Origin of the sequence: Thermus amyloliquefaciens, assembly GCF_000744885.1 — a bacterium.
Classification (GTDB): domain Bacteria; phylum Deinococcota; class Deinococci; order Deinococcales; family Thermaceae; genus Thermus; species Thermus amyloliquefaciens.
The window spans coordinates 1,912,449-2,019,083 of sequence record NZ_JQMV01000003.1 but is presented as its reverse complement, the minus strand read 5'-3'; the positions used below and the strand labels follow the sequence as shown (position 1 = coordinate 2,019,083).

At 67.6% G+C, this 106,635-nt stretch carries 113 protein-coding genes, 5 tRNA genes, 1 other RNA gene and 3 pseudogenes (2 of these 122 running past the window's edge); 64 read left to right on the top strand and 58 right to left on the bottom strand.

What is annotated here, in order from left to right; translation table 11 throughout:
* The 4 genes in view from BS74_RS10895 to BS74_RS10880 are tightly spaced (at most 4 nt apart) and all read right to left on the bottom strand, a layout consistent with a single transcriptional unit that may run on beyond the window.
* Positions 1–402 carry the 5' portion of a molybdenum cofactor biosynthesis protein gene (locus BS74_RS10895; protein WP_038058654.1) on the bottom strand. 270 nt of this gene lie to the left of the window's left edge, so 402 of the gene's 672 nt are visible here — the first part of the coding sequence; it begins with the start codon at positions 400–402; its stop codon lies beyond the left edge, outside the window.
* On the bottom strand, positions 392–1,297 hold the full coding sequence (locus BS74_RS10890) for an HrcA family transcriptional regulator (protein WP_038058651.1): 906 nt from the start codon (positions 1,295–1,297) through the stop codon (positions 392–394). The genes BS74_RS10895 and BS74_RS10890 overlap by 11 nt, the downstream gene beginning before the upstream one ends.
* Before the next feature lie 4 nt (positions 1,298–1,301).
* The gene (locus BS74_RS10885; RefSeq protein WP_038058649.1) at positions 1,302–1,652 is read right to left on the bottom strand and encodes a P-II family nitrogen regulator; all 351 of its coding nucleotides are present in this window, start codon (positions 1,650–1,652) and stop codon (positions 1,302–1,304) included.
* Positions 1,649–2,893: an ammonium transporter gene (locus BS74_RS10880; RefSeq protein WP_245606124.1), complete on the bottom strand. Its 1,245-nt coding sequence runs from the start codon at positions 2,891–2,893 to the stop codon at positions 1,649–1,651. The genes BS74_RS10885 and BS74_RS10880 overlap by 4 nt, the downstream gene beginning before the upstream one ends.
* 96 nt (positions 2,894–2,989) lie before the next feature.
* On the opposite strand from BS74_RS10880, the gene BS74_RS10875 reads away from it, so the two are divergent.
* Positions 2,990–4,528: an ATP-binding protein gene (locus BS74_RS10875; RefSeq protein ID WP_038058647.1), complete on the top strand. Its 1,539-nt coding sequence runs from the start codon at positions 2,990–2,992 to the stop codon at positions 4,526–4,528.
* A gap of 3 nt (positions 4,529–4,531) precedes the next feature.
* Positions 4,532–4,978: a tRNA (cytidine(34)-2'-O)-methyltransferase gene (locus BS74_RS10870; RefSeq protein WP_038058645.1), complete on the top strand. Its 447-nt coding sequence runs from the start codon at positions 4,532–4,534 to the stop codon at positions 4,976–4,978.
* Here the strand turns inward: BS74_RS10870 and BS74_RS10865 are convergent.
* Positions 4,968–5,597: a metallophosphoesterase gene (locus BS74_RS10865; protein ID WP_425427257.1), complete on the bottom strand. Its 630-nt coding sequence runs from the start codon at positions 5,595–5,597 to the stop codon at positions 4,968–4,970. The two genes, BS74_RS10870 and BS74_RS10865, sit on opposite strands and share 11 nt — an antisense overlap.
* Before the next feature lie 28 nt (positions 5,598–5,625).
* On the opposite strand from BS74_RS10865, the gene BS74_RS10860 reads away from it, so the two are divergent.
* Positions 5,626–6,507 carry a histone deacetylase family protein gene (locus BS74_RS10860; RefSeq protein ID WP_038059204.1) on the top strand — a complete coding sequence of 294 codons (882 nt, stop codon included), beginning with the start codon at positions 5,626–5,628 and terminating at the stop codon, positions 6,505–6,507.
* Here the strand turns inward: BS74_RS10860 and BS74_RS10855 are convergent.
* Together BS74_RS10855 and BS74_RS10850 are read right to left on the bottom strand one after the other, a co-directional pair.
* Positions 6,477–7,331 carry a GNAT family N-acetyltransferase gene (locus BS74_RS10855; RefSeq protein ID WP_038058641.1) on the bottom strand — a complete coding sequence of 285 codons (855 nt, stop codon included), beginning with the start codon at positions 7,329–7,331 and terminating at the stop codon, positions 6,477–6,479. The genes BS74_RS10860 and BS74_RS10855 overlap by 31 nt on opposite strands.
* Before the next feature lie 34 nt (positions 7,332–7,365).
* Positions 7,366–8,004: a histidine phosphatase family protein gene (locus BS74_RS10850; RefSeq protein ID WP_038058638.1), complete on the bottom strand. Its 639-nt coding sequence runs from the start codon at positions 8,002–8,004 to the stop codon at positions 7,366–7,368.
* Positions 8,005–8,022: 18 nt separating this feature from the next.
* On the opposite strand from BS74_RS10850, the gene BS74_RS10845 reads away from it, so the two are divergent.
* The 4 genes from BS74_RS10845 to aspC all read left to right on the top strand — a co-directional run bounded on the left by BS74_RS10845 (position 8,023) and on the right by aspC (position 11,008).
* The gene (locus tag BS74_RS10845) at positions 8,023–8,943 is read left to right on the top strand and encodes a diacylglycerol/lipid kinase family protein (RefSeq protein ID WP_038058636.1); all 921 of its coding nucleotides are present in this window, start codon (positions 8,023–8,025) and stop codon (positions 8,941–8,943) included.
* A 57-nt stretch (positions 8,944–9,000) separates the two neighbouring features.
* Positions 9,001–9,219 (top strand): type II toxin-antitoxin system Phd/YefM family antitoxin, encoded by a 219-nt coding sequence (locus BS74_RS10840; RefSeq protein WP_081914592.1) that lies wholly within the window; start codon positions 9,001–9,003, stop codon positions 9,217–9,219.
* Complete coding sequence (locus BS74_RS10835) at positions 9,216–9,623, top strand: type II toxin-antitoxin system VapC family toxin (RefSeq protein WP_038058632.1); 408 nt, start codon at positions 9,216–9,218, stop codon at positions 9,621–9,623. The genes BS74_RS10840 and BS74_RS10835 overlap by 4 nt, the downstream gene beginning before the upstream one ends.
* Before the next feature lie 224 nt (positions 9,624–9,847).
* On the top strand, positions 9,848–11,008 hold the full coding sequence (gene aspC / locus BS74_RS10830) for an aspartate/prephenate aminotransferase (RefSeq protein ID WP_038058629.1): 1,161 nt from the start codon (positions 9,848–9,850) through the stop codon (positions 11,006–11,008).
* A 43-nt stretch (positions 11,009–11,051) separates the two neighbouring features.
* Here the strand turns inward: aspC and lspA are convergent, their stop codons facing one another.
* Positions 11,052–11,501, bottom strand: a complete 450-nt coding sequence (gene lspA / locus BS74_RS10825) for a signal peptidase II (protein ID WP_038058627.1) — start codon at positions 11,499–11,501, stop codon at positions 11,052–11,054.
* A 73-nt stretch (positions 11,502–11,574) separates the two neighbouring features.
* Between lspA and rpmB the strand changes: the two genes are divergently transcribed.
* The 3 genes from rpmB to BS74_RS10810 are packed head-to-tail and all read left to right on the top strand — an operon-like array spanning position 11,575 to position 13,721.
* Positions 11,575–11,871 carry a 50S ribosomal protein L28 gene (gene rpmB, locus BS74_RS10820; protein WP_019551259.1) on the top strand — a complete coding sequence of 99 codons (297 nt, stop codon included), beginning with the start codon at positions 11,575–11,577 and terminating at the stop codon, positions 11,869–11,871.
* Between the two features lie 58 nt (positions 11,872–11,929).
* Positions 11,930–12,625, top strand: a complete 696-nt coding sequence (locus BS74_RS10815; RefSeq protein ID WP_038058625.1) for a M23 family metallopeptidase — start codon at positions 11,930–11,932, stop codon at positions 12,623–12,625.
* 4 nt (positions 12,626–12,629) lie between these two features.
* A complete protein-coding gene (locus BS74_RS10810; RefSeq protein ID WP_038058622.1) occupies positions 12,630–13,721 on the top strand; it encodes an AI-2E family transporter in 1,092 nt (363 codons plus the stop codon).
* Between the two features lie 45 nt (positions 13,722–13,766).
* On the opposite strand, the gene BS74_RS10805 is transcribed toward BS74_RS10810, so the two are convergent.
* The 3 genes from BS74_RS10805 to ispG form a co-directional block, all read right to left on the bottom strand.
* Positions 13,767–15,002, bottom strand: coding sequence for a uracil-xanthine permease family protein (locus BS74_RS10805; protein ID WP_038058621.1), 1,236 nt, complete (start codon positions 15,000–15,002; stop codon positions 13,767–13,769).
* Between the two features lie 93 nt (positions 15,003–15,095).
* Entirely contained in the window at positions 15,096–16,253 is a 1,158-nt protein-coding gene (tgt, locus tag BS74_RS10800; RefSeq protein ID WP_038058620.1) for a tRNA guanosine(34) transglycosylase Tgt, read from the bottom strand.
* A complete protein-coding gene (ispG, locus tag BS74_RS10795; protein ID WP_038058619.1) occupies positions 16,250–17,461 on the bottom strand; it encodes a flavodoxin-dependent (E)-4-hydroxy-3-methylbut-2-enyl-diphosphate synthase in 1,212 nt (403 codons plus the stop codon). The genes tgt and ispG overlap by 4 nt, the downstream gene beginning before the upstream one ends.
* A gap of 324 nt (positions 17,462–17,785) precedes the next feature.
* Between ispG and BS74_RS10790 the strand changes: the two genes are divergently transcribed.
* The 6 genes from BS74_RS10790 (at position 17,786) to BS74_RS12735 (ending at position 24,144) form a co-directional block, all read left to right on the top strand.
* On the top strand, positions 17,786–20,746 hold the full coding sequence (locus tag BS74_RS10790; protein WP_038058618.1) for a carboxypeptidase regulatory-like domain-containing protein: 2,961 nt from the start codon (positions 17,786–17,788) through the stop codon (positions 20,744–20,746).
* Positions 20,747–20,836: 90 nt separating this feature from the next.
* Complete coding sequence (locus tag BS74_RS10785; RefSeq protein ID WP_038058617.1) at positions 20,837–21,178, top strand: MotA/TolQ/ExbB proton channel family protein; 342 nt, start codon at positions 20,837–20,839, stop codon at positions 21,176–21,178.
* A gap of 118 nt (positions 21,179–21,296) precedes the next feature.
* The gene (locus BS74_RS10780; RefSeq protein ID WP_245606123.1) at positions 21,297–21,557 is read left to right on the top strand and encodes an ExbD/TolR family protein; all 261 of its coding nucleotides are present in this window, start codon (positions 21,297–21,299) and stop codon (positions 21,555–21,557) included.
* A gap of 924 nt (positions 21,558–22,481) precedes the next feature.
* Positions 22,482–22,685, top strand: a complete 204-nt coding sequence (locus tag BS74_RS10775; RefSeq protein WP_185747730.1) for a hypothetical protein — start codon at positions 22,482–22,484, stop codon at positions 22,683–22,685.
* Between the two features lie 3 nt (positions 22,686–22,688).
* The gene (locus tag BS74_RS10770; RefSeq protein WP_245606149.1) at positions 22,689–23,312 is read left to right on the top strand and encodes a hypothetical protein; all 624 of its coding nucleotides are present in this window, start codon (positions 22,689–22,691) and stop codon (positions 23,310–23,312) included.
* A 274-nt stretch (positions 23,313–23,586) separates the two neighbouring features.
* Positions 23,587–24,144 (top strand): hypothetical protein, encoded by a 558-nt coding sequence (locus BS74_RS12735; protein ID WP_245606122.1) that lies wholly within the window; start codon positions 23,587–23,589, stop codon positions 24,142–24,144.
* Positions 24,145–24,454: 310 nt separating this feature from the next.
* Here the strand turns inward: BS74_RS12735 and BS74_RS10760 are convergent, their stop codons facing one another.
* Both BS74_RS10760 and BS74_RS10755 read right to left on the bottom strand, forming a co-directional pair.
* Entirely contained in the window at positions 24,455–25,783 is a 1,329-nt protein-coding gene (locus tag BS74_RS10760; protein WP_245606121.1) for an S-layer homology domain-containing protein, read from the bottom strand.
* A 31-nt stretch (positions 25,784–25,814) separates the two neighbouring features.
* Entirely contained in the window at positions 25,815–26,594 is a 780-nt protein-coding gene (locus BS74_RS10755; protein ID WP_038058609.1) for an enoyl-ACP reductase FabI, read from the bottom strand.
* Positions 26,595–26,702: 108 nt separating this feature from the next.
* Between BS74_RS10755 and BS74_RS10750 the strand changes: the two genes are divergently transcribed.
* Together BS74_RS10750 and BS74_RS10745 are read left to right on the top strand one after the other, a co-directional pair.
* Entirely contained in the window at positions 26,703–27,794 is a 1,092-nt protein-coding gene (locus BS74_RS10750; RefSeq protein WP_038058608.1) for an IS4 family transposase, read from the top strand.
* 20 nt (positions 27,795–27,814) lie between these two features.
* Entirely contained in the window at positions 27,815–28,324 is a 510-nt protein-coding gene (locus tag BS74_RS10745; protein ID WP_008632585.1) for a DinB family protein, read from the top strand.
* Here the strand turns inward: BS74_RS10745 and BS74_RS10740 are convergent.
* Positions 28,303–28,557 carry a glutaredoxin family protein gene (locus BS74_RS10740; RefSeq protein WP_038058607.1) on the bottom strand — a complete coding sequence of 85 codons (255 nt, stop codon included), beginning with the start codon at positions 28,555–28,557 and terminating at the stop codon, positions 28,303–28,305. The genes BS74_RS10745 and BS74_RS10740 overlap by 22 nt on opposite strands.
* A gap of 44 nt (positions 28,558–28,601) precedes the next feature.
* Between BS74_RS10740 and BS74_RS10735 the strand changes: the two genes are divergently transcribed.
* Genes BS74_RS10735 through fmt form a run of 9 tightly spaced genes read left to right on the top strand, consistent with a single transcriptional unit; the run spans position 28,602 to position 34,692 of the window.
* Positions 28,602–28,877 carry an AbrB/MazE/SpoVT family DNA-binding domain-containing protein gene (locus BS74_RS10735; protein ID WP_038058606.1) on the top strand — a complete coding sequence of 92 codons (276 nt, stop codon included), beginning with the start codon at positions 28,602–28,604 and terminating at the stop codon, positions 28,875–28,877.
* A complete protein-coding gene (locus tag BS74_RS10730) occupies positions 28,874–29,272 on the top strand; it encodes a type II toxin-antitoxin system VapC family toxin (RefSeq protein ID WP_038058605.1) in 399 nt (132 codons plus the stop codon). Before BS74_RS10735 ends, BS74_RS10730 begins: the two co-directional genes overlap by 4 nt.
* A gap of 19 nt (positions 29,273–29,291) precedes the next feature.
* On the top strand, positions 29,292–30,263 hold the full coding sequence (gene zapE, locus BS74_RS10725; protein ID WP_038059196.1) for a cell division protein ZapE: 972 nt from the start codon (positions 29,292–29,294) through the stop codon (positions 30,261–30,263).
* A gap of 9 nt (positions 30,264–30,272) precedes the next feature.
* On the top strand, positions 30,273–30,530 hold the full coding sequence (locus BS74_RS10720) for a hypothetical protein (protein WP_019550405.1): 258 nt from the start codon (positions 30,273–30,275) through the stop codon (positions 30,528–30,530).
* Complete coding sequence (locus BS74_RS10715) at positions 30,530–31,672, top strand: phosphopentomutase (RefSeq protein ID WP_038058603.1); 1,143 nt, start codon at positions 30,530–30,532, stop codon at positions 31,670–31,672. The genes BS74_RS10720 and BS74_RS10715 overlap by 1 nt, the downstream gene beginning before the upstream one ends.
* Before the next feature lie 3 nt (positions 31,673–31,675).
* Complete coding sequence (gene cdaA / locus BS74_RS10710) at positions 31,676–32,389, top strand: diadenylate cyclase CdaA (RefSeq protein WP_038058601.1); 714 nt, start codon at positions 31,676–31,678, stop codon at positions 32,387–32,389.
* Complete coding sequence (locus tag BS74_RS10705; protein WP_038058599.1) at positions 32,382–33,200, top strand: CdaR family protein; 819 nt, start codon at positions 32,382–32,384, stop codon at positions 33,198–33,200. Before cdaA ends, BS74_RS10705 begins: the two co-directional genes overlap by 8 nt.
* A 5-nt stretch (positions 33,201–33,205) precedes the next feature.
* Positions 33,206–33,781, top strand: coding sequence for a peptide deformylase (gene def, locus BS74_RS10700; RefSeq protein ID WP_038058596.1), 576 nt, complete (start codon positions 33,206–33,208; stop codon positions 33,779–33,781).
* On the top strand, positions 33,778–34,692 hold the full coding sequence (fmt, locus tag BS74_RS10695) for a methionyl-tRNA formyltransferase (RefSeq protein ID WP_038058595.1): 915 nt from the start codon (positions 33,778–33,780) through the stop codon (positions 34,690–34,692). The genes def and fmt overlap by 4 nt, the downstream gene beginning before the upstream one ends.
* A 50-nt stretch (positions 34,693–34,742) precedes the next feature.
* On the opposite strand, the gene BS74_RS10690 is transcribed toward fmt, so the two are convergent.
* Together BS74_RS10690 and BS74_RS10685 are read right to left on the bottom strand one after the other, a co-directional pair.
* The gene (locus BS74_RS10690; RefSeq protein ID WP_038058593.1) at positions 34,743–36,461 is read right to left on the bottom strand and encodes a hypothetical protein; all 1,719 of its coding nucleotides are present in this window, start codon (positions 36,459–36,461) and stop codon (positions 34,743–34,745) included.
* Positions 36,458–37,069, bottom strand: coding sequence for a hypothetical protein (locus BS74_RS10685; RefSeq protein ID WP_038058583.1), 612 nt, complete (start codon positions 37,067–37,069; stop codon positions 36,458–36,460). Before BS74_RS10685 ends, BS74_RS10690 begins: the two co-directional genes overlap by 4 nt.
* Positions 37,070–37,148: 79 nt before the next feature.
* Here BS74_RS10685 and BS74_RS10680 point away from each other — a divergent pair.
* The 6 genes from BS74_RS10680 to BS74_RS10655 all read left to right on the top strand — a co-directional run bounded on the left by BS74_RS10680 (position 37,149) and on the right by BS74_RS10655 (position 41,316).
* Positions 37,149–37,222: transfer RNA gene (locus BS74_RS10680), tRNA-Gln, on the top strand.
* Positions 37,223–37,228: 6 nt separating this feature from the next.
* Positions 37,229–37,303, top strand: a tRNA-Glu gene (locus BS74_RS10675).
* 21 nt (positions 37,304–37,324) lie between these two features.
* A tRNA-Glu gene (locus tag BS74_RS10670) sits at positions 37,325–37,400 on the top strand.
* A gap of 125 nt (positions 37,401–37,525) precedes the next feature.
* A complete protein-coding gene (gene trxB / locus BS74_RS10665; RefSeq protein WP_038058582.1) occupies positions 37,526–38,500 on the top strand; it encodes a thioredoxin-disulfide reductase in 975 nt (324 codons plus the stop codon).
* 7 nt (positions 38,501–38,507) lie between these two features.
* Positions 38,508–39,731 carry a DUF4127 family protein gene (locus tag BS74_RS10660; protein WP_038058580.1) on the top strand — a complete coding sequence of 408 codons (1,224 nt, stop codon included), beginning with the start codon at positions 38,508–38,510 and terminating at the stop codon, positions 39,729–39,731.
* A gap of 7 nt (positions 39,732–39,738) precedes the next feature.
* Positions 39,739–41,316, top strand: coding sequence for an HD domain-containing phosphohydrolase (locus tag BS74_RS10655; protein WP_038058578.1), 1,578 nt, complete (start codon positions 39,739–39,741; stop codon positions 41,314–41,316).
* A 19-nt stretch (positions 41,317–41,335) separates the two neighbouring features.
* Here BS74_RS10655 and glmS read toward each other — a convergent pair whose 3' ends face one another.
* On the bottom strand, positions 41,336–43,150 hold the full coding sequence (glmS, locus tag BS74_RS10650) for a glutamine--fructose-6-phosphate transaminase (isomerizing) (protein WP_038058574.1): 1,815 nt from the start codon (positions 43,148–43,150) through the stop codon (positions 41,336–41,338).
* A gap of 479 nt (positions 43,151–43,629) precedes the next feature.
* On the opposite strand from glmS, the gene BS74_RS10645 reads away from it, so the two are divergent.
* Together BS74_RS10645 and uvrB are read left to right on the top strand one after the other, a co-directional pair.
* Complete coding sequence (locus BS74_RS10645; RefSeq protein WP_038058572.1) at positions 43,630–46,326, top strand: S-layer homology domain-containing protein; 2,697 nt, start codon at positions 43,630–43,632, stop codon at positions 46,324–46,326.
* Positions 46,327–46,426: 100 nt separating this feature from the next.
* Positions 46,427–48,424 carry an excinuclease ABC subunit UvrB gene (uvrB, locus tag BS74_RS10640; RefSeq protein ID WP_038058569.1) on the top strand — a complete coding sequence of 666 codons (1,998 nt, stop codon included), beginning with the start codon at positions 46,427–46,429 and terminating at the stop codon, positions 48,422–48,424.
* On the opposite strand, the gene BS74_RS12730 is transcribed toward uvrB, so the two are convergent.
* Both BS74_RS12730 and BS74_RS13060 read right to left on the bottom strand, forming a co-directional pair.
* Complete coding sequence (locus tag BS74_RS12730) at positions 48,421–48,789, bottom strand: hypothetical protein (RefSeq protein WP_245606120.1); 369 nt, start codon at positions 48,787–48,789, stop codon at positions 48,421–48,423. The genes uvrB and BS74_RS12730 overlap by 4 nt on opposite strands.
* Positions 48,790–48,812: 23 nt before the next feature.
* Positions 48,813–49,547 carry an E3 binding domain-containing protein gene (locus tag BS74_RS13060; RefSeq protein WP_281173177.1) on the bottom strand — a complete coding sequence of 245 codons (735 nt, stop codon included), beginning with the start codon at positions 49,545–49,547 and terminating at the stop codon, positions 48,813–48,815.
* A gap of 20 nt (positions 49,548–49,567) precedes the next feature.
* Here BS74_RS13060 and BS74_RS10630 point away from each other — a divergent pair, with 20 nt between their 5' ends.
* Complete coding sequence (locus tag BS74_RS10630; protein ID WP_038058566.1) at positions 49,568–50,659, top strand: aminopeptidase; 1,092 nt, start codon at positions 49,568–49,570, stop codon at positions 50,657–50,659.
* Here BS74_RS10630 and BS74_RS10625 read toward each other — a convergent pair.
* Together BS74_RS10625 and BS74_RS10620 are read right to left on the bottom strand one after the other, a co-directional pair.
* A complete protein-coding gene (locus BS74_RS10625) occupies positions 50,656–51,426 on the bottom strand; it encodes an ABC transporter permease (RefSeq protein WP_038058563.1) in 771 nt (256 codons plus the stop codon). The two genes, BS74_RS10630 and BS74_RS10625, sit on opposite strands and share 4 nt — an antisense overlap.
* Complete coding sequence (locus tag BS74_RS10620; protein ID WP_038058560.1) at positions 51,419–52,297, bottom strand: ABC transporter ATP-binding protein; 879 nt, start codon at positions 52,295–52,297, stop codon at positions 51,419–51,421. The genes BS74_RS10625 and BS74_RS10620 overlap by 8 nt, the downstream gene beginning before the upstream one ends.
* Before the next feature lie 19 nt (positions 52,298–52,316).
* Here BS74_RS10620 and ffs point away from each other — a divergent pair.
* Positions 52,317–52,417: signal recognition particle sRNA small type (gene ffs, locus BS74_RS11760), an RNA gene on the top strand.
* Positions 52,418–52,500: 83 nt separating this feature from the next.
* Here ffs and BS74_RS10615 read toward each other — a convergent pair.
* Positions 52,501–53,703 (bottom strand): CaiB/BaiF CoA transferase family protein, encoded by a 1,203-nt coding sequence (locus BS74_RS10615; RefSeq protein WP_038058557.1) that lies wholly within the window; start codon positions 53,701–53,703, stop codon positions 52,501–52,503.
* A gap of 30 nt (positions 53,704–53,733) precedes the next feature.
* Between BS74_RS10615 and BS74_RS10610 the strand changes: the two genes are divergently transcribed.
* Entirely contained in the window at positions 53,734–54,519 is a 786-nt protein-coding gene (locus tag BS74_RS10610) for a carbohydrate ABC transporter permease (protein ID WP_038059194.1), read from the top strand.
* On the opposite strand, the gene BS74_RS10605 is transcribed toward BS74_RS10610, so the two are convergent.
* On the bottom strand, positions 54,509–55,765 hold the full coding sequence (locus tag BS74_RS10605; RefSeq protein ID WP_038058554.1) for a replication-associated recombination protein A: 1,257 nt from the start codon (positions 55,763–55,765) through the stop codon (positions 54,509–54,511). The genes BS74_RS10610 and BS74_RS10605 overlap by 11 nt on opposite strands.
* Before the next feature lie 133 nt (positions 55,766–55,898).
* Here BS74_RS10605 and BS74_RS10600 point away from each other — a divergent pair, with 133 nt between their 5' ends.
* Positions 55,899–56,582, top strand: coding sequence for a nucleotidyl cyclase domain-containing protein (locus BS74_RS10600; RefSeq protein WP_038058552.1), 684 nt, complete (start codon positions 55,899–55,901; stop codon positions 56,580–56,582).
* A 268-nt stretch (positions 56,583–56,850) separates the two neighbouring features.
* Here the strand turns inward: BS74_RS10600 and typA are convergent, their stop codons facing one another.
* Positions 56,851–58,614, bottom strand: a complete 1,764-nt coding sequence (gene typA / locus BS74_RS10595; protein WP_038058550.1) for a translational GTPase TypA — start codon at positions 58,612–58,614, stop codon at positions 56,851–56,853.
* A gap of 52 nt (positions 58,615–58,666) precedes the next feature.
* On the opposite strand from typA, the gene BS74_RS10590 reads away from it, so the two are divergent.
* The 5 genes and pseudogenes from BS74_RS10590 to BS74_RS11985 all read left to right on the top strand — a co-directional run bounded on the left by BS74_RS10590 (position 58,667) and on the right by BS74_RS11985 (position 61,557).
* The gene (locus BS74_RS10590; protein WP_038058548.1) at positions 58,667–59,533 is read left to right on the top strand and encodes a DUF1028 domain-containing protein; all 867 of its coding nucleotides are present in this window, start codon (positions 58,667–58,669) and stop codon (positions 59,531–59,533) included.
* On the top strand, positions 59,524–59,904 hold the full coding sequence (locus tag BS74_RS10585; protein ID WP_038058546.1) for an NUDIX hydrolase: 381 nt from the start codon (positions 59,524–59,526) through the stop codon (positions 59,902–59,904). The genes BS74_RS10590 and BS74_RS10585 overlap by 10 nt, the downstream gene beginning before the upstream one ends.
* Positions 59,885–60,576 (top strand): annotated as a pseudogene (locus tag BS74_RS13055) (gamma carbonic anhydrase family protein). The gene BS74_RS10585 and the pseudogene BS74_RS13055 overlap by 20 nt, the downstream one beginning before the upstream one ends.
* Before the next feature lie 38 nt (positions 60,577–60,614).
* Positions 60,615–61,223 carry a GTP cyclohydrolase I FolE gene (gene folE, locus BS74_RS10575; protein WP_038058544.1) on the top strand — a complete coding sequence of 203 codons (609 nt, stop codon included), beginning with the start codon at positions 60,615–60,617 and terminating at the stop codon, positions 61,221–61,223.
* Positions 61,224–61,251: 28 nt separating this feature from the next.
* Complete coding sequence (locus BS74_RS11985; RefSeq protein ID WP_185747729.1) at positions 61,252–61,557, top strand: hypothetical protein; 306 nt, start codon at positions 61,252–61,254, stop codon at positions 61,555–61,557.
* Here BS74_RS11985 and BS74_RS10565 read toward each other — a convergent pair.
* From BS74_RS10565 to rlmB, 5 genes are read right to left on the bottom strand one after another with little or no spacing between them, the layout of a single operon-like run.
* Positions 61,546–61,767 (bottom strand): DUF2905 domain-containing protein, encoded by a 222-nt coding sequence (locus BS74_RS10565; protein ID WP_038058540.1) that lies wholly within the window; start codon positions 61,765–61,767, stop codon positions 61,546–61,548. The genes BS74_RS11985 and BS74_RS10565 overlap by 12 nt on opposite strands.
* Positions 61,754–62,662: a glucokinase gene (locus BS74_RS10560; protein WP_038058538.1), complete on the bottom strand. Its 909-nt coding sequence runs from the start codon at positions 62,660–62,662 to the stop codon at positions 61,754–61,756. Before BS74_RS10560 ends, BS74_RS10565 begins: the two co-directional genes overlap by 14 nt.
* Positions 62,659–62,895, bottom strand: a complete 237-nt coding sequence (locus BS74_RS10555) for a putative signal transducing protein (RefSeq protein ID WP_038058536.1) — start codon at positions 62,893–62,895, stop codon at positions 62,659–62,661. The genes BS74_RS10560 and BS74_RS10555 overlap by 4 nt, the downstream gene beginning before the upstream one ends.
* A complete protein-coding gene (locus BS74_RS10550) occupies positions 62,880–63,950 on the bottom strand; it encodes a M20 family metallopeptidase (protein ID WP_038058534.1) in 1,071 nt (356 codons plus the stop codon). The genes BS74_RS10555 and BS74_RS10550 overlap by 16 nt, the downstream gene beginning before the upstream one ends.
* A gap of 4 nt (positions 63,951–63,954) precedes the next feature.
* Positions 63,955–64,671, bottom strand: coding sequence for a 23S rRNA (guanosine(2251)-2'-O)-methyltransferase RlmB (gene rlmB, locus BS74_RS10545; RefSeq protein WP_038058532.1), 717 nt, complete (start codon positions 64,669–64,671; stop codon positions 63,955–63,957).
* Between the two features lie 47 nt (positions 64,672–64,718).
* Between rlmB and BS74_RS10540 the strand changes: the two genes are divergently transcribed.
* The 5 genes from BS74_RS10540 to BS74_RS10520 all read left to right on the top strand — a co-directional run bounded on the left by BS74_RS10540 (position 64,719) and on the right by BS74_RS10520 (position 67,456).
* Positions 64,719–65,153 (top strand): universal stress protein, encoded by a 435-nt coding sequence (locus BS74_RS10540; RefSeq protein WP_038058530.1) that lies wholly within the window; start codon positions 64,719–64,721, stop codon positions 65,151–65,153.
* Between the two features lie 9 nt (positions 65,154–65,162).
* The gene (locus tag BS74_RS10535; RefSeq protein ID WP_038058528.1) at positions 65,163–65,678 is read left to right on the top strand and encodes an LOG family protein; all 516 of its coding nucleotides are present in this window, start codon (positions 65,163–65,165) and stop codon (positions 65,676–65,678) included.
* Entirely contained in the window at positions 65,675–66,067 is a 393-nt protein-coding gene (locus BS74_RS10530; RefSeq protein WP_038058525.1) for a hypothetical protein, read from the top strand. The genes BS74_RS10535 and BS74_RS10530 overlap by 4 nt, the downstream gene beginning before the upstream one ends.
* Positions 66,064–66,813, top strand: a complete 750-nt coding sequence (locus BS74_RS10525; protein WP_038058522.1) for an HAD family hydrolase — start codon at positions 66,064–66,066, stop codon at positions 66,811–66,813. The genes BS74_RS10530 and BS74_RS10525 overlap by 4 nt, the downstream gene beginning before the upstream one ends.
* Before the next feature lie 253 nt (positions 66,814–67,066).
* Positions 67,067–67,456, top strand: a complete 390-nt coding sequence (locus BS74_RS10520; protein WP_038058519.1) for a hypothetical protein — start codon at positions 67,067–67,069, stop codon at positions 67,454–67,456.
* Here the strand turns inward: BS74_RS10520 and BS74_RS10515 are convergent.
* The 3 genes from BS74_RS10515 to amrS are packed head-to-tail and all read right to left on the bottom strand — an operon-like array spanning position 67,453 to position 69,867.
* Complete coding sequence (locus BS74_RS10515; protein ID WP_038058516.1) at positions 67,453–68,010, bottom strand: Uma2 family endonuclease; 558 nt, start codon at positions 68,008–68,010, stop codon at positions 67,453–67,455. The genes BS74_RS10520 and BS74_RS10515 overlap by 4 nt on opposite strands.
* 4 nt (positions 68,011–68,014) lie before the next feature.
* Positions 68,015–68,827, bottom strand: a complete 813-nt coding sequence (gene amrB / locus BS74_RS10510; RefSeq protein WP_038058512.1) for an AmmeMemoRadiSam system protein B — start codon at positions 68,825–68,827, stop codon at positions 68,015–68,017.
* The gene (gene amrS / locus BS74_RS10505) at positions 68,815–69,867 is read right to left on the bottom strand and encodes an AmmeMemoRadiSam system radical SAM enzyme (protein WP_038058509.1); all 1,053 of its coding nucleotides are present in this window, start codon (positions 69,865–69,867) and stop codon (positions 68,815–68,817) included. The genes amrB and amrS overlap by 13 nt, the downstream gene beginning before the upstream one ends.
* 59 nt (positions 69,868–69,926) lie before the next feature.
* Between amrS and BS74_RS10500 the strand changes: the two genes are divergently transcribed.
* From BS74_RS10500 to BS74_RS10485, 4 genes are all read left to right on the top strand, one after another.
* A complete protein-coding gene (locus BS74_RS10500) occupies positions 69,927–71,324 on the top strand; it encodes an SWIM zinc finger family protein (RefSeq protein ID WP_038058506.1) in 1,398 nt (465 codons plus the stop codon).
* A gap of 485 nt (positions 71,325–71,809) precedes the next feature.
* Positions 71,810–71,900 (top strand) — tRNA-Ser (locus tag BS74_RS10495).
* Between the two features lie 8 nt (positions 71,901–71,908).
* A tRNA-Ser gene (locus BS74_RS10490) sits at positions 71,909–72,001 on the top strand.
* A gap of 36 nt (positions 72,002–72,037) precedes the next feature.
* Positions 72,038–72,754, top strand: a complete 717-nt coding sequence (locus BS74_RS10485; RefSeq protein WP_051946856.1) for a DNA/RNA nuclease SfsA — start codon at positions 72,038–72,040, stop codon at positions 72,752–72,754.
* Here the strand turns inward: BS74_RS10485 and BS74_RS10480 are convergent.
* Positions 72,707–73,453, bottom strand: a complete 747-nt coding sequence (locus BS74_RS10480) for a ZIP family metal transporter (RefSeq protein ID WP_038058503.1) — start codon at positions 73,451–73,453, stop codon at positions 72,707–72,709. The genes BS74_RS10485 and BS74_RS10480 overlap by 48 nt on opposite strands.
* Before the next feature lie 10 nt (positions 73,454–73,463).
* Positions 73,464–74,171 (bottom strand): alpha/beta hydrolase, encoded by a 708-nt coding sequence (locus BS74_RS10475; RefSeq protein ID WP_038058501.1) that lies wholly within the window; start codon positions 74,169–74,171, stop codon positions 73,464–73,466.
* Between the two features lie 94 nt (positions 74,172–74,265).
* Here BS74_RS10475 and BS74_RS10470 point away from each other — a divergent pair, with 94 nt between their 5' ends.
* Both BS74_RS10470 and BS74_RS10465 read left to right on the top strand, forming a co-directional pair.
* Positions 74,266–75,090 carry a DUF4388 domain-containing protein gene (locus tag BS74_RS10470; RefSeq protein ID WP_051946853.1) on the top strand — a complete coding sequence of 275 codons (825 nt, stop codon included), beginning with the start codon at positions 74,266–74,268 and terminating at the stop codon, positions 75,088–75,090.
* Between the two features lie 2 nt (positions 75,091–75,092).
* On the top strand, positions 75,093–76,448 hold the full coding sequence (locus BS74_RS10465; RefSeq protein ID WP_038058500.1) for an alanine/glycine:cation symporter family protein: 1,356 nt from the start codon (positions 75,093–75,095) through the stop codon (positions 76,446–76,448).
* A 146-nt stretch (positions 76,449–76,594) separates the two neighbouring features.
* Here BS74_RS10465 and BS74_RS10460 read toward each other — a convergent pair whose 3' ends face one another.
* Genes BS74_RS10460 through BS74_RS10440 form a run of 5 tightly spaced genes read right to left on the bottom strand, consistent with a single transcriptional unit; the run spans position 76,595 to position 79,158 of the window.
* A complete protein-coding gene (locus tag BS74_RS10460; RefSeq protein ID WP_038058498.1) occupies positions 76,595–76,993 on the bottom strand; it encodes a hypothetical protein in 399 nt (132 codons plus the stop codon).
* A gap of 2 nt (positions 76,994–76,995) precedes the next feature.
* The gene (locus BS74_RS10455; protein ID WP_038058491.1) at positions 76,996–77,280 is read right to left on the bottom strand and encodes a hypothetical protein; all 285 of its coding nucleotides are present in this window, start codon (positions 77,278–77,280) and stop codon (positions 76,996–76,998) included.
* A gap of 9 nt (positions 77,281–77,289) precedes the next feature.
* Positions 77,290–77,568, bottom strand: a complete 279-nt coding sequence (locus BS74_RS10450; protein ID WP_038058490.1) for a hypothetical protein — start codon at positions 77,566–77,568, stop codon at positions 77,290–77,292.
* A gap of 1 nt (position 77,569) precedes the next feature.
* Positions 77,570–78,046, bottom strand: a complete 477-nt coding sequence (locus BS74_RS10445; protein ID WP_038058489.1) for a YbaK/EbsC family protein — start codon at positions 78,044–78,046, stop codon at positions 77,570–77,572.
* Positions 78,043–79,158, bottom strand: coding sequence for a M20 family metallopeptidase (locus BS74_RS10440; RefSeq protein ID WP_038058488.1), 1,116 nt, complete (start codon positions 79,156–79,158; stop codon positions 78,043–78,045). Before BS74_RS10440 ends, BS74_RS10445 begins: the two co-directional genes overlap by 4 nt.
* Before the next feature lie 199 nt (positions 79,159–79,357).
* Between BS74_RS10440 and BS74_RS10435 the strand changes: the two genes are divergently transcribed.
* Complete coding sequence (locus BS74_RS10435) at positions 79,358–80,977, top strand: 30S ribosomal protein S1 (RefSeq protein WP_038058487.1); 1,620 nt, start codon at positions 79,358–79,360, stop codon at positions 80,975–80,977.
* 78 nt (positions 80,978–81,055) lie between these two features.
* Here BS74_RS10435 and BS74_RS10430 read toward each other — a convergent pair whose 3' ends face one another.
* From BS74_RS10430 to BS74_RS10385, 10 genes and pseudogenes are all read right to left on the bottom strand, one after another.
* Positions 81,056–82,318, bottom strand: a complete 1,263-nt coding sequence (locus tag BS74_RS10430) for a cytochrome b (protein ID WP_038058486.1) — start codon at positions 82,316–82,318, stop codon at positions 81,056–81,058.
* A 9-nt stretch (positions 82,319–82,327) separates the two neighbouring features.
* The gene (locus BS74_RS10425; RefSeq protein ID WP_038058484.1) at positions 82,328–82,957 is read right to left on the bottom strand and encodes a QcrA and Rieske domain-containing protein; all 630 of its coding nucleotides are present in this window, start codon (positions 82,955–82,957) and stop codon (positions 82,328–82,330) included.
* Positions 82,958–82,967: 10 nt separating this feature from the next.
* Positions 82,968–83,450 carry a hypothetical protein gene (locus BS74_RS10420; protein WP_038058483.1) on the bottom strand — a complete coding sequence of 161 codons (483 nt, stop codon included), beginning with the start codon at positions 83,448–83,450 and terminating at the stop codon, positions 82,968–82,970.
* A 9-nt stretch (positions 83,451–83,459) separates the two neighbouring features.
* Complete coding sequence (locus BS74_RS10415) at positions 83,460–84,182, bottom strand: c-type cytochrome (RefSeq protein ID WP_038058481.1); 723 nt, start codon at positions 84,180–84,182, stop codon at positions 83,460–83,462.
* Positions 84,183–84,277: 95 nt separating this feature from the next.
* Positions 84,278–85,045, bottom strand: coding sequence for a sugar phosphate isomerase/epimerase family protein (locus tag BS74_RS10410; protein WP_038058480.1), 768 nt, complete (start codon positions 85,043–85,045; stop codon positions 84,278–84,280).
* A 113-nt stretch (positions 85,046–85,158) separates the two neighbouring features.
* A complete protein-coding gene (locus tag BS74_RS10405) occupies positions 85,159–86,355 on the bottom strand; it encodes an ABC transporter substrate-binding protein (protein WP_038058478.1) in 1,197 nt (398 codons plus the stop codon).
* Positions 86,356–86,398: 43 nt separating this feature from the next.
* Positions 86,399–87,588: pseudogene (locus BS74_RS10400) on the bottom strand (ABC transporter substrate-binding protein).
* A 10-nt stretch (positions 87,589–87,598) separates the two neighbouring features.
* Positions 87,599–88,381 carry a PaaX family transcriptional regulator gene (locus tag BS74_RS10395; protein WP_038058477.1) on the bottom strand — a complete coding sequence of 261 codons (783 nt, stop codon included), beginning with the start codon at positions 88,379–88,381 and terminating at the stop codon, positions 87,599–87,601.
* Positions 88,381–90,353: pseudogene (gene thrS / locus BS74_RS10390) on the bottom strand (threonine--tRNA ligase). Before thrS ends, BS74_RS10395 begins: the two are co-directional and overlap by 1 nt.
* A gap of 54 nt (positions 90,354–90,407) precedes the next feature.
* Complete coding sequence (locus tag BS74_RS10385) at positions 90,408–91,631, bottom strand: MFS transporter (protein WP_038058473.1); 1,224 nt, start codon at positions 91,629–91,631, stop codon at positions 90,408–90,410.
* Here BS74_RS10385 and BS74_RS10380 point away from each other — a divergent pair.
* On the top strand, positions 91,588–92,556 hold the full coding sequence (locus BS74_RS10380; RefSeq protein ID WP_185747728.1) for a tetratricopeptide repeat protein: 969 nt from the start codon (positions 91,588–91,590) through the stop codon (positions 92,554–92,556). The genes BS74_RS10385 and BS74_RS10380 overlap by 44 nt on opposite strands.
* An 87-nt stretch (positions 92,557–92,643) precedes the next feature.
* Positions 92,644–93,066: a hypothetical protein gene (locus BS74_RS10375; RefSeq protein ID WP_038058472.1), complete on the top strand. Its 423-nt coding sequence runs from the start codon at positions 92,644–92,646 to the stop codon at positions 93,064–93,066.
* A 170-nt stretch (positions 93,067–93,236) separates the two neighbouring features.
* On the opposite strand, the gene BS74_RS10370 is transcribed toward BS74_RS10375, so the two are convergent.
* Together BS74_RS10370 and BS74_RS10365 are read right to left on the bottom strand one after the other, a co-directional pair.
* On the bottom strand, positions 93,237–93,437 hold the full coding sequence (locus BS74_RS10370; RefSeq protein ID WP_038058471.1) for a hypothetical protein: 201 nt from the start codon (positions 93,435–93,437) through the stop codon (positions 93,237–93,239).
* A 13-nt stretch (positions 93,438–93,450) separates the two neighbouring features.
* Positions 93,451–94,119 (bottom strand): hypothetical protein, encoded by a 669-nt coding sequence (locus BS74_RS10365; RefSeq protein WP_038059184.1) that lies wholly within the window; start codon positions 94,117–94,119, stop codon positions 93,451–93,453.
* 23 nt (positions 94,120–94,142) lie between these two features.
* Between BS74_RS10365 and BS74_RS10360 the strand changes: the two genes are divergently transcribed.
* Genes BS74_RS10360 through BS74_RS10345 form a run of 4 tightly spaced genes read left to right on the top strand, consistent with a single transcriptional unit; the run spans position 94,143 to position 96,698 of the window.
* Positions 94,143–94,865 carry a metallophosphoesterase family protein gene (locus tag BS74_RS10360; protein ID WP_038058470.1) on the top strand — a complete coding sequence of 241 codons (723 nt, stop codon included), beginning with the start codon at positions 94,143–94,145 and terminating at the stop codon, positions 94,863–94,865.
* Positions 94,832–95,641 (top strand): DNA polymerase III subunit delta', encoded by an 810-nt coding sequence (locus tag BS74_RS10355; protein WP_038058469.1) that lies wholly within the window; start codon positions 94,832–94,834, stop codon positions 95,639–95,641. Before BS74_RS10360 ends, BS74_RS10355 begins: the two co-directional genes overlap by 34 nt.
* Positions 95,638–96,429 (top strand): PSP1 domain-containing protein, encoded by a 792-nt coding sequence (locus BS74_RS10350; protein ID WP_038058468.1) that lies wholly within the window; start codon positions 95,638–95,640, stop codon positions 96,427–96,429. Before BS74_RS10355 ends, BS74_RS10350 begins: the two co-directional genes overlap by 4 nt.
* A complete protein-coding gene (locus BS74_RS10345; RefSeq protein WP_038058467.1) occupies positions 96,426–96,698 on the top strand; it encodes a hypothetical protein in 273 nt (90 codons plus the stop codon). The genes BS74_RS10350 and BS74_RS10345 overlap by 4 nt, the downstream gene beginning before the upstream one ends.
* A gap of 2 nt (positions 96,699–96,700) precedes the next feature.
* Here BS74_RS10345 and BS74_RS10340 read toward each other — a convergent pair whose 3' ends face one another.
* Together BS74_RS10340 and BS74_RS10335 are read right to left on the bottom strand one after the other, a co-directional pair.
* A complete protein-coding gene (locus BS74_RS10340; RefSeq protein WP_038058466.1) occupies positions 96,701–97,624 on the bottom strand; it encodes an ABC transporter permease in 924 nt (307 codons plus the stop codon).
* 4 nt (positions 97,625–97,628) lie between these two features.
* Positions 97,629–99,446: an ABC transporter permease gene (locus BS74_RS10335; RefSeq protein ID WP_038058465.1), complete on the bottom strand. Its 1,818-nt coding sequence runs from the start codon at positions 99,444–99,446 to the stop codon at positions 97,629–97,631.
* Between the two features lie 60 nt (positions 99,447–99,506).
* On the opposite strand from BS74_RS10335, the gene ubiE reads away from it, so the two are divergent.
* Complete coding sequence (gene ubiE, locus BS74_RS10330) at positions 99,507–100,214, top strand: bifunctional demethylmenaquinone methyltransferase/2-methoxy-6-polyprenyl-1,4-benzoquinol methylase UbiE (RefSeq protein ID WP_038058464.1); 708 nt, start codon at positions 99,507–99,509, stop codon at positions 100,212–100,214.
* A gap of 14 nt (positions 100,215–100,228) precedes the next feature.
* On the opposite strand, the gene BS74_RS10325 is transcribed toward ubiE, so the two are convergent.
* Together BS74_RS10325 and BS74_RS10320 are read right to left on the bottom strand one after the other, a co-directional pair.
* Entirely contained in the window at positions 100,229–100,678 is a 450-nt protein-coding gene (locus tag BS74_RS10325; RefSeq protein ID WP_038058463.1) for an arsenate reductase ArsC, read from the bottom strand.
* Positions 100,679–100,748: 70 nt separating this feature from the next.
* Positions 100,749–102,434: a M3 family oligoendopeptidase gene (locus BS74_RS10320; RefSeq protein ID WP_038058462.1), complete on the bottom strand. Its 1,686-nt coding sequence runs from the start codon at positions 102,432–102,434 to the stop codon at positions 100,749–100,751.
* A 47-nt stretch (positions 102,435–102,481) separates the two neighbouring features.
* On the opposite strand from BS74_RS10320, the gene BS74_RS10315 reads away from it, so the two are divergent.
* Positions 102,482–102,883, top strand: a complete 402-nt coding sequence (locus BS74_RS10315; protein WP_038058461.1) for an acyl-CoA thioesterase — start codon at positions 102,482–102,484, stop codon at positions 102,881–102,883.
* A 61-nt stretch (positions 102,884–102,944) separates the two neighbouring features.
* Here the strand turns inward: BS74_RS10315 and BS74_RS10310 are convergent, their stop codons facing one another.
* The 3 genes from BS74_RS10310 to BS74_RS10300 form a co-directional block, all read right to left on the bottom strand.
* Positions 102,945–105,185, bottom strand: coding sequence for an endonuclease MutS2 (locus BS74_RS10310; protein WP_038058460.1), 2,241 nt, complete (start codon positions 105,183–105,185; stop codon positions 102,945–102,947).
* A 25-nt stretch (positions 105,186–105,210) separates the two neighbouring features.
* Complete coding sequence (locus BS74_RS10305) at positions 105,211–105,429, bottom strand: hypothetical protein (protein WP_051946896.1); 219 nt, start codon at positions 105,427–105,429, stop codon at positions 105,211–105,213.
* Between the two features lie 98 nt (positions 105,430–105,527).
* Positions 105,528–106,635 carry the 3' portion of a glycoside hydrolase family 13 protein gene (locus tag BS74_RS10300; RefSeq protein WP_038058459.1) on the bottom strand. It continues 602 nt past the right edge of the window, so only the last 1,108 of its 1,710 coding nucleotides appear in the window; its start codon lies beyond the right edge, outside the window — the gene reads right to left on this strand; its stop codon occupies positions 105,528–105,530.

Below are 106,635 nucleotides of genomic sequence, written 5' to 3'. Positions count from 1 at the left end.
CATGCCTGGGTAGGCCTCGTACTCCAAGAAGGCCACCTCCTCCCCCCGGTTGGGGCTCCGGGTGGTGCCCAAGAAGCTCACCACCGCCCCGTACTCGGGGGCGGTGGCCCAGTCCACCAGGGCCTTCAGGTCCAGGGGTTCATGGGTGAGGCCGTAGGCGTCCTGACCCCCCGAGACCGGGGGCAGAAAGGCCACCTCGTCCCCTTCCTTTAGGGGGGTGTCGCTTTGGGCCAGGGCCTGGTTCACCGCCGCCATGCCACCCTCCAGCCTGAGGCCGGGAAAGCGCCTTTCCAGAGCCTCCTTGGCGTGGAGCACCTGGGCGTTTTCGGGGAGCTCCAGGAAGAGGCGGTCTGTGCCCGCCTGCTCCCGGTAAAGGGCGAAGAGCCGCACCTCAACCCGCATGCTGCTCAGTATAGACCTGGCTGAGGCTCAAGGCCACGGAGAGGGCCTCGGGGTAGCGCATGCGCACGGGGCCCAGGAGGACCAGCTCCCCCAGCCACTCCCCCCGGGCAAAGCCCGACTGCACCTGGGCCAGGCCCTCCACCTCCCCCACCCGGACATCCACCCGGCCAGGGGGCGTGAAGACCGCCTCGTCCCCTCCGGCCTCGTATAGGGCCACCAGGCGCTCCAGAAAGCCAGGATCCCTGGCCTCCGGTTCCTTCAAGGCCTCGGCCAGGCCCTCCCGGTAGACGAGGGAAAGGCCTGCGGAGAGGGCCCGGGCAAGGTGGGCAAAAAGCTCCTCGAGGCCCCTAGGAGCCGGGGGTAAGGCGACAAAGGGCCCGGAGAGGGCTTCCTCCGCCTGTTTCAGCCGCTCGGCCGGGAGGGTGAGGGGAAGCCTGGCCTCCTTCACCCTCCCGCCCTCCAGGACAAAAACCGCCAGGATGCCCCCCGACAGGGGGGAGAGGTGGACCTGGAGCACCTTGGGGGCGTTTTTGGGCCTCAGGCGCAGGAGGGCGGGGTACCCGGAAAGCCCCACCGCCATCTTCACCAAGAAGGCCTCAGGCTCCCTGGCCCCCTCCAGGGCCCGCTGAAGCCGCTCTTGGGTGGCCTCGGGCAGGGGCTTTGGGGGGAGGAGGGAAAGGGAGTACTGGCGGAAGGCCTGCCGGGTGGGTACCCGGCCCGCGGAGGCGTGGGGCTTTTGCAGGTAGCCCATCTCCTCGAGGGCGATGAGCTCGTAGCGGCAGAGGGCGGGGGAAAGCCCCAACCCCTCGGCGAGCCTCGCCGAGGGCACGGGGGCTTGGGTTTTGATGTACTCCTCCACCAGGAGGCGGAGGATGGCCCGTTGCCTCGCCGTCACACCCCTATTGTACCGGGGTCACGGCGGCCTCGTCCTCCTCCCCGGTGCGGATGCGGTAGACCTTCTCCACCGGCAGGACGAAGACCTTCCCATCCCCCACCTCCCCGGTGCGGGCGGCTTTGAGGATGGCCTCCACCGTGGGCCTTACGAAGGGCTCGGATACCCCGATCTCCAGGCGGATCTTCTCGTGCAGGGCCATCTTCACCGTGGTGCCCCGGTAGGTTTCCACCCTTTCCGTCTCCCCCCCGTGTCCCTGGACCCTGCTGATGGACAGCCCCCGCACCTCCGCCTTGAAGAGGGCTTCCAGCACATCCCGGAGCTTCTCCGGCCGGATGATGGCCACGATGAGCTTCATGCCTCACCTCCTGCGGGCTTAAGTCCTGGGGGGGTGGCCTCGGGGAGCACCAGGATGGCCCCTTCCCCTTCCACGTAGGCCTCCTCCCCGTGCTGGGTGACGTCCAGGCCCAGCCCCTCCTCCTTGGGGCTGGCCCGCAAGGGGGTGAGGAGGCCCGTGAGCTTGAGGAGGAGGAAGGTGGCCAGGGCGGTGTAGGCGATGGCCACCGCCACCGCCAGGGCTTGCACCCCCAGCTGGGCGGGGTTGCCGAAGAGGAACCCATCCGCCATCCCGTTCCAGGCCTTTTCCGCCAGGAGGCCGGTGAGGAGGGCCCCGGTGATGCCGGCGAGGCCGTGGGCGCCGAAGACGTCCAGGGAGTCGTCCAGGCGGCTTCTTGGCCGCCAGAGGAGGAAGAAGTAGCTGGGGAAGGCGCTTACCGCACCCAGCACGAGGGCGGAAAGAGGGGAGACGAAGCCCGCCGCCGGGGTGATGGCCACCAGGCCCACCACCATGGCCGTGGCCAGACCCACGGCCGTGACCTTGCCGGTGCGCAGGAGGTCCAAAAGGGCCCAGACCACCAAGGTGGCGGCGGGGGCCAGCATGGTGTTGGCGAAAGCCAAGGCGGCCAGCTCCCCCGAGGCCAAGGCGCTACCCCCGTTGAACCCGAACCAGCCGAACCAGAGGAGGGCGGCGCCTAGAAGGGTAAAGGGGACGTTGTGGGGCAGGAGGGCCTGCCGTCCATAGTCCTTTCGGGCCCCCAGCACCAGGGCTCCCACCAGGGCCGCCACCCCGGCGTTGATGTGCACCACCGTGCCCCCGGCGAAGTCCAAGGCCCCCATGGCCCCCAAGAAGCCCCCGCCCCAGACCCAGTGGGCCAGGGGGGCGTACACCAGGAGTCCCCAAAGGGTGAGGAAGAGGAGCAGGGCGGGAAAGCGCATCCTCTCCACCAGGGCTCCGGTGAGGAGGGCGGCGGTGGTGATGGCGAAGGTGCCCTGGAAGGCCATGAAGAGGAGGTGGGGGATCTCCCCTTTGGCCTCGAGGCCCTCCCCCTTCAGCAGGGCGTGCCCCAGGCCCCCCAGCCAAGGGCCGCCCTCGGCGAAGGCCAGGCTGTAGCCGAGAAGCGCCCAGCCCACCCCCACGAAGCCCAGGGCGGCGAAGCTCATCATCGTGGTGTTCAAGGCGTTTTTGCTCCGCACCAGCCCCCCGTAGAAGAAGGCCAAGGCCGGGGTCATGAGGAGCACCAAGGCCGTGGCGACCAGCATCCAGGCCGTGGCCGCCCCGTCCACCCCCTCTGCCAAGGCCGGTCCTGGGAAGCCGCTTGCCGCCAGGAATAGGGTCTTCCCCTTAAACTGTGGCCCGTGACGTGGGAAGAACTCTTGGAGCGGCTTTCCGCGGGGCAGGATGAGCGCACCCTCTTCCTGCCCCAGGACCTCTCCCCGGAGGAGCTGGCCCGCTACGCCGCGGGCCTGGCCAACCACAAGGGGGGCACCCTCTTCCTGGGGGTGAGCCCGGAGGGAAGGGTGCTGGGGGCCTCGGAGATCCACCCCCTGCAGATCACCCACGCCCTTTTCCAGCTCACCCAGGGCCTCCTCCTGCCCTACGTGGAGGTGGTGGAGGGGCCCGAGGGGAAGGTGCTGGCCCTCCACCTGCCCCAAAGCCCCTCGGCCATCGCCGTGGGGGCGGGGCGGGTGCCTTTTTGGGACGGCAAGCGGCTCACCGAGCTCAAGCTGGGCCAGGCCCTTCCCGACCCCGACTTCACCGCCCAGGTGTTGCCGGCGGCCAGCCTTTCCGACCTGGACCCGGTGGAGGTGCTCCGCCTAAGGCGCATCCTGGAGGAGCGGGGGAGCAACCTGGCGGCCCTGCCCGATTTGGAGCTCCTCTTCGCCCTAGGCCTTTTGGAGCGGGTGGAGGGGGAGGAGAAGCCCACGGTGGCCGGCCTCCTCCTGGCGGGCACCCCTTTGGCCCTAAGGCGGCTTCTCCCCCAGGCGGAGGTGAGCTACTACTTCCACGAGGGGGAGGAGGGGTACACCTTTCGGGAGGACATCCTCCGCCCCATACCTGCCCTCTTGGAGCGGCTTCGCGACCTCATCCAGGCCAGGAACCGGGTGCGCTACCTCACGGTGGGGCTTTTCCGCCTCGAGGTCTGGGACTTTGACGGGGAGGTTTACCGGGAGGCCCTCCTCAACGCCCTGGTCCACCGGGACTGGCAAAGCCCGGACGCCATCCAGGTGCACCACCGCCGGGACCGCCTGGAGATCTCAAACCCCGGGGGCTTCCCCCCGGGCATCACCCCGGAGAACGTTCTCCGCCACCCTCCCAAGAGGCGCAACCCCCGCCTGGCCGAGGCCCTTTACCGCCTGGGTTACGTGGAGCGGGCGGGGAGCGGGGTGGACAAGATGTACCGCCTCCTCCTCAAGTACGGCAAGGAGCCCCCGGAGTACCGCCTCTTTCCCGAAGCCCTCACCCTGGTCCTCTACAACCCCGAGCTGGACGAGGCCTTCGTGCGGGAGATCGCCGAGGCCCAGGAGCGGTTGGGCGGCTTCAGCCTGGACCACCTGATCGTTGTGGGCCACCTGCGCCGGGTAGGGCAGGCCGGCTTGGAGGAGATGACCCGGGCCCTCCAGCTTCCCCCGGAGGCGGCCCGTAGGGTCCTCACCCGGATGGAGCGCATGGGCCTTTTGCGCCGGGAGGGGGGCCTTTACCACCTCTCCCGGAAAGACCCCTTGGCGGAGCGGCTTCTGGCCCTTCTGGAGACCCCTCGAGCCCGCCGGGAGCTGGAAGGCCCCCTGGGCCTTTCCCCCAAGGCGGCCCTGGGCCTTCTGAACCGCCTCATCCGGGAGGGCCGGGTGGAGCGGGTGGGCCGAGGGGCGGCCACCCGCTACCGCAGGAGGGGGTAGGCGGTGGTGCACCTGGTCCTTTACCAACCGGAGATCCCCCAGAACACCGGGAACATCGCCCGCACCGCCGCCGCCTTGGGCTTTCCCCTGCACCTCATCCGCCCCTTGGGCTTCCGCTTGGGGGACAAGCGGCTTCTCCGGGCGGGTCTGGACTACTGGCCCCACGTGGACCTCAGGGTCCACGACAGCTGGGAGGCTTTTCTGGAGGCCATGCCCCCCGGGGCCCGGGTCCTGGCCTTCAGCGCCCGGGCCGAGGGGGGGCTTTACGGGGTGCGGTTCCAAGAGGGGGACTACCTCCTCTTCGGCCCCGAGACCCGGGGGCTTCCCCCGGAGATCCTGGCCCGCTTTCCCGGGGTCCGGATCCCCATGCCGGGGCCGGTGCGCTCCCTGAACCTGGCGGTGGCCGTGGGGGTGGCGGCCTACGAGGCCTACCGCCAACTCAAAGGCTGAGGAGGGCGTAGCCCTGGACGTGGACCACCTCCACCCCCAGGGGGGTGCGGTGGCGGCGGAAGGAGGGGGCCCCGAGGAGGGGGACGTGGCCGTGCACGTGGAGCCGGGGGCGGAGGAGGCGGTGGAGGAGGAGGAAGGCGGGGCTTCCCCGGTGGGGGAAGCCCTCCCCGGCCGTGGGGCCCGGGGGCGGGGCGTGGGTGAGGAGGACGTCCACCCCATGCCCCCAGAGGAGCCTGCGGGGCAGGAGGAAGAGGGGCTTCAGGGCTAGGGCCAGCAGCTCCCCCTCGGAGAGCTGCCCCTCCCCCTCCCGGTAGCGGGGCACCCCGCCCACCCCGTAGAGGAGGAGGCCCCGGTGGGCGAAGAGCCGGCCGTGGAGGTTCACCGCCCCCCCCGGCCGCCGCCTCTCCTGCCCCTCCCCCACCCACTCCTCCCCGTGGTTGCCGGGCACATAGAGAACAGGCACCGCCACCTTGCTGGCCACGTACTCCAGGTACTCCCCCGGTAGGTCCCCCGCCCCCAGGACCAGGTCGAAGGGGCCCAGGTTTTCCGGGAAGCGGGGGGAGTGGACGTGGGGGTGGGTCTGGTCGGCGAGGACAAGGAGACGCAAGCTCCACTCTATTCTGCTCCAAGGGAGGATGATGGGAGGCGTGCGGGCCTACTCCACCGCCCACCTGAGGGTGGACCTCCCCGAGGGCCACCCCTTCCCCCTCTACAAGTACCAGGGGGTGGCGGAGGCCCTAAAGGGACTCCTTCCCATCCTGCCCGCCCCCGAGGTGCCGGAGGAGGCCCTCCGCCTGGCCCACCACCAGGAATACCTGGAAAGGCTTTTCACCCAGGGGCTTTCCCGGGAGGAGTCCTTGCGCCTGGGCCTCCCCTTCAGCCCAAGCCTCCTGAGGCGGGCCCTCCACGCCGCCGGGGGCACCCTGGCCGCGGCCCTGGACGCCCTGGAGGGGGGGCTTGGCCTCAACCTCTCCGGGGGCACCCACCACGCCTTCCCCGACCGGGCCGAGGGGTATAGCCTTTTCAACGACGTGGCCGTGGCCGTGGCCTGGCTGAGGCGGGAGGGTTTTGCCGGCCGGATCCTCGTAGTGGACCTGGACGCCCACCAGGGGAACGGCACGGCGGTGTTCTTTCAGCACGATCCCACGGTCTTCACCCTTTCCCTTCATGGGGAGCGGAACTACCCCTTGAGGAAGGAGCGGAGCGACCTGGACGTGGGGCTTCCCGACGGGGTGGGGGACGAGGCCTATCTTTGGGCCCTGGACGTGGCCTTGGAGGAGGCCCAGGCCTTCCGCCCGGGTCTGGTTTTCTACAACGCCGGGGTGGACGTGCTAAAGGGGGACCGGTTTGGCCGCTTGGCTTTGAGCCCGGAAGGGGTGAGGAGGCGGGATGAACGGGTGTTCCGCATGGTGAAGGCCTTGGGGGTGCCCTTGGTGGTGGTGATGGGCGGGGGGTACAACCGCGACCCCCGGCTCACGGTGGAGGCCCACGCCGAGACCTACCGCCTGGCCTTGAGCTCCTTGGCGTAGGTGGCCACCGCCTCCTCGAGGCTGAAGCCCAGGTTGCGGTAAAGCTCCAGGGCCCCGGTCTCGTGGTCGTGGGCCCGGACCCTGAGGAGGGTGGCGCCCTTCTTCTTGGCCAGCCTCGCCGCTTCCGCCAGGAGGGCCCGCCCGATGCCCTGGCCCCGGGCCTGGGGCACCACGCCGATATAGGCCACGCTGGCCTCCCCTTCCTCCAGCTCCACCTCGGCCAGGCCCACGGGTTCGTCCCCCCGGTAGGCCACCAGGAGGTGGACATGGGGGTCCTGGAAGTGTTCCCAAAGCTCCTCGTCCGTCCACTTGAGGCGCAGGGCCCAGCCCTCCTCGCTCTCCCGGTACAGTTCCCGGTAGACCCCGGGGCCGGGAAAACCCCGTCGGATGACCACGCCCTCAGGGGGCGGGTAGTCCAGGCCCTCCGGGTCCTTAACGAAGAAGTAGGTGAGGTGCAGGAGGCCGTAGTCGGCCTGCTCCAGGGCTTCCCGCACCGCGCGGTTCTCCTCCCGGGGAAAGGCGTAAAGCCGTTCCACGCGAAGCTCCCGGGCCCGTTCCTCCGCGGCCTGGAGAAGGGGGGGAAGGTCCTCCTCCCGGTAGGCCAGGGGCCCCTCGAGGGCCGCGCCATCCCAGAAGGCGTACAGCCCCACGTACCCCGCCACTTCCCCGTCCCTAAGGAGGACCAGGCCGTCCTCCAGCTCCTCCGCCAGCTCCGAAAGGTCCCGGGCCTCCGGGGCCAGGACCCCCCGCTTGGGGCTTTCGTCCATCCAGCGAAGGAGCTTCAAAAGCCCCGGAAGGTCCTGGCGGGCCACGGGCCGGATCATGCCCTCAGTTTACTCCCCTCGCCCTTCTCCCTGCCTAGGGACACCCCTCCAGGTTGAGGGCCTTCACCACCCCCTCCTCCCCGTAGAACTCCACCACGGAGAGCTTCCCGTAGTCCTGCTCCAGCCTTAGCCCCTCCTCCGGGGGGAGGGGGAGGGCTAGGGAAAGGGCCGCCCGGTTTACCGTGCAGTTCCCCACCAGGAGGAGGGCCTGGCCCCGGTGCCGGGCCAGCAGGCCCAGCACCGCCCGCCTACCCCGCTCCCAGGCTTCCCGCAGGCTCTCCCCCCCGGGGGGTGCGAAGCCCGCCTCGTCCTGAAGCCAGGCCTTCACCTCCTGGGGGAAGCGCGCCCTTACCTCCGCAAAGCTGAGCCCTTCCCATTCCCCCCAGCCCCGTTCCCTGAGCTCGGGGAGGAGGGTGAAGGGCACCCCTAGGGCCTCCGCCAGAAGCCCCGCCGCCTCGGCCTCGGCCAGGCTATCCGCGGCGTAGACCCAGGCCACGGGGTAGCCCCGGGCTAGCCCGGCCAGGGCGCGGAGGGCCTGCCTGCCCTTTGGCGAAAGCGGAAGGCCTGGATGGCTGTAAAGCGCGTGTTCCGGGTTTTCCACCGGCCCCGCCCGGGTGAGGAGGAGGGCGGTCTTGGGGTGGGGGCCTTGCAGGAAGTGGGTGAGGAGACCCATGGTCCATAGAATACGGGGGTGGAAAGGTGGGTCATCGTAAACCCGGCGGCGGGACGGGGCAAGGTGGGGAGGCTTTCCGGGTCCATCCTCAAGGCGGCGCGGGAGCGGGGGGCCCGGGCCTTCCTCACCGAGGGGCCGGGCCACGCCACGGAGCTTGCCCGAAGCGCCCCCCCGGGGGCGCGGGTGGTGGCCGTGGGGGGGGACGGGACGGTGCACGAGGTGCTAAGGGGCCTGGCGGGCACGGAGAAGGTGCTGGGGGTGGTGCCCATCGGCAGCGGCAACGACTTCGCCCGCATGCTGGGCCTGAAGGGGCTCCCTTGGGGCGAGGCCCTTGAACGGGCCCTCTTTGCCCAAGAGGAGGCCATTGACCTCTGCTGGGTAAACGGCGAGCCCTTTGGGGCCTCTCTGGGCATCGGCTTTGACGCCTTGGTGGCCAAGAAGGCCCTCACCGCCCCCTCCTTCCTCCGGGGCATGCCCCGCTACCTTTACGCCCTCTTCGGGGTGCTTAGGGAGCTCCGCCTACCCGAGGGGCGGGTGGTGGTGGGCGGGGAGGAGGTGCACCGAGGACCCCTGCTCCTGGTGGCGGTAATGAACGGGCCCGCCTATGGGGGTGGCATCCCCATTGCCCCCATGGCCGATCCCCGGGATGGCCAGTTCTCCGTGATCCTGGCCCGCGCCTTCACCCGGCCCGGGGTGGTCTTCATCCTGCCCCGGCTCCTTTTGGGCAAGCACCTTTCCCACCCCCAGGTGGTGGCCTTTGCCGGGCGGGAGGTGGTGGTGGAGTTTCCTCATCCCGTCCCTGCCCATGCCGACGGGGAGCTTCTGCCGGAAGCCCGGCTCTACCGGGCCTGGGTAGAGCCCTTGGGCCTTAGGGTGGTGGGGGGAAGGGCGGGGGAAAAGGGGGAAAGACCCCTCCTAAGCCCGGTGGGGGCGGGATGAAACCGGTCGCCTCCAGGGCTTGCGGGGAGGTTGGTGACCAGGTATTATGACCTGGTCATGAGGGTGTCCAAGAGTTATTTTAAGGCCCATGCCCTCGAGCTCCTCCGCCAGGTGGAGGCCACAGGGGAGCCCTTGATCCTCACGGACCGGGGCCGGCCTGTCTTGGTGGTCCAGCCCTACCGGGAGGAGGATGACCTGGACAGGCTTAAGGGGACCCTCGTGCTCTACCAAGACCCCTTGGAACCCACGGGGGAAGGGTGGGAGGCCCTGGCGTGAAGGCCCCACCCCTTCTTCTGGACACCCATGCCTGGGTATGGTTTCTAACCGGCTCGGATATGCTCCCTTCACCCCTTAGGGCTCACCTAGAGGAGGCCCGCCGGGAAAAGCGCCTTTTCATTTCCGCCATCACCCCTTGGGAGGTGGCGGTTTTGGCACGCAAGGGGCGCATCGTCTTTTCCATGGACCCCATGGACTGGCTGGATGCGGCCCTAAGGATTCCGGGCATCCAGGTGGTTCCCTTGGATGCCTGGGTGGCGATAAAAGCCGCCTACTTGGACCTTCCCCACCCTGACCCTGCCGACCGGTTCATCCTGGCCACCGCCTTGAAGCTGGCCGCGGTCCTGATTACCCGGGATGGGAGGTTGCGGTCCTATGGGGGTGTGCGCACCCTTTGGGATTAAACCTTTCCCCTTTGCAAGAAGGAGCCCTCCTCCTGCTGGGCTTGGCTAAGCCACGGGGCCCCAGAAAGGCTTTGGGCATCGCCCTTCTTCCCTTTCCATTGCGGCAACCTTCCTGGGCTTTGCCCCTGGCCCGGGAGGGCGCCGGCGTCTTCCCTACCCGCCTTTAGGCCCCAACAGGACCTCTGGCTTTCCCCATCTCCCCTGCTAGCCCGTATACTTATGCCATGCGTGGCCTTTCACAAAAGGTTAAGGCCATGAAGCCCTCGGCCACGGTGGCGGTGAACGCCCGGGCCCTGGAGCTGAGGCGCCAGGGCGTGGACCTGGTGGCCCTCACCGCTGGGGAGCCGGACTTTGACACCCCCGAGCATGTTAAGGAGGCGGCCCGGCGCGCCCTGGCCCAGGGGAAGACCAAGTATGCGCCCCCCGCGGGCATCCCCGAGCTCCGCGAGGCCTTGGCGGAGAAGTTCCGCAGGGAAAACGGCCTCTTTGTCACCCCCGAGCAGACCATCGTCACCGTGGGGGGGAAGCAGGCCCTATTTAACCTCTTCCAAGCCATCCTGGACCCCGGGGATGAGGTGATCGTCCTTGCCCCTTACTGGGTGAGCTACCCGGAGATGGTGCGCTTTGCGGGGGGGGTGCCGGTGGAGGTGGCCACCCTTCCCGAGGAGGGGTTCGTGCCCGACCCCGAGCGGGTGAGGAAGGCCATCACCGGGCGGACCAAGGCCCTGGTGGTGAACTCCCCCAACAACCCCACGGGGGCGGTCTACCCCCGGGAGGTCCTCGAGGCCCTGGCCCGCCTTGCCCAAGAGCACGATTTCTATCTGGTCTCCGACGAGATTTACGAGCACCTCATCTACGAGGGGGAACACTTCTCCCCCGGGCAGCTGGCCCCCGAGCACACCCTCACCGTGAACGGGGCGGCCAAGGCCTTCGCCATGACCGGCTGGCGCATCGGCTACGCCTGCGGCCCCAAGGAGGTGATCCGGGCCATGGCGGACGTCTCCAGCCAGTCCACCACCAGCCCCGACACCATCGCCCAGTGGGCCACCCTCGAGGCCCTCACCAACCAGGAGGCCTCCCGGGCCTTCATAGCCATGGCCCGGGAAGCCTACCGCAAGCGGCGGGACCTGCTCCTTCAGGGCCTTGCGGAGTTGGGCCTAAGGGCGGTGCGCCCCAGCGGGGCCTTCTACGTCCTTCTGGACACCTCCCCCTTCGCCGAGGACGAGGTGAAGGCGGCGGAGAGGCTTCTTGAAGCTGGGGTGGCGGTGGTTCCGGGCACCGACTTCGCCGCCTATGGGCACGTGCGCCTCTCCTACGCCACGGGCGAGGAAAACCTGAAAAAGGCCCTGGAACGCTTTGCCCGCGCTTTGAACCCCACCCCTTAGCCGGTGATGCCCCGGTTTCCGGGGCCCCCTGGCGACGGGGTGCTTAAAAGCGCCGGCGTTTCCTGGGGGCCAGGAGGAGCAGGGCTGCCCCCGCCGTCACGCACACATCCGCCAGGTTGAAGACGGGGAAGGTGGCGATGAGGGGGATGGAGGTTCCCAGGTCCAGGTAGTCCACCACCCATCCCCTTCCCAGGCGGTCTATCCCGTTGCCCAGGGCCCCTGCGGCGATAAGGGAAAGGGCCAGGGTCTGCCATAAGGGGTAGCGCCGTTGCGCCAGGAGGTAGAGGAGGAGGGTCCCCACCCCAAGGCTCAGCCAACCCAGGAGGAAGGCCTTCCCCGCAAAAAGGCCGAAGCCTGCCCCGGTGTTCTTGACCAGGGTGAGGTAGAGGAGGTCCCCCAAAAGGGGCTGGGGTACGGGAGAGAGGTTTTCCAGGGCCCAAAGCTTAAGGATCTGGTCAAAGGAAAGCAGGAGGGGCACCAGGATCACGGGCATCCCCTAGAGTCTACCCAATGCCCCCCTTTGTGCTATACTCCATAGGGTTTGCCTTCGGGCACGGGAGGGCGCTATGTCCAAGGTGTGCGAGATCAGCGGAAAGAGGCCCATCGTGGCCAATAGCATCCAAAGGCGGGGTAAGGCCAAGCGGGAAGGGGGCGTGGGTAAGAAGACCACCGGCATCTCCAAGCGCCGCCAGTACCCCAACCTCCAGAAGATCCGCGTCCAGGTGGCGGGCCAGGAGATCACCTTCCGGGTGGCCACGAGCCACATTCCCAAGGTGTACGAGCTTCTGGACCGGGCCAAGGGGCTTAAGCTGGAAGGCCTTTCCGCCAAGGAGATCAAGGAACGGCTTCTCAAGCTCCTTTAGCCCTGCTGGCCCCCTTGGGCAAGACCCCCTAGGGGGGTCTTTTTTGTAGCATAGGCCCATGGACTGGAAGCCGGGGCACTACCTCCTCCTGGCCCTGGCCCTGTACGCCCTGGTGGTCACCCTGGGGTTTTCCCAAAGGGGAAGGCAGCTTTCCAGCCTGCGGCAGGAGGTGCGGGTGCTGGGGCAGAAGGCGGCCTGGGCTCCCGAGGGGTACCTCCTTCCCCTGCCCGGGGCTTGTCTGCCCGCCCGTCCGGAAAACCTCCCGGGGGCTCCCCGCCCCTACCGCAAGGGGGTAAGCGCGGGCTTCGTGTTCATCGGAGGGGATGCCTGCGTCCCCGTGGTGCGGGGGATGGGGGTGGTGGCCGCTTTCGGGGGGGAGGTGGTGAAGGTGGAGGCGGGGTACAAGGAACCCTCCCCCGAGGAGTACCAGGGCCTCCTCGAGGCGGTGCGGGAAGGGGCCTCCCCAGAGCAGATGGACCTCCTGCGGGGGCTTGAGGTCTGGATCCGCCACCCCGACGGCCGCACCAGCGTCTACGCCCACCTCGAGGCTCCCTACCGGGGCCTGAAGGTGGGGCAGAGGGTGTTCCGGGGGGACCCCATCGGCCACGTGGGGAACACCGGGCTTATGGGCGGGGCTCCCCGCCTTCTCTTTGAGATCTGGGAAGGGGAGCCCGACCGGGGGAAATACCTCTTCCAGGGCCTAAAGGGGGAGGCGCTTCTTAGAGAGGCCAAGGCCTTCTTCGGCTTAGAATAGCCCCATGCGCGAGGCCTTTGCCCGGGTATGGGAGAACCCTTATGTGCGGGTTCTCGTTTACCTTTTCCTCCTCTTTCTGCTCTCGCGCCTTCTCCTTCGGGCCTGGCCCGCCCTTTCCATCCTGCTCACCGCCTTTGCCATCGCCTACCTCGCCCATCCCGTGGTGCGCCTCTTTGAGGCCAGAAGGCTTCCCCGGCTCCTGGGGGTGGTCTTGGTCTACCTGGGCCTGGGCCTCTTCCTTGGCCTCGCCTCCTTCCTCGCCGCCCAAACCGTGCTGGAGCTCTCTCGCCTAGCCCAGGAGCTTCCCCGGCTCCTGGAGCCCTTCCTTGCCTGGCTCCTGGACCTGCCCAATCGGGAATGGACCGTTCCCGAAACCCTAAGGCCCGTGCTGGCCGAGGCCAGCCGTGGCCTCCAGAGCCTTTTGCAAGGGTTCTTGGAAACCCTGGTTCGCTGGCTCCAGGGGCTTCTCTCCCAAGGGGGTAGCCTCCTGGGCTTCTTCGCCTCATTGCTGGGCGGCATTTTCCAGTTCCTTACCGCCCTTACCCTTTCCGTCTACTTCCTCTACGATCTGCCGCGCCTGGCTCAGGCGGCCCTTTTGGTCTTCCCCGAGCCCTACCAACCCCTGGTGGCCGACCTGGCCCGCAAGCTGGACCGGAGCGTGGGGGGGTATGTGCGGGGGCAGCTTTTGGTGGCCCTGTTGGTGGGCCTCATGGTGGGGGTGGGGCTTTGGCTGGTGGGGGTTCCCTTGGCGGCCAGCCTGGGCTTTCTGGCGGGGGTCTTTAACCTCATCCCCTTCGTGGGGGTGATCGTCTCCGGGGTGCCCGCCCTCCTCCTGGCGGCCACCGGGGGCTGGGCCAAGATGCTCCTGGCCCTTTTGGTCCTCTGGTTGGCCAACCAGCTTGAGGGGAACCTCCTGGGCCCCCTCATCGTGGGCCGGGCCACGCGCCTCCACCCGGTCACGGCCATCGCCGCCATCCTCCTGGGGGCCACCCTCTTCGGCCTGTGGGGGGCTCTCCTGGGGGTGCCCGCCGCCGCCTTCTTGAAGGTCCTGCTGGAGGACTACTACAAGGCAAGCCGCTTCTACCGGGAAGGCTAAGCGGGGTTTCTGCTTCCGCCCCGGCCATGGGCCGGAACATGGGCTTTAGGGCAGGCGCTCTTCTTCGGTGGCCAGCTCCTCGGGCTCCAGCTGCCTGGGCAAAAGCAAGTTCAGCACCACCCCCACCAGGGCCGCCAGGGCCATGCCGCTCACCTTGAGGGGCACGGCGGCCCCCGCCACCTGGACCTTGCCCAGCTCCGCCACCGCGCCGCCCAGGCCCAGGACCAGGATGGCGGACACCACGATGAGGTTGCGGCTGTGGGTAAAGTCAATCTCCGCCTCGGCCAGGGTGCGGATGCCGATGGAGGCGATCATGCCGAAGAGGAGCATGGAGATGCCCCCCAAGACCCCTTGGGGCAGGGTCTGGAGGAGGGCGGCGAGCTTGGGGGAGAAGGAGAGGAGGATGGCGAAGACCGCGGCGATGCGTAGCACCAAGGGGTCGTAGACCTTGGTGACCGCCAGCACCCCGGTGTTCTCCGAGTAGGTGGTGTTGGCGGGCCCCCCCAAAAGCCCCGCCAGGCTGGTGGCCAGACCGTCTCCCAGGAGGGTGCGGTGCAGGCCGGGCCTGGCAAAAAAGTCCTTGCCCACCACCCGGCCGTTGGTCAGGATGTCCCCGATGTGCTCCATCACGGTGACGAAGGCCACCGGGGCGATGAGGAGCACCGCCCCCCATTCCCAGGTGGCCAGGGTGAAGGAGGGAAGGCCGAACCAGGGGGCTTCCTTCAAAGGCGCTAGGTCCACCCGGCCCAAGGCCAGGGCCAGCAGGTAGCCCGCCCCCACCCCCAGGAGCACGGGAACCATCTGGAAAAGCCCTCGGAGGAAAACCGCGCTCACCACGGCGCTCAGGAAGGTGAAGACCGCAAGCAGCCAGTCCTTGCTGGCCATCTGCACCGCCACCGGGGCCAGGGTGAGGCCGATGACCACGATCACCGGCCCCGTGACCACCGGGGGGAAGACCTGGCGCACCCTCTCCGAGCCGATGAGGAGGACCACAAGGGCGAAGAGGGCGTACACCAGCCCTGCTGCCGCGATCCCGCCGCCCACCGCCGCCAGGGAGAAGCCCGCCTCCTTGGCGGCCAGGATGGGGGCGATGAAGGCAAAGCTGGAGCCCAGGAAGACCGGGACCATCCGCCCCGTGACCAGGTGGAAGACCAGGGTGCCAAGCCCGGCGGTGAAGAGGGCCACCGCCGGGTTGAGCCCGGTGAGGAGGGGCACCAGCACCGTAGCCCCGAACATGGCCACCGTGTGCTGAAGGCCCAGGATAAGGTGCCTTGGCTTCATACCAGGTTCATTCTAAAGGCTTTTCCGGGCCCGCAACCCCCCGCGTGGAGGTCCATGGGCTCCCGGTCCCCGATCCGGTTCCTTCCTGTGGCTTCACTTGTGTCCCCCAGCGGCTAGGGCCTCCCGGAACCAGGCGGGCACCTCCTTGCCGAAGCGCCTTTCCGCAAAGGCCCAGGCGAAGGCCCCGTAGTCCCCCTGCCGGATGGCCTCCCGGGCTCCCTCGGTGAGACGGTGGAGGTAGCGTAGGTTGTGCAGGGAAAGGAGGATGCCGCCAAGCATCTCCCCGGCGCGCACCAGATGGGCCAGGTAGGCGCGGCTGTAGGTCTGGCAGGTGTAGCAGTCGCAGCCCTCCTCCAAGGGCCTTGGGTCTTCCAGGAAGCGGGCGTTTTTCAGGTTGATCCGCCCTTCGGGCACCAAGGCGCTTCCAAACCGGCCCGTGCGGGTGGGGTAGACGCTGTCAAAGAGGTCCACCCCCAGGCCCATGGCCGCCACCAGGTCCTCGGGATGCCCTACCCCCATGAGGTACCGGGGCTTGTCCTCGGGGAGGATCTCGGTGGAGAGGGCCACCATGGGGAACATCTCCTCCTTGCTCTCCCCCACGGCCAGGCCCCCTATGGCGTAGCCGGGAAGTCCGAAGCGCAGGGTTTCCCGGGTGGAGAGGGCCCGGAGCCCGGGGTCCGTCCCCCCTTGGGCGATGCCGAAAAGGGCCTGGTCGGGCCGGGTCTTGGCCTCCAGGCTCCGCTCCAGCCAGCGCAGGGTGCGCTCCAAGGAGGCCTTCAGGTATTCCGGGGAGGAGGGGTAGGGGGGGCACTCGTCAAAGGCCATGATGATGTCCGCTCCCAGGGCCTCTTGGACGGCGATGCTCCCCTCCGGGGTAAGCCGGACCAGGCTCCCGTCCAGGTGGCTTTGGAAAAGGACCCCCTCCTCGTCGATGCGCCTGAGGTGCCCGAGGCTCATCACCTGGAAGCCCCCGGAGTCCGTGAGCCAGGGGCCCTTCCAGCCGGCGAAGCCGTGGAGCCCCCCTAAGGCCCGCACCCGCTCGGGCCCGGGCCGCAGGAGAAGGTGGTAGGTGTTGGCCAAGAGCACCTGGCTGCCGATGGCCTTTAGGTCCTTGGGCAAAAGCCCCTTGACCGAGCCCTGGGTGCCCACGGGCATGAAAAGGGGGGTTTCCACGGGACCGTGGGGTGTGCTGAGCAGGCCCACCCGGGCCCGGCCGCTTCGGGCTTGGATGGCGAAGCGAAAGGGATTCATTCCCTTTGGGAAAAGCGTTTCGCCACGTAGTCTTCCAAAAGGGCCAGGAAGTCTTGGGCCAGGTTTTCCCCCTTGAGGATGGTGAGGAGCTTCCCGTCCGCATAGACCGGGGCTTTGGGTTCCTCCCCGGCCCCCGGCAGGGAGATGCCGATGTGGGCATGGCGGCTCTCCCCGGGGCCATTCACCACGCACCCCATCACCGCCACCTTAAGCTCCTCCACCCCGGGGTATTTCCCTCGCCACTCGGGGAGCTTGGCCTTGAGGTGGGCGTTGACGGTCTCCGCCAGCTCCTGGAAGAAGGTGCTGGTGGTGCGGCCACACCCCGGGCAGCTGGTCACCTCGGGGGCAAAGTTCCTTAGGCCTAGGGCCTGGAGGATCTCCTGGGCCACCTCCACCTCCTTGGTGCGGGGTTCATGGGGGGCAGGGGTCAGGGAGATGCGGATGGTGTCCCCGATGCCCTCCAAAAGCAGCGGGGCCAGGGCCGCCGTGCTGGCCACGATCCCCTTCACCCCCATTCCCGCCTCGGTGAGGCCCAGGTGGAGGGGGGCCCGGGTGCGCCGGGCCAGCTCCCGGTAGACCCAGACCAGGTCCGGGGCCTTGGACACCTTGGCGGAGAGGACGATCTTGTCCTCCCCTAGGCCCAGCTCCAAGGCGGCCTCATAGGCGCGCACTGCGCTTTCCACCAGGGCCTCCAAAAGGACCTCGTGGGCGCTTTTGGGCGCAGGCCGCCTGGCGTTTTGGTCCATGAGCTCGGTGAGGAGGGCGGGGTCCAGGCTTCCCCAGTTGGCCCCGATGCGCACCGGCTTGCCCAGGTCCAGGGCGATGGCCACCATCTCCCGGAAGTGTTCGTCCTTGTGGCGCCCCCGGCCCAGGGTGCCGGGGTTGATGCGGAACTTGTCCAGGGCCTCGGCCATCTTGGGGTGCTTCCTAAGGAGGAGGTGGCCGTTGAAGTGGAAGTCCCCCACCAGGGGCACCCCCACCCCCTCCACCAGGAGGCTTTCCTTGATCTTTGGCACGGCCTGGGCCGCCGCCTCGTCGTTCACCGTGAGGCGGACGATCTCGCTCCCCGCCCGGTGGAGGGCCAGGACCTGGGTCACGGTGGCCTCCACGTCCGCGGTGGGGGTGTTGGTCATGGACTGTATGGCGATGGGGTGGGCCCCGCCCACGGGCACCCGGCCCACCCAGACCGTGGGGGTAGGGCGTCTCATCTCCCCTATGGTAGCCGAAGGGGGTGGGGGAAGAAGGTTCCAGGCTTCAGTCCCTTTCGGCTGCCTTCCGCCAACCCTATCCCCATCACTGGGGTGGGGGGATGGAAGGGGAGCAGGGTTGAACGGGCAAACATCCCTTTGACAAAGCCTTAAGGGAGCAGGCTTTTGGCTTGACATGAGAAGGGGTTGTGCGTATGATTAGCTTCGGATGTCAGGCGATGGGATTCCTCCACAAAAAGCGGGGTATCCCCGCCTGACGCCGGACCCAAAGGGGAAACACAGGCAACCCTTTGGAAGCAGAAGAACCTTAGGAGGTGTAAGGCTATGAAGGGAAACAGGCTTAAGGCATTTGGTTTCTCCCTCTTGGGGGCACTGGCGCTCTTCCTCGCCAGCTGCGGGCAGCAGCCGCCGCCGTCCCCGCAGACGGGTAACCTTAGCGTTACCGTTTTGGACGCCTCCAACAACAATCCCATTCCGGGGGCTGTGGTGGGGGTGAGTGGTCCTCAGACCACCTCTGGTCTAACGGACAGCCAAGGCAAAGTGACCTTCTCCAACCTGCCCGTGGGAAGCTATACCGTGGTCGCCAGCAGCAGTGGCTACCAACAGGCTTCCTCCACGGCCAACGTTCAGGCGAACCAGACCGCTCAGGTTACCTTGAGGCTAACTCCCTCCAGTGGTGGTGGTGGCGGTGGCGGCGATTCGGATGGCACCTCCAAGGTAGCCAGGCTGGAGATTGTTTCTGTGGCTGATGCCTCCGGGTCTCTACCATCCCAGCGGGAGCGCAACACCAACAAGGTGGTTAACCTGTACGCAGCCCAGACGGAGGAGGCCATCCGGGTAACCGTCCGCGCTCTGGATGCTCAGGGCAGGCCCGTGCCGGGGGCTTTGGTTGAAGCGGGTGTGGACACGGGGGCTTTGCAAGGGGTGAACATCTTCTCCGGTTGTGGGTTCAGTGCGCAGAGCTCCCGTCCCGTGGGGGTTACCGGGGCTAACGGAGAGGTTTGCTTCACCCTCTTTGCCACCTCGCTTTTCGCCCAGCTCCTTGATCAGCTGGAGGTTCTCTACAACTTCCAGAACCCTGTAAAGTTGGTGGTTTCCTCCAACGGTCAGCTGGACGAGGCCAAGTTCTTCTTCTACAACGTCAGCCACCTCATCTACAGCGGTGAGGGCCAGGACATTCGGCGCAGCAGCGCCCGCGCAGGCTCCAACCTGGGTCAAATCGCGAATAACTACAGCTTCGACCGCCCGCGCCTGAACGACCACATCTTCAATAGCTTGCTGCGTAGGAAGCAGCCCGATTCGGCGCCCTTCACTCCACAGTCGAGGGGTATCGGTTACATGGTCTACACCATTAACGATGCCTCCATGGTGAGCTGGGTGCCCACGAACCTGCAACTGGGAGTGAACAGCTGCGAACAGATTACCAATAACGGTACAACCTGTGTGGATCTGGATGGCTCTGGTGTCACCCTGCGGCCCAAGTCCCCGCAAGAGGGCATTACCCCCGAGGATCTCCCCATCCAAGTGAACGTTACCGCCACCTGGGTGGCTCTCGCCTCCTATGGCGAGGAGGAGTACAGCTTCCCCTTGAAGTCCTACACCTTCACTAAGGTTTGGGGTGGCACGGGTGTCCAGATAACCAAGTCGGGTCCCCGGGTGATCGGCTGGTCTGGGGTTAACCTCAGTCCTACCGACGTTACCTTGCCCAAGTCCGGGGCTTCGGTGCCCGCGGGGGCGGTGTACGAGTACACCATCACCGTCAGGAACACCGGAAACGTTCCTGCGCAGAACGCTGTCATCACCGATAAGCTGCCCGCAGAGCTCGGCTTTGCCGCGGCCAGCGACGGGGCTACCTATGACCCCGTGCTGCACCAGGTTACCTGGCACTGGACCACGACGCCCGCTTTGCAAAGCATCCCGGTGGGCGGCAGCGTAACGGTGAAGGTTAAGCTCTATGCCCGCCACAAGCCGGGGTATGCTTGGAATGACAACAGGGGCGGTAACGATCGTCCAGATGGGCTGTCCGATTCGTACGACCGCAACGACCAAACGGGCGGATTTGGCAACCGGCCTCCCATCTATCCTGCCAACACGCTCTACCCAGATCCTTACCGGATCACCAACATCGTGGAGGTGGTGAGCGAGGCGCCCCAAGGTCCGGGTAACTTTGAGCGCCAGGATACCAGCCTGGACATTTGGGTGGTCCGTCCCTTCCTGAGCCTCAATAAGGTAGCGGTGAGCCCGGTCTATGCCGTGGGTGATACCGCGCGCTTCGTGGTTACGGCCCGCAACGTGGACCGCGCCCTGTCTGATCCGGACTACAACAACTTGAAGGCCCAGTTCCCCGAGGACTACCGGAACGCCCTCACTGCTTATGGGGTTCAGGTGCGCGACCTCTTCGGCCGTTTCCTCGACTTCGTGAACTCCTCGTCCAACTCGGGCCCTGGCCAGCTGGATGCCAACGCCAAGACCCTGACATTTAGGGTTGGGGATATGGCCCTCGGGAGCACTTGGCAGGCCATCTTGGACTTCCGCGTCTCCGGTGGTCTGAACCAGGGGGAGGGTAATCCTGAGTGGCTTACCAACTGTGCCCGCCTCTACGCCCTGAACCTGAACCAGTACCGGTACGGATGGGGCCCTGTGAAGAATGGCCAGCTCGAGCCTGTTGAGGGGCAGGATCCGCGGCCCGAACCCCCTTACCAGAGGGAGAGGGGCAACCCCGACGGCACTGGCAACTACCTCGAGGCCTGCGATCGGGTGCAGGATGCCAACCTGACCATCACCAACATGGGCGAGTTTGCTGGCCCGGAAACTCCGCCTTTGGAGGTTCTTGTCTGGGGTGATGGCGGGGTTTCTCCCTTCTTCCAAGTGGATACCATCGTGCAGCCGGTGCGGGTGGGCGATACCTTCTACTACATCTACCTGCTGACCAACCAGGGTAGCGTCCCCTTGAACGACATCGACTTCCTGGTGTACCGCACCAGCGGGTCCAGCGTGGAGTTGGACGCTCAGGGCGGCTTTGCTGTGTACCGCGGCACGGGAGCGGATTGGTACTCTCAGGATTCCAACTTCGTCTTGACGGCTTCCGCTCCCACCCAGGTCCGGATCCAAAGCACCGTGGCGTTCGCTCCGCTGCAACCTGGCGAAAGCCTGGTCATCGTGGTACGGGCCAAGGCCATCGCCCAGGGCCGGAGCACCTTTGAGGCCTACGCCCAAACCACGAATCCCCTCAACGTGGTAACTCTCTACGTGCAGGACACCACCAACGTGCAGAATCCGCAGTAAGGCGTAGGTGTGGGGTGGCCACCCTGTATGGGGTGGCCACCCCATGCTTTACGACACCGTATACCTCCGTATACTAGGTGCGTGGATTGGATGAATGTGCTGCGGGCAGGTGGTCCTATTCTGTGGGTGTTGGCGGCACTTTCTGTCTATGTGGGCTACCTCGTTCTCTATGCGTCGTTTCTTCTCCGGAAGGAGGGACGGGTGGAGGAGGGGCTTCTGTACCGCCTGGAAGGCCTGGCCCAGCTGGCCCCCTTGGTGGGGCTTTTGGGCACCACCTTGGGCATGATCCAGGCCTTCCTGGCCCTCGCCGGGGAGGCTAACCCAGAGGGCCTAGCCAAGGGCATCGCCGAGGCCCTGGTGAACACGGGCATGGGCCTCCTGGTGGCGGTGGTGGCCTACGGCGGCCGGGTCTTCCTGGGGGGCGGGCGGTGAGGCCCCTGAACCTCATCCCCCTCATTGACCTCTTCCTCCTCCTGGCCCTTTTCGGCCTCATGCTGGCTCGCTTCCCCGAGGCCCTCTCCGGGGGGCGGCCCAGGAGCGGGCCCTGAGGGTGGAGCTTCCCCGGGGGGAGGGGCTTCCCGGGGGCGGGGCGGTGGTGGTGGAGCTGGACCGGCAGGGGCGGCTGGCCCTAAACGGCAAGCCCGTGCGCGACCTCCCCGCCCTGGAGGAGGGCCTGAGGGCACTGGGGCTAGCGGGGCGGCCCGTGCGCCTGGAGGCGGACGCACAGGTGGCCCACGGGCGGGTGGTGGCGGTGATGGAGGCGGTACGCCGTGCAGGGGGCGAGCGGATCCAGGTGGCGGTCCGGCGCTAGGCGGAGGGCTTTTCTCCTCTCCCTTCTCCTCCATCTCTTGGGGGTTCTGGTCCTCCTCCTGCTTCCCCCCATTCCCCAAAGCCCCCCTGCCCTCTACACGGTGGACCTCCTCCCCCCCACGGAGGCGGTGGAGGGCCCTGTGCCCGTGCCCAAGCCCCCCATACCCCCCCCCAAGTCCCCAGCCCTTTCCCCACCCCAAAAGGTGGCCCAGCCCACTTCCCCCACCCGTGGGGCCTCTCCCGCGCCCGTAGCCCAAGGCCTGGGGGAAAGCCCCGGGGCTCGGGGAATGGCTCCCGAAAGGCAATCCGCCCCCCGCGGGGAAACGCCTACCCCTCCTGCCCAAGGGGAGGCTCTGGGTGGGCGTTCCTCCCCGACCTTCCCCCTGGGACCCTCTCGGCAGGGCCTTACTCCCCCTTCGCCACCAGGAACAGGGGGAGTGGGGGAAAGCCCCTTCCCCTCCGCCCTCCAGGGGGAGGAGAGGGTTTCCCAGGAGGCCCTTCTGCCCCTGGGGGAAAGGGCGCAAGGGGTATCGGAGGGGGTTCCTCCTCTCACCGAGCCGCCCCTAGCGAAGGAAGGGTTGGCCCCCAGTGCCCCGGCGGGACAGGGGGCTTCCTCCCCGCCAGGTGGGCCCGTTTTGGCCCCAGTTCCAGCCTCGGTGGGCAGCGGGGCCACCCCCGGAGATGGGGAGGCCCAGGCCCCGGTTCCAGGGGGCCGCCCCGGGGGAGGGGCTCGGGAGGGGGTGGGGCTGGAGGGGCTGGTCCCTAGCCGGGGCGGGGGTACAGGGGGCGAAGGAGGCAGGTGCGCGGTGGTGGTGGAGCTTAGGGGTCTACCCTATGCCCAAGGGCCCTCCCCGGCCATCCTGGACCCTGGGGGGCGGCAGGTTTGGCCCGACCCGGAGCGGGTCCGGGGGTGTCCTCGGAGGTGGTGGACCGGAGCGGCATCGCCCTCTTTTTCCGCCCCGGGGAGTTCCGGGAGGAAGGGTATGCCCGGATCTACCGGGTGAGGGCCCTCCAGACCCGCTCCCGGGGGGAGGGGAACCCCTTCCGGGAACTGGTGGTGGTGGGGGAGGAGGACGCCCGGAGGCTTTGGGAGGCCCCCCCCACCTGCCAGTTGGTTTTCATCCGTTAGGAGGTGCGCGTGGTGGGGAATGGTTTTCTGGCGCTCGGCCTTTTTGCCCTTGTAGCCTCGGTCCTTGCCTGGTCCCCGGCACCCACCCTGCAGGAGGCGGAGGCGGTGGTGGAAGGGGTGTACAGCCGCCTGCCCCGGATACCCGTGGCCTGGGAGGGTGGGCCCACCCTTAGGGTTTTCCGGGGAGAGGGGTGCCCCCTGCCTCCCAGGGGAAGCCGCCCGGTGGCGGTACGGGTGGGGGGGCAGCTGGAGGTGGTGGAGATCCTGGCCGAGAGGGCTAGGAACGAGTTCCGGCGGGTGCGGGCCCAAGATGTGCTCCCCGAGGCCAAGCGTTTTTTGCCGGATGGGCACCTTAGGGTGTACCTGACGGTGGAGGGCCTACCCCGTTTGGAGCTGCGGGAGGCCTACACCTTGGGGGCCCTGGTGGGGGGGGCTCCCCGGCGGGCCTACCGCCTCACCTACCTGGATGATTGGGAACGGAGGGAGGGGGGTTATGCGGGCACCCTGGTCTTTTACCTGGACCTACGGGGGGTGGACCCTAAGGGGGAGCTCACCTTGGTCTTGATGAACGAAAGCGAGGAGGACTGCGTCTATGCCTTCGGGGTACCCTTGGAGGCTTTTCGCTAGCCTGCTCCTCCTTCTGGGCGGCGTGTGGGCTCAGGAGGTTTTTTCCCCTCTTCCGGGAAGCTTCCTCCTGCCTCTGAACCACCCTCCCGGGCCTGAGGGATGCGGGGTGCGCTGGGGACTCGCCCTAGCCAACCACCTTAGCTATGCCTCTGGGCCCTGGGGGGAGTTGGGGTTTGATCTGGAAGAGCTGCGGCTTGAAATGGGGCTTGGCTACCGTCAAGGGCCTTTAGAGGCGAGCGTGGTCTGGTCTTTTTCCCTCTACCATGGAGGGTTTATGGATTACTTTTTGGATCCGCTTCACACAGTCTTGGGGCTTCCCAAAAACGAGGTCCAAGGACAGGTTCTCCTCTTTGCCCGAAGAGGAGAGGAGGAACGTCGCTGGGAGGGGGCTACCTGGGGTTTTCGGGACCCTTACCTGCGCCTGGACCTCTATTTGCAGCAGGGGCGGCTTTTCGGTGCGCTCGCCTTACCCGTGGGTGCCTCCCAGCGCTTTCTGGGCTCCGGGGGTTTTCGCGCCCTTTTAGGGGCGGGCTGGCGCTGGGCGGGGGGAGATGCTGGGGGGGTGGTCTGGCCCCTAGGGGAGCAGCCTGGCCTGGCGCCCTTCCCCTATGGCCCAGCGGCTTCGGCCCTCTTACGGCTGGAGGAGGTTTGGGTGCCGGGGCTGGGCCTAGAGGTCCAGGGTTTTTGGGGTCCCGTGCGGGAGGCAGGGCCCTTTACCCAAGGTTTTGCCCTTCGCTTCCGGTACGGGGGGTGGGCCTTCGCTGAGGACTTAACCCGTGGGCTACCGGATGTGGTCTTTTCCTGGGGGACGGTGAGCCCCTGTGGCTTTTAGCGCACTTGGCAAAAAGCCTGCGCCCTTCCAAGGGTGCAGGCTATGCCTCCCGCCCCAGTCACCTGAGCGAAGGGGTCCTTGAGCCTTTCCGGCCTTAGGGGTCGCGCCCCGCGGGGAGATGGTCAACGCGGCCCTGGATGGCCTGGTAGAGCTCGCGCCTTGCGAGTAGGAAAAAGGGGTGGACCCCGCCTCCCCACGCTGGAGGGATAGGTTCTTGAATAGCCTGGAGGCTTGCCCGCGCGGGCAGGCTGGAAGGCTTTTAGGACAGCGTAAATCAGAGAAAAGCCCTTCCTTTTAGGTCCACTTCCGCCTAAAAACGGGCCGCCAGGCCAAAGGCCAGGGTGGAGCGCTGGCCCGCTTGTCCGTCAAAGAGGTAGCGCTGGTGCCCTTCCAGGAAGAGGCTCAGCTGGGGAACCAGCCGCACCCCGGCTCCCAAGAGGAGCTGGCCGTAGGGGGTTCCCTCCAGGTAGAACCCGCCCCCGACCCCAAAGTAGCCGTCCAGGTCCCCGTGGGAGGTGCGGAAGGTGAGGTCCAGGCTGGCGAGGCCCTGGCTGGGCTCGGCAAAGGGGGCCTCGTAGGCCAGGCGGAGGCCCAAGGGGCCCAGGAGGGCATCGTGGCCCAGGAGGAGCCGGCCGTACCAGTCCCCGGTGACATCCCCGCGGTAAGCGGCGAAGCCCAGATAAAGGGGCAGGCGGACAGGGGTGAGGGTGCGCTTCAGGGAAGCCACCTCTTCCTCCAGGGCCTTAAGCCGATCCTCGGCCTGGGCTTGGCGGCCTTCCAGGGCCTTTAGGCGCTCTTCCAGGTTCTGCAGGCGGCCCTGTTGCCCCAAAAGCCCTTCCTCCAGGGACTTAAGGCGCCCTTCCAGGTTTTGCAGGCGGGTCTGGGCCTCCTCCGCCAGCTTTCGGGCCTCAGGAAGGTCCTTTAGGCCCTCTTCCAGCCTCTTCAAGGCCTTCTCCTGGGCGGCGCGGGCTTCCTCCAAGGCGGCCACGCGGTCCTCCAAGGCCTTTTGGGCTGCTTTCAGGGCCTCCTGCTCCCGCCTGAGGGCCTCGAGGTCTTTGGGCGTGGCCTGGGGACGGTTCTCCAGGGCCTTGAGCCTTTCCTCCAGATCCTTGAGGCCTTCCTGGGCCTTCCTCAGTTCCTCCTCCAGGGCCCGGGCTTCCAGAGCCCCCTTGGCCGCCTCGAGGCCCCTCTGCGCCTCCTCCAAGGCCTTTAGGCGCTCCTCCACCCGCTTCAAGGCCTCTTCCAGGGGGCGGGTGTCTGCCTGGGGTTGGCCCTCGAGGGCCTTCAGGCGTTCCTTTAGGGCCTCAGCCTCCTCCCTGAGGGCAGCCGTTTGCTGGCCTTGGTTGGCGAGCGCTTCCTGAAGGCGCTTCACCGCGGAGAGGAGCTTATCCACCTCCTCCGGGGAAAGCCGGTCCAAGCCATAGGCGGCCAGGAGGCGGTAGAGGGCCAAGGCGGCTTCCTGCCGGGTCAGGGGTTCCCGCCAGCGGAAGGTGCTGTCGGGGTAGCCGATAAAGACACCTTTAGCCACCAGAAGTTCCACCGCCTCCTGGGCCCAAGGGGATGCGGGGGGGTCCAGAGGTTCCTGGCCGAGGGCCAATCCCGCGAAGACCAATAGGCCGAGCAGAGGTTTGCGCATCATACCAAGAGTATAACCTGAGTTGGGGATCAACTTATTCCAGCTCCATCCCCATGATGTGGTACCCCGCGTCCACGTAGACCACCTCTCCCGTGATGCCGCTTGAGAGGGGGGAGAGGAGGAAGAGGCCCAGGTTGCCCACCTCCTCCTGGGTGATGTTCCGCCCGAGGGGGGCCACCTGGGCCACCCGGTCGTACATCTTGGTGAAGCCGGGGATGCTCCTGGCGGCCACGGTGCGCACGGGCCCCGCGGAGATGGCGTTCACCCGCACCCCCTTGGGGCCAAGCTCATAGGCCAGGTAGCGGACGCTTGCTTCCAGGGCCGCCTTGGCGATGGCCATCACGTTGTACCTGGGCACCACCTTCTCGCTGGCGTAGTAGGTGAGGGTCACAATGCTTCCACCCTCCCGGAGGAGGGGTTCCGCCCGCTGGGCGGCGGCCACCAGGGAGTAGGCGGAGACCTCGAGGGCAAGAAGCCAGTCCCCCCGCTTCGTGTCCAGGTAGCGCCCCTCCATGGCCTCCCTTGGGGCGAAGGCGATGGCGTGGACCAGGTAGTCCAGCTCCCCCCAGGCCTCCTTCACCCCGGCGAAAAGCCGGTCCAGCTCCTCGTCCTTCGTGACGTCCGCCTGGAAGGTGAGGGCCCCTAGGGGGGCGGCCAGCCGCTCCACGTCTTCCTTGAGCCTTTCCCCCTGGTAGCTGAAGGCCAGGCTGGCCCCCGCCCCGTGGAGCTTTTCCGCGATGGCGTAGCCCAGGCTCCGCTGGTTGGTAACCCCCATGACGAGGGCTTTTTTGCCGGAAAGGTCCAGGGTGAGCATGGGGGGATTATACCCGGTGGGCTCAGTACACGTCAAAACGTGGGACCACCCCTTTAGGATGGACCTGCGCCCACGTGGATGGGCAGGTACCCATAGGAGGTGGTCCCCATGGAACAGCTTACCCCACTCATCAACGCCTTGAAGCGATACTGGAAGGCCGACCTCAGGCGCCTCACCTTCCTGGCCGCCCTGGTGATGGCTCTGGTCACCGCCCGCACCACAAGCGGCCCCAGACTCGCTCTTTCCCTCGGCTCCATAGCCAGCCCTGACCCCCGCTCCGCCTACCGAAGGTTCCAGCGGTTCTTGGCCTGGCCGGGGCTGGACGGGGAGGGCTATGCCCGCTTCATCTTCGCCCTCCTCCGACCCCAAGGGCTCCTCCTGGTCATGGACCGGACCGAGTGGGAGCTGGGGAAGAGCAAGGTCAACCTCCTGATGCTGGCCTTCCTGTGCCAAGGCCTGGCCGTCCCCCTGTTCTGGAGCTTCCTTCCCCACGACGGCAACTCCTCCACCCCCGAACGCATCGCCCTGATGGAGAGGGCCTTGGCTTTCCTGAGGGCCCACTTCCCCCACCTCCGGGTGGAGGGGTTCCTGGCGGATCGGGAGTTCATAGGGGAGGCGTGGTTCCGGTACCTGGAGGAGAAGGGCATCCCCCGGTGCATCCGAATCAAGGCCAACACCCGGATGTGGCGGTTGGGCTCGGGCCCTCGGGCCTGGGAGCTCTTTGCCTCCCTGAAGGTGGGAGAGAGCCGGGTGCCCAGGCGGCGGTACTGGGTCTACGGGCGGCGCATGTGGGTGGTGGGGTTGCGCCTTGGGGTCCGGGAGTGGCTGATTGTGGCTACGGACCTGGACCCTCACCGGGTGCTGGAGGTGTACGGGCTCAGGTGGGGGATAGAGCGGCTCTTTGGGGCCCTGAAGGGGCGGGGATTTGACCTGGAGGCCACGCACGTGACGCGGGGGGAGAGGCTTTCGCGGCTTTTGGTCCCCTTGAGCCTGGCCTTCGTGTGGGCGTTTCGGACGGGGCTTGTGCTGCACCGGGTGCGTCCGGTGAGGCCCAAGAAGCACGGGAGGCTGGGACAGAGCCTCTTCCGGGCGGGGCTGGACCTGCTCACCCTTTGGGCGCTTGCCCTCTGGGGTGCAGGGGGAGGAAGGCGCGGAAGTCCCTTGGGGTTATGCCCTATGGAGGTCTTGACGTGTACATAGCCCGGTGGGTATAATGGGGTATGGTCCAGTTGGAAGCCTATGGGTCCTGGGAGGAGGCCCTGGCCCGCCTGGGGGAAAGCCGTAAGGCCCTCTTGGCCCTACTCCAGGGGGCGGACCCCACCTGGCTCACCACCCCCTTGCGGGAAGGGGCCTGGACCCCCCTGATGGTGGCCGAGCACATCGCCCTGGTGGAGGCCTCCACCGCCCGGGTGTTGAGGCGGCTCCGCCGCATGAGGGCGGGGGAGGCCCTGCCCCCGGTGCAGGCGGTGCCCGGGGAGTACAAGGACGGGAAGCCCCAGGCCCCCGAGGGGGTGCGCCCCCAGGGGGGGATGGGCCTGGAGGAGGTGCTGGCCCTCCTGGCCCGGGCGCGGGCCGCCCTCCTGGAGGAGGCGGCCCAGGCCGACCCCCACCACCCCGCCACCTTTCCCCACCCCTTTTTCGGCGAGCTCAACGCCCTGGGCTGGGTGAGGGCCGCGGCCTATCACGAGGCCCACCACCTTAAGGCCCTTCAGGAGGCCTTCTCCCGGTAGCGGGCGTACCAGGCGTTGAGGGTGGCGGGGGATACCCCCCGGATCACCTCAGTCTTGCCGTCCCACTCCAGGACCACGCCGGCGGTGGGGCTTCCCACCAGCTCGGCGATCCTCGCGGCCGCCTCCGGGTTCTGACGGGCGTTCACGAACTCAAAGGGCACTCCCTTTTGCGCCAGGAACATCTTCACGATCTCGCAAGGGCCACAGCCGGGGATGCCGTAAAGCCGCACCATACCCCTCCATGGTACCAGAAGGGCCCGCGTGGTACCCTGGGGATATGAGGCCAGTGCTGGAAAAAGCCCACTATGTGTTACAGGTGGGCTCTAAGGGAAGGGTGGTCCTGCCCGCGGAGGTGAGGGCGGCCCTGGGCCTCCAAGAGGGGGACCGCCTGGTGGTTCGCCTGCGGGAGGATGGGGTTCTGGAGCTCCTGAGTTTTCGCGAGGTGGCCCGGAGGGTCCGGGGCCTTTACAAGGACCTGGTTCCCCCGGGGGTAAGCTTGGTGGAGGAACTCATCCAGGAAAGGCGGGAGGAGGCCAGGAAGGAGGGGCAATGAAGGCGGTCCTGGATGCCTCGGCGCTTCTGGCCCTCCTTCTGGATGAGCCGGGTGCGGCCCGGGTAGAGGCGGTCCTGGCGGAAGGGGCGGCCATCAGCGCGGTAAACCTGGCGGAGGTGTTCTCCAAGCAGGCGGAGCGGGGCTATGCGCCCGAGGCGGTGCGGGAGGAGCTGGTGCGGGAGGGGCTCTTGGACCGGGTCCTCCAGGTCTTCCCCTTCACCGAGGAGGACGCCGTGGAAGCCGCCCGCCTCCGCCCCCTCACCCGCCCCTTGGGCCTTTCCCTGGGGGACCGGGCCTGCCTGGCCCTGGCCAGGCGCCTGAACCTGCCCGCCCTCACCGCCGACGCCACCTGGGAGGGGCTTGCCGTGGGGGTTAGGGTGGAGGTGGTGCGCTAGCCCCTCTACAATGGGCCCCATGCGCCTGGTGGACCGCCACCCCGAGGTGGACCTAGAGAAGCTCCTTGCGCGCTTTGTCCCCCCGCCCCGCTTCCAGGGGGCCACCTTTGCCACCTATCGGCCCGATCCCCGTTACCCTTCCCAGGCCCTGGCCAAGGAGCGCCTGCGACGTTGGGTGCACGACCGTCCCCGGGGCCTGTTCCGCCCCCGGCTTCCCGGGCCGCAAGGGGTTTACCTGGACGGGGGCTTTGGGGTGGGGAAGACCCACCTCCTGGTGGCCGCCTACCTTGAGGCCCCCGCGCCCAAGGCCTTCCTCACCTTTGAGGAGCTCACCTACGCCCTGGGCCTCATGGGGCTAAGGGAAGGGGCAAGGCGCTTTGCCTCCTTGCGCTACCTCTTCCTGGACGAGTTTGAGCTGGACGATCCCGGGAACGCCCAGATGATCACCCACTTCCTGGCCCTCACCATGGAGAAGGGCCTCCGGGTGGCCACCACCTCCAATACCCCGCCCGGGGCCCTGGGGGAAGGGCGCTTCAACGCCGAGCAGTTCAAGCACCAGATCCAGAGCCTGGCCCGGCGCTTTGCCGTGGAGCGCCTCGAGGGGGAGGACTTTCGCCACCGCGACCCCGGGCGCTACCCCGAGCCCCTTTCCGAGGAAGCCCTCCTGGCCCGCTACCGGGAAGACCCCAGGCCCAAGACCCTGGACGCCTTCCCCGAGCTCCTGGCCCACCTACGCGCCCTGCACCCCATCCGCTACCGCTACCTGCTGGAGGGGGTGGAGGCGGTCTACCTCTTGGGCCTGGCCCCCATCCCCGACCAGAACGACGCCCTCCGCTTCGTGCACTTCGTGGACCAGGTGTACAACCTGGGCCTGGACTTCCGGGCCTCCGGGGTGCCCCTTCGGGAGGTGTTTCCCGAGACCTACCGGCACGGGGCCTTCGCCAAGAAATACGGGCGGGCCCTTTCCCGGCTTGCGGAGCTTTTGGGGTAGCATGGGGGCATGGAGCTTGCAGAGAGGCTTTCGGAGCTGGCCCAGGCCCTCTCCCAGGCCAGTGCGGCGGTGGGGATCCTCGAGGCCATAGAGGAGGTGTTGGACGAGTACCAGGACGGGGAGCTCTCCCTGGAGGAGGCCATGGAGGAGATCCAGGGCCTGGTGGAGGAGTTCCAGGCGGTCCGGGCCCTTTCCGAGATGACCCCGGAGGAGCTCATGGCCCTGGCGGAGGAGGAAGAGGAGGAAGAAGGGGGCCTAAGGTCCTGATGAAGGTCACGGCCATCGTCCTGGACTCCGTGGGCTTGGGTTACCTCCCGGACGCCCCCCTTTTCGGGGACGAGGGGGCGGACACCCTGGACCACACCGTCTTGAAGACGGGGGTGGAGCTTCCCCACCTGGCGGCCTTGGGCCTCGGCCTCGTGCCCGGGGTGCACACCCTGCCCCGCCCCAAGCCCCAAGGGGCCTTTGGCCGCATGCGGGAGGTCAACCCCGGCAAGGACACCACCACCGGGCACTGGGAGTTCGTGGGGGTGTACCTGGAAAGGCCCTTCCGCACCTACCCCGAGGGCTTCCCCGAGGAGCTCCTTAGGGCGTGGGCGGAGGCCGTCGGGGTGGGGGGGTGGCTCCTGAACCGCCCTTACTCGGGCACCGAGGCCATACGGGACTACGGCGAAGCCCACCTGAAGACGGGCTTCCCCATCGTGTACACCTCCGCGGACAGCGTCTTCCAGGTGGCGGCCCACCTGGAGGTGGTGCCCTTGGAGGAGCTCTACCGGTGGTGCCAGGTGGCCCGGGAGATGCTTCGGGAAGAGCACCAGGTGGCCCGGGTCATCGCCCGGCCCTTCGCCGGGGAGCCGGGAAACTTCTACCGCCGGGAGGACCTCAGGAAGGACTTCGCCCTGGAGCCCCCTCGGAACGTTCTGGACCTCCTCAAGGAGGGGGGCCTCGAGGTGGTGGGGGTGGGGAAGATCCCGGACATCTACGCGCATCGGGGCTTCACCCGGGAGGTGAAGACCAAGGACAACGCCGACGGCCTGGAGAAGACCCTGGCCCTCATGCTTGAGCCCTTCTCGGGCCTGGTCTTCACCAACCTGGTGGACTTTGACGCCAAGTACGGGCACCGGCGGAACCCGGAAGGGTACGCCCGGGCCCTGAAGGAGGTGGACGATTTCCTCCCCCGGCTCCTTTCGGCCTTGGGCCCCGAGGACCACCTCTTTTTGGTCTCCGACCACGGCAACGACCCCACCTTCCTCGGCACCGACCACACCCGGGAGTACGGGATGCTCCTCTGGGTGGGGCCGGGGGTGGAGGGGGATTTGGGTACCCGGGAGAGCTTTGCCGATCTGGGGGCCACCTGGGCCAAGCTTTTCGGGCTTCCCTGGGACGGGCCCGGCAAGAGCCTCCTTTAGGCCATGCCCTTCACGTGGCGCGACCTCCTGGACATCCTCCTGGTGGCGGTCCTCTTTTACTCCCTCCACCGCCTCCTTTCCGGCACCCGGGCCCTGAACCTGGTGCGGGGGGTTCTGGTCTACCTGGCGGTCTGGTTCCTGGCCAGCCTCCTGGGGCTTTCCACCCTCGCCTGGCTCCTGGGGAACGCCGCCACCCTGGGGGCCTTCGCCCTCATCGTGGTCTTCCAGCCGGAGCTCAGGGGGCTTTTGGAGCGCATCGGCCGGGCCCAGGGGCCCAGGGCCCCTTCCCTGGCCCTGGAGGAGTTGCTTTTGGGCCTTTCCCGGCTTTCCGAACGGCGCTATGGGGCCATCCTGGCCCTGGAGAGGCGCACCCCCCTGGGGGAGTATGCGGCCACGGGGGAGATCCTCGAGGCCCGGCTCTCCGCCCGGTTGTTGCAGACGGTGTTTTACCCCGGGACCCCCCTGCACGACGGCGGGGCCATCCTGCGGGGGGATCGGCTCTTCGCCGCGGGGTGCGTCTTTCCCCTTTCCGAGGCCCGGATGGGCCTGGGCACCCGGCACCGGGCGGCCTTGGGGCTTTCCGAGGTCTCCGATGCCCTGGTGATCGTGGTGAGCGAGGAGACGGGGGCCATCCGGGTGGCGGAGGGGGGGAGGCTTTCGCCCCCCTTGGGCCTCGAGGCCCTGAGGGAAAAGCTCAAGGAGGTGCTCCGTGCGTGACTGGGGGAGCTTTCTCCTGGCCCTTTTGGCGGCCGTGGCCGTCTGGTACTCCCTAAGGGAGAGGGCTCCGGTGGTGGAGCGGGCGGTGAGCGTGCCCCTGCAGGTGGTGGGCCTGGGGGAGGAGCGCACGGCGGAGGGGGTGCCCAAGGAGGTCCTGTTGCGCCTAAGGGGCCCGGCCCCCCTGGTGGAGGGGGCCAGGCTCCCCGTTTCCGCCTACCTGGACCTCTCTGGGGCGGAGGGGGCCTTTGCCCGGGAGGTGCGGGTGGCCGCGCCCCAGGGGGTGGAGGTCCTGGAGATCCGCCCCGCCCGGGTGGAGGGCCGGGTGGAGGCCATCCTCACCCGCACCCTTCCGGTGGAGGTCCTTTCCCAAGGGGCCTGGGTGGAAACCCAGCCCGCCTTCGTGGAGGCCAAGGGCCCGAGGAGCCGGGTGGAGGAGGCGGTGGTGGCCCTGGGCCTGGACCTTGGGGGGGAAACGGTCGCCCTCACCGCCTTTGGTCCCCAGGGGCCCCTCCCTGGGGTGGAGCTTTTCCCCGCCCAGGTGCGGGTGAGGGCCCGGGAGGTTCCCCTTTTCCGCAAGGAGGTCCCCTTGGTCCTCAAGCCCCCGGCGGGCCTAAGGGTGGTGGACTACGCCCCCAAGACCGTGGAGGTGGTGGGGCCCAAGGAGGCCTTGGCGGAGTTGCTTCAGGTGGAGGCCAGGCCCCAAGGGGGCTTTCGCCCGGGGGAGGTCTCGGGCCCTCTTGTCCTCAGCCTGCCCCCGGGGGTGAGGGTTCTGGGGGAGGTTTTGGGGAGGGTGCGGCTTGCGCTAGAATAGATGGGATGATCTACCCCATTCGCCTTTACGGGGACCCGGTGTTGCGCAAGCGGGCGCGGCCCGTCCAGGACTTCGGGGGCCTCAAGAAGCTTGCCGAGGACATGCTGGAGACCATGTTTGCCGCCCGGGGCGTGGGCCTGGCCGCACCCCAGATTGGGCTTTCTGAGCGCCTCTTCGTGGCCGTGGAGTACGCCGATGAGCCCGAGGGGGAGGAGCGCCCCTTGCGCGACCTGGTGCGCCGGGTCTACGTGGTGGCCAACCCCGTGATCACCCACCGGGAGGGGGAGGTGGAGGGTTTGGAGGGGTGCCTCTCCCTCCCCGGCCTCTACTCCGAGGAGGTCCCCCGGGCGGAGCGCATCTGCGTGACCTACCAGGACGAGGAGGGGCGGGAGCGCACCCTGGAGCTGGAGGGGTATATGGCCAGGGTCTTCCAGCACGAGGTGGACCACCTGGAGGGCGTCTTCTTTTTTGAACGCCTGCCCAAGGCCAAGCGGGAGGCCTTTTTGCAGGAGAACCGGGCGGAGCTGGCCCGGATGCAGAAGGAGGCCAGGGCGCTTTTGAAGGAGCTTTCCCAAAGATGAGGGTGGCCTTTTTCGGCACGCCAGCCTGGGCGGTGCCGGTATTGGACGCCCTGAACCGCCACCACCAGGTGGTGCTGGTGGTCACCCAGCCGGATAGGCCCAAGGGCCGGGGCCTGAAGCCCACGCCTAGCCCCGTGGCCCAGTACGCCGAGGCCCGGGGCCTGCCCCTTTTGAAGCCCGAACGGCTCAAGGGCAACCAGGCCTTCCTGGAGGCCTTCAAGGAAGCAGCCCCGGAGGTGGCGGTGACCGCCGCCTACGGCAAGATCCTGCCCAGGGAGGTCCTCGAGGTGCCCCCCTATGGCTTTTTGAACCTCCACCCCTCCCTCCTTCCCAAATACCGCGGCCCGGCCCCCGTGCCCTGGGCCCTGATCCGGGGGGAGGAGGAAACCGGGGTAGCCATCATGAAGACGGAGGAGGGGCTGGACACCGGGCCCCTCTATGCCGTCTACCGCACGGCCATCGGCCCCGACGAGGACGCGGTGGCCCTTTCGGAACGCCTTAGGGACAAGGGCATAGAGCTCCTCCTTTGGGTGCTGGAGAACCTTCCCCACCTCACCCCTACCCCCCAGGAAGGGGAGGCCTCCTACGCTCCCCTGCTCACCAAGGAGGAGGGGCGTATCCGCTTTGGGGAAAGCGCCCAGGCCATCTACAACCGCCACCGGGGGGTGCAGCCCTGGCCGGGGAGCTACTGCTTCCACGGGGGCAAGCGGGTCAAGGTCCTCAGGATGCGCCCCGAGCCCGGACAAGGGGCCCCGGGGGTGGTCCAGGGGGTGGACCGGGAAGGGGTCTTGGTGGGCACGGGGGAGGGGCTTATCCGGCTTCTAGAGGTCCAGCCCGAGGGGAAGCGGCCCATGCCCGCCGCGGACTGGGCCCGGGGGTATGGGGTGGTTCCGGGCACGCGGCTGGAATAGGGGTCCTTTTGGCTGGGGTCCCCCTCGGGGCTTGGGCCCCGAGGGGGCGCTTAGAACTCCTCGTCCCACTCCACGATGGTCTCGCTGGTGAGGGTGGTGGCCGAGGGCTTCTCCGCTAGGGTGGCCACCTCCTTGCCCCGCTCCTTCAGAAGGCCAAACTGGGCGGCGATGCCCCTTAAGCCCGCCCCGGCGAAGGCCACCACCAGGAAGGCCGTGAACCCCCAGGCCAAGTAGGGTCCCAAGGCCTGGGCGATGGAGAGGTTGGCCAAGACCCCTAAAGCGGGTAGACCCCCGTATTCGGCCAGGATGGACCCCATATAGGAGAGCCCCTCGGCCACGATGGGGAGCACCAGGAAGAGGAAAGCCAGGCCCAGGAGGTTCCAGTAGACGTTCCTTCCTCCGAAGGTGATGCGGATGAGGTAGAGGGGGAAGAAGGCCAGGGCCGCCGCCAAGAGGAAGAACACGGCGCGGGGGATGCCCAGGAAGAAGAGTTGAATTTGCACCTGCAGGGCATGCCAGAAGCCCAGGGTGTTCCCCAGAAGCCGCTCTTCAATCTCCTGGATCTCGCCGAGAAGCACGGTGAAGTCCACGGTGCGTAGACCCACGGCGTTTTCCATGGCCAGAAAGAGGCGGTCGGTGCGTTCGGCTAGCTCCGGGGCGTAGCCACCCACCACCGGGTAGATTTTCAGGCGGAAGCGGCTGTAGGCGTAGCTCAACTGGGCTCTGGCCCGTTGGTACTGGCCTGTTTCCGTATAAAGCTGCGCTTGGGCCAGGCTGCTGCGCACCTCGTCCAGAAGGTCCAGCCAGTTGATCAGGCTGGGGATGGCTAGCCGTTGCAGGGCTTCACCCACTCGCACGCTTGTTTCCGGATCTAACCGGAGAAGGCTCGTCTCCTCCCGGATCTCCTGGGACAAAACCGCTTCCGCTAGGCGTGCTTGTGTGGGGGAGGGGGTGGGGGAGGAAGGAGGGGCTGAAGAGGGTTGGGCAGGGCTGGGCGTTGGGGCGGCACGGGTAGGCGATGGGGTGGCCGGCGGGGAGGGGGCAGGAGGGGAGGAAGGAGGGGGCGAGGCCGTGGAAGCCGCAAGGCCCTGACGCCAGGCGGCCGCCTTCTTTTGCAGCGCCTGGACGTCTGGACGGAAGCTCTCCCCACCCGAGACCTTGGCCAAGGCCTGGACGAACTCCTGGGCCTTGAGGGTGCTTTGGGGGCTGTCCTGGATCACCAGGAAGCGGGCGTAGGCCCGGGCCAGGGCCAGGTAGGCCTGGGGGCGGGAGGAGGCGGAAAGGGTTCGGTTCAGGTCCTCGGCCAGGAGTTGCAGGTAGACAGCTTCCAACCGGAGCCGGGCCTCCTCCGAGGGGCGGTTTTCCACGCCCTGCACCTGGGCCTGGGGCAGGCCGGTGGCCCGGATAAGACGGCTAAGGTACTGGGGTTTTTCGGGGGCTTGGGCCCGGAAGAAGCCATCGTAAAGGGCCTTGCCCAGGAGGTGGCGCACCAGGAGGAGGCGGGCCTCGAGGTCCGCCCGGCTTTGCTTGAGCACCGCCTGCCGGGCATCCTGGAGGTGCAGGAGGGTGGCGTCGCGCAACACCGGGGGAAGCCCTTCGCTTTCCTGGCGCAGAAGGCTTTGCGCCCGGTCCAGGGCGGAAAGGGCCTGGGTGGGGTTTTCCAGGCGCACCTGCCTTAGGGCTTCCTCCACGCGGTCATAGACCTGGGGCAGGGGAGCGGCTGACGCCAAAAGGCCAAGGAACAAGGCTAGGGCGGACCACCTTTTCATTCGCTGACCTCCGCTAGGGATGTGAGCCGCCTCAAGGCGTGGAGCAGGCGGCCGATGTTGGCTTCCTTTCTGGCTAGAAGGCCGATGTATCCCTGGGCCAGGGGCCTTAAGGCCACGATTCCCCCCTCTAAAAGGGCATAGAAAATCCCGTAGCCCTGGCGCCGGAGGATGGGGTAGGCCAGGTCCAAGGGCACGGGTTCCCCGGCAAAAAGCTCCTCCTTGCCGCGGGTTCCCGCCACCACCACCCCCGTTACCCCCTCCAGGCGGGCGAGCCTTTTGGCCAGCTGCTGCCGGGCCGAGGGGTCCTCGAGGTCCACCGCCTCCAGGGAAAGGTCTTCCTCCTCGGCTTCGGGGGCCTCCGCCTCCGTCACCAGGGAAGCGGCCTGCTCCCTCCATTGCCGCGCCAAGGCCTTCAGCTCCGGGGGCATCTCCCGGAAGGGAAGGAGGCGGCTCAGCTCGGGCCAGAGGGCCTCCTCTAGAAGGCGCGCCCACGCCTCTGGGGAGGTGGGGGCCCTCTGGGCCAGGGCCCGCCTCACCAGGTTTTCCGCAGCCCGGGGGGAAACGTACTGGCTTAGAACTTGCAAAAGGCTTTCCTCGTTTGACGCCATAGGAGGACACCCTGGGGCTTGCCAATCTGCCCTTCAGAGTGTACCATAACCTCTGCCCGAGGGATCGGGCAAGCGCCGCTGGGGTGTCGTCTAACGGCAGGACAGCGGACTCTGGATCCGCCGGTCGTGGTTCGAGTCCACGCACCCCAGCCAAAACCTGGCCCCATCGACTAGTGGTTAGGTCACCGCCCTTTCAAGGCGGCGGCGGGGGTTCGAGTCCCCCTGGGGTCACCAAAAGCAGTCCGAGCCGCGCACGGCCCCATCGTCTAGAGGCCTAGGACACGGCCCTCTCAAGGCCGAGACGGGGGTTCGAATCCCCCTGGGGTCACCAGAAGCGGCTCGGATTGCTTTTTTGGGCCAGGCTTCCCTTGACTGGCGCCCGGGGGCGGGTGGAAACTGGGTGGGTGATACCCCCACTGGGTATGTGGGGGCGTAACCTGAAAGGAGGAGGGATCCATGGAGTTCACCCTCACTGGGCTTGCGGGAAGCGGCAAGGACGAGGAGCGGTACGACGTGGTCATCATCGGCGGCGGGCCTGCGGGCCTCACCGCGGGGATTTACGCCGGGCGGGCCCAACTCAAGACCGTCATCCTGGAAAAAGGCCTCCCGGGGGGGCAGATCGCCCAGACCGACGAGGTGGAAAACTATCCGGGTTTTCCCGAGGGCATCTCCGGGCCGGAGTTGGCCAGCCGCATGGTGCAGCAGGCGGAGAAGTTTGGTGCCCGGATCGTCATGGACGAGGTGCTGGGCCTCGAGGTCCAAGAGGGCGGTTTTCTGGTCCGGGGGTTTGAGCGCTCCTACTTTGGGCGGGTGGTCATCATCGCCACCGGGGCCAATCCCAGGAAGCTGGGGGTGCCTGGAGAGGAAAAGTTCTACGGCCGGGGGGTTTCCACCTGCGCCACCTGCGACGGCTTCTTCTACCGGGACAAAGAGGTGGTGGTGGTGGGCGGCGGGGATGCGGCCGTGGAGGAGGGGCTTTTCCTCACCAAGTTCGCCCGCAAGGTGACCCTCGTCCACCGCCGGGACGAGCTTAGGGCCAACAAGGTGGCCCAGGCCCGGGCTTTCCAAAACCCCAAGATGCACTTCCTCTTCTCCCATATCGTCACCGAGATCCTGGGCGAGGACCAGGTCACGGGGGTCAGGCTCAAGAACCTGAAGACGGGGGAGGAGTACGTCTACCCCACGGATGGGGTCTTCGTCTTCATCGGCCATGAGCCCAACACCGCCTTCCTCCAGGGGGTGGTGGAGCTCCGCCCCGACGGCTACGTGGCGGTGCGGGAGGAGGTCTTCACCTCCGTCCCCGGCATCTTCGCCGCCGGGGACGTGGCCGACCCCATTTACCGCCAGCTCACCACCAGCGTGGGGGCGGGCACCCGGGCGGCCATGATGGCGGAGCGCTACCTGGCGGAGGCCCACGAGAAGGTGGGCTAGGGTTGGGGTGCGGCGCTTAGGGCTTTGGGGGCTTCTCCTTTGGGGTTTGGGGCTGGCCCAAGCCCCCATCCTCTACCTGCCCCTGGACGACCGTCCCCCCAACTGGGCCCCTTGCGCCTGGGGCCTGGTCCTCTGCCCCCCTAAGGAGGCCTACCGGGGGCCTGAGGGGGCGGACCTTTCCCGCCTCAGGGTTTGGCTTTTGGCCACGCCGGGGAAGCGCCTGGTGGCCAGCGTGGACGTCCTGGCCTACGGGGGCCTCCTGCAAAGCCGGCACCTGGCCTTGCCCCCGGAGGATGCCCTGGCCCGCCTTGGGCCCCTGCTCTCTTGGAAGGTACGCCATGGGGGTGAACTCCTCCTCTTCGGGGTGGTGCCCCGTTGGGACGCCACCCAAAGGGGGCGCAACCTGGCGGTGCTCCAGGCCTTGGCCCGCTGGTCGGGCTTGGCGGGCGTGTACCTGGAGGCTGTCTGGGACGATGCCCTAAGGGGCTCCCCTGCCCCAGGGGAGGCCCGGTCCCTCGCCTACCCGAGCCGCCCCGGGGCGGACGAGGCGGGGCAGGTCCTCCTCCTCAGGGCCCTGCGGCCCGGCCTACGGGTGGCGGTGGTCTACGAGGAGGTGGCCCTGGCCCACCGGGTCACCCCTTACGAGGGCCTTCCCCTTAGGGAGACGGTGGCGGGGCTTTTGGGAAGCGCCGGGGCGCGGGAGGTGGCCCTGGCCGAGGGGCCGGACCTGGTGCTTTACGCCTACGGGGGGCGGAACCCCAGGAGGGCCATTCAAGACCTTCTCCACCTCATGCCCCGCTTTCCCGTGGTCCTGGCGGACCTTTCCCGGGTGAACCGGGGGGATCCCGGGCTCATGGCCTACCTCCAGGCCCTGGGGCTCTACCCTCGGCTTGCCGCCTACGCCTCCTGGGGCACCCCGGCCAACAACCTGGGGAGCGCCCTGGCCCAGGGGGGGCTTTTCCTGAAGGATCCTGAGGGCCGCCTCGGGCGGTTGGCGGAGGCCTATTTCGCCTACTGGTGGGGGGAGGTGGGGCGACTTTGGGTGCGCTCCCGCTTTTCCGAACCCTTGCCGGAGAGGGCCTCGGCGGTGAAGGAGCTTTGGCCCTATCTGGAGTTGGAAGGGCACCGGGTGGATCTTTTGCGGGTGGAGTTTCCCTGGAGGCGCTCCTTTGAGGCCTGGGGTCTTCTGGAGGCCCTGCCGCTTTCCCGATGGCCTGAGGTGGTAAACTGAACCCATCATGACCCCTGAGGCGTTGGAGCTGAGGCGCCTGGAGGCCTTGGCCCAGGCCTGGCGCCTGCTGGCGCCTCTGGAGCGCCCGGAGGAGGTTTACCGTACGGTGGTGGAGACGGCAAAGGCCTCTACCCGGGCGGTTTCCGTCCTCCTCTTCCTTTACCGGCCGCAGGAGGAGATCTTGGAGCTGGTGGCCGCTGCCGGGCTGAGCCGGGACAAGGTGGGGCTGCGTTTGCCCCGTAACCGGGGCATCTCCTGGGAGGTCTTGCGCAAGGGCGAGCCGGTGTACGTGGCCGATGTCAGCCGGGACTCGCGGGTGATCTTTCTGTCGGGCAAGCGCCAACCAGGGGTCTACCTTGGGGTGCCCTTGCGGGATGCGGGGGGGCGGGTCCTTGGGGTCCTGTCCATGGACACCGCCGGGGGTGTGGGCGAGATCCGTCCGGAGGATCGCTTCTGGATCCAGGCCCTGGCGGAGGCGGCGGGGGTGGTGCTCTCCCGCATCGAGGCCTTGGAGCGTGCCCGGGCGGAAGCGGAGCGGGCGCAGGCCCTTTTGGCTCTCTCCCTGGCCCTGGAGAGCGCCCGGGAGCCCTTCTCCATGGCCCAGGAGGCCCTGGACACCCTGCTCCGCCTCACCCCCTACCACGCGGGGGCGCTCTACCTCTTCCAGGAGGGGACGGTGCGCCCAGCGGTGATCTCCGGACGCTACCCCCCAGGGTTTCCCCGGCTTTACGAGGAGCACCCCATCCGCTTTGGGGAGGGTCTTCTGGGCCACCCCCGGCTTTGGGAGGGGCCGGTGTACGTGGAGGAGTACGCCCGCTTTCCCGGGGCTTTACGGCCCTATGCGGAGGCCGGCTTAACCTCCGCCCTGCTGGTGCCCTTGAAGCCTGAGGGCAGGCGGTATGGGGTTTTGGCCCTGGGTTCTTTTGGCGAGCGGATCCCCTACCGTTTTGAGGACGAGGGGGTTTTGAAGCTGGTGGCCAAGCGGCTGGAGGAGGCCTTGGAGCGGCTTTTTCACATCCGCACCCTGCAGACCACCAGGGAAGCCGCCCTCAAGGCCCTCTCCCGGGTTCTGGAGTACCGGGACCTGGAGACCAAGGGGCACACGGAGCGGGTGGCGGAGCTTTGCGTGCGGCTGGGGCAGGCCTTGGGCTTTCCGGACCTCGAGGGCCTCCGCCTGGGCGCCTACTTCCACGACCTGGGCAAGCTGGCCCTGCCGGACGAGATCCTGAAGAAGCCCGGCGCCCTCTCCACCGGGGAGTGGCGGGTGGTGAAGACCCACCCGGAGGTGGGCCTGGAGATCCTAAAGAGCCTGCCGTTTCTGCCGCAGGTGGTTCTCAATGTGGTCCTCTACCACCACGAGCGCTGGGACGGCTCGGGTTACCCCAGGGGCCTCAAGGGAGAGGAGATCCCCTTGGAGGCCCGCATTTTTGCTGTGGTGGACGTGTACGATGCCCTCACCTCCGAGCGCTCCTACAAGCGGGCCTGGAGCCCAGAGGAGGCCCAAAAGGAGCTCCGGGCCCAGGCGGGCAGGAGCCTGGACCCGGAGGTGGTGGAGGCCTTCTTGGGGTTGCTGGGGGAAGGGTAGCCCTAGGGAAAGCCCGCCCTTACTCCACGGTCACGCTCTTGGCCAGGTTGCGGGGCTGGTCCACGTCCCGACCCAGGAGGACGGCGATCTCGTAGGCCAGAAGCTGCAAGGGCACCACGCTCACGATGGGGGCGAGGAGGGGATGCACCTCCGGGAGGTAGACCACGTCCTGGGCCAGCTTGCGGATTTCCTCATCCCCTTCCGTGGCCAGGGCGATCACCTTGCCTCCCCGGGCCCGCACCTCCTGGACGTTGGAGAGGGTCTTCTCGTAGAGGGGGCCTTGGGTGGCCAGGACCACCACGGGCAGGTGCTCGTCAATGAGGGCGATGGGCCCGTGCTTCATCTCCCCCGCGGGGTAGGCCTCCGCGTGGATGTAGCTGATCTCCTTGAGCTTCAAGGCCCCCTCATAGGCGGTGGGGGCCTGCACGTGCCGCCCCAGGAAGAGGAAGTCCTGGGCCTGGTGGTACTTCTCGGCGAGGTGGGCGATGAGGGGGCGCTTTTCCAAAACTTCCTCCACCAACCGGGGAAGCTTTCGCATCTCCTTAAGGAGGCCCTGGGCTTCCTCCTTGCCGAGGATCCCCCTCCTTCGGCCAAGGTGGACCGCCAGCATGGCCATGGCCGCCAGCATGGCGGTGTAGGCCTTGGTGGAGGCCACCCCGATCTCGGGACCGGCGTGGATGTAGAGGACGTCCTCCACCTCCCGGGTGATGCTAGAACCCTTGGCGTTGATGACCCCAAGGGTTTTGGCCCCCTTGCGCTTGGCCTCGCGCACCCCCTCCAGGGTGTCGATGGTCTCCCCCGATTGGCTGATGGCGATGGCCAGGGTCCTTTCGTCCGCCAGGGGATCGCGGTAGCGGTACTCGCTGGCCACGTCCCACTCCGTGGGGATGCGGGCCAGGGCTTCCAGGAGGTACTTCCCGTACCAGCCCGCGTAGGCCGCAGTGCCGCAGGCGATCACGTGCACCCGCTCCACCGCCTGGGGGTCCAGGCGGAGCCCCAGGTCCACGTCCCCCTCTTCCTCGCGCAGGCGGCCCCCCAGGGTGTTCTCCAGCACCCAGGGTTGCTCGTAGATCTCCTTCAGCATGTAGTGGGGGAAGCCGCCCTTCTCGGCGGCCTCGAGGGTCCAGTCGATCTCCACCACCTCCCGCTCCAGGGGGCGGCCCTGAAGGTCGGTGACCTCCACCCCCTCCCGGGTGATGCGGGCCAGGTCCCCGTCGTGGAGGAAGATGACCCGCCGGGTGTAGGGAAGGAGGGCGGGCACGTCCGAGGCCAGGAAGTTTTCCCCCTCTCCCAGGCCGATCACCAGTGGGCTCACCGTGCGGGCGGCCACGATCTCCTGGTGGTCCTCATGCGCCGCCACCACCGCATAGGCGCCCCGCACCTCCCTTAGGGCCTCCCTCAGGGCCTCGTAAAGATCCCCTTGGTATTTCTCCTCTAGAAGATGCGCCAGAACCTCGCTGTCGGTTTCCGAGGTGAAGCGGTGCCCCCGTGCCTTCAGGGCCTCCTTGAGCTCCAGGTAGTTCTCGATGATGCCGTTGTGGATCACGGCGATCTTGCCATCCTCCGTGGTGTGGGGGTGGGCGTTGGGGTCGGTGGGGGCCCCGTGGGTGGCCCAGCGGGTATGGCCGATGCCCAAAGGCCCCTCCAGGTGCTCCTCCTTAAGGGCCTTTTCCAGGGCGGAAAGCTTCCCCGAGCGCTTGACCACCTTCAGCCCCGCGGGGGTGCGCACCGCCACCCCGGCGGAGTCGTACCCCCGGTACTCCAGCCTCCTCAGTCCATCCATGAGCACATCCGTGGCGTTTCGGAAACCGATGTAGCCTACAATCCCACACATAGAGCGTCCTTTTGGGTGGCCATGCCCTCGGCCACCCCGGCTTACCCCTTGCTTCGCCCTGCCCCGCGGTTGTCCCCAGGAGGCCTTTTCCTTGGGGCTTTCCCTTGGGGCTTTTCGCAGGCGGGCGGGGCGGGCACACCCCGGGCGGCATCCGCGGATCCCTCGATCTTTCCCGGCCCCGGCCGGTTATCCCCACTTGGGGTCCGCCACCTCGTCAGGCCTTTTCGGCCCCCTGCGCTTCCCGCCTTCCCCTTTTCCTTGGCTTTTTACCCTTCCTCCCACCTCCCTCGGCGGAGTATAGCAAAACCTTAAGGCCAGGAGTCTTGACAGGGCTTGGGTGAGGCTTTTATGATACCAACGGGCGCAAGGCGAATCTGCGAGAAACCAGGCTTGCGTCCCGGAAGGCACCCTTTGGGGAGGAAACGCGGCAACTCGCCCAAAAGGTGCTTCCCGAAACCCTGAAGGGGGTGTAAGGAAGTATGAAGAAAAAGCTAGTCATGCTACTGGCGGGGCTTTTGACCGTGCTCTCCATGGGCTTCGGTCTAGCCCAGTTCTCCGACGTGCCCGCCGGGCACTGGGCCAAGGAGGCGGTGGAGGCCCTGGCGGCCAAGGGGATCCTCGTGGGCTTCCCCGACGGCACCTACCGGGGCAACGAGACCCTCACCCGCTACCAGGCGGCCCTCATCATCTACCGCCTCCTGCAGCAGATTGAGGAGGAGCTGAAGGCCAAGGGGACCTCCCCCACCATGGAGGCCATGTCCTCCGAGGACCTCGAGGCCCTGAAGAACGCCGTGCAGGAGCTGGCCGCTGAGCTGGCCGCCTTGGGCGTGCGGGTCTCGGCCCTGGAGGACAGCGCCGCCACCAAGGAGGACATCGCCCGCCTCGAGGCCATGATCGAGGAGCTGAAGGCCATGCCCATGCCCGAGCCTGGCATGGACGCCGCTGCCCTGCAGGACCTGGCCGACCGGGTGGAGGCCGCCTCCATCGCCGCGGACACCGCCTTGGCCCAGGCCCAGCAGCTGGCCGAGCAGCTGGACGCCCTGGCCCAGGACGTGGAGGGGGTGAAGGGTGACCTGGCCGCCTTGGGCACCCAGGTGGAGGCCAACGCCCAGGCCATCCAGGCCCTGAACGAGCTGGCCGTCCTCCTCAACCAGGACGTGCTGGCCCTGCAGGACCGGGTGACCGCCCTGGAGAAGGGTTTGGCTGAACTTCAGGGCGTGGACTTTGAGCAGTTCGCCTCCAAGGAGGACGTGGCCGCGGTCCAGGAGTTCGCCGCCGCCCTCCGCTCCGACCTGGTGGGCCTCTCCGAGAAGGTGTCCAAGCTGGAAGGCACCGTGGGGGACCTCTCCGGCAAGGTGTCCAAGCTGGAGCGGAACGCCTTCACCATCAGCGGTAGCCTGAGCCTCAGCTACGGGGCCTTCGCGGGTTCGGGAACCCAGTTTGACATCGACCGGGTTTTCTCCTCTAATTTCTCCACGGGCGATAGCGACAGCGACGGGCTTGTCGTGGATCATGAGGACTTGGGCCAGAACGCTGAGGGTCAGACCTCGGCCACCCTCAGCCTAACCCTAAAGGCCAACGCGCTGGACGCCAAGTCCAGCCCCGGTGGTTACAACACCTACCCTGGCCTGGTGGGCTTCAGTTTGACGGGCTCGATTAGCAACCCCGCTTCGGGTACCACATATGGCCCCCTCAACGTAACCGTGGATGCGGTTTCCACCACCTTGGCCGTGGCCAAGGACCAGGCTTTGTCCTTCACCTTCGGCCGCTCGGTCAAGACCAAGTTCAGCGAGTACGTGTTTGACAACGACGGTGTGAGCTACGGCCACGGCCTTGTGGCCACCTACAAGCCCGGCGTCCTGGGGGCCACCCTCACCGGGGTTTACGCCTCTAAGGGTGGGGCAGATGGGGATAACCTCTACGTCCGCGGGGCGGGCCTGACCCTTTCTCCCTTCCAGGGCTTCTCCCTTAAGGGGGCTGTGGCCCAGCAGGGGGGCGACATCCTGGGTGGAGGTCCTTCCGCCGTCACCGTGTACGGCGTGGGCGCCGACTTGGCCTTAGGGCCGGTGAGCTTGTCGGGGGAATACTTCTCCTCCGATGCGGCGGCCAACGCCAACGGCTACTACGTGAAGGCCAAGGCCGACTTGGGCCTGGTGTCCGTGGAGGGTAACTACCGGAGCATCGGAGCGGGCGTCAACCCGGCCAACATGCTCTCTTACGACGCCGCCCCGGCCAACGCCGCCAACGCCGCGCCCTTCCATGCTGACCAGGTGGGTTATGGGGCCAAGGCCAACCTGACCCTCGGCGCCCTTAGCCTGGGCGGCTTCTACGATACCTATACGGGCGCTGGTGCCCGGACCGCCTATGGGGCTGAGGCGGGCTTGAAGTTCGGGGCCTTCAGCCTAAGCGGCTACTACCGGGTGGCCGATAGCGGCAACAACGGCACCCCGGATGATAGCGCCGCCAAGGAGACCGCGGGGACCAGCAGCTACGTCTCCTCTGGTAGTGACTACACCCAGTACGGGGCTAAGCTGACCCACGACGGTAAGGCCACCGATGCCTTCATCAAGGGCCTGAACCTGACCGCCGCTTACGACGTGCGCCCGCAGTTTGCCCCCGGTGCGAAGACTGACATCGCCGTATACGGCGACTTCTCCTTCACCCTTGGCTTCCTCAAGGGCATGCTCCTGGGCCGCTACCATGTGCAGGACGTGGTGGGTGCGCCGGCACAAAGCTACACTACCCTCAAGTATGGGGTGAAGGCGGAGACCGAAGCCCTGGCGGTGCCCTTGAAGCCCAGCGTCTTTGGGGAGTACGTGGCCCGCACCACGGATGGCGGCACTGCTGACAACGCGGAGACCAAGTACGCCCTTGGCCTCAAGCTGAACGAGTTCCTCTTTGCCAACTCCAGCCTCGAGGTCAAGTACGGCTCCTACATCGCCCAGAACGTTGGCAGCGTTCTTGTGGGCAATGCGGAGAAGGCTTGGGATGCCAGCGTGGACCACCTTTACGACTCCACGCTGAACGCTGCGGGCGTCAACGGGAGCGTCACGGGCTTCTACGTGACCTGGAACTACTGGGACCTTGCCCTCTCCTACGCGGACTTCGTGGTGGATAACAACGGTAGCCCCCTGTACGGCCGCGGCTTCAAGATTAGCTACAAGGTGGTGTTCTAAAACCTAAACCCAAGGGGCTCGCCCAAAAGGGCGAGCCCCTTGGGTTCTTTTCTTGCGGCCTTCGTGGTCACCGGAAAGGGTTACCCCTAAACTAAGGAGGATGACCTTCCGCTACCATGGCCCTGAGCCCAAGGGGGACCAGCCCAAGGCCATAGGGGAGCTGGTGGAGGCCCTTAGGGATGGGGAGCGCTTCGTCACCCTCCTGGGGGCCACGGGCACGGGGAAGACGGTGACCATGGCCAAGGTGGTGGAGGCCCTGGGGAGGCCCGCCTTGGTCCTGGCCCCCAACAAGATCCTGGCGGCGCAGCTGGCCGCGGAGTTCCGGGAGCTTTTCCCGGAAAACGCCGTGGAGTACTTCATCAGCTACTACGACTACTACCAGCCCGAGGCCTACGTTCCCGGCAAGGACCTCTACGTTGAGAAGGACGCCAGCATCAACCCGGAGATTGAGCGCCTGCGCCACTCCACCACCCGTAGCCTCCTCACGAGGCGGGACGTGATCGTGGTGGCCTCGGTCTCCGCCATCTACGGCCTGGGGGATCCCCGGGAGTACCGGCAGAGGAACCTGGTGGTGGAAAGGGGCATGGTCTACCCGCGGGAGGCCCTTTTGGAGCGCCTTTTGGAGCTGGGCTACGAGCGCAACGACATTGACCTCTCCCCGGGCCGCTTCCGGGCCAAGGGGGAGGTGTTGGAGATCTTCCCCGCCTACGAGACCGAGCCCATCCGGGTGGAGCTCTTTGGCGACGAGGTGGAGCGCATCCTGCAGGTCCACCCCCTCACCGGGGAAAGGCTTAGGGAGCTTCCCGGCTTCGTCCTCTTCCCCGCCACCCACTACCTTTCCCCGGAGGGGCTGGAGGCCATCCTGCAGGAGATTGAGAAGGAGCTATGGGAAAGGGTCCGGTACTTTGAGGAACGGGGGGAGGTGCTCTACGCCCAGCGCCTCAAGGAGCGCACCCTCTACGACCTGGAGATGCTCAGGGTCATGGGCACCTGCCCGGGGGTGGAGAACTACGCCCGCTACTTCACGGGCAAGGCCCCGGGGGAGCCCCCCTACACCCTTTTGGACTACTTCCCCGGGGACTTCCTGGTCTTCCTGGACGAGTCCCACGTGACCGTGCCCCAGCTCCAGGGTATGTACCGGGGGGACTACGCGCGCAAGAAGACCCTGGTGGACTACGGCTTCCGCCTGCCCTCCGCCCTGGACAACCGCCCCTTGCGCTTTGAGGAGTTTTTGGAGCGGGTGTCCCAGGTGATCTTCGTCTCCGCCACCCCGGGGCCCTTTGAGCTGGAGCACTCGGGTCGCATCGTGGAGCAGATCATCCGCCCCACGGGGCTTTTGGACCCCTTGGTGGTGGTGAAGCCCACGGAGAACCAGATCCTGGACCTCATGGAGGGGATCCGGGAGCGGGCGGCCAGGGGCGAGCGCACCCTGGTCACCGTCCTGACGGTGCGCATGGCGGAGGAGCTCACCGCCTTTTTGCAGGAGCACGGTGTCCGGGCCCGCTACCTGCACCACGAGCTGGACGCCTTTGAGCGCCAGGCCCTGATCCGGGACCTCAGGCTGGGGCACTTTGACGCCTTGGTGGGCATCAACCTCCTCCGGGAGGGCCTGGATCTGCCGGAGGTCTCCTTGGTGGCCATTTTGGATGCGGACAAGACGGGCTTCCTCCGGAGCGAGCGGAGCCTCATCCAGACCATCGGCCGGGCGGCCCGGAACGCCCGGGGGGAGGTCTGGCTCTATGCGGATGCCGTCTCCGAGGCCATGGAGCGGGCCATCCGGGAGACGAACCGCCGGAGGGCCATCCAGGAGGCCTACAACCGGGAGCACGGCATCGTCCCAAAGACGGTGCGGAAGGAGGTGAGGGCCATCATCCGCCCCGAGGGGTACGAGGAGGCGCCCCTGCCGGAGCCTGCCGGGGAGGACCTGAAGGAAAGGATCGCCGAGCTGGAGCTGGCCATGTGGCAGGCGGCGGAGGCCTTGGACTTTGAGCGGGCGGCAAGGCTAAGGGATGAGCTTAGGGCCCTCGAGGCCCGCCTCCAGGGGTTGCAGGCCCCCGAGCCGGTGCCGGGAAGCCGCAGGAAGCGGCGCCGCCGCTAGGCCAAAAGGAGCACCGGGTTTTCCAGGTAGAGGGCCACCCGCTCCAGGAGCTTTTTGGCCACGGGGCCTTCCAGCCCGGAGGCGGAGAGCACCCCCTCGGGGGAGAGGAAGAGGCTCGGGCGGCCGGTGTGGACCTCCTCCTCCCCGAAGAAACACAAAAGCCCCTCGCCCTCATCCCCGCCTTCCTGGCGGAAGAGGGCCAGGAAGCCTTCCCTAGGCCGCAAGCCCCGTACGCTCTCCCCCTCCGCCTGGCCCAGGAGGGGCCTTAAGGGAAGCTCCAGGTCCGCCAGGGCCCTTTCCGCCGCCCTGACCAGGAAGGGGAGGGGGGTTTTGGGCACGCCGTAGACCCGGTGGAAGGCGCCCACCGCCTCCTCCAGGGGGGCGGGGTTCAGCCGCCGGCGGAAGGCGCGGAGCGCCGGGGGAAGGGGCCCCGTGGCGGGGGTGGGGGTGAGGCCAGGTGCGGGGGTGGGGATAGGCACTGGGGCGGGGGCGGGGTTGCCGCCGCGGGCGCGGGGCTTTCGGGAGCGGCCGTAAGGGGTTCCTCCAGGGCCTCCGGGCTGAGCCCCTCCAGGAGGCTTTCCTCCTCCAAGAGGGCCTCCTCGGGGAGGAGGGAGGGTTCTTCCGCCTCGCTCAGGCCGGCCTCCTCCGCCAGGAGGGCTTCCAGCTCGTCTTCCAGGGCCGTGGCCGGGGCTTCTTCCGGGAGGCCTTCCTCCCGGGGCTCTTCCGCCAGCACGGGGGCTTCCTCGGCCAGGAGGAGGTCCTCCTCCAGGTCCAGCTCCAGGTCCTCCAGGAGGGCGGGCTCCAGGTCCAGTTCCTCCTCAGGGACCTCCTCCACCTGGAGGGTGGGGGCCCTGGGGGCTTCGGGGATGAGTTCGGAGAGGTCCACCCCCTCCCGCCCCAAGGCCTCCTGGGCCCGCTTCAGGTCCTCCTCCGGGAGGACGGGCGGGGGCTCTTCCGGCATGGGGGGCAACTCCACCTCCCCCGCCATCACCTTGGCCAAAAAGGCCAGGATGTCCCGCTCCACGATGGTGCCGTCTGGGCCCGTGCCCTGGAGCCTGCGCCAGTCAATGCCGTTCTCCTCCGCAAGACGCCGGGCCAGGGGCGTGATCCTAGGTTCTTCCATCTTGGTCCTATGATAACAGGGTGGAAGCACGTTTGGCCGAGCTTTTGGCGGACTACTGCCTGGAGGCCGGGGAGGGGGAGGTGGTCTTGGTGGAGGCGGAGACCCCGGCCTTGCCCCTTTTGCCCCACCTGAAGCGGGCTCTTCTCGCCCGGGGGGCCTACCCCCTCCTTCGCCTGGCCTACCCTGGGGAGATGCGGGATTTCCTGCGCTTTGCCGGGCGCTGGCTGGAGGAGGTTCCGGCGGCGGAGCAGGCCCTATACGAGAGGACGGACAAGTTCCTGCGCATCCTGTCCGCGGAAAACCCCCTCGAGGCCGCCTCCTTGGACCCGGACCTCTCCCTGAGGTACGGGCGGGCCTGGCGGCCCCTTACCGAGCTTCGCCTCAAGAAGCGCTGGGCCCTCACCCTCTACCCCACGGTGGGGTATGCGGTGGGGGCAGGGATGGGGACGGAGGCGTTCAGGGCCTACCTGGAAGGGGCCCTTTTCCTGGACCAGGAAGACCCCGTGGGGGCCTGGCGGGCCCTGGCCCGCTTCCAGGAGGGGCTCATCCAAAGGCTTTCCCAGGGGAAGGAGCTCCGCATCCTGGCCCCGGGGACGGACCTAAGGCTTTCCGTGGCGGGGCGGAGGTGGATCAACTCCGATGGCCGGCGCAACATGCCCTCGGGGGAGGTCTTCACCGGCCCCCTGGAGGAGAGCGCCGAGGGGGAGGTGCGCTTCAACCTCCCCGCCTTCGTGGGGGGAAGGCGGGTGGAAGGGGTTTACCTCCGTTTCCAAGGGGGGGAGGTGGTGGAGGCCGGGGCGGAGGTGGGGGAGGGCTACCTCCTCTCGGCCCTGGCCACGGACGCGGGGGCCCGGCGGCTTGGGGAGGTGGGCCTGGGCACCAACTTCCGCCTCACCCGGCCCACAGGCCTCATCCTCCTGGACGAGAAGATGGGGGGCACGGTGCACCTGGCCCTGGGCCGGAGCTACCCGGAGACCGGGGGCAAGAACGAGAGCGCCCTGCACTGGGACCTGGTCCTCTCCCTGGAGGAGGGGGCGCTCCTTCTGGACGGGGAGGCCTTGGTGGAGGGGGGGCGCTTCGTGGGCCTCCCGGAGCCCTACCCCTTTGCCTAGAGGTCCTTCCGCTCAAAGACCAAGGCCGCCAGGAAGGCGAAGCCCAGGGTGTAGATGAGGAGGAGGGAAAGCCCGAGCCCCGCCGCCTGGGGCCTCAGGTGGAGGTCCAGGTAGGTGGTGAGGAGGAAGGGGGTGAGGGTGGGGAAGGCCACCAGGAGGCGCATGAGGAGGAGGGTGGCCACCGCCGCCAGGGCGCTTGCCGTGGTGGAGAGAAAGATGGTCCCGTAGAGAAGCGCCAGGGAGGCCAGGGGCAGGAGGACCGCCCCCGCCAGGAGGTGGGCCCGGAGGAGCTCGGCTAAGGCCGCCCCCGGCAGGAGGAGCCCCACCCCAGCGAACCCCCCCGCCCCCAGGCCCGTGCCCCCGTAGAAGGGCCCGAGGCCATGGGGAAGACCCGCCAGGAGGCCGCCCAGAAAGCTGGCCGCCAGGAGGACGAAGGGGTAAAAGAGCACCGCCAGGAGCTTGGCGAGGAGGAGAGCGGTGCGGGGGAGGGGCCTGAGGAGGAGGCTTTTCAGGGTACCCTGGGCCACCTCGCTCCCCAAGGACTCGCTGGCGGCCATGACCACCAGGAAGGGGAAGAGGAACTCCATCCCCGCCAGGAGGCTTAAGGAGACCACCTGCCAGCCCGAGGCCAAAACGAGGCCGTAGACCTCCTTAAGCCCCGGGGCCAGGGCCCAGAGGAAGGGGAGGAGGAAGGCGGCCAAGAGGCCAAGCCCCACGGAGCGGAGCCGGAAGAGCTTGTAAAGCTCAAAGACGAACAGCCTAAGCATGCTTCACCCTCTCCTGGTAGTAGCTCATGAGGTCAAAGCGGTGGGGCTCCAGGGCCTGCACCCGGTAGCCCTCTTTGAGGAGGGCCTCCAGGGCCACCTCCGGACTTCCTGCGAAGAGGATGGCCCCGCCCTGCAGCTGCACCGAGGCCACCTGGGGTAGGGCCTTGAGGAGGGCAAAGGCGCCCTCCAGGGGGTGGGCCTCGAGGCGGTACACCTCCCGCCCCTCCAGGACCACCTCGTCCAGAAGCCTTCCCCCTCCCAGGATGCCCACCTTGTGGGCATAAAGGCTCACCTCCTGCAGGTGATGGGTGGAGAGGAGGACCGCCACCCCTTCCCGGGCCAGCTCCTGCAAGAGGCCATGGACCAGCTCCACCCCCTCGGGGTCCAGGCCCGAGGTGGGCTCGTCCAGGACCAGGACCTTGGGCCGGTGCAGGATGGCGGCCGCCAGGCCCAGGCGCTGGCGCTGGCCCAGGGAGTAGCTTCCCACCTTCTGGTCGGCCACCGCCAGGAGCTTGAGCCGGGCCAGGACCTCGCTGATGCGGCCCTCGTCCCGCACCGCGGCCAGGTAGGCGTGCATCCTCAGGTTCTCCCGCCCCGTGAGGTAGGGGTAAAAGGCGGCGGGGGCCTCCACCACCGCCCCCAGGTGGCGCCGGGCTTTGGGGTTCTTGTGCACGTCCTCCCCCAGGAGGAAGGCCCGGCCCTCCGTGGGGAAGGCCAACCCCGTGACCAGGCGGATCAGGGTGGTCTTGCCGGAGCCGTTGGGCCCGGCCAGGGCGTAGACCTCCCCCGGCCTCACCGCCAGGCTCACCCCTTCCAGGACGGGCTTACGGCCGTAGCGCTTGCCGAGCCCCTCTAGCCTCAGGGCTTCCATGGGTGCTATACTACCCGAGCCCCCGGTCCAGCGCGGCGGTCCGGGCGTGAACCGGGTCAGGTCCGGAAGGAAGCAGCCCTAAGCGCCACGGGTCGGGTGCCGCTGGGTAGCCGGGGGCGTTATCCACAGGGTTATCCACAGGCTCCTTTTGGGCCCCGCAAGGCCCTTTTGCAGACCAGCGCCCTCCAGGAGGGCGCTTTTCCCTATCCCTCCTCCCCCTTCGCCCTCCGGGCCACCCCCTTTTCCACAAGGGCCCGCACCTCCTCCGGGGTGAAGCCCGCCTCGAGGAGCACCGCCTCCGTGTGCTCCCCCAGGAGGGGCGGGGGAAGGGAGGGGGCGGCGGGAGTGCGGGAGAGGAAGCGCAAGGGGTTGGCCAGGGTGGGGAGGGGTCCCAGGAGGGGGTGAGGGAGGGTCCAGACCGCACCCCGGGCCTGGGCCTGCGGGTCCTGGAAGGCCTCCGCCAGGTCGTTCACGGGGGCGGCGGGGATGCCCGCCTCCTTGAACCTTTCCAGCCAGTAGCCTCGAGGGCGGGTCTTCAGCACGGCGGAAACCGCCTCCACCACCTCCTTGCGGTGCTCCACCCTCTGGGGGTTTTGGGGAAAGCGCTCCCAAAGCCAAGGCAGGTCCAGCACATGGCAAAGCCGCCGGAACTGCTCGTCGTTGCCCACCGCCAGCACCAGCCAACCGTCCGCCGCGGGGAAGGCCCCGTAGGGCACGATCTGGGCGTGGGCGTTGCCCAGGCGCCCCGGGGGCTTGCCCGTGAGGAGGTAGCTCTCCCCCAGGTTGGCCAGGGCGAAGAGCCCCACGTCAAAGAGGGAGAGGTCGATGTGCTGACCCAAACCGCTTCGCTCCCGCTCGTAGAGGGCCGCCAGGACCGCCACCGCCCCCATCATCCCCGTCATCACGTCGATCCAGGCCACCCCCACCTTCATGGGGGGGCCTTCCGGCTCCCCGGTCACGGACATGATGCCGGTGTAGCCCTGCAAGGCGGCGTCGTACCCGGGTTCTTGGGCCCTGGGCCCCGTGTGGCCGAAGCCGGTGAGGGAGAGGTAGATAAGGCGCGGGTTCAGCGCCTTTAGGGCCTCGTAGTCCAGGCCGTAGCGCTTGAGGTCCCCGGTCTTGAAGTTTTCCACCAGCACGTCGGCCCTTTGGGCCAGCCTCCGCACCGCCTCCTGGCCCTCTGGGGCCTTGAGGTCCAGGGCCAGGCTCCGCTTGCCCCGGTTCACGGAAAGGAAGTAGGCGCTTTCCCCCCCCACGAAGGGGGGGCCCCAGCCCCGGGTTTCGTCCCCCCAGGGGGGTTCCACCTTGACCACCTCCGCCCCCAGGTCGGCCAGGACCATGGTGCAAAGGGGCCCCGCCAGGACCCGGGAGAGGTCCAGGACCTTGATGCCGGAAAGAGGCCTCATGGGGGCATCTTACGGCGTATAGTGGGGGGCATGGGCCGGCTTCTGGGGCACCTCTTGGTCTTCGCCGTGCTTTTCTTTGTGGCCCTCCCCTTCCTCTGGATGGCCTACGCCGCCTTCATGCCCAAGGAGGCGGTGTATTCCGGAGAGCTCTTTTCCAAGGTGGGGTTCAGCCTGGAGAACCTCCGGGGACTGAACCAGGAGGGCTTTTGGGACCGCCTGGGGTTTTCCCTCCTGCTTTCCAGCGGGGCGGTGGCCCTCCAGCTTTTCACCGCCCTCCTGGCGGCCTACGCCCTGCGGGCGGGTCTGGGCCTTCTGCCCTTGTACCTGGCCCTCATGGCCATACCCGCCGAGCTCCTCCTGGTGCCCCTTTACGGCATTTTGAAGGGGCTTTCCCTCCTGGACACCTTCTGGGCCCTGCTCCTTCCCTTCGCCGCCAGCCCCTTCGTCATCTATTTGGTCTACGGGGCCATGCGGGCGGTCCCGGAAGAGCTTTTGGAGGCGGCCCGGCTGGACGGGGCGGGGCACCGGGTGCTTCTTTTCCGGATCCTGTTCCCCTTGGTGCGGCCCACCCTGGTGGCCGCGGGCGTCCTGGCCTTTGCCGCCCACTGGAACCTGGTGCTTTACCCCCGGGTGGTGGTCTCCGACCCCAGGTTTTGGACCCTGCAGACCTGGCTCACCGACCTGCAACGCAAGTACCCCACGGACTGGGGCCTGCTCTCGGCGGCGGCCCTCTTTTCGGTCCTGCCCATCGCCCTCCTCTACCTGGCCTTTGAGCGGCGGGTGGTGGCCACCTTTGAGGAGGGGCTCAAGGGCTAGGTTGACGGAAGCGCTCCCTGAGGGCCTTTAGCCTCTCCCGCACCCGCTCTTCCCACCCTTCCCCCGTGGCCTCAAAGAGGCGGAGCCCCTCGAGGCCCTCGGGCAGGTAGGCCTGGGCGAAGCTCCCCTCCTTGTCCTCGTGGTAGTAGGCGTAGCCCCGGCCGTGGCCCAGGGCCTTGGCCAGGCCGGTGGGGGCGTTCCGCAGGTGGAGGGGCACGGGGGCCTCGGGGTGGGCCTGGGCGGTCTCCTGGGCCTTTCCCCAGGCCGCATAGAGGCTGTTGGACTTGGGGGCCAGGGCCAGGTAAACGGTGGCCTCCACCAGGGCGAGCTCCCCTTCCGGGCTTCCCAGGGCCTCGTAAGCCTCCTTGGCGGCCACCGCGAGCCTTAGGGCCAGGGGGTCGGCCAGGCCCACGTCCTCCACCGCCACCCGGATGAGGCGGCGGGCCAGGTAGCGGGGATCGGCCCCGCCCTTAAGGAGCCTCGCCAGGTAGTAAAGGGCCGCGTCCACGTGGCTTCCCCGAAGGCTCTTGTGCAGGGCGGAGACCAGGTCGTAGAAATGGTCCCCGCCCCGGTCCATAGCGAAGCGCTCTGAGCCCAGGGCCTCCCTCACGCTCCCCTCGTCCACCCGCCCGAAGGCGGCGGCCAGCTCCAGGGTGTTGAGGGCAAAGCGGGCGTCGCCCCCGGCCGCCTGGGCCAGGAGACGGAGGGCCCCTTCCTCGTAAGGGGTGCCGGGAAGGCCCCGTTCGTCCTCCAGGGCCCGCTTCAGGAGGCGGAGGAGGTCTTCTGGGGAAAGGGGCTTTAGGGGGAAGAAGCGGAGCCGGGAGCGCAGGGCGGGGATGAGCCCGAAGGCGGGGTTTTCCGCGGTGGCGCCGATGAGGGTGAGGAGGCCGGACTCCAGGTGGGGCAGGAGGGCGTCCTGCTGGGCTTTGTTGAAGCGGTGGATCTCGTCCAGGAAGAGGACCAAGCCCCCTTCCCGCCGGGCCCTTTCCACCGCCTGCCGCACCTCCTTGAGCCCGGCCTCCACCGCAGAAAGCTGCCAAAAAGGCCTCCCCACCCCCTCGGCCAGGAGGCGGGCCAGGGTGGTCTTGCCCGTGCCCGGGGGGCCGAAGAGGACCATGGGGGAAAGCCTTTTCGCCTCCAACATCCGCCGCAAAAGCCCTTGGGGCCCGGTGAGGTGGGGCTGGCCCAGGACCTCCTCCAAAGAGCGGGGCCTAAGGCGTTCGGCCAGGGGTTCCATCCCCTTCATGGTAAGCGCCGGGGCACGGGGGTTGCCGCAAGCTAATGGGCTTCCCCCGCAGCCAAGGGGCCGGGAAGGAGGAGGCCCTTTTGGGGGTGCTTAAGGCGGGGGTAAGGGGAGGCATGGTAGGCTTGGAAGGAGCATGCGCTGGCTTTTCCTTCTGCCCTGGGGCCTCTTCCTGCTGGGGCTTCTTCCCTTGGCCTTGGCCGAGCCCCTGGGCCAGGTGGATCGGGGGCTTGGGCTTCTGCTTTCCGCTCTTTTCCTGGCGGCCACCGCCAGCCTGTTTTCCCGCTTCCCTGTGGCCTTTTCCGTGCAGTTCTTCCTGGTTTTGGGCTTGGGGTTATTGGCCTTCCAGCTGGCCCTGGAAAGCGCTTTGGCCGTGGCGGGCCTCGAGGCCCCAGGGTACACCGCTTTGGGGGGCACCTTGGGGGCTTTGTCCCTGGCCATGGCCTTTTTCCTGGGCACGGGGCGGGAGGCTCCCCTTTTGCCGGCCCTGGAGGGCGTGGGTTCCCAGGAGGACCTGCGCCGCCTGGCGGGGGCCCTGGAGGGCTTGGCCCTTAGGCGGCCCTTGGTGTTGGTCTACTTTTCTTCTCCTGTTCCCCCGGAGCGGCTGCAGGCGGAGCTTCGCCGGGGGGATCTGGCCTTTCGCCTTACGGGAGGGTACCTCTTGGTGCTACAAGGAAGCCGGCCTGAGGATGCCGCAGGCCTCATCCGGAGGCTTAGGGAGCGGTTTCCCCTCTCCGCCTATGCGGTGGAGCGCTGGCAAGGGGGAAGCTTGGAAAGCGTGCTGGCCCGCCTCGAGGCGGAGGCGCTCCTCCAGTCCTGAGGCCCCGGTGTAGCTTTTGCCCGTTACACCGTCTGCGGGGTGTACGCGTTTTCGCTTTACCTTGCTCCGCCTGAGGCCGCCCCCTCTTACCCTTAGGCTCAAGGAGGTTCACCATGGAGCAGGCCAAGGAGATCAGCCAGGCGTGGCAGGAAGCCCTGGAAACCTACGGGGAGCGGGAAGAGGAGTAAAAAAGCGGGGAAGCCCAGGCCGGACCCCCGGGGTCCGGCCTATACCTTTCCTTTTGGCGGGCTCCCCCCTCGGGTTGAGGTTAGCGGCCCACCAGGCGCTTCCGCTTTGAGGGGTCCAGCACCTTCTTGCGCAAGCGGAGGCTTTTAGGGGTTACCTCCAGGAGTTCGTCCTCGGCGAGGAACCCCAGGGCCTCCTCCAGGGAAAGCGGCCTCGGGGGGATGAGGCGGATGTTCTCGTCGGAGCCCGCCGCCCGGATGTTGGTGAGTTTTTTGGCGGTGGTGACGTTCACCTCCAGGTCGTTTTCCCGCACGTGCTCCCCCACGATCATGCCCACGTAGACCTCGGTGCCCGGCTCAATGAAGAACTGCACCCGCTCCTGCAGGCGGTTCAGGCTATAGGCGGTGGCAACCCCCGCCTCCATGGCCACGGCGCTTCCCGTGGTGCGGGTGGGGATGGGGCCCGCCTCGGGGCCGAAGCCGTGGAAGGTGTGGCTCATAAGGCCCTCCCCCCCGGTGAGGGAAAGGAAAAGGCTCCGGAAGCCAAACAGGGCCCGGGCTGGGACCACGAACTCCGCCCTTACCCGTTCGCCCACCTCCATGTGGGTCATTTCTGCCCTTCTGGCCCCCAGGGCCTCCATGACGCTGCCAAAGCGGTCCTGGGGTACCTCCACCACCAAAAGCTCGTAGGGCTCGAGGCCATCCTTGGTGAGCACCCTGGGCTGGCCCACGCTGAACTCGTACCCCTCCCGGCGCATGGTTTCCAGGAGGATGGCCAGGTGGAGCTCCCCCCGGCCCCTAAGCTCAAAGACCTCGGGGCTCACCTCCGCCACCTGCAGGGCCACGTTGGTGCGAAGCTCCTTAAGGAGGCGTTCCTTCAGCTTCTGCCCCGTCACGTACTTCCCCTCCCGGCCGGCAAAGGGGGAGGTGTTGGCGGTGAGGGTGAGGGCCACGGTGGGCTCGTCCACCTGCAGGCGGGGCAAGGCCTCCTGGGCCTGAGGGTCAGAGAGGGTATCCCCGATCTCCACCCCTTCCACCCCCGCCAGGGCCACGATGTCCCCGGGCGGGCTTTCCTCCACCTCCACCCGTTCCAGGCCCTGGTGGGTGTAGACCGCCGCCACCCTTGCGGGGAGGACCTGGCCCTCCTTCAGGATGGCCAGGCTTTCCCCCTTGCGCACCCGGCCCCGGGCCACCTTACCGATGGCGATCCGCCCCAGGTAGGGGGAGTGGTCCAGGTTGGCCACCAGAAGCTGGAAAGGCCCCTCTTCCCACCGGGGCGAGGGGATGTGCTCGATGATGGTCTGGAAAAGCTCCGAGAGATCCTCCTTGGGTTCCTCCCGCCAGGCCCGGCCCTCCCGGCCGATGGCGTAGAGGTAGGGGAAGTCCAACTGCTCCTCCGTGGCCCCCAGCTCCACCATGAGGTCAAAGGTGAGGTTTAGGACCTCATCGGGGCAGGCCTCCTTCTTGTCCACCTTGTTGAGGACCACCAGGGGCTTGAGCCCCGCCTCCAAGGCCTTCCTCAGGACGAAGCGGGTCTGGGGCATGGGGCCCTCGGCGGCGTCCACCAAGAGGAGCACCCCGTCCACCAGGGAAAGGGCCCGTTCCACCTCCCCCCCGAAGTCCGCGTGCCCGGGGGTGTCCACGATGTTGATCTTCACCCCGCCCCAGACCACCGCGGTGTTCTTGGCCAGGATGGTGATGCCCCGCTCCTTCTCCAGGTCGCCCGAGTCCAAAATCCGCTCCCCCTCTTCCTTGGAAAGCGCCTTGGCTTGGCGAAGCATGGCGTCCACCAAGGTGGTTTTTCCGTGGTCCACGTGGGCAATGATGGCAATGTTTCTAATCTCCATGGGCGCACCCAATCCCCCCACTCTACCATGCGGGGGCGCGTAGGATAGGGGCATGGTGGTGGCTACCTATTCCCTGGTAGCCCAGGACCCAAAGACCGGGGACTTGGGCGTGGCCGTGGCCAGCAAGTTCCTGGCGGTGGGCTCGGTGGTGCCCTTTGCCCGGGCGGGGGTGGGGGCCATCGCCACCCAGTCTTACGCCAACCCCCGCTTTGGGTTCCAGGGCCTTGCCCTTTTGGAGCAGGGGGCCAGTCCGGAGGGGGTCTTGGAGGCTTTACGGCGCACCGATCCCGGATTGGAAAGGCGCCAGTTCGGCCTGGTGAGCGGCAGGGGGGAGGCCCTCACCTTCACCGGTGGGGAGTGCCATCCTTGGGCTGGGGGGAGGGCGGGAAAGGGCTTCGCCGCCCAGGGCAACCTTCTCCCTGGCCCTCAGGTGGTGGAGGCCATGGTGGAGACCTTTTTGCGGGAAGAGGGCACCCCCTTTCCCGAGAGGCTTCTTTTGGCGCTCAAAGCGGGGGAGGAGGCGGGAGGGGATAAACGGGGCAAGCAGTCTGCGGCCCTTTTGGTGGTGGGGGAGGGCAAGGGGTACGGGGGGCTTTGGGACCGGTACATAGACCTCCGGGCCGACGATCACCCGGAGCCGGTGGAGGAGCTTTTCCGCCTGCTTTCCCTTCACCGCCTCCTCTTTGAAAGGCCCCGGGAGCGCCGCCCCCTGACCCCGGAAGAGGTGCGGTGGTTGCAAGGGGTGCTCCGGAGCCTGGGGCTTTATGGGGGAGAGGTGCATGGGGAGTTCGACGAGGCCACGGAGCGGGCCTTCCTTGCCCTGATCGGCATGGAGAACCTCGAGGAGCGCTACCAAGGAGGCCCGGAGGTGGACGAGGCCACCTTGGGCTACCTGAAGGGGAAGTACCCATGGAGCTAGGGGCGGGGGGTGTGGTCTTCAACGGGAGGGGGGAGGTGCTTCTCCTCCGCGACCGCATGGGCTTTTGGGTGTTCCCCAAGGGGCACGTGGAGCCGGGGGAGACCCTGGAGGAGGCCGCGGTGCGGGAGGTCTTTGAGGAGACCGGGGTGGAGGCGGTGGTCCTCCTCCCCCTTTTCCCCACCCGGTACGTGAACCCCAAGGGGGTGGAGCGGGAGGTGCACTGGTTCCTCATGCGGGGGGAAGGGGAGCCCAAGCTGGAGGCGGGGATGACGGGCCTAGGCTGGTTTGGCCTCGAGGAGGCCCGCTCCCTCCTTTCCTTCCCCGAGGACCTGCGCCTTCTGGAGGTGGCCCTTGAGCGTCTACCGCTTTGAGGACAAGCTTCCCCAGGTCCACCCCACCGCCTTCATCGCCCCTGGGGCCCACGTGGTGGGGGCGGTGGAGGTGGGGGAGGGGGCCTCCATCTGGTTCGCCGCCGTGGTGCGGGGGGATTTGGAGCGGGTGGTGATCGGCCCAGGAAGCAACGTTCAGGATGGCGCCGTTCTCCACGCCGACCCCGGTTTCCCCTGCCTTTTGGGTGCCCACGTGACCGTGGGCCACCGGGCGGTGGTCCACGGGGCGGTGGTGGAGGAAGGGGCCCTGATCGGCATGGGGGCGGTGGTGCTCAATGGGGCCCGCATCGGCAGGAACGCGGTGGTGGGGGCGGGGGCGGTGGTGCCCCCAGGGATGGAGGTGCCCGAGGGGATGCTGGCCCTGGGGGTTCCGGCCCGGGTGGTGCGTCCGGCAGAGCCTCCGGGGAACGCCCCCGGTACCGGGCCCTGGCGGAGCGCTACCGGGTGGGGCTCTTCCCCGTGGACCCGCCCAGGCGCTTCCGCCTCACCCTGCGGGGCCAGGACGCCCTGAACCCCTTCAGCGAGCTGCACCTGCGCCTCAAGCGGAGCCGGAAGGAGGCCCTCGAGGCCCTGCAGCGGGTGGCCCAGGGCTTTCCCCTGGCTCCGGAGGCGGCTTTGCCCCTCCTGGAGGAGGGCCTCATCGTTCCGGAGTGAGCCCGGGGCCACACAGGAAAAGCGGTAAGGGGGGCACCATGGAAGGCAGAATGGTGGAGTTAGAGGAGACCGGTCTCACCTTTGAAACGGGGCTTGACCTGGAGCGGCTCCAGCGCCTTGCGGCCGAGTGGCTGGAGGTCATTGGGGAAGACCCTGCTCGAGAGGGCCTCCTGAAGACCCCCGAGCGGGTGGCCAAGGCCTGGGCCTTCCTTACCCGGGGCTACCGCCAGCGCCTTCAGGAGATCGTGAACGGGGCGGTCTTCCAGGCCGAGGGCAGCGAGATGGTGGTGGTGAAGGGCATTGAGTTCTACTCCATGTGCGAGCACCACATGCTGCCCTTTTTCGGCCAGGTGCACATCGGTTACATCCCGGGCCAGAAGATCCTGGGGCTTTCCAAGTTCGCCCGCATCGTGGATATGTTTGCCAGGAGGCTTCAGGTGCAGGAGCGCCTGGCGGTCCAGATCGCCGAGGCCATACAGGAGATCCTCGAGCCCCAGGGGGTGGGGGTGGTGGTGGAGGGGATCCACCTGTGCATGATGATGCGTGGGGTGGAGAAGCAGCATTCCCGCACCACCACCAGCGCCATGCTGGGGGTTTTCCGGGAGAGCCAGAAGACCCGGGAGGAGTTTTTGAGCTACCTAAAGTGAACCCCCCTGCCTAGGCAGGGGGGCTGGCGTGGGGCCTTTTAGTCGGGGTTTTGGGGTGGTGCAGGCGCAGGATGCCGCTTTCCGCCCCTTGGGGCACGCGGAACATGAGGGTGGCGGGGCCAGCTTCTTGGGTGACCTCCGGGGTCTCGGCGAAAAGTCCGGGTTCGGGGGGAAGGAGGCCCACGTGCGGCTTTGGGAAACCTTCTTCCACCGCTTTCTGGTGGGCCCTGGCTCCCTGCACCTGCGCCTGAGGGGGCCTGGGTTGACGGCCTTCGCCATGCGGGCCTTCCAGGTAAAGCCGGGCCGCCAGAGGGCGGTTAGGCTATCGGCGTAGGGCCGAAAGCAGGTTGAAAAGAAGGCTTAGGAGGAGGGATAGCACCAGGGCCGAGGTGAGGGGGATGTACACCCTTAGGCCCTCCCGCTCCACGCGGATGTCCCCTGGCAGGTGGCCGAACCAGGCGAAGAGCTTGGGAAAGTAGAGGAGGAGAAGGCCAAGAAGGGCTAGGAAAAGGCCGAGCAGGAAAAGGGTTTTACCCACTTCCACCTTGCACCTCCAAATAGGCGGTCAGGGCTGCCCCTAAAAGCCCCGCTTCCTTCCCCAAAAGGGCCCGGCGCAGAGGGGGAACCTCCCAGCCTGAGAGGTAGTGCCGGTACGCTTCCTCTAGATCTTCCCAGTAGGCTTGGGGGGCGTTGAGGGCCAGCCCCCCGCCCACCACCACCACCCCCGGGTCAAAGGCCTTGACCAGGCTGGCGAGGCCCATGCCCACGTAGCGGGCGGACTGCAGGAGGATGCGCCGGGCCTTGGCGTCCCCCTCCTGGAAGAGCCGGAAAAGCTCCCGGGTGTCCACCTTGCGGTGGAAGGCATAGGAGGCTTCCCGTTCCAAGGCCCTGCCGGCGGCCAAGGCCTCCAGGCACCCCTCCAGCCCGCAGCCGCACACCGGCCCCCCGGGGAGGAGGGTGATATGCCCCAGTTCCCCTCCCTGCCCCCTTTCCCCCCTTAGGACCCTTCCCCCCAGGACCACCCCGCCCCCGATCCCGGTGGAAACCGTGAGGAAGAGGGAGCTCTCCTCTCCCTTGGCCGCCCCCAGGTGGTGTTCGGCCAAGGCGGCGGCGTTGGCGTCGTTTTCCAGGTGGACGGGCCTCCCCGTGGCCTCCTCCAGAAGGCGGCGGATGGGGAAGTCCGAAAGGCCCCGGATGTTGGGGGTGAAACGGATCACCCCCCTTTTGAAGTCCAAGGGCCCCGGGGTGCCCAGGCCGATGGCCACGCCCCGGGTCCCGGCCTCGGCCTCGGCCTTGGCCGTGGCCTCCGCCAGGGCCTGGACCACCGCCAGGCCCCCTTCCTCGGGGGTGGGGAGGACCACCTGGGAAAGAAGCCTCTCCCCGTCAAAAACCCCAGCCGCGATCTTGGTTCCCCCCAGGTCCAAGCCCACCACGGTCATGGGATCTCCTCCTCCAAAACCGCCTCCGCCTCGCCCCAAAAGGCCTCGGGTACCCAGAGGTTCACGTCCCCCATGTAGGTGCCCAGGGCCGCCTCGGGCAGGCCGGAAAAGGGGGTTTCCAGGATCACGGGGATGCCCCTGGCCTCGAGCCTCGCCCTCACCCCCTCGGCCACGGGCCGGGGGACGGTGAGGAGCCTGCGGTAGGGGGTACCGGCGATCAGGCGGCGTTCCATAGGGCCTCCACCAGGCGCACGTAATCTTGGGCAGCCCCTTCCACCTCCCGTAAGGGGAGGTGTTCCTTGGCGGTGTGGGCCAGGGCGGGATCCCCCGGCCCGTAGCCCAGGACCGGGGCCCTGGCGCCCAGGTAGGGGGCGTCGGTGGTGAAGGGCCAAAGGCCCGCCCTTTCCTGGCCCAGGGCCTTCAGGGCCGTGAGGAGCAGGGGATGGTCCTCGGGCAGGCGGTAGGGGGGCCAGAGGGCGGGGATGAGGAGGCGCACCTCCCCCGAGGCCCGCTCCTCCTCGGGGATGTAGACCGAGGCATCCCCCAAGGCCCTGAGCCTCTCCAAAAGGCCTTCCAGATCGGCCTCGGGCTCGTAGCGCACGTCCAGGTAGAGGCGCACCACCCCCGGGGTCTGGTTCCGGGCCCCGGGGTAGGTGTCCACCCGGGTGGGGGTGAGTTTCAGGCTGGGGGGAAGGGGAAGCTCCCTTAGGGCCAGGAGGTACTCCCCCAGGGCGTAGAGGGGGTTTTCCGGCCCGGCGATGGCGGCGTGGGCTTCCTCCCCTTGGAAGTCCGCCCAGACCTCCGCCCGGCCCCGGTGGCCCCGCATGAGCCTCCTTCCCGAAGGCTCCCCCAGGATAAAGGCGCGCGGGGAAAGCCTGGCCGCCGCATGGCGGCTTCCCAGGCCCCCCACCTCCTCCTGCACCGTGGCCAGGAAGCGCACCCGCCCCCTTAGGGGCTTTTGGGACAGGGCCTCGAGGGCCAGGAGCATGGCCACCAAAGGCCCCTTCATGTCCACCGCCCCCCGGCCCCAGACCACCTCCTGAACCACGCTGCCTTGGGGATAGGGCCAGTGGGCGGGGTCCCCCACGGGTACCACGTCCAGGTGCCCGGTTAGGACCACCTCGGGTTCCTTCTCCCCCAGCAGGGCTTCCACGTTTCCCGCCTCGTCCAGGATGGCGGGGAGCCCCATCCCCCTTAAGGCCTCGAGGATCAAGCCCGCGGCCTCCCCCTCCTGCCCCGGGAGGCTTTCCGCCTGGAGGAGGCGGGAAAGGAGCCGTACCCAGTCCACGCCCCTATCCTACACCCCGACCCAAGGAGGCGGCGTAGAGGGCGATGCCCAGGGCCACGGAGGCGTTCAAGGACTCGGCCTCCTCCCGGATGGGGATGCGGAAGAGCTCGTCGCAGGCCTCCCGCACCAGCCGCCGCATCCCCTCGCCCTCCGAGCCCACCACCAGGGCCAGGGGCCTTTGGAAATCCAGGGCCTTGGGGGTCTTCTCCCCGCGAAGGTCCAGGCCGTAGACCCAAAGCCCCCTTTGCTTGACCGCCTCGAGGGCCCGGGGGAGGTTTTTCACCTTCACCACGGGAAGCTTCAGGGCGGCCCCGGCGCTGGCCTTCAGGGCCAGGGGGGAGAGGGGGGCGCTCCGGCGCTCCTCGGAGACCACCCCATGGGCCCCCAGGGCCAGGGCGCTCCGGATCATGGCCCCGTAGTTCCGGGGGTCGGTGATGCCGTCCAGGAAGACCAGAAGGGGCATCTCTCCCCGGGCCTCCGCCAGGGAGAAGGCCTCCTCCAAGGAGGCGTAATGGGGTTCCTCCACCTCCGCCGCCAGGCCCTGGTGGTGGGTGGTCCTTAGCAGGGTGTCCAGCTCAATCCGGGGCACCAGGGTGTACTCCGCCCCCAGCCTTTCCAGCTCCCTTAGGAGCCAGGCCTCCACCCCCCGGGCCACCAAGACCCGCCGCACCCGGCCCTCCTTCAGGGCCTCCAGGACCGGGTTCCTTCCGTAGATCCACATGGCCTTAAGTTTACGACCCGGTATGATGAGGGCGAAGGAGGCGAACCATGTACAAAACCATCCTGATGCCCACGGACGGTAGCCCCTGTAGCCTGCAGGCCCTGGAGCACGGCCTTTCCCTGGCCAAGGTCCTTTCGGCCAAGGTCCACTTCCTCTACGTGCTGGAAAACCCCGCCCAGGCCATCTGGATCGCCCCGGAGAGCGTTCCCTATGGCCTGGAGCTTCTGGAGGACCTGAAGAAGGCGGGGGAAGAGGCCATCGCCAAGGCCCTTTCCCTGGCCCAAGAAAAGGGGGTGGAGGCCACGGGGGAGGTGAAGGAAGGGGTGCCGGTGCCCACCATCGTGGAGGCGGCCAAGGGGTTTGACCTCCTGGTGATGGGCACCCATGGGCGCACCGGGCTGGACAAGCTCCTCCTGGGCTCGGTGACCGAAGGGGTCTTGCACCGGGTGGGCATCCCTGTGCTGGTGGTGCGTTGCCGCTAGGGCCTGGGGATGCGCCTTCTTTCCGTCTTCGTTTCCTCGCGCCTTTCCCCGGAAAGCCCCCTTTACCCCCGGCTCGTGCGCTACGGGGAGGTGCTGGCCGAGGAGGGCTTCGGCCTGGCCTGCGGGGGGTACCAGGGGGGGATGGAGGCCTTGGCCCGGGGGGTGAAGGCCAAGGGGGGCCTGGTGGTGGGGGTTACGGCCCCCGCCCTTTTCCCTGAGCGCAAGGGGCCAAGCCCCTACGTGGACCTGGAGCTTCCCGCCTCCTCCTTGCCCGAGCGCATCGGAAGGCTTTTGGACCTGGGGGCGGGGTACCTGGCCCTTCCCGGGGGGGTGGGCACCTTGGCCGAGCTCACCCTGGCCTGGAACCTCCTTTACCTCAGGCGGGGCCTGGGCCGGCCCCTGGCCGTGGACCCCTACTGGCTTTCCCTCCTAAGGGTCCACGGGGAGATCGCCCCGGAGGACCTGGGCCTCCTCCGGGTGGTGGGGGACGAGGAGGAGCTCAGGGGGTTTTTGCGAAGCCTATGAGCGAGAGCGTGGTGGTCTACGTGCCCGACCTGGGCCAGGGGGTGAGCTTCTACCAGGCCCTGGGGCTGGCCCTGGAGGAGCTCATCCCGGAAAGGGAGGCCCTTCTTGCGCCCCTCGAGGGGCCCCTTCTCCTCCTGCGCCCAGGGGGCGGGGGAGTGGAGCCGGGGCCCAACCGCCCCCGGCCCGAGGGGCGGGGCTTTGCCCGGCTCGGGCTGGAGGAGGGGCGCCTGGTCTTCTTCGTGGAGAGCCTGGAGCACGAGAGGCTTCGCCTTTCCAAGTACGGCCTAGCCTTCCGGGATGCGGGGGACCACCTCCTCCTCTTTGACCCGGGGGAGAACCCGGTCTTGGTGCAGGAGCTTCCCAGAACCACCCCTGAGGGGGGCGTATGAGGCTTTGGCTTTTGGACCTGGACGATACCCTTCTTGTGGACCACCGGGTGAGCCAGGAGGTCTTGGGCCGCTTGGGAGAGGAGGCGGGGGTGGAGGGGCTATTCCAGGCGGTGGGAAAAAAGGCGGAGGCCTTTTTCCGGGAGGCCCCTTTTTACCCCTGGGCCGAACGCATCGGCCACTCGGCCCTGGAGGCCCTTTGGGCCCGCTACTCCACCCCGGGCCTCGAGGCCCTGGGGGAATGGGCCTGGCCCTTTCGGGAACGGGTCTTCCGGGAGGCCTTAAGGGAGCTGGGGGGCCCCGAGGGGCTGGCCCGGGAGCTGGCCGAGGCCTTTTTCCGGGAAAGGCGCCGCTACCCCCTTTTCCCCGAGGTGCCGGCGTTTCTGGAGGCCCTGAGGGCCAAGGGGGCCATCCTGGTCCTCCTCACCAACGGCGTGCCGGACCTGCAGCGGGAGAAGCTCTTTGGGGCCGGCCTGGGGGAAGCCTTTGCCCTCACCCTGATCTCCGGGGAGGTGGGCCTGGGCAAGCCCGACCCCCGGCTTTTCCGCATGGCCCTTTGCGCCTTTGGCGTGGGCCCGGAGGAGGCGGTGATGGTGGGGGATAACCCCGAGCGGGACATCAAGGGGGCCCTTTCGGTGGGAGTGAAGGCGGTCTGGGTGGACCGGGGCCACCGCCCCAAGGACCCCCGCTACCCGGCCCACCTGGAGGTGCGGGACCTTAGGGAGGCCCTGGCCCTTCTGGGGGCCTAGGTGAGGCGGGCGGCGCTGGGCCTTGCCAGCGCGGCTTCCGCCTTCTGGGTATTTTTTGGCTCCTTGGAGCCTTCGCCGAGGGGGAGGGGCGTGGGCTGAGGGCGGGGGTGGCCTTTGGGCTTTTGGCCGCTTCCTTGGCGGGGCGCCGTCCCCTTCTGGCCTTCGCTCTGACCGCTTTGCCCTACCTCCTCGCCGGGGGATGCTTGGTGATTTCCCGCCCAAAGGAGGAGGAACTTTATGGTAGGCTAAGCTTATGCACGAGGCCTTCCTGCTCCTCCACAGCCTGGTGCGCTGGCTGGTCCTGGCCTTTGGCCTTTGGGCGGTCTTCCGTCCCGAAGCACGGCCTGGGGCCTTTTTCGCCCACACCTTCACCCTGCAGGTGGTCTTAGGGGTGGTTCTGGCCTTCCTAAGCCCCTTGTTCCAAGGGGCCTTGGCCAACCTGGAGGCAGTGATGCAGACCGGGGGCGAGGCCCGCTTCTTCGTGGCCGAGCACTGGGTGGGGGGGCTCATCGCCTTAGGCCTGGCCCACGCGGGGCTTTCCCAGGCCCGGAGGGGAAAGCCCCGGGCCCGGCTCCTCTTCGCCCTGGCCCTGGCGCTCTTGCTCCTTTCCATCCCCTGGTTCCGGCCCCTTCTTAGGCTTTAGCCGAGGAGCTCGGCCACCGGGAGCGAAAAGGAGGGGAAGGCCGCGGGGGCCAGGTGGTTTCCTGGGGCCAGGGTCTGGACTTCCTGGTAACCTTCGGGGGAGGGAGAGCGAAAAACGTGAAGACGCTTGCCCTCCAGGTCCAGCACCCAGAGCTCAAGGACCCCGTGGCGCGCGTATAGGGGTGCCTTAACCCCCAGGTCGTAGGCCAAGGAGGCCTCCGCCACCTCCACCAGGAGGAGGACATCCTGGGGGCCGGGGTGCTCCTCCTGGTAAAGGTCAGGCCGGGTGCGCAAAAGGGCTAGGTCCGGTTGGGGCTCGCTGAAAGGGCTGAGGCGCACGGGGTCCTGTACGGCGATAAGGCAGGCCCCTTCCATCTCCAAGGGGGTGAACAGGCGGCGAAGGCGCCGCACCAGGGCGGCATGGCGGCTGCCGATGGGGCTCATCTCCCAAACCTCCCCTTCCAGAAGCTCCACCCGGTCGTCCTCTCCCAGGAGGCCGGCCTCGGCCATCCTGTGAAACTCCTCCACGGTAAACCGCTTGCGCACCGGGGTCATGGTCTCATCCTAAGGCGGGTGAACCTTGCCCTAAGTAGGCCACCGCCGCGTACCCCACCACGCGGCCCGTGTCCCCGGAGGCCTCGGCGCTGGTGGCGTAGGCCAAAAGCGTTGGCTTCCAACCCAAGGCCCTGGCCAGGGCGGTGAGGGTGGCCCAGGGAAGGTGGCCGCAGGCTTCCCCTTGGGCCACCCCTTCCACGTCCAGGGCCAGGGCCCTTTCCAGGGTCCTTTGGTCCCGCTTGCGGGCCACGGGGTCGGGGTGGTAGTGGGAGAGGTCGCTGGAGGCCAGCACCAGATCCCCCTCCCCAAGCTCCGGCAAGAGGGCCTCGGCCACCTCCTGGGGGTCCACCTCCCCGAAGAGGAGGGGCAGGATGGGCGTGCCCGGCAAGGCCACCTGGAGGAAGGGGAGGAGGACCTCGAGGCTATGTTCTTCCCGGAAGGGTTCCTCGTACACCAGAAAGGGGGGGCCCTTTTCCCCAAGCCTCCTTCCCCCTTCCAGGTCCACCGCCACCTCCCCTAAGGGGGTGGCCCAGGCGCGGTAGGGGTAGAAGGCCACGCCCAGGAAGGGCACGAAGTGGCTGGGCCCCAGGAGGAAAACCCTCCTGGCCCTTCCTCGCCAGGCGGAAAGGGCCTTGAAGCCCTCCGCCGCCACCTTTCCCGAGTAGAGGTAACCCGCATGGGGGGAAAGAAGCCCCCGCACCCTGGGGTCGGGGGAGGCCTGGGCCCCATGCAAAAGGCCCACCACCTCCTGCCTTAGGCGTTTGGCCTCCATGGGGTAAAAGTAGCCCGCCACCGCCGGCGGCCTTACCAGGTCCATACCCCGGGGATCCTCCTCCCGCACCCCGGGCAGACGCCTGGGGTGTCCCAAAGGGTTTCCACCCGGTAGCCCCGCCTGCGGATGAGGAGCCGGCCGCAGTCCGGGCAACGGGTGGAGCCCCTATCCTCGTCCAAGACGTTGCCCACGTACACGAACCTCAGGCCCTCTTCCTTGGCGATCTCGTAGGCCCGCACCAGGGTGGAGTGCCGGGTGGGCTTGAGGTCCAGCATGCGGTAGTCGGGGTGGGCGGCGGTGAGGTGCCAGGGGATCTCGGGGGAAAGCCCCTTGAGGAAGCGGGCCATGGCCCTTATCTCCTCGGGGGCGTCGTTGTAGCCCTCCAGGAGGAGGGTGGTCACCTCCACCCAGACCCCTTGGGCCACCAGGTGCTCGAGGCTCGCCAGCACCGGCTTCAGCCGGGCCCCGCAGACCTCCCGGTAGAAGGCCTCCGTGAAGCCCTTCAGGTCCACGTTGGCGGCATCCAGGTAAGGCCGTATATACGCCCAGGCCTCCTCCGTTTCAAAGCCGCTGGTGACGAAGACGTTTTTCATGCCCCGTTCCTTGGCGAGCCGCGCGGTGTCGTGGGCGTACTCAATCCAGACCGCGGGCTCGTTGTAGGTGTAGGCGATGAGGCGCACCCCCAAGGCCTCGGCCTCCTCCACAATGGCCCTCGGGGGCCAGTCCTCCCCGATGGGCCGGTCCAGGTGGCCTTCCGGCGTGACCTTGAACTCCCGGAACTGGGAGATCTGCCAGTTTTGGCAGAAGGCGCAGAAGAGGTTGCACCCCACGGTGCCCACCGAGAGGATCCCCTCCCCGGGGTGGAAGTGGTAAAGGGGCTTTTTCTCCACCGGGTCCAGGTGGACCGCGGCGGCTTTGCCGTAGGTCACCAAGTACAGCCTGCCCCCGAGGTTGCGCCTAACCCCGCACTTGCCCGCTTTTCCCTCGGGGACGGCGCAGTAGTGGGCGCAGGCCCGGCACTGCACGTACCCCTTGGGCAAGGGCCGGACCAGGTCGGCTTCCCTTAGGGTGGCGGTGAGGGTCATTTCATAGGGCCCACCTTCAGGATAGCACCCGCGGAGGGGGCCTTGCGTAGACTTTAGGCGTGGCCACCTTTCCCCCCGAAAGGGAAGAGGACTTTGCCCCCTTTGTGCCGGAGGAGATCCTCCGCCGGGGCCTGGCCTACTTCAAGGAGGGCCGGGTGCGCCGCCTTTTCCGGGTGGGGGAGAAGCTCCTTGGGGAGGTGCAGGGTTCCGAGCCCACCCCCTACCGGGTGGAGGTGGGGCCGGGGCTTGTGGGCCATTGCACCTGCCCCTACCCCGGTTTCCCCTGCAAGCACGCGGTGGCGCTTCTTTACGCCCACCTGGAGGGCAAGGCCCCGGACCTGGCGCCCCTGATTGAGGCCCTGACCCCTGAGGAGGCCAAAGGCCTCCTGAAAAGGCTTGCCCTTCTTCCCGAGGTGGGCCTTCTCCTGGCCGAGGCCCTGGCCCCGGGGGAGGCCTTCTTGGCGGGGGTGCGGGCCCTGCGCCAGGCCTTCCGCCTGGGGGAGGGGGAGGAGGAGGCGAGGAGGCTTCTTTTGCGCCTGGACCGGGCGGGGAGGAAGGAGGTGGAGGCCTTTTTGGAGGCCCTGCCCCTGGCCCCCTTTGACCCTGAGCCCTACCTGCGGGCGGCTTTGGCGCGCTACCTGGAGCTTTCCCCCCGGCTTTCCTTCCTCCTTTCCCTCCACCGGCGCCACCCCTCGGAGGGGGTGCGGGAGGCCTTTTTGCGGAGGGCTTTGGAGGAGCCGGAAAGGGCCCTAGGCCTCCTTCAGGGGAGGGAGGTCCGGGGGCTTAGGGCGGAACTCCTCTTCCGATTGGGGCGGGTGGAGGAGGCCCTTGGGGTTTTGCGGGAGGGCCTCGAGGGGGTGGAGGACTACCTCCACCTGGTGGAGCGGTTCCTGGCCCTGGGCCGGGTGGAGGAGGCCCTTAAGTACGCGGAGGAGGCCCGGGACTGGTTCGGCAAGGACCCCAGGCTCCTTCCCCTCTTGGACCTCCTGGTGGCCCACCGGGGGCGCCCGGAGGACCACCGGGCCCGCTTTGCCGTGAGGCCGAACCTGGAGGACTACCTGGCCCTCAAGGCCAAGCTGGGCCGGGCCTTTGCCGAGGAGCGCCAAGCCCTCCTGCGCCAGGTGAAGGACCCGGCCCTTCTCGCCCGCATCCACCTCCTGGAGGAGGATTGGAAGGCCCTGGACCGCCTCCTCAAGGGCGCCCCGCCCGAGGCCTACCCCCGCTTGGCGGAGGCGCTGGAGGAGAGGCTTCCCGAGGAGGCGGGAAGGCTTTACCAGGAGGCGGCCAGGCTGGCGGCCGAGAAGGGGACCCGCAAGGCCTACCGGGAGGCGGCAAGCCTCCTCCTGCGCCTTGCCCGCTTGGACCCCAAGGCGGCCAAGGGGGCGGCTTTAGCCCTGGTCCTGGCCTACCCCAGGCGGCCCGCCCTAAGGGAGGAACTCGCCCCCTTACTGGACTAAGGAGCCATGGGGAAAATCCCTCTGGGAGGAGAGGGCCTAAAGCCTACCTCTTTTCCTCGGGCAGGATGCGGAAGGGCTCCTCTTGTCGGCCGGGAAGCCCTCTATAGGGTTCCCCGCCCCGCTTGAGGGGTAGCCCACCGCCACAACAGCCCACCAACAGGGAGCGTCTTTGGTGATACACGGCCGTGTAGGTATAGCCATTTTTGCATCGTGTCCAGCATATTTGCTCCCGTTCCTGTTCCACGAAGTGCCCGGAGAAGGGGGGCAGAGCCAATATGCACCAAAAGCTAAAGGAACAGTACTCAAAGCCCGTATTTCTCCAGAGGGTGTATCGGCACTCGCTGTGCACTATCTCGTCGCACTCCCTTGCCAAGATGGGCAAGAACCAGGAGGGAGGGGCGGATGGGGCGGGTCCGCTGAACATAGCCTGGCCCGATTGACAACCCGGGAGGCTTGCCGCATAGTAGGCATTGCGGCCATACCTTGGAGGGTTGGCCGAGCGGTTGAAGGCGGCGGTCTTGAAAACCGCTGTGGGCCTCAGGCCCACCGGGGGTTCGAATCCCTCACCCTCCGCCAGAAAGCTTGGAGAGGTGGCCGAGTGGTCGAAGGCGGCACCCTGCTAAGGTGTTGTACCGGGAAAACCGGTACCGCGGGTTCGAATCCCGCCCTCTCCGCCAAAAAGCCCGGTCCCTGACCGGGCTAAACTTTTGGCCATGTGGCCCCTGCCCCCTCTAAAGCCTTGCCGCTTCCTCAAGAGGCGCAACCGCTTCCTGGTGGAGGCGGACGTGGGACCCCTGCACCTCCCCAACTCGGGGCGGATGGGGGAGCTTCTCCTCCCCGGGACTCCCTGCTGGTACCATCCCAGGCCCACCCCCAAGACGGTGGGCCGGATGATCCTGGTGGAAAGCCAAGGGGTCTTGGTGGGGGTGGATGCCTCCTTGGCCAACCGCCTCCTCGAGGTGCTCATAAGGGAAGGGTTTTTCGGCCCCCTCGGCCCAGGCCCTGGGAACCTGAGGAGGGAGGTGCCTCTCAGGGGGGAAAGGCTGGACTTCTGGGCCCGGATCGGGGGGAAGGAAGCCTTCTTGGAGGCCAAGAACTGCAACCGGGTGGAGGAGGGCTTGGCCCTGTTCCCCGATGCCCCCACCCCTCGAGGGGCCAGGCACCTCAGGCTCCTGGCGGCTTTTGCCCGGGATGGGGGGCTGGCCTATGCCGTCTGGATGGTCCAGCATCCCTTGGCCCAGGCCTTCGCCCTGGATCCGGAGGACCGGCTCCTGCACCGGGCAGCCCGGGAAGCCAAGGAGGCGGGGGTGAGGTTGCTCGCCTTCCGGATCCGCCCCACCTTGGAAGCCCTGTACCTGGATGGGGAGCTTCCCTGGGTCTTCTTACCCCCCAAGGAGAATCTGGAAGGCCACCATCAGGGCCACGGCTAGGGTGAGCACCGTGGCCACCCCTTCCGCCTTGGCCTCCCTTAGGGCCTCGGGAAGGATCTCCGCCGCCACCATCCAGATCATGGCCCCGGCGGCGAAGCCCAGACCCACGGGGAGGGCGGGTTTGAACACCTCCACGAAGAGGAAGGCGGGCACGGCCATGAGGGGCTGGGGTAGGCTGGAGAAAACGCTCCACAGGGCAGCGCTTAGGACGCCGACGCCCCGGGGAATCAGAACCAGGCTGATGGCCAAGCCCTCGGGGATGTTGTGCACGGCGATGGCCAGGGTGATGAAAACCCCTAACGCCTCCCCGCCCCCGAAGGCCACCCCTACCCCCACCCCCTCGGCAAAGGAGTGTAGGGTCATGATCCCCACGATCATGAGGGCTTTCCGGGCGTCCAGGCCGTTTAGGGTACCGAAGCTCACCTCCCGGCCGTGGAGGAAGCGGTGGGAAAGTTGGATGAAAACAAGGCCCAGGACCACCCCCAAAAGGGTGCGGCCCAGGTGGTAGTGCACCCCCTCGTAGATGAGGCCAAAGCTGGCCGAGAGCATCAGGCCAGCGGCCGCGGCGTTGGCCAGGCCCAGGTGGTGGGCCAGGATGTGCCGGGTAAAGAGGAAGGGAATGGCCCCCAGACCGGTGGCGATGGCGGTGAGGAGGGCGTATAGGAAAACGCTCCAGGGGGAGATGGATGAGGGTTCCATAGCCTCAAGCTTAATGCAAGTGATTATTGTTAGCAAGAAGCCAGTCCCGAACCGCCTGGGCCACCGCCTCCCGGTCCCGGTCCAGAAGAAGGTCGTGGCCGCTTTCCGGGAAGACCAGGTACGCCTTCCGCGAGCTTCCCAAAAGGGCGTAGTAGCCCCGCACCCCCGCAGCATGCACCACCTTGTCCCGGCCCGCCTCCACCACCAGGGCCTTGGCCTCTACCCTGGGCAGGACCTCTGGGGTGCGGCGCATCAGGGCCAGAAGCTGGGGCAAAGCCCGGGTGGGGAAGTAGGGGTAGTTGGGGTTGGATCTTTTGCGCTCGGGGTCCTGGATGGAATCGGGGCCGGGGAAGCGGGGAATGAGCCAGGCGAAGAGGGGGGCCAGGGGGGCCAGGGGGGCAAGGGGATGCTTGAGGGCTAGGGCTGGGGCCAGGGCCACCAGGGCCTGGGTGGGGGTTTCCGCCGCCAGGTGGGCGGCCAGGAGGGCGCCCATGGAAAGCCCCACCACCCCTCGAGGCTCGGGCAGCTCCCGGTAAGCGGCCCGGGCTGTTTCCAGCCAGTCCTGCCAGCGCACCTTGAGGAGGTCCTCCGGTCGCGTGCCGTGGCCGGGAAGGGCCGGCTGGCTCACCTGAAACCCCGCCTCCCGCAACACCTGGGGCAAGGGACCCAGGGTGAGGACGGGATGGGAGGTAAACCCGTGAAGTAAAAGGAGGTTCATGCCCCCAGCTTACGCAAAGGTGTTTGCCCCTGGGGCAGAGCCCCAGGATACCCCGCCTGGACGCTGGGGAGGGGGCATGGTAAAACGGGGAGGAATGCTGGGTGAAGCCTCAGGTCAGCTTGGTCAGCCGCAGGGCTATCTTGAAGGTAACCTTGCGGAGTTTCCCTTTGTGGCCCTGGTGGGGGCTTTGATGAGCACCGGGCGCACGGGAAGGCTTTGGGTCCGCTCCTCCTACCTGGAGGGGGAGGTTTTTTTGCGGGGGGGCCAGGTGGTCCACGCCCGGGTTTGGTCTGGGGAGAAGGGCCTGGAGGGAGAGGAGGCCCTGGACCTGCTTTCCGGCCTCAAGCGGGCGCCTTATCGCTTTGAGCCCGAGGCGTTGCCACCCCACACCACCTTGCTGGGGGGGCTTGCGGTGCCCGCCCGCCTGAGCGAGGCCCAAGCCGTGTGGCAGGGGCTTTCCCTGCCCTCCGACTGGGGGTACGTCTTGCGCCTGCCCGCCCAGGGAGGCCAGGTGGAGCTTGGCCCCGAGGCCTTGCGGGTCCTGGCCCAGGTGGAGGGGAAGCGCATCGTGGAGGTGCTCCTGGCCCCCGGGGTCTTGCGCCTGGCCCGCATCCTGCACACCCTGCTGCAGATGGGGGCCCTCGAGGCGGTGCCCTTGGTGGAGGTGCCGCCCACTTCCCTTTTGGTCCTCCCCATCTACGGCCCCGGGTCCGGGGTGGCCTATGTGGACGAGGCCCTTTTCGCCGAGTGGGCCCGGGCCATCCGCCATGGCTTCCGCCTTCGCCTAAGGCGCCTCGAGGCCGTGATGGAGGTGCGGCCTAGGCCCAACATCCCTGGGCGGCTTGGCCTTTTGGAGGAGGATCTTAGGCGCCTCCGCCTCAGGCGGGGGGATAAGGTGGAGGTGGTGCCGGAGGTGTAGCCATGGATATTCTGGCCCTGAACGACTTTCTCAACCGGATCGTATACGGCTTTCCCATGAAGTTGGTCTTCCTCCTGGTGGGGGCTTATTTGGTTATTTTCCAAATCCGTTGGTTCAGCGCCCCCCTCAGGATGATGCGGGTTTCCTTCAGCGAGACCTTTGGGGCCATCCGCGAGCGCGCTTACGGCTTCGGCGGGCAGATCACCCCCTTCCAGGCCACCATGGTGGCCCTCTCCGCCACGGTGGGCGCCGGGCACCTTTTGGGCATGCTGGCGGCGGTGCTCACGGGGGGGCCTGGGGCGGTTTTTTGGATGTGGGTGGGCTACTTCTTTGGCACCGGCACCAAGTTTGCCGAGGCCACCCTGGCGGTGCACTACCGCCTCCGCTTCGCCGATGGCTCGGTTTCGGGCGGGCCCATGTACTACCTGTACCGGGGTCTTCCCCGGCTCCGCTTTCTGGCCTATTTCTTCGCCTTCTTCGCCGCGGTGGCCGCCTTTGGCATCGGCAACCTCTCCCAGGCCGGGGCGGTGGGGGGTGCCCTGGCCCCTTTGGGGGCACCGCCCGCCTTGGTGGGCCTTTTCCTGGCCCTCCTGGTGGGGGTGGTGCTGGGTGGGGGCATCCTGTGGGTGGCCCGTTTCGCCCAGGTGGTGGTGCCCCTGAAGCTCCTCCTTTTCCTGGTGGCGGTGGTTCCCCTTCTTCTGGTTTACGGGGGCCAGATCCCCGAGGCCTTGGCCCTGGTCTTCCGGGCGGCCTTCAGCCCGGAGGCGGCCTTGGGGGGCGTGGCGGGTTATGGCCTCTTCGCCGCCATCAACGCGGGGCTTGGCCGGGGCATCTTCGCCAACGAGGCGGGCTTGGGCTCTGCCCCCATCGCCCACGCCCAGGCCCAGGTGGACCATCCCGTGCGCCAGGGCTTCTGGGGGGTCACGGAGATGTTCGTGAGCTTCCTGGTGACCAGCCTCACCGCCCTCACCTTCATCGCCTCGGGCCTTTGGCGAGGGGCGGGGAGTGCGGCCGAGGCCGCGGGCGCCCTCTTCCAGGCCCACCCCTTGGGCGGGCTCATCCTGGCCCTCACCGTGGCGGTCTTCGCCCTGGGCACCATGGTCTCCTGGGGGTTTTACGGGGAGGAGGCGGCGGCCTTCCTCTTCGGGGAGGGGATTCGTTGGCCCTACCGCCTCACCTTCGCGGTCTTGGCCTTTGTGGGGCCCTTGGGGGGCCTCGAGGCCTTCTTGGCCATCTCCGACACCCTGAACGGCCTCATGGCCATACCGAACCTCCTGGGCCTCATCCTCCTGGGGCCGGTGGTGGCCCGGTTGGTCTACGGCTTCTTCCGGGGGGAGCCCTGGATACCGCCCCGCTGACCTAAGAACCCCGTTGTGGCTTGGGCCACGACGGGGCCCCGGAAAAGCCCTGGAATGCCCTCACTTTCCCGCCCAGGGGTCGGGGGCAAAGCCCCTTTCTTGCGGCAAACCCCACTTGGAGGAGTTCTTGCGGGGCTAGCTTCGCCTCAACGGAATAGGGCCCGGATGGCTTTTTCCAGCTCCTCCCCCGTCTTGCGGTCCAGGGTGAGCTTCACCTTCAGGGCCACCCTGAGGGCTTCCTCCTCCAGGGCCTCTCGGCTCTGGCACCCCTCCAGGCGGGCCACAAAGGGCTCGGCCTTGGGGCCAAGCCGGGTTTTGAGGAGGCCCACCAGCTTCTGGCAAAGCTCTGTGGCCCCCTCCACGGGCAGGATCAGGCCCCGCTTGAGAAGGGAAGCCAGGAGGACGTAGGCCTCCTCCCCCAGGCCGCTTTCCCGCACCACCTCCTCCTCGGTGCGCCGACCGTCGCAGAGGGTATAGACCCGCCACTCCTCGGGGGTGGGCTTCCAGTCGGTTTCCGGGGGATTGGGGTTGCGGCGGAAGACCATGGCTACAAGGAGGCCACGATGGCGTCCACCAGGCGCAGCACCATGTAGACGAAAACCGCCCCCAGGAGGAGGATCAGGGAGAGGAGGAGGAGAAGGAGGCTACTGGGCTCGCTCCAGGTGAGGACCAGGACCACCAGGTACGCCACGGCGAAGAAGACGATGAGCCCCAGCATCTGCCCGCCCCTTTCCCCCATGACCCCTCCGGGGATGGCCCGCTTAAGCCGAAAGCCGTAAAGGACGTTGTAGACCATGACCAAAAGGCCTAGGAGTAGCAGGAGTTTTTCCATGGCCCCATTCTAGCCGTTCCATTCCCGGATAGGTATAAGCTCTCCCCCCTCAACGTTTTTGCGCACCGGGCGGTAGCCGCGGTCAAACCAGATCTCCAAGACCGCCCGGTCCAGGCTCCTTGGGGCCACGATCTCCTTGCGGACGTAATAGCCCCCCTCATGCGGGCTTATTTCCATGCTCTTGGAGAGCCGGAGCTCCACCACCTCCCCGCTTTTCGTGCGCACCCGGACCCGGAAGGCCAAGGGGCCCTCGGGCTTCACGTGGGGGTCTTTGCGGAGGAACCACACCCTAGGCCTCCTTTAGATCCGCCACCTGGGCCCCCGTGAGGGCCAGGAGCTCCCTGGGGGTCAGGGAGAAGAGGGCCTTGGGCGTACCCCCTGCGGCCCAGACCCGGGGGTAGGCCAGAAGGTCCTGATCCAAAAAGGCGGGAAGCGGGGTGTCGTGCCCCACGGGGGGCACCCCGCCGATGGCGTAACCCGTCAGGGCGCGCACCTCCTCGGGGGTGGCCCTTCGCAGGGCTTCGCCCGTGACCTTTTGGGCCTTGGAGGGGTCCAGGCGGTTCCTGCCGCTCACCAGGAAGAGGTAGGCCCCTCCCTCCCCCACGAAGACCAGGCTCTTCACGATCTGCCCCACCTCGGCCCCCACCGCCTCCGCCGCCTCCCTTGCGGTGCGGGTGGAGGTGGGAAGCTCCACCACCCTTAGGTGGCCAAAGCCCTTGGCCTCCAAGGCCCTTTGCACCTTTTTGGCCGAGGGGGAGAGGCTCATAGGGCGTAGAGGAGTTCGGCCAGGAGGGCCACCCGCCTGGGGATCTCCGAGACCACCACGTACTCAGTCTTCTGGTGGGCATCGCCCCCGTAAAGGCCAAGGCCATCCAGGGTGGGCACCCCCAGGGCGGCGGTGAAGTTCCCGTCCGAGCCCCCGCCCACCCGGCCGGGGCGCAAGGAGAGGCCCAGGGCCTCCCCGATGGCCCGGGCCTTTTCAAAAAGGGCCAGGCTTTGCGTGGTGGGCTCCATGGGGGGGCGGTTCAGGCCTCCGGAAAGCTCCAGCCGGGCCCCAGGGAGGATGGGGGTGAGGCGCTTAAGGCCTTCCTCCACCCGCCGGGCCTCCTCCAGGCTCCAGGCCCTCAGGTCAATTTCCACCCAGGCCTCCTCCGCCACCACGTTGCTCGCCGTGCCCCCCGCCACCACGTTGGGGCCCAGGGTGGTTCCCCTTTCCCGGTCCTCCAGGGCCGCCACCCTCACGATCTGGTGGGCGAGTTCCAGGATGGCGTTTACCCCCTTTTCCGGCTCCACCCCTTGGTGGGCGGCCTTGCCCAGGGCCTTAAGGCGGTAGAGCCCCACCCCTTTTCGGGCCACCTTCAGGTCGCCTTCCGCCGTGGGGGGCTCGAGGACCAAGACGGCCCGGGCCTTCCTGGCGGCGGCTTCGATGAGGGGCCGGCTTTCCTGGGAGCCGATCTCCTCGTCAGGGGTAAAGAGGATTTCCAAGGCGGGGAGCTTTCTCCCCGTGGCCTCCGCGTGGCGGAGAGCGTAGAGTAGGGCGATAATCCCCCCTTTCATGTCGTAGACCCCTGGTCCTGCCGCCCGGTCCCTTTCCAGGCGGAAGGGTTCGGGGAAGCTTCCCTGGGGGTGGACGGTGTCGTAGTGGCAGAGGATGAGGACCGGGCTTCCTTCCCCTTCCCGCTTCAAAAGGAGGATGGGGCCCAGGGGGGTGTCCTTACGGGAAAGCCGCCCTTGAAGGGGCCCGAAGGCTTCCTCCAAAAAGGCTGCCGCCTCCTGAAGGCCCTTTAGGTGCCTGGAGGGGGATTCCCGGCGCACAAAGGCCTCGAGGTCCTTTAAAAACTCGGGTAGCTTTGCCTGCATCCAGGCTAGGGTCTCCATGGGTCCATTATGGCCCAAGCTCCACGGGGCTTTGGGCCTCTTGGCAAGGGGGCCTCCCCGTGGTATAAAGGAAGGGTATGCCCTTCGGGGCCGGTTCACACGGAAGCGGGGAGTGAGGCTTCTCCCCCTCCTTTTCGTGTGGACGCGCGCAAGATGCGCCCGCCTTCCCTGGAAGGCGCGTAAGGAGGAAAGAGGCGGCATGGAAGAAAAGGCGACCCAGGTCAGCGAAGCCAACTTGACCCCAGGCCAGGCCTTCAGCATGGAGGAGGCCCTGCAGGAGACGGAGGCCCGCTTGGAAAAGCGCGTGCGCCCCGGCCAGATCCTGACGGGCAAGGTGGTCCTGGTGGGCTCGGAGGGTGTGGCGGTAGATATCGGCGCCAAGACGGAAGGCACCATTCCTTTCAACGAGCTTACGAAAAAGCCCCTTCCCGAAGAGGAGCTACGGGCCCTTTTGAAGCCTGGTGACCAGGTGCGGGTCCAGGTGATCAAGGTGGACCCGGAAACGGGCCAGGTTGTCCTCTCCCGCAAGCGGGTGGAGGCCACGGAGCACTGGGACCGCATCCGGGAGCTTTACGAGAAGGGCGAGCCGGTGACCGTCACCGTCAAGGAGAAGGTCAAGGGCGGCGTGATTGCCGACCTGGAGGGCGTATCCGCCTTTATCCCCGCTTCGCAGCTGGACCTCAAGCGCATCCCCAACCTGGATGCCTACGTGGGCCAGCAGATCCTGGCGAAGATCATTGAGTTCAATCGCAAAAAGGAGAGGGTTCTCCTCTCCCGTCGGGCGGTGTTGGAGGAGGAGCAGAAGCGGGCCAAGGAGGCCTTTTTCCAGAGCCTTGAGCCCGGGCAGGTGGTGGAGGGCACGGTGGTGGACGTCACCGACTTCGGGGCCTTTGTGAACCTGGGTCCGGTGGACGGCCTGGTGTACCGCTCCGAGATCACCTGGGGCCGGTTCCATCACCCCAAGGAGGTGATCCATAAGGGGCAGAAGGTGCGGGCCCAGGTGGTTTCCGTGGACCCCGCCAAGGAGCGGGTGAACCTGTCCATCAAGGCCCTCATCCCCGATCCCTGGCTCACGGTGGCCGAGAAGTACCCGGTGGGAAGCCGCGTCCGGGGTAAGGTGGTGGGCCTCACCCAGTTCGGGGCCTTCGTGGAGGTGGAGCCTGGCCTCGAGGGGCTCATCCACATCTCCGAGCTTTCCTGGACCAAGCGCCCCAAGCACCCCTCCGAGGTGGTGAAGGAGGGCGACGAGGTGGAGGCGGTGGTCCTGCGGCTGGACCCCGCCGAGCGCCGCCTCTCCTTGGGCCTTAAGCAGACCCAGCCCGATCCCTGGCAGCTCCTCACGGAAAAGTACCCCCCGGGCACCGTGGTCAAGGGCAAGATCACCGGCATCACCGACTTCGGGGTCTTCGTGGAGCTGGAGCCGGGCATGGAGGGGCTGGTCCACATTTCCGAGCTGGACCACGGGCGCATTGAGAACCCCGCCGCCCTCTTCAAGAAGGGGGAGGAGATGGAGGTGGTGGTCCTCAACATCGACCCCGTGGAGCAAAGGATCTCCCTTTCCCGCAAGCGCCTGCTGCCCCCTCCGCCCCCCAAGGCCGAGGAGGAGCGTCCCCGCCGGGCCAAGGGCAAGGAGGCCCGGGGCAAGCGGAAACCTGCCCCGCGCCGGGAGGAGCGCCGGGAGTACGAGTACGGGGCGGTGGCCGAGTACAACCTCTACGACGCCTCCGCCATCCCCACGGCCAGCGCCAGCGTGAAGCTGGGCGATCTCTACGGCGACCTCCTGGCGAGCCTGGGCCTCGAGGAGGAGAAGTCCTCCTAAGCCCCAAAAAGGCTTGGGGCCCCGCCCGATGGCGGGGCCCCTTCTTTTTGCCCCCCAGGCCTGGGGGGCATGAGGGCTTTACTGGAGGGCCTTTTCCTTCTCCTTGCCGTAGAAGATGCGCAGCAGGGTGTAGGAAACCAGGTAGGTGAGCAGGGGGCCTCCCAGGACCAGGGTCCAGAGCACGGCGTTGTTGCCCAGGATGGAGCCTTGTTGCTGGAAGTCGATCTTGTACCCCGCCAGGGAGCTCATGAGGAAGAAGACCAAAAGGGCCAGGATGACGCTGGTGCGCACCGGGTGCTCCGAGGGGAGCTCCATGTAGCGCATCTTGTCCTTGCGCACATCCACGAAGGGCAGGAGGAGGCCCACCAGGCCCAGGATGCCGGGGATGATCGCCCCTCCGATGAACTCCGGCCCGATGGTGGCCCCGAAGAGGTGGAACTCCCAGGTGGAGGGGATGAGCTGCAGGATGCCGTAGATCCAGAGGAAGTACCAGTCGGGCTTGACCGCGGGGGTGTTGGGGGTGGGCGGCCCGAAGGCCTCGATGGGGTGGGCCAGGAAAGCCCCGGCGATCAGGGTCATGATGCCCACATAAAGGGCGAAGAGGATGCCCATCATCACCATCTGCTGGGGGTACATGGGCACGCCCAGGATCTTCCCCGGGGCCACCCGCTCCGCGTAGCGGGGCTGGGTGTGCTTCTGCTTCATCATGATGGCCAGGTGGCCCCCGATGAGGGCCATGAGGAGGAGGGGGAGCCAGAGGACGTGCAGGCTAAAAAGCCGGGGGATGGACTTGGTTGAGCCCGGGAACTCTCCCCCGAACATCACCTCCGCTATGGCCCCGCCCACCCAGGGTATGGAGGCGGCGATCCCGTAGCCGATGCGGGTGGCGGTGACGGCATAGTTGTCGTAGGGCAGGGCGTAGCCGGTGAAGGCGGTGACCACCGCCAGGCCCAAAAGGGCCAGGCCCACCAGGTAGTTGAGCTCCCGGGGCTTCTTGTAGGTCCCCGTGAGCAGGATGCGCAGCATGTGCAAGAAGGCGGCGGCGATCATCACGTGGGCCGACCAGTGGTGGAGGCTACGGATCACCGCCCCGAAGGGCAGGCTATCGATATAGAGGACGCTGGCGTAGGCGGCGGGCACCGTGCGGCCATCCGGGAGCTTCACCTCCCGGATGGAGGGCTCAAAGTTCAGGGTGAGGAAGACCCCGGTGAGGACCAGGACGAGGAAGGCAAAGAGGGTGATCTCTCCCAGGAAGAAGGAGTGGTGTACGGGAAAGGCCTTGCGCAGGACCTTCTGGTAAAGGCTGGTGAGGTCCAAGCGTTCGTCAAGCCACTTGTACATGCTCTCCTCCTAGACGTGACGGCAGAAGCCCGCTTCCGCCTTCACCCCCACCTCGCCCAAGAACTCCCCTGCGGCCACCAGGAGGCCGCCTTCCACCTTGAGGGGAAGCTGGGGCACGGGCCTGGGCGGGGGGCCGGAGATGACCTTGGCCCCTTGGGCGAAGTCAAAAGTCCCCCCGTGGCAGGGGCAAAGGCCCGCCTTCTTGTCCGCCACCCACTGGCTTATGATGCACCCCAGGTGGGTACAGACGGCCGAGAAGGCCACGATGCCTTCCACTCCGTGCTGGGCCACCTCTGGGGCAAGCTCTTCGGGCCTATAGCGCACCACCAAGACGGTGTTCTTGGCCTCCCCGCTTTTCACCACCTTGCTCTTGGGGTCCATGGGGTAGGCCAGGAGGAAGGGGTCCCCGGGCTTGAGCTCCTCCGGACGTATGGGCTTGGGCTCCCCCCCGCCTTGGGCGTAGACCAGGATGTCCCCGGGCTTCAAGGGCTCTTTCTCCGGGGTGACCTCGGCCTTGGGACGCAGGCTGGCCCCCACGTAGAAGGCGGAAACCAGGGAAAGGCCGATTCCGGTGCCGATGGCGGTCTTCAGGAAAAGCCGCCTACGGGACTTTTGCAAGCGGATCTCGCGTTCGTCCATGCTTCACCCCTTACCAAGGGAAGTGGCTCTTTTCCTCCTCGGTGACCACCTCGTCCCGGCCGAAGAACTTCTTGTAGATGCCCAAAAGGGCCGCCACCACCAGGCTGATGCCCCCGAAGACGGCGCCTTGGAGCCAGGTGGGGTTGTGCCCGGTCTGGGCCGAGTAGAGGATGAGGCGGACGAAGAAGCCGGAAAGGGCGGTGAGGAGGAGGACCAGGATGACCCCCGCGGCCACGGGGGCGGTGGAGGGGGTGGGGAAGTGGCGGCCGGGGCGGAGCTCTACCCCTTCCAGCCAGTAGGACACCAGGCCGATCAGGCCGTAAAGGAGGAGGACGGCGCCGAAGGCCATCAGGCCGATCTGGCCCACGGAGAGCTCCTCCGGGGTGTGGCCCAGGAGGCGGGCGATGTGGAGCCCATCCAGGTAGGCCAGGTAGAAGAGGCCCGCGGCGAAGATGAGGGCAAAGGTGGGGACGATGGGGTCGTTACGGTACATGCCACCCTCCTACTCCACCGGGCCGAAGCTATTCCCAAAGCTGTTGCGGATGTAGGTGGCCACGGCCTTGAGCTCCTCGTCCGAGAAGGCGGCGCCCACGGCGGGCATGGCTCCCCGCCCGTTCTTGACGACGTTCAGGATCATCTGGGCGTCTTTCAGGTTGGCGTTGCCCGCCAGGGCCGGCATAACCGGGGGCATCCCCTGGCCGTTCGCCCCGTGGCAGGCGGCGCAGTTGGCCTCAAAGAGGGACTTGCCCTTCTCCATGAGGGCCGGGTCCACCCCCGCCGCGGCGCCTCCCTGCGCGGGGGCGTGGGATTCCTGGGCAGGGGGGGCCACCTCAGCCACGATCCTCTCGGCGGCCGGGCTCAAGGCGAAGTAGGCCCAGATCCCGCCCAGCACGATCACCGAGGCCACCGCGTACCAGATGGGGTTGAAGCGCACCGGCTCCACCGGGAGCTCGGGTTCCCCCACGGCCAGCCGGAGCTCGAGGTTCCCCGCCACCTCGCCCCCCTCGTCTAGGCCCAGGACCATCACGTCGGGGTAGTTGTTGACGGTGAAGGGGATCTCCTTGATCTCCTTACCTCCCCCACGGAAGTGGGTCACCACCCGCAGGACATGCTCCCCATCCGGGATCTTTCGGGTGTCCAGATTCAGCCGGTAGGGGGGTTCCCTCAGAACCGCCAGGGGTTCGCTGGCCCCGTCCAGGTACACCTCAATCCGGTCTACGACCATTCTGCCTCCCTTTGTGAAGGGGGTGTACAAACCCCCACCTCACTACTATAAGTGAGGCCCGGCAAGGACAGATGTCCCCGCTTATGGAAGGGGGGTTAGGAGGCGAGGAGGGTTTGGAGGCGGGAGAGGCTTTGCCGCACCCCTTGGCTGCCCCCACCCACCTCCAGGGTTGCGGTGGCGGGAAAGTCCCTGAGCCGGGGGGCCAGCCTTTCCCAGGGCACCCCGCCTGCGCCCACGGGCAGGTGGTCATCCCTGCGGGCGTGGTTGTCGTGGAGGTGGAGGTGGAGGATCCGGCCTTCCAAGGCCTCCCAGTAGAGGAGGGGGCCCAGGGAGCCCAGTTCCACCAGGGCATGGCCCACATCCAGGCAGAACCCGTACTGGGGGAAACGGTCCAGGAGGGCCTTGAGCTCCTCCGGGCCCCGGAGGAGGTCCTCCTCGGAGAGGGCCAGGTTTTCCAGGGCCACGGGGAAAGGGAGGGGAAGGAGGGCGGAGAGGGTCTTTTCCAGGGCCTCCCGGGCCAGGCTTAGGGCCATGGGGTGGCGCACGGGCACCTGGCCGGTGTGGAGCACGCCCACCTTGGCCCCCAGGGCCTCGCCAAACTCCAGGGCCCGCTTAAGGCGCTCCTCGGCCAGGGCGCGGACGCTGGGGATGAGGCTGGCGGGGTTCATCTCCACGAAGGGCAGGTGCAGGGTGAACCCCACCCCTAAGGCCTCCCCCGTGGCCCGCAGGGCCTTGGGGTCGGGAAGGGGTAGGACCTCGTGCAGGTCGTAGGGGACCTCGAGGTCTAGCCCCAGCTCCGCCGCCAGGCGGAAGGCTTCCTCGTAACCCATCTCCGCATTAAAAGGGCTAAAGCCTAGGCGCATCCCTGCCATTTTAGGGTCTTTATGGAGGAGCCAACCCCCTGTTGCGCCCCTTACACTCCCCGACGCGGCTTGGATAAGGGGCTTCTCGGGTCCCCGGCCAGGGTGGGGTGGTCTTACCGGAGGGCCTCCGCCTTCCTCTGGGCCTCCTCCAGGGCCCGCTGGGGGGGTACGCCGCCCTTTAGCGCCTTCTCCAGGGCCTCGGCCAGGACGCTGGCCCAGGCGGAGAACTGGGGATGGCGGGGGCGCTCCTGGGCGTAGGCGATCTGCTCAAAGGCCACCTTGCGGAAGGGGTTTTCCCGGTAGAAGCCCTCCAGGAGGGGAATGGCCGACTTGCGCACGGGCACGTAGTAGCTGGCCTCCACCCAGCGGGCCACGTTCTGGGGTTCCATCAGGTACTTCCAAAACTCCAAAGCCCCCCGCACCTGGGCTTCCGTGGCCCCCTTGAGGACCACCAGCTGGGCTCCCCCCATGGGCACCCTGCCCCCCGGTTCCCGGGGCACCGGGGCCACCCCCAGGGTGAAGGCGAAGGAGAAGTTCTCCGCGGCGGGCCAGTTGGCGATGGAGGCCATGACCATCATCCCCTTGGTGCGCACGAAGTCCAGCTGGGCGAAGGTGGCCTCAGCCATGCTCCTTGCGGAGAGGGCCCCCGCCTTGTTCAGGCGCCAGAGCATCTCCAGGGCCTCCAGGGCCTCTTTGGAGGTGAAGTTGGGCCTTCCCTCCTTCACCAGGCTTCCACCCCGGCTGGTCACCATGGCCTCAAAAAGCCAGGCCTGGGGGTCGGTGACGAAGATGAAGCCCTTGGCCTGACGGGAGGTGAGGGCCCTGGCCACCTCCTCAAACTCCCTCCAGTTCCTTGGGGCCTTCAGCCCTTTGGCCCGGAGGGCGTCCAGATTGTAGAAGAGAACGGGGGTGGAGGTGTTCAGGGGAAGACCGTAACGCTTGCCCTCCATGACCCCGTAGTTCCAGGCGGGTTCAAAGAGGTCTTCCAGGAAGGCCCGCTCCAGGCTCAGGTGGGCATCCAGGGCCAAGGCCCGGCCCTCCCCCACCAGCCGGGGGAAGAAGGAGATTTCTGCCTGGAAGAGGACGGGCTGAGCCCCGGTGCGCAGGGCGGCCACCAGCTTGGTTTCCGCATCCCGGTAGTCCCCTACGTACTGGGGCGACACCCGGTACTGGGACTGCTTGCCGTTGAACTCCTGGGCGAAGGCGGAAAGGAGCCTGCCCGCGGGGCCATCCATGGAATGCCAAAAGGAGACCTCCACCTGGGCCAGGCCGGGAAGGAGGAGGAAGACCAGGGCGAGGAGCTTTTTCATGGAAGGGATTTTACCATCCCCCCTGTCAGCAGCGGGTCAGCCCCTAGCGCTTCTCCACCGCCAGGGCTTTCCTCTGGGCCTCCTCGAGGGCCACCTGGGGCCTCACCCCCTGCTTCAGGCTCCTCTCCAGGGCCTCCTCCAGGAAGCCGTACCAGACCACCAGCTCCGGGTCCTGGCTCCAGGGACGCCCCACCTCCGCTTGGGCGAAGACCGCCTGCCTCTCGGGGTCCTTCAGGAAATCGGCCAGCTCCTTTTCCGCCTCCCGCCTCAGGGGTAGGTACCAGGTGGTGCGCACCCACTCCGCTTGGCGCTTGGGTTCCAGGAAGTGCAGCCAGAAGGCCACCGCCCCCCGGGCCTGTTCTGGGCTTGCCCCCTTGAGCACCGCCAAGGCCGCCCCGGAAAGGGGCACCGCACCCCCTTCCCGCCGGGGCAGGGGGGCCATGCCCACCTGGAAGGGCAAGGAGGTTTGGGCCAGCACCACCGGCAAGGCGGTGGTGGGGCCAAGGCCCATGAAGGCCTTGGTGCGCAGGAAGTCGGCCACGGCGAACTGGGCCTCGGCCAGGTTCCTGGCCTGGGCGTGCCCCTTCTGCACCATGCGGTGGAGCATCTCCAAGGCCTCCACCACCTCCTTGGAGGTGAAGGCGGGAAGCCCATCCTTGACCAGGCTCCCCCCGAGGCTCATCACCAAGGCGTTGAAGCTCCAGATGTCCGTGGAGACGACAAGCCCCTTGCTGGTGCGGCTGGTGAGCTTAGCGGCCGCCTCCTCCACCTCGGCCCAGGTCCTGGGGGGCTTCAAGCCCTTGGCGCGGAAGGCGTCCTTGTTGTAGTAGAGGACGGGCACGGAAAGCCCCAGGGGGAGGCCATAGGCCTGCCCCCGGACCTGGGTGGTGCGCATCATCTCCGGATACACGTCCTTGGGCAGGTTTTGCAGGTAGGGGTTCAGGGCCAAGGCCACTCCTTCCTGGGCCAAGCGGGGCAGGAAGGAGAGCTCCCCGTGGAAAAGCACCGGGGCCCCCCCGAGCGCAAGGCGGCCAGGAGCTTGACCCCGGCTTCCCGGTAGTCCCCCACGTAGCGGGCCTCGAGCCGGTAGGTGCGCTGGGACTCGTTGAAGCTCCTTATGGCCTCCTCCAAGACGCCGTTCCCCGGGGGGCCCGCCGTGTGCCAGAAGGGGATGACCACCTGGGCCTGGGCCAAGGTGGCAAGGATCAGGGAAAGGCCTAGCAACCGCCTCATCCCCTAAAGGTTATCCCGCCTGGGGTGAGAGGGCTGAGAGGGGAAGGGATAGCCCCTTAAGGAAGGGCTCGGCCTGCCGGTAAAGGGCTTTTCGGAGGGCGAGGAAGCGTTCCCGGGCGGAGGAGCCAAGGAAGCCTGGCGGGAGGAGTTCGGGGGGCAGGAGGGGATCTAGGAAGAGGAGCTTGCGCATCTCGTGCACCAGGCGGGTCAGGGCCTGGAAGGCCAGAAGGGGGTCCTCAGGGGTTGGGGGGAGGTGGGCGAGGAGGGTTTGGTAGTGGGCCGAGGCCTCCTCCAGGGGGAAGGCGCGGAGCACCTCCTCCCTCGGCCCCAGGTGCTCGCCCCGGAAGAGGGTGGCGGAAAGCCCGTAAAAGGCGAGGAGCTCCCGGGTGGCGGCGGGGTCCACCCCTGCCCCCAGGTAGACCCCGCTTTGCAGGCTGCCGTAGCCCAAAAGGGCCATCTCCCGCCGGAAGCGCTCCCTTTCCCCCCGTTCCTTGGGGCCCTCCGGAAGGACCAGAAGGAAACGCCCGTCCCAGGGAGGTGGGGCCTCGTAAAGGCGCCTTCGCACCTGGCGCACCTGCCAGAACACCCGGTCGGAGAGGGCGTAGTAGGCCATGCGCCCCCGCCGCTTGGCCACCACCCAGCCCCTTTTGGCGCTCCGGGAAAGGGCCGCCCTCACCGCCGCCTCGGAGAAGCCCAGGACCTCCATCATGGCGATGAGGTCCTGGACCCGGGCTTGCCGTTCCGGGTAGACATACTCCATGAAGAGGGTGAAGATGGTGGATCGGGCCCGCATCAGAAGGCTGGCTCCAAGAGGCGTTCCTTGTATTCCTTAAGGACCCCCTCGAGGAAAACCGCCAGGGGCATGGTTCCCAGGTTCCCCTTGAGCCGCCTGCGCACGCTCACCGTGCCCTCGGCCTTTTCCTTGTCCCCCACCACCAGGATGTAGGTGACCTTCCCCACCTCGGCGTCGCGGATGCGGGCCTGCATGCGCTCCGGGCGCAGGTCCGCCTCGGCCCTGAGGCCCGCCTCCTTGAGCCTAAAGACCACCTCCTTGGCGTAGTCCTCCTGCTTTTCCGAGACCGGCACCACCACGGCCTGCACCGGGGAAAGCCATAGGGGAAAGTCCCCGGCGAAGTGCTCTATGAGGATGCCGATGAAGCGCTCCAAGGAGCCAAAGGGGGCACGGTGGATCATGACGGGGCGGTGTTCCAGGCCATCCGGCCCCACGTAGGTGAGGCCGAAGCGCTCGGGGAGGTTGTAGTCCACCTGGATGGTGCCAAGCTGCCACTCCCGCCCCAGGGCGTCCTTCACCACGAAGTCCAGCTTGGGGCCGTAGAAGGCGGCATCCCCTTCCTCCACGGTGTAGTGGAGGCCGGCTTCCAGGGCCGCCTCCTCAATCTGCCTTTCCGCCAGGGCCCACTTGGCCTCGTCCCCCACGTACTTGTCGCTTTTGGGGTCCCGGGTGCCGATGCGGGCTCTGTAGTCCTTTAGGCCCAGGGTGGAAAGCACCTTCAGCACCAGGTCCAAAACCCCGAGAAACTCCTCCTTCACCTGCTCGGGGGTACAGAAGAGGTGGGCGTCGTCCTGGGTGAAGCCCCGCACCCGGGTTAGGCCCAGAAGCTCCCCCGCCTTCTCGTAGCGGTAGACGGTGCCGAACTCGGCAAGCCTTAGGGGGAGCTCCCGGTAGGAGCGCTTTTTATGGGCGTAGATGCGGATGTGGTGGGGGCAGTTCATGGGCTTGAGGAGGTACTCTTCCTCCCCCTCCGGGAAGCGGATGGGGGGGAACTGGCTTTCCGCATAGTAGGGGTAGTGGCCGCTGGTCTTGTAGAGCTCCAGGCTCCCGATGTGGGGGGTGGTGACCAGCTGGTAGCCCCGCCTTATCTGCTCCTCCCGCATGAAGGCGATGAGCTCCTCCCGGATCACGTTGCCCTTGGGGAGCCAAAGCACCAGCCCCTTGCCCACCATGGGGTCGATCAGGAACAGCTCCAGCTCCCGCCCCAAACGGCGGTGGTCCCGCTTCTTGGCCTCCTCCAGCTGCCAAAGGTATTCCTTCAGCTCCTCGGCGGTGCGGAAGGCCACCCCGTAGACCCGCTGGAGCATGGGGCGCCGTTCATCCCCCCGCCAGTAGGCCCCGGCCACGTGGGTGAGCTTGAAGTGGGGGGGATGCGGCCCGTGGAGGGCACGTGGGGTCCGCGGCAGAGGTCGGTGAAGCCGTAGGCCTCGTCCCCTTGTTGGTAGAAGCTGATCTCCTCGTCCTCGGGCAGGTCCAGGATGAGCTCGGTCTTGTAGGGGTCCTTGCCCTGGTAGCGGGCCAGGGCCACCTCCCGGGGCAACACGTAGCGGCGCAAGGGGAGGTCTTTGGCGATGATGGCCCGCATCTTCTCCTCTATGGCGGGCAGGTCCTCATCGGAGAGGGGTTCTGGGGCGTCGATGTCGTAGTAAAAGCCCTTCTCAATCACCGGCCCCACCCCCAGCTTCACGCTTTCCGGATCGTAGCCCTTTTCGGCAAAGAACTCCTTCACCGCCTGGGCCAGCACGTGGGCCAGGGTGTGGCGGAAGAGGAGCTGGTACTCGGGGTCCTTCTCGGTGAGGATCCGCACCTGGGCCCCTGGGGGAAGGGGTTTTAGGAGGTCATACACCTCCCCGTTCACCAAGGCGCCCACCGCGGCCTTGGCCAGCCCCGGGCCTATGGCCCGGGCCACGTCCCAGGCGGTGGCGCCCTCCTCCACCTCGAGGGCCTTCCCATCCGGCAAGTAGACCACCATGGACCCTACTATACACACCTCGAGGGCCGGGGTGCGGGTTGGGGGCGAGGACGCCTACCCCTCCTGCGGGAGCTTCCTTCCCGCATAAAAGGCCCAGGCGTAGAAGAAGGCCGCCAGGATGAAGAGGCTGGGGAAGCCCAGGCCATCGGCCAGCCACCCTCCCAGCACCGGGGTGAAGGCGAAAACCCCAGCCACGGTGTTGGCCAGCCCGATAAAGGCGCTCCGCTCCCCGGGAGGGGCCAGGTTGAGGAGGTAGGTGGTGGTGGCCAGGCCCAGGGCGGCCAAATAGGCCCCCTGGAGCAGGAAGACCAGCCCGAAGAGGGGCGGGGGGAGGAGGAGGGCCAGAAGGGGAGCCCAAAGGGCCAGGAAGGCCCCCACCTGGAGGACCCCCTTGGAACCCCGTTCCGCCATCCTGGCCCAAAGCAGGTTGGAAAGGGTAAAGGCAAGGGCGTAAAGGGAGAGGTAAAGGCCAAGCTCCTGCCCCTGCCCCAGGGTGCGCACCGCATAGACGGCATAGAAGGGCTCGGCCATCCCCGCCAGGCCCAAAAGCACCCGCACCCGCAGGTAGCGGCGAAAACCCGCGCTCCTTAGGGGCAGGCGGAGGTCCAGGCGCTCCTCCCGGGGGGGTTCCTCGGGTTCCTGGGTAAGGCCGAAAAGGTACCAGCCCGTGCCGAAGGCCAAGGCTCCCAGGGCGAAGAGGAGGGCGTAGGGGAGGGGGAAGGGAAGGGGAAGGGCGAGGATCTCCCGGACTCCAAACCCCGTCAGGAAGGCCAGGAGCCCCCCCACGAGGTTGCGGGCGGAGAAAAGGGCGGCGCGCCTTGCCGGGGGCGTGGTCTTGGCCACCACCTCCCAGAAGGGGAGGCTGCTGACCCCGGTGAAGAGGGCGTTGAGGAGGAGGCCCAGAAGGAAGCCGAGGAAGAGGAGGGGCGGCCAGGCCCCGAGGAAGAAGGCGGAAAGGGCCATGAGGACCACCCCCAGAAGCCTTAGGGCCGCCACCTTCCGGTAAAGCACGATCTTCCGGGGAAAGCGGGCCACGTAGGGGGCCAGGAAGGCCTGGGGGACCATGCCCCCGGCCTGGAGCAAGGCGGGGAGGAGGCCGATCAGGGCCCCGGGCGCCCCCAGCTTGGCGGCGAAGCTGGTGAGGACGATGTTGGGGTGCAAAAAGGTATCCCCAAGCCACACCAGCCAGCCGTTCACCACCGCCAGGCGGTAGTTGCGGTCCCGGAGGTCTAAGATGGTGAGGATGTTGCTCCTTCCTTCCCTTGGGCCCTTCCACATCCTGCATCCACGCTACAACGCCGCCACGGTGTTGGCCCTTTTGGAAAGGGCCCGCGCCCCTGTCCTTTACCTGGCCTCCCACTCGGAGGAGAGCCTAAGGGAAGGGCTTTGGCGGGAGGAGGACCCCCTTCTTTTCCACCTGCTTCCCTGGGCGGAGGAGAAGGGGATACCCGTGGTGGCCTTGGACGAGGAGGCCCATCTCAAGGGGGAGGCGGAGGCCTTCCGAGAGGCCTTGGCCCAGCACCCCATAGGGCGGGCCCATCTGGAGAAGATGCAGGCTTTTGACCGGGAGCTGGTGCAGCTTCTCCAGACTCCCCTCACCCCGGAGGGCCTGGGCTCGGAGGCCTTCTTGGCCCATCTGCGCCGGATCTATGGGGGGTACGTCCAGGCCTTCGGGGAAGGTCCGGCCACGGGATTCCGGGCCCGCCGCATGGCAAGGGTAGCGGAGGCCTTGAGGGGTAGGGAGGGGGCGGTGGTGGCGGAGCTCCTGGACTATGCCCTTCTGGCCGAGGCCTTCCCCCAGGCCCTGCCCCAGGCCCATGAACCCACGGAGGCGGAGCGGCAAAGGGCCCTTTTGGACCGGGCCTGGCAGCTTAAGGAGGAGGACGACTGGGGAGGGCTTCTTGAGGGCCTCTTCCAGATAGGAAGCCCTGAGGCCCTCTACTTGGCGGCCCAGATTTACCTGGCGGCGGGGGAGTGGCAGGAGGCCCTGGCCCTCATGGAGGAGGTGTTCCGCCTGGATTTCCAACACCCCGGCTACCTGCCGGGGTACCTGCTGGCCCGCTTTGGCCAGCTTCTGGACCTGGCCGGGGAAAGGGAACGGGCCCTGAGGGCCTACCGGGGGGTTCTTGCCCTTTCTTGGGCCCCGGAGGAGGCCAGGGCCATCGCCTTGGCCGGGCTGAGGCGCCCTTTCCGGCTTCCTTAGGTATGGGCCCTTGGGTCAGGGAAGGTGCGGCCACCCCCATACCCCTTTGGGGCATTTGTCCCGAGGGCCCGTGTCTAAGATGAAACCATGGAGGTGGAGATCCGCCGTGCCCGCCACGCCGCATACCTCCGCCTGGCCGCGGCCCATGCGGGCCCCCTGGGGCCAGCGCTTTTGGGGCATCCTGAGCTGGCTCCCCTTTACCCCCAGGCCTACGCCACCTGTAGCGGGGCAGAGGGCCTGCCCTGCGCTGGGGTAGGGGGGGAGCCCAGGGTGTGCGTGGTGCGGCGGCTGGAGCATCTGGCCTATAGCGCCCTAAGGGGGGGTAAGCGCAGGCGGGAGCAGGAGAAGGTCATGGTGGAGGGGCTTCTGGTGTGCCTGGACCAGCTGGCCCGGGAGCTACCCCCTGGGTTCGCCCCGGTCCTCGAGGCCACCCGCCAGGTGCTGGAAAAGGACCTCGCCTACCTAAGGCAGGTTTCCCAGGAAGGGGAGCAAAAGGCCACCAAGACCTAAGGGCCGGTGCCCGCAGGTTGTGGATAGGTGAAGAAGGGCGATCCCCAAAGCCTTCCCGGGGCCCCTGTCGTGGCGCAAGCCGCGACGGGATATCCAAACCAGAACCCCTGAGGGGGGGTCCAGGCCTTGGGCCCCTGAGGCTTTCCCGAGACTCCGTGCCCGGGCAGGGGCTAAAGCAGGTGGTGCATCTTGCCCAGGGTCAGCATCAGGGCCACGGTGCTGGCGGCCAGGATGATGAGCATCAGCATGAAGAGGATGAAGCGCAGGTCAAAGGTCTCCCCTTCGGTGGTGAGCACCCGGGGGTTCAGGATCAGGTAGAAGAGCAGGGTCACCAAGGCCGCTCCCAAGGCAAACAGCGCGATGTATGCCATATCCTCCCTCCTGCTACCAGAGGCTGAGAAGCGCCTCCAGGCTTGCCCGTAAGTTTACCAAACCCACCCCGTAGGTGGGAATCCCCAAGGCTGTGCCCACGCTTCCCCAGTAGGGCCCCGGGCTTATGGGTAGGTCCAGGTTAAGGGGAGGGCTTTCCCAGGGGCCGTAGGCCCGCACCTCGCGGTAGAGGAGGCCGGTGGGGGCTTCCACGTGGAGCGTCAGGGGTTCCCCTTCCGCCTCGAGGGGTTGCCAGCGGGGGGCCGTTCCGTCGGGCTCGCCGGCGGTCTCCTTGCCCCCCGGGAAGCCCTGGCCCAGGCCCTCCCCGGGAAAGGCCAAGAGGAGGCGGTCGGGGCGGGCTCTTTCCAGGAGGTGGGCCAAGGGTGCCCGGGTGGGGCCAGAAAGGGGAAGGCCCTCCAGGGTGGGGGAGAGGGGGGAAGGGTCCAGAGCCAGGAGGATACGCCCCCGAAAGGAAAGGCCGTTTAGGGCCTGGAGCACGGGCAAGGCCTCCTGGTAGGGGGCGTGGAGGAGGTAGGTCCTTCCTCCCCGTCCCCCCTCCAGGTAGCAGTACAGGGTGCCGAACTCGTCCAGCCCTGCCCGAAGGTGCTCCGAAAGGACCTCGAGGTCCGCGGAAAGCCGTTCCAACAGGGTCGCTTCCCCTAGGGAACGCCGTAAGGAAGCCATGGCCACATGGTATCCTAAACCCCGTGCGCTACCTGGTCCTCTCCGACATCCACGGCAACTGGCCTGCCCTGCAGGCGGTCCTGGAGGCGGCCCCCCCCTTTGATGGGGTCCTCTTCCTGGGGGATGCGGTGGGCTACTATCCGGATGGGGACCGGGTGCTGGACTGGCTAATGGAGGTGGAGGCCCAGTGCGTCTTAGGCAACCACGACGCCTGGCTTCTGGCCCTGGACCGGTTGCCCAAGAAGGGGGTGGTCCTGGAGATCCTGGCCTGGCAACGGGCGAGGCTATCCCCCAAGCACCTGGATTTCCTCGCCTCCTGGCCCTGGCAGAGGGAGGTGGATGGGGCGCTTCTGGTCCACGGCAGCCCCTGCGATCCCCTGGAGTACCTGGACGGGCTGGAGCTGGCCCGCCAGGCCTTTAACTGCACGGAGCACCGCCTCACCTTCCACGGGCACACCCACCTGGCGGGGGCTTTTTTGGAGCTTTCCGGGCCCCGTCCCTGGGTGCGCCACCAACGCTTCGCCGAGGGGGGGGAGCTCCTCCTGCCCCCCACGGTGCGGGCCCTGGTCAACCCGGGCTCGGTGGGCCAGCCCCGCGACCAGGTTCCGGGGGCGGCCTTTGCCCTGTGGGAGGGGGAGGGGATCGCCTTTTTCCGGGTGGGGTACGACATGGCCAAGGTGGCCCATCGCCTGGCGGAGGAGGGGTTCCCCCAATGGCTCTACACCCGCCTGACCCTGGGGGAATAATCGGCCACGAGGCCATCCTGGAGCTCCTCCCCCGGCTTGGGGCCTCCACCTTGCTCTTCTCGGGGCCGGAAGGGGTGGGAAGGCGCCGGGTGGCCCGCTGGTACGCCTGGGGACTCAACCGGGGGTTTCCTCCCCCCGCCCTGGGGGAGCACCCCGACCTCCTGGAGGTCGGCCCCCAGGAGCGGGGCCTGAAGGGGATGGGGGAGATCCGCCTGGAGGAGGTGGAACCCCTTTTTGCCTGGTTCGCCACCCATCCCCGGGAGCGGGTCAAGGTGGCCGTCCTGGACGCCGCCCATCTCCTCACCGAGGCCGCGGCCAACGCCCTGCTGAAGCTTCTGGAAGAACCCCCCTCCTATGGGCGCATCGTCCTCATCGCCCCAAGCCGCGCCACCCTCCTTCCCACCCTGGCCAGCCGGGCCCTGGAGGTGGCCTTTGCCCCCGTGCCCGAGGAGCGGCTTTACCCCCTGACCCAGGACCCGGAGTTGCTGGCCTACGCCGCTGGGGCTCCAGGCCGGCTCCTAAGGGCCCTGGCCGACCCCGGCGCCTTTCGCGCCCGCATGGAGAAGGCCCGGGAGGTGAGGGGGGCTTCCTCCTGGCGGCGGTTGGCCCTCCTCAAGGAGCTTTTTGCCGATGAGGAAGGGATTTTTGCCCTTTACGCCGCCTTCCGCCACCTCCCCCGGGCGCTTCTGGCCCTGGAGGCCGCCCGGGAGGCCTTGGAGCGGTATGTGAGCCCGGACCTGGTCCTGGCCCGGTTGGCCTTAGACTTGGAAACATGACCGTGGGCGTTCGCCTGCACGCCGATCTGCGCAAGGCCCGCACCCCTGTCCTGCGCTACTTCCGCTTCCAAGGGGAGCCCCCTCCCCTGGAAGCCTATGTGGTGGTGCGCACCAGCCGGGGTCTGGAGGTGGGCAAGGTGCGCACCCCGCCCCGGGGGGAGAAGGAGGCCGGGGAGGTGGTGCGCCTGGCCACCAAGGAGGATCTGGACCTGGCCTCGAGGCTCCGGGCCAAGGCGGAGGAGGCGGCCTTTTACCTGCGGGCCCGCCTGCAGGAAGAGGGGGTGAGTGCCAAGGTGCTGGGGTGCGATTTCACCCTGGATGGCCGGCACCTGGCCGTGCACTACGCCGCGGAGGAGAGGGTCAACCTCCGGCGCTTTGCCCGGGAGCTTTCCGAACGCTTTGGCGCCCGGGTGGAGTTCCTGGCGGAGGGCCCCCGGGAGGAGGCCGCCTACCTGGGAACCCTGGGGGCCTGTGGGATGGAGTCCTGCTGCTCCACCTGGCTTCAGGGTTTTGCCCAGGTGTCCATCAAACTGGCCCGCGACCAGGGGCTTCCCCTGAACCCCGAGAAGATCTCCGGCCCCTGCGGCCGGCTCCTCTGCTGCCTGGCCTATGAGCATCCTGTGTACCAGGAACTCCTTAAGGAGCTCCCCCGCAAGAACGCCCGGGTATGCACCAAGGAGGGGGTCTGCGGCAAGGTGCAGAAGGTGAATCCCCTGAAGGGGACGGTGGAGCTCCTCCTGGAGGAGGGCAAGGCGGTGGAGGTGGCCAAGGAGGAGCTGGCCCCATGAGCCAAGCCCAGGCCTTTGCCCTGTGGGTGCGCCGCATCGCCCTGAACCGCCAGGGCACCGAGGCCCAGGTCTTCCTGCGAACCCCCTTGGGGGAGGGTTTTCTCTACCTGCGCGCGGATGGCTTCGCCCGCTTTGCCCAGGGCCTGGCCAGGGAGGAGGTGGTGGACTTCACCCTGGGCAGGGGGTTTGTGGTCCTTCGCTTCCAAGACGGCAGCACCCTCACCCTTAGCCGCCGCTTTGGGCGGCTGGCCAAGGCCTTTGCTCCCTGAGCCTATTTCTCGTAAGGCCTCCCCACCGCTGCGGGGGGGCGGCTTTTGCCCATGAAGCCCGCCAACACCAAGACGGTGACCAGGTAGGGGAAGGCCTGCACCAAGACCGCGGGCAGGATCTCCGTCCCCTGGAGCTGGATGGCCAGGGCGCTGGCGAAGCCGAAGAGCAGGGTGGAGAAGAGGATGCCCAAGGGGTGCCATTTCCCGAAGATCATGGCGGCCAGGGAGATGAAGCCCATCCCCGCGGACATCCCCCGCACAAACTGGTTGAGGAAGCCGATGGCCAGGTAGGCCCCCGCCAGGCCCGCCAGGATCCCGGAGAGCACCACCCCGATGTAGCGCATGCGGTACACGTCCACCCCCAAGGTGTCCGCGGCCTCGGGGTGCTCGCCCACGGCCCGAAGGCGGAGGCCAAAGGGGGTCTTGAAGAGGACCCACCAAGACAGGGGCACCAGGAGAAAGGCCAGGTAGACCAAAGGGGAAAGGGCAAAGCCCTCAGGCCCCCAAAGGGGCAGGCGGTTCGCCACCTCCTTGGAGTTGGTGGCGTTGCCGTAGAAGTAGGCGAGCACCAGGCTGGGGGCTCCCAGGGCGAGGAGGTTGATGGCGGTGGCGCTGATGATCTGATCCGCCCGGTACTTGATGGAGACCACCGCGTGCACCCAGGCCACCAGCCCCCCCACGGCCATGGCCCCCAAGACCCCCACCCAGGGAAGCCAGGGGTGGGGTCCGGGCCCGAGGAGGTGTTCTCCCCTTTCCACCACCACGGCCGCCGTGAGGGCGCCGAAGAGGATGATGCCCTCGAGGGCGATGTTCACCACCCCGCTCCTTTCGGAGAACATGCCCCCCAAGGCGGTGAGCAGAAGGGGTGTGGTCTGGCGCAGGGTGGAGAAAAAGAGGGCGATCCAAAAGGCGGCATCCAGGTTCATGGGGTTACCTCCCTTTCCTCTCGCGTTCTTCCCTAAGCTCCACCTCCGCCGCCCTCAGGGGATCGGTGAAGTAGCGGGGCAGGAAGCCCCCTGCGGCGATGAAGAGCACGATCAGGGCCTGCAACACCGCCACCAGTTCCCGGCTGATGCCCAGCTGGAGGTTCACCTGCAAGCCCCCCGTGAGGAGGATGCCGAAGAGCCAGGCGGCCAGGCCCACCCCCACGGGGGTGTTCTGCCCCATGAGGGCCACGGCGATGCCGTCAAAGCCCACGGAGTAGGGCAGCGCCTGCTTCAGGCGGTACTCGTCGATCCCTCCGCCCAGCACGTAATGGGTGGCGGCCAGGCCCGCCAAGGCCCCCGCCAGGAACATGATGAGCACCATCTTCCGCCCCGAGGCCACCCCCCCGTACTCCGCGGCCTTGGGCGCGAGGCCCATGGCCCTAAGCTCGTACCCCCCCACGGTCCGGAAGACGTAGAAGTGGAAGAAGAGAAGGGCCATAAGGGCCAGAAGGAAGGCCCCGTTGAGCCGCACCGAGGTCAGGTCGGGTCCGAAGCTTACCTCCGGTCCTGGAAGGAGGCCGCCCACCACGTACCCCACCCCCCCTGCCACGAGGCCCATGAGCACCCGGTGTCCCAGGCTCTTCCGGAGGAGAAGGTAGCCCAGGAGGCCCAAAAGGAGGGCCAAGGGGAGGGCGAAGGAGAGCTCCCCCCCCGGGGCCACCAGCTCGGTCCAGTGGGGGATGCGGGCCTCAGGGCGGATCTCGTGGCTCCGGGCCTCGTAGCCCGGGTATTTGAAGGGCAGGTACAGGGTGCGCCCAAAGAACTTGTACTCGTTGGAGGAGATGAGGAAGAGGAAGAGGCTTGCGGCGATGTAGTTCAGCATGATGGTGTTGATCACCTCGTGGGCCCCGAACCGGGCTTTGAGCCACCCGGGCAGCGCGCCCCAAAGCCCCCCGGCCAAGGCGGCGGCCAGGATGGCCAGGGGAAGCACCAGCCACCTTGGGCCCGGCAGGTACACCCCCACCAGCATGGCGGCGATGGCCCCCAGGATCAGCTGGCCCGGGGCCCCGATGTTGAAAAGCCCCCCGCGGAAGCCCAGGGCCACGGCCAGCCCGGTGAAGATCAAGGGGGTGGCCAGGAGGAGGCTTTGCAGGAAACCCGAGGGGTTGACCAGGGGGCTATAGAGGAGCTGGTAGGTGTAGGTGATGAGGTCCAGCTTCAGCATCAGGGCCTCCCTCAGGCCCTGGGCCTCCCCTGGGGCCCTTTTCATCACCGCCACGATGACCCCGCCCAGCAAGGAGGCCAGAAGAAGGGAGAAGAGGGGCACCACCACCCCGCGGCGCCGCACCAAAAAGGCAAGCCCCCCTGGGGAGAAAAGCCGGGCCAGCAGGAGGAGGTAAAGGCTAAAGGCCAAGGTGGCGTAGCTCCCAAGCCCCAGGCTGTAGCGCCTGAGGAGGGGCCGCTCTGCGCCGGCGTTCACCTGGGCCACGCTGGCTTGGAAGAGGAGGAGGGTGAGGAGGAAAAGCCCTAGGCCAAAAGCCCCCATCAGGTAGAGCTTCCGGGCGGGCTTAGGGGTCCAGGCCAGGACCAGGGTAAGGGCCAGCCAGGCCAGGGAGGGGTAGAAGGTCCAAAGGAGCCAGCCGTCCCGGTAACCGGGGGGCAGGGTGCCTTGGGGCAGGTGGTGGCCGAAGGGGTTGAGCAGCACGCCTTCGCCACCAAAGAGGCGGTGGGGTACCGCCCAGGGTGCCAGGTACCAGAGGAGGAGGAGAACCCCTCCCCCCAAGGCCACCAGGACCCCTAGGCGCCTCGCGTCCGTCAACACGCCCAAGATTGTACCCTAGCCCCGTGGGGCTGAAGGCCCGGAAGGTGTTAGACTCCTCCCGTGGCGGTTCCGCCGGAGGAAAAGGCCAAGCGGGTGCGGCGGATGTTTTCGGAGATCGCCCCGCGCTACGACCTTTTGAACCGGCTCCTTTCCTTCGGGACCGATCTTCGCTGGCGCAGGCGGGCGGTGGCCCTCGCCCTTGAGAAAAACCCCGGGCGCATCCTGGACCTGGCCACGGGCACCGGCGACCTGGCCCTGATGCTTAAGCGGAGGGCCCCCCATGCCCGGGTGGTGGGGGCGGACTTTGCCCCGCCCATGCTGGGGATCGCCCGCAAGAAGGCGCGGGCCCTGGGGCTGGCGGTGGAGTTTGTGGAGGCGGACGCCCTGGCCCTTCCCTTCCCTGGAGGGAGTTTTGATGCGGTTACCATCGCCTTCGGTTTCCGCAACTTCGCCGATTACCGTAAGGCCCTCCTGGAGCTGCGCCGGGTCCTGGCCCCTGGGGGGCGGCTCGTCCTTTTGGAGTTTCCTCCCCCTCCCCAAGGACTTTTTGGCCGGGTCTTCCGCCTCTATTTCCGGAGGGTCCTCCCCTTCCTGGGAGGCCTGGTCTCGGGGAACTTTGGGGCCTACCGCTACCTGCCGGAGAGCGTGGAGGCCTTTCCCCCACCGGAGGCCCTAAAGGCCCTGATGGAGGAGGTGGGCTTCAGGGTGCGCTACGAGCTCCTTACCTTCGGGGTGGCGGCCATTCACGTGGGGGACCTCGAGGCCTGATCCGCCCCAGGGGGCTACCCTGCCGCCCCCTTCAGCTCCTCCTCCGTGGGGATGCGCCCCGCCTTCAGGTTTTCCACCAGGTACCGGGCCATGCGCCCCAGGGCGTCCCTTACCCGGCGCCATTCCTCCAGGGGTTTCCCGGAGGGGTCGGGAAAGGCGACATGGCGCTTTGCCGTCTGGGCGGGGTAGGCGGGGCAGGCTTCCTGGGCGGCGTCGCACACGGTGAGGACCAGGTGGAAGTTCCAAGGATCGGGCACCTCAAGAAGGGTCTTGGAGAAGTGGCCCTTTAGGTGGATCCCCACCTCGGCCATCACCGCCTTGGCCTCTTCCTTGACCCAGGTCTTCTGGGTGCCGGCGGAGTGGACCTCCAGGTCCACCCCCATCTCCTGGGCCAGGTGCCGGAGCCAGGCCTCCGCCATCTGGCTGCGGGCGGAGTTGTGGGTGCAAAGGACCAGGAGGCGCATCCTCCTTAGCCTAGGCCTTCCCGGTCAGGAAAAGGTCAGGCATGCCCCCCTGCCCCTGGCCCGGGCGGCCTCAGAGCCTCCTTTCCAGCTCCGCCACCTTCTCGGCCAGGACCCCAAGGGCCCTCTGCCAAAAGCCTGGGCTTTCCAGGTCAAAGCCGTAGCGGGCCGCCAGCTCCTTGGCCCGGTACATGCCCGAGGAGGCCAGAAGCTCCTCGTACCGTTCGGCGAAGCCCGGGTCCTCCTTGGCCTCTTGGTACACGGCCAAGCCGAAGAGCAGGCCAAAGGTGTAGGGGTAGTTGTAGAAGTCGGAGCCGTAGTAGTGCCCCTTCACCGCCCACATGTAGGGGTGATGGGTGGCGAGGACCTCCCCGTAGGCCTCCTTCTGGGCCTTCAGCATGAGCTCCTTGAACTCCCTGGGGGAAAGCTCCCGGGCCTTCCTCCCTTCAAAGACCCAGGACTCAAAGAGGTAACGGCTGTAGATGTCCACCACCACCTGGGCCGCCCCTTGCAGGTAGGCGTCCAGGATCAAAAGCCCCTCCTCCGGGGAGGCTTCCCTCAGGGCCGCCTCCACCACCAGGGTTTCGTTCATGATGCTGGCGGTTTCCGCCAGGGTCATGGGCACCTCCCGCAGGCTGGCGGGCACCCGGGCCAGGGCGAAGTTGTGGTAAGCGTGGCCCAGCTCGTGGGCCAGGGTGGAGACCGACTCAAAGCTTTCCTCGTAGTTGGCCAGGATGAGGCTTTTGCCCCCACCCCTCCCCATGCAGTAGGCCCCGCCCACCTTGTTCTTTCGGGGCAGGAGGTCCATCCAGCGCTCCTTAAAGGCTTCCTCCGCCACCTGGGCGGCGCCCGGGACCAGGGTGGCCAGTTTTTCCCGGAGGAAGTCCCGGGCCTCCTCGAGGGTCCAGCGCCGGCCCTTCCCTATGGGGGCAAAGAGGTCCCACCAGTCCAGGCGCTCCTTGCCCAGGGCCTTGGCCTTGAGGAGGTAGTAGCGGTGGAAAAGGGGGAGGCTTTCCCTCACCGCCTCCAGGAGGGCCAGAAGGGCCTTCTTGGTGATGCGGTTTCGGTGCAGGCTGGGCTCGAGGTCGTCCCGGTACCCCCGCCTCCTGTGGAGCACAGAGGCTTCCCCCTTGACCCCGTTGAGGGCGTAGGCCAGGGGTACCTCGTGGCTCTCCCAGGCCCTAAGCTCCGCTTGGTAGGCCTTTTTGCGCACCTCCTCCTCGGGGTGGAAGTAGAGGTTGCGCACCTTGGTGATGGGCAACTCCTCCCCCTCCACCACCGCCGTGATCTGGCTGGTGAGGTTCTCGTGGAGCTTGGCCCAGGACTGGCGCCCGGAAAGGGAGAGCTCCGCCGCCAGGACCTCCTCCCCCTCGGGCATCATGTGCAGGGCCTCCTCCTTGGCCTCCTCCACCAGGATCCGGTAAGGGCCGGCCTCTTCCGGGTCCTGGAGGGCCAGGTAGCGGGTGAGCCTTGGCCGTATGCGGGCGAAATCCAAAAAGAGCACCTCCAGCTCCGAGAGCTTGGCCAGGGCGGCCTCGTCGGTGGTGTCCGCGGTGAAGCGGGCATAGAGGTAGGCCCATAGGGGGGTGGAGGCCTCCGAAAGGGCGTCCAAGGAGGCCAGGACCTCCTCGAGGGGGGCTTGTTGGCCCACCGCCTCCTTCAGCTGGCCGATCCGCCTCCGCACCTCCTCCCAAGCGGCTTGGAACTCGGGGCTTTCCAGGCTGGGGAAAAGGGGGGTTAGGTCCCACGTGGTTTCCATGGCCCCACTATACCTGACCCGCGGGTCAGCCCTTATACTCTCCCTTCGTGGAGGGTTTTCCCGTATCCGTACCCATACAGGTGCGCTTCCGCGACCTGGATGCCCTGGGGCATGTGAACAACGCCGTCTACCTCACCTACTTGGAGGTGGCCCGCACCGCCTACTTCCAGAGGCTGGAGAGGGACTGGTTGGAAAAGGGGCACTTCATCCTGGCCCGGGCGGAGGTGGATTTCCTGCGACCCATATTCCTGGAGGATCCCGTGGAGGTGGGGGTACGGGTGGTGCGCCTTGGGCGAAGCAGCTTTGACATGGAGTACCTCCTTCGGGCAGGGGGGGAGGAGGCCGCCCGGGGCAAGACGGTCCAGGTCTGGCTGGAAGGGGGGAGGCCCGCCCCTTTGCCCCCGGCCATCCGGAAGCGCATAGAGGCCTTGGAAGGCCGCGCCTTTTAGGTACCCCGCCCTGGCTTGCCCCGGCCAGGGACCCCAGAGGGGTCTTGGGGATGCCCTTTGCTTAGCCCCTCAGCACCACCACCGTGACCCCGTGCCCGCCCTCGTGGGGAGGGGCGTCGGCGAAGGTTTCCACCCGCCTATCCCGCCTTAAGGCCTCGCGGATGGCCTGCCTAAGGGCCCCGGTGCCCTTGCCGTGGAGGAGGCGCAGGGTGGTGAGGCCCAGGGAGCGGGCCTCCCCCAGGGCGGCGTCCACCTCCAAGAGGGCCTCCTCCACGGTAAGCCCCCTGAGGTCCACCTCCTTCACCTCCCTTCGCGGCTTTAGGCCGATGGCCTTGGGGGTTTCCTGGGCCTTGAGGGGGGTGAGCTCCTTGGCCTTCACCGTCATCTTCACCGGGCCCACCTGGACCAAGGCCTCCTCTCCCCTCAGCTCCAGAAGCCTTCCCTGGCGCTTCAGGGAGGCGATCTCCACCATCTGCCCCGCCTCGAGGCCCCTGGGCACCTCCAAGGCCTCCTTGGGGGCGGTCCTGGCGTACCGCTCCCTCAGGGCCAAAAGCTCCCGCAGGGCATCCCTTTTCCCCTGGGTTTTGGCCTTTTCCTTGAGGGCTTTGAGCTCGGCCTCCACCTTGAGGAGCCTCTGGCGGACCTCCTCCTCCAGGGCCTTAAGCCGTTGCGAGCGCTCCTCCTCAAAATGGGCCTCCCGCTCCTCCAGGCGTTTCCTCAAGGCCTCCACCTGGGCCATTTGGGAAAGGAGCCGGCTTCTTTCCTCCTCCAGGCGCAACCTTTCCCCTTCCAGCTCCTCCAGGAGGGCCTCCAGCCGCCCCCCTTGGGGCAGGAGGCCTTCCGCCCGCTTCAGCACCGCCTCGGGCAGGGAAAGCCTCCTGGCGATGGCCAGGGCGTAGCTCCGCCCAGGCACCCCCAGGACCAGCTCGTAGGTGGGGCGCAAAGCCTCCAGGTCAAAGCGCATGGAGGCGTTTTGGATGCCCTGGCGCCCCTGGGCGAAGGCCTTCAGGGGGGAGAGGTGGGTGGTGACCAGGCCCTTAACCCCTTTTTCCAGGAGGGCCTCGAGGATGGCCTGGGAAAGGGCCGCCCCCTCCTCGGGATCGGTGCCGCTTCCCAGCTCGTCGATGAGGACCAGGCTCTTTGCCGTGGCCTTTTCCAGCATCTCCTTAAGCCTTTGCAGGTGCCCGGCGAAGGTGGAGAGGTTTTCCTGAAGGGATTGCTCGTCGCCGATGTCGGCGAAGACCCTGTCGGGCCAGGCCAAGGTGGCCTTCTTGGCCGCCACAAAAAGCCCCGACTGGGCCATGAGCACCGCCAGGCCCAGGGTTTTGAGGAGGGCGGTCTTTCCCCCCATGTTGGGGCCGGAGATGAGGATGAGGCGCTTGGCCTCGTCCAAGGCCAGGGAGTTGGGGACGGGGTTGGGGATGAGGGGGTGGAAGGCCTGGAAAAGCTCGTAGCCCTCCCCGAAGCGGGGCCGGGTGAGGTGAAAATCCCGGGCCAAAGCCGCCTGGGCCTGGATCAGGTCCAAAAGGCCCAGGGTCTTGAGGGTGCTGGGAAGCCCGGGGTCTTGGGCCAGGGTCTCCGAGAGTTCCCTCAGGATGCGGTTTACCTCCTCCTCCTCCTGGAGGCGGAGGGCCTGGAGGCGGTTGTTGAGCTTCACCACGGAGAGGGGCTCTATGAAGAGGGTGGCCCCGGACCCGGATTCGTCCAGGAGGATGCCGGGAACCCTTTGGGCCATTCCCGCGCGCACGGGGATGCAGTAGCGCTCGCGGCGCACGGTGACGAACCGGTCCTGGACCGCCTCGGGGTGGCGGTCCAAGAGGGCGTACAGCCGCTCCAGGATTTGTTGCCGCAAGGGGTTTAGCTCCCGGCGGATGGCCAAAAGCCGAGGGCTCGCCTCGTCCCGCACGGTCCCCTCCTCGTCCAGGGCCCTCCTGACCTTGGCGAGGAAGGCCCCGTGGTCTCCGATGCCCGCCGCCACCTGGCTTAGGAGGTTTTGCAGGGGAAGGAGCTCCTCCTTGAGGGCCATGGCCGCCTCGAGGGCCTGGGCCGCCTTGAGGAGTTCCCCCCCCGGGAGCCGGGAACCCGCCTGGGCCTTGCGGTAGGCCTCCCGTAGGGCCCCCGCCTCGGGGAGGCTGTAGGGGTAGGCCAGGGCCTCCTGGGTGAGGGCAAGCCTCCTTTCCGCCTCCTCCTGGGGCAGAGGGGCTAAGGCCAGGGCCAGCTCCGCCCCCAGAGGGGTCTTGGCCCTTTCCGCTAGGAGGGCGCGGACCTTGGGGAACTCCAGGACCTCGAGGACATCCCGCACAAAACCCCAGTATAGCCCCTGGGCCCTAGCGCTTCAGGAGGCGGAGCCAAAGGGCCAGGGCCAGTTGTCCCCCAGGGCCTGCCATCCTCTTCAGGAGTGGCCCCGCCCGCCCGAGCCGCCCCCAGGGCAGGAGGGCCACAAGGCCCAGGAGGATTTGCCGGCGTAACTCGGGGGGGAGGCTTTGCCAAAGGGCCTTGGCTTCCCGGAGCCAAGCGAGGACCCGTTTGCGGAGGCCAGGGTCCATCAGAAGGGATCTCCCGGCCTGAGGGGGGTGCGCCGGTGGGGTGTTTCGGCAAAGAGGGTGCCCCCCTCGGGGAAAGGCCTTGAGCCGCATCCGCCCCATTATAGGGGCTGGAAGAGCAGGAAGGAGGTTTCCACCTCCCCCGCCACCTCCCTCTCGGCGATGAGGTCCACCCCTGGAGGCAGGGTGAGCCTCGCCCCTTCCGGGGCGAAGAAGGCCCAGACCTCCTGGCCCCGGTACCGCCTTTTGAAGGCCAGCACCCCTTTGCCCGCCTCCAAGGGGAGAAGCCCGCCCAGGCGCAGGGCAGGGTGGGTGCGCTTGAGCCTCACCAGCCTGCGGATGAGGGTTAGCACCTCCCGGTTCCATGCGCTTTCGTTCCAGGGAAAGGGGGCCCGGCAGTAGGGGTCCCCTTGCCACTGGGTGTAGGGATTGGGCTGGGAAAGGCCCACCTCGTCCCCGTAGTAGATGGCGGGGCTTCCCGGGAAGGCGAAGAGGAGGGTATAGGCCAGCTTGAACCGCTCCACATCCCCCTTAAGCCGCCACAGGGCCCGGGGGATGTCGTGGGAGGAGATGAGGGTGTACATGCTGTGCCGAAGCTGCAGGGGCAGGGCCTGGTAGTGGTCCCAGAGGACCGCCCAGGTCTCCTGGGCCTCCAGGTGCACGTGCCGCCCGTGCACATCCCGCCCGGAAAGCCACTCCATCACGGGATGGGCGAAGCCCGCGTAGTGCATGGCCCCATCCAGGGTGTGGGCCCGCAGGGTGGGGGTGGCGTCGTAGGAAAGCTCCCCGATCACCAGGGCCTCGGGTCTTTCCTCCTTGGCCGCCCGGGCCAGGGCCCTTAGCCAGTGGGCGTTCTTGCGGTTGGTGCCCCCTTCCCCTATGGAGTGGGCCACGTCCAGCCGCCACCCGTGGCAGAGGGGCATCCAGTAACGGATAGGGGCTTTCTTCCCGAAGACGAAGCGCTCCTGGGTGAGGGGGGAGGCGTAGTCCAGCTTGGGCATGGACCTTAGACCCCAGAAGGCGGCGTAGCCGCCATCGGGGTGGAAGGTGAACATGCCCCGCTCGGGGGCTTCGGGGTCCTGTAGGGCCTTTTGGAACCAGGGGTGGGTGGCCCCCACGTGGTTGAAGACGCCATCCAGCACCAGGCGCATGCCCCTCTTTTCCAAGGCCTGGTAGAGGGCTTCCAGGGCCTCTTCTCCCCCCAGGTGG

Excerpts from the sequence above, each read along its gene's own strand:
- BS74_RS10380 (WP_185747728.1), top strand. The coding sequence starts at position 91,588 with ATGGTGAGGATGTTGCTCCTTCCTTCCCTTGGGCCCTTCCACATCCTG.
- BS74_RS10755 (WP_038058609.1), bottom strand. The coding sequence starts at position 26,594 with ATGCTCACCCTGGACCTTTCCGGCAAAAAAGCCCTCGTCATGGGGGTT.
- BS74_RS10740 (WP_038058607.1), bottom strand. The coding sequence starts at position 28,557 with ATGGTGCGGCTTTACGGCATCCCCGGCTGTGGCCCTTGCGAGATCGTG.
- BS74_RS10375 (WP_038058472.1), top strand. The coding sequence starts at position 92,644 with ATGGAGGTGGAGATCCGCCGTGCCCGCCACGCCGCATACCTCCGCCTG.
- uvrB (WP_038058569.1), top strand. The coding sequence starts at position 46,427 with ATGACCTTCCGCTACCATGGCCCTGAGCCCAAGGGGGACCAGCCCAAG.
- BS74_RS10535 (WP_038058528.1), top strand. The coding sequence starts at position 65,163 with ATGCGCCTTCTTTCCGTCTTCGTTTCCTCGCGCCTTTCCCCGGAAAGC.
- BS74_RS10395 (WP_038058477.1), bottom strand. The coding sequence starts at position 88,381 with ATGCGGGCCCGATCCACCATCTTCACCCTCTTCATGGAGTATGTCTAC.
- BS74_RS10370 (WP_038058471.1), bottom strand. The coding sequence starts at position 93,437 with ATGGCATACATCGCGCTGTTTGCCTTGGGAGCGGCCTTGGTGACCCTG.
- BS74_RS10305 (WP_051946896.1), bottom strand. The coding sequence starts at position 105,429 with ATGGACCCTGGCCTCCGCAAACGGGTCCTCGCTTGGCTCCGGGAAGCC.
- BS74_RS10515 (WP_038058516.1), bottom strand. The coding sequence starts at position 68,010 with ATGACCCCGGTGCGCAAGCGGTTTACCGTGGAGGAGTTTCACAGGATG.
- BS74_RS10410 (WP_038058480.1), bottom strand. The coding sequence starts at position 85,045 with ATGCGCCTAGGCTTTAGCCCTTTTAATGCGGAGATGGGTTACGAGGAA.
- BS74_RS10735 (WP_038058606.1), top strand. The coding sequence starts at position 28,602 with ATGAGGCCAGTGCTGGAAAAAGCCCACTATGTGTTACAGGTGGGCTCT.
- BS74_RS10320 (WP_038058462.1), bottom strand. The coding sequence starts at position 102,434 with ATGGAAACCACGTGGGACCTAACCCCCCTTTTCCCCAGCCTGGAAAGC.
- BS74_RS10560 (WP_038058538.1), bottom strand. The coding sequence starts at position 62,662 with ATGACCGTGGTGGGCTTGGACCTGGGGGGAACCAAGATCGCGGCTGGG.
- BS74_RS10430 (WP_038058486.1), bottom strand. The coding sequence starts at position 82,318 with ATGTACAAGTGGCTTGACGAACGCTTGGACCTCACCAGCCTTTACCAG.
- BS74_RS10480 (WP_038058503.1), bottom strand. The coding sequence starts at position 73,453 with ATGGAACCCTCATCCATCTCCCCCTGGAGCGTTTTCCTATACGCCCTC.
- lspA (WP_038058627.1), bottom strand. The coding sequence starts at position 11,501 with ATGCCCGTGATCCTGGTGCCCCTCCTGCTTTCCTTTGACCAGATCCTT.
- BS74_RS10785 (WP_038058617.1), top strand. The coding sequence starts at position 20,837 with ATGAATGTGCTGCGGGCAGGTGGTCCTATTCTGTGGGTGTTGGCGGCA.
- zapE (WP_038059196.1), top strand. The coding sequence starts at position 29,292 with ATGCGCCTGGTGGACCGCCACCCCGAGGTGGACCTAGAGAAGCTCCTT.
- BS74_RS13060 (WP_281173177.1), bottom strand. The coding sequence starts at position 49,547 with ATGGAAGAACCTAGGATCACGCCCCTGGCCCGGCGTCTTGCGGAGGAG.
- BS74_RS10345 (WP_038058467.1), top strand. The coding sequence starts at position 96,426 with ATGAGCCAAGCCCAGGCCTTTGCCCTGTGGGTGCGCCGCATCGCCCTG.
- BS74_RS10440 (WP_038058488.1), bottom strand. The coding sequence starts at position 79,158 with ATGGAGACCCTAGCCTGGATGCAGGCAAAGCTACCCGAGTTTTTAAAG.
- BS74_RS10810 (WP_038058622.1), top strand. The coding sequence starts at position 12,630 with ATGCGCGAGGCCTTTGCCCGGGTATGGGAGAACCCTTATGTGCGGGTT.
- aspC (WP_038058629.1), top strand. The coding sequence starts at position 9,848 with ATGCGTGGCCTTTCACAAAAGGTTAAGGCCATGAAGCCCTCGGCCACG.
- typA (WP_038058550.1), bottom strand. The coding sequence starts at position 58,614 with ATGGAGATTAGAAACATTGCCATCATTGCCCACGTGGACCACGGAAAA.
- BS74_RS10340 (WP_038058466.1), bottom strand. The coding sequence starts at position 97,624 with ATGAACCTGGATGCCGCCTTTTGGATCGCCCTCTTTTTCTCCACCCTG.
- BS74_RS10465 (WP_038058500.1), top strand. The coding sequence starts at position 75,093 with ATGGATATTCTGGCCCTGAACGACTTTCTCAACCGGATCGTATACGGC.
- folE (WP_038058544.1), top strand. The coding sequence starts at position 60,615 with ATGGAAGGCAGAATGGTGGAGTTAGAGGAGACCGGTCTCACCTTTGAA.
- BS74_RS10590 (WP_038058548.1), top strand. The coding sequence starts at position 58,667 with ATGGTGGTGGCTACCTATTCCCTGGTAGCCCAGGACCCAAAGACCGGG.
- BS74_RS10885 (WP_038058649.1), bottom strand. The coding sequence starts at position 1,652 with ATGAAGCTCATCGTGGCCATCATCCGGCCGGAGAAGCTCCGGGATGTG.
- BS74_RS10605 (WP_038058554.1), bottom strand. The coding sequence starts at position 55,765 with ATGAAGGGGATGGAACCCCTGGCCGAACGCCTTAGGCCCCGCTCTTTG.
- def (WP_038058596.1), top strand. The coding sequence starts at position 33,206 with ATGATCTACCCCATTCGCCTTTACGGGGACCCGGTGTTGCGCAAGCGG.
- BS74_RS10585 (WP_038058546.1), top strand. The coding sequence starts at position 59,524 with ATGGAGCTAGGGGCGGGGGGTGTGGTCTTCAACGGGAGGGGGGAGGTG.
- BS74_RS10530 (WP_038058525.1), top strand. The coding sequence starts at position 65,675 with ATGAGCGAGAGCGTGGTGGTCTACGTGCCCGACCTGGGCCAGGGGGTG.
- BS74_RS10365 (WP_038059184.1), bottom strand. The coding sequence starts at position 94,119 with ATGGCTTCCTTACGGCGTTCCCTAGGGGAAGCGACCCTGTTGGAACGG.
- BS74_RS10620 (WP_038058560.1), bottom strand. The coding sequence starts at position 52,297 with ATGGAAGCCCTGAGGCTAGAGGGGCTCGGCAAGCGCTACGGCCGTAAG.
- BS74_RS10815 (WP_038058625.1), top strand. The coding sequence starts at position 11,930 with ATGGACTGGAAGCCGGGGCACTACCTCCTCCTGGCCCTGGCCCTGTAC.
- BS74_RS10715 (WP_038058603.1), top strand. The coding sequence starts at position 30,530 with ATGAAGGTCACGGCCATCGTCCTGGACTCCGTGGGCTTGGGTTACCTC.
- BS74_RS10485 (WP_051946856.1), top strand. The coding sequence starts at position 72,038 with ATGTGGCCCCTGCCCCCTCTAAAGCCTTGCCGCTTCCTCAAGAGGCGC.
- BS74_RS10790 (WP_038058618.1), top strand. The coding sequence starts at position 17,786 with ATGAAGGGAAACAGGCTTAAGGCATTTGGTTTCTCCCTCTTGGGGGCA.
- BS74_RS10425 (WP_038058484.1), bottom strand. The coding sequence starts at position 82,957 with ATGGACGAACGCGAGATCCGCTTGCAAAAGTCCCGTAGGCGGCTTTTC.
- BS74_RS10840 (WP_081914592.1), top strand. The coding sequence starts at position 9,001 with ATGAGGGTGTCCAAGAGTTATTTTAAGGCCCATGCCCTCGAGCTCCTC.
- BS74_RS10760 (WP_245606121.1), bottom strand. The coding sequence starts at position 25,783 with ATGATGCGCAAACCTCTGCTCGGCCTATTGGTCTTCGCGGGATTGGCC.
- BS74_RS10625 (WP_038058563.1), bottom strand. The coding sequence starts at position 51,426 with ATGCTTAGGCTGTTCGTCTTTGAGCTTTACAAGCTCTTCCGGCTCCGC.
- amrS (WP_038058509.1), bottom strand. The coding sequence starts at position 69,867 with ATGACCCTCACCGCCACCCTAAGGGAAGCCGACCTGGTCCGGCCCTTG.
- BS74_RS10355 (WP_038058469.1), top strand. The coding sequence starts at position 94,832 with ATGGCTCTACACCCGCCTGACCCTGGGGGAATAATCGGCCACGAGGCC.
- BS74_RS10720 (WP_019550405.1), top strand. The coding sequence starts at position 30,273 with ATGGAGCTTGCAGAGAGGCTTTCGGAGCTGGCCCAGGCCCTCTCCCAG.
- BS74_RS10350 (WP_038058468.1), top strand. The coding sequence starts at position 95,638 with ATGACCGTGGGCGTTCGCCTGCACGCCGATCTGCGCAAGGCCCGCACC.
- rlmB (WP_038058532.1), bottom strand. The coding sequence starts at position 64,671 with ATGTGGATCTACGGAAGGAACCCGGTCCTGGAGGCCCTGAAGGAGGGC.
- BS74_RS10385 (WP_038058473.1), bottom strand. The coding sequence starts at position 91,631 with ATGTGGAAGGGCCCAAGGGAAGGAAGGAGCAACATCCTCACCATCTTA.
- BS74_RS10615 (WP_038058557.1), bottom strand. The coding sequence starts at position 53,703 with ATGAGGCCTCTTTCCGGCATCAAGGTCCTGGACCTCTCCCGGGTCCTG.
- BS74_RS10405 (WP_038058478.1), bottom strand. The coding sequence starts at position 86,355 with ATGAAAAAGCTCCTCGCCCTGGTCTTCCTCCTCCTTCCCGGCCTGGCC.
- ispG (WP_038058619.1), bottom strand. The coding sequence starts at position 17,461 with ATGAGACGCCCTACCCCCACGGTCTGGGTGGGCCGGGTGCCCGTGGGC.
- glmS (WP_038058574.1), bottom strand. The coding sequence starts at position 43,150 with ATGTGTGGGATTGTAGGCTACATCGGTTTCCGAAACGCCACGGATGTG.
- BS74_RS10750 (WP_038058608.1), top strand. The coding sequence starts at position 26,703 with ATGGAACAGCTTACCCCACTCATCAACGCCTTGAAGCGATACTGGAAG.
- trxB (WP_038058582.1), top strand. The coding sequence starts at position 37,526 with ATGGAGTTCACCCTCACTGGGCTTGCGGGAAGCGGCAAGGACGAGGAG.
- BS74_RS10325 (WP_038058463.1), bottom strand. The coding sequence starts at position 100,678 with ATGCGCCTCCTGGTCCTTTGCACCCACAACTCCGCCCGCAGCCAGATG.
- BS74_RS10690 (WP_038058593.1), bottom strand. The coding sequence starts at position 36,461 with ATGAAAAGGTGGTCCGCCCTAGCCTTGTTCCTTGGCCTTTTGGCGTCA.
- BS74_RS10655 (WP_038058578.1), top strand. The coding sequence starts at position 39,739 with ATGACCCCTGAGGCGTTGGAGCTGAGGCGCCTGGAGGCCTTGGCCCAG.
- BS74_RS10685 (WP_038058583.1), bottom strand. The coding sequence starts at position 37,069 with ATGGCGTCAAACGAGGAAAGCCTTTTGCAAGTTCTAAGCCAGTACGTT.
- BS74_RS10745 (WP_008632585.1), top strand. The coding sequence starts at position 27,815 with ATGGTCCAGTTGGAAGCCTATGGGTCCTGGGAGGAGGCCCTGGCCCGC.
- BS74_RS10460 (WP_038058498.1), bottom strand. The coding sequence starts at position 76,993 with ATGGTCTTCCGCCGCAACCCCAATCCCCCGGAAACCGACTGGAAGCCC.
- BS74_RS10610 (WP_038059194.1), top strand. The coding sequence starts at position 53,734 with ATGGGCCGGCTTCTGGGGCACCTCTTGGTCTTCGCCGTGCTTTTCTTT.
- BS74_RS10520 (WP_038058519.1), top strand. The coding sequence starts at position 67,067 with ATGCACGAGGCCTTCCTGCTCCTCCACAGCCTGGTGCGCTGGCTGGTC.
- fmt (WP_038058595.1), top strand. The coding sequence starts at position 33,778 with ATGAGGGTGGCCTTTTTCGGCACGCCAGCCTGGGCGGTGCCGGTATTG.
- BS74_RS10415 (WP_038058481.1), bottom strand. The coding sequence starts at position 84,182 with ATGGTCGTAGACCGGATTGAGGTGTACCTGGACGGGGCCAGCGAACCC.
- BS74_RS10645 (WP_038058572.1), top strand. The coding sequence starts at position 43,630 with ATGAAGAAAAAGCTAGTCATGCTACTGGCGGGGCTTTTGACCGTGCTC.
- BS74_RS10600 (WP_038058552.1), top strand. The coding sequence starts at position 55,899 with ATGCGCTGGCTTTTCCTTCTGCCCTGGGGCCTCTTCCTGCTGGGGCTT.
- BS74_RS12735 (WP_245606122.1), top strand. The coding sequence starts at position 23,587 with ATGGATTACTTTTTGGATCCGCTTCACACAGTCTTGGGGCTTCCCAAA.
- BS74_RS10420 (WP_038058483.1), bottom strand. The coding sequence starts at position 83,450 with ATGTACCGTAACGACCCCATCGTCCCCACCTTTGCCCTCATCTTCGCC.
- BS74_RS10475 (WP_038058501.1), bottom strand. The coding sequence starts at position 74,171 with ATGAACCTCCTTTTACTTCACGGGTTTACCTCCCATCCCGTCCTCACC.
- BS74_RS10445 (WP_038058489.1), bottom strand. The coding sequence starts at position 78,046 with ATGAGCCTCTCCCCCTCGGCCAAAAAGGTGCAAAGGGCCTTGGAGGCC.
- BS74_RS10880 (WP_245606124.1), bottom strand. The coding sequence starts at position 2,893 with ATGCTGGTCGCCACGGCCTTGGTGCTCCTCATGACCCCGGCCTTGGCC.
- BS74_RS10435 (WP_038058487.1), top strand. The coding sequence starts at position 79,358 with ATGGAAGAAAAGGCGACCCAGGTCAGCGAAGCCAACTTGACCCCAGGC.
- amrB (WP_038058512.1), bottom strand. The coding sequence starts at position 68,827 with ATGGACCTGGTAAGGCCGCCGGCGGTGGCGGGCTACTTTTACCCCATG.
- BS74_RS10805 (WP_038058621.1), bottom strand. The coding sequence starts at position 15,002 with ATGAAGCCAAGGCACCTTATCCTGGGCCTTCAGCACACGGTGGCCATG.
- tgt (WP_038058620.1), bottom strand. The coding sequence starts at position 16,253 with ATGAATCCCTTTCGCTTCGCCATCCAAGCCCGAAGCGGCCGGGCCCGG.
- BS74_RS10555 (WP_038058536.1), bottom strand. The coding sequence starts at position 62,895 with ATGGAACGCCGCCTGATCGCCGGTACCCCCTACCGCAGGCTCCTCACC.
- BS74_RS10470 (WP_051946853.1), top strand. The coding sequence starts at position 74,266 with ATGCTGGGTGAAGCCTCAGGTCAGCTTGGTCAGCCGCAGGGCTATCTT.
- cdaA (WP_038058601.1), top strand. The coding sequence starts at position 31,676 with ATGCCCTTCACGTGGCGCGACCTCCTGGACATCCTCCTGGTGGCGGTC.
- BS74_RS10855 (WP_038058641.1), bottom strand. The coding sequence starts at position 7,331 with ATGATCCGGCCCGTGGCCCGCCAGGACCTTCCGGGGCTTTTGAAGCTC.
- BS74_RS10525 (WP_038058522.1), top strand. The coding sequence starts at position 66,064 with ATGAGGCTTTGGCTTTTGGACCTGGACGATACCCTTCTTGTGGACCAC.
- BS74_RS10850 (WP_038058638.1), bottom strand. The coding sequence starts at position 8,004 with ATGGGTCTCCTCACCCACTTCCTGCAAGGCCCCCACCCCAAGACCGCC.
- rpmB (WP_019551259.1), top strand. The coding sequence starts at position 11,575 with ATGTCCAAGGTGTGCGAGATCAGCGGAAAGAGGCCCATCGTGGCCAAT.
- BS74_RS10455 (WP_038058491.1), bottom strand. The coding sequence starts at position 77,280 with ATGGAAAAACTCCTGCTACTCCTAGGCCTTTTGGTCATGGTCTACAAC.
- BS74_RS10540 (WP_038058530.1), top strand. The coding sequence starts at position 64,719 with ATGTACAAAACCATCCTGATGCCCACGGACGGTAGCCCCTGTAGCCTG.
- BS74_RS10730 (WP_038058605.1), top strand. The coding sequence starts at position 28,874 with ATGAAGGCGGTCCTGGATGCCTCGGCGCTTCTGGCCCTCCTTCTGGAT.